Origin of the sequence: Pseudomonas sp. TR47, from assembly GCF_044143025.1 — a bacterium.
Classification (GTDB): domain Bacteria; phylum Pseudomonadota; class Gammaproteobacteria; order Pseudomonadales; family Pseudomonadaceae; genus Aquipseudomonas; species Aquipseudomonas putida_E.
Window position 1 is genome coordinate 113,115 of the sequence record NZ_JBHFCS010000007.1, and the last position, 111,131, is coordinate 224,245.

The 111,131-nt window shown below is 63.1% G+C and carries 108 protein-coding genes and 1 pseudogene (2 of these 109 cut by a window edge); 53 read left to right on the forward strand and 56 right to left on the reverse strand.

What is annotated here, in order from left to right:
* Positions 1-105, reverse strand: the 5' end (the start) of a protein-coding gene (locus ACEWE8_RS10150; protein ID WP_046784829.1) for an amino acid ABC transporter substrate-binding protein. The gene continues 924 nt to the left of window position 1, outside the view; 105 of the gene's 1,029 nt are visible here — the first part of the coding sequence; it begins with the start codon at positions 103-105; its stop codon lies off the left edge, out of view.
* A gap of 330 nt (positions 106-435) precedes the next feature.
* On the opposite strand from ACEWE8_RS10150, the gene ACEWE8_RS10155 reads away from it, so the two are divergent.
* Together ACEWE8_RS10155 and rhlB are read left to right on the forward strand one after the other, a co-directional pair.
* On the forward strand, positions 436-1,092 hold the full coding sequence (locus tag ACEWE8_RS10155; protein ID WP_046784828.1) for an alpha/beta hydrolase: 657 nt from the start codon (positions 436-438) through the stop codon (positions 1,090-1,092).
* A 100-nt stretch (positions 1,093-1,192) separates the two neighbouring features.
* On the forward strand, positions 1,193-2,644 hold the full coding sequence (rhlB, locus tag ACEWE8_RS10160; protein ID WP_046784827.1) for an ATP-dependent RNA helicase RhlB: 1,452 nt from the start codon (positions 1,193-1,195) through the stop codon (positions 2,642-2,644).
* Between the two features lie 136 nt (positions 2,645-2,780).
* On the opposite strand, the gene moaE is transcribed toward rhlB, so the two are convergent.
* The 5 genes and pseudogenes from moaE to ACEWE8_RS10185 all read right to left on the reverse strand — a co-directional run bounded on the left by moaE (position 2,781) and on the right by ACEWE8_RS10185 (position 6,844).
* Entirely contained in the window at positions 2,781-3,227 is a 447-nt protein-coding gene (gene moaE / locus ACEWE8_RS10165) for a molybdopterin synthase catalytic subunit MoaE (RefSeq protein WP_046784826.1), read from the reverse strand.
* A 2-nt stretch (positions 3,228-3,229) separates the two neighbouring features.
* Positions 3,230-3,475 carry a molybdopterin converting factor subunit 1 gene (gene moaD, locus ACEWE8_RS10170; RefSeq protein WP_012312828.1) on the reverse strand — a complete coding sequence of 82 codons (246 nt, stop codon included), beginning with the start codon at positions 3,473-3,475 and terminating at the stop codon, positions 3,230-3,232.
* Positions 3,475-3,945, reverse strand: coding sequence for a cyclic pyranopterin monophosphate synthase MoaC (gene moaC, locus ACEWE8_RS10175; RefSeq protein WP_012312827.1), 471 nt, complete (start codon positions 3,943-3,945; stop codon positions 3,475-3,477). The genes moaD and moaC overlap by 1 nt, the downstream gene beginning before the upstream one ends.
* A 95-nt stretch (positions 3,946-4,040) precedes the next feature.
* Entirely contained in the window at positions 4,041-5,435 is a 1,395-nt protein-coding gene (locus ACEWE8_RS10180) for a PhoH family protein (protein ID WP_046784825.1), read from the reverse strand.
* 281 nt (positions 5,436-5,716) lie between these two features.
* Positions 5,717-6,844: pseudogene (locus tag ACEWE8_RS10185) on the reverse strand (polysaccharide deacetylase family protein).
* A gap of 136 nt (positions 6,845-6,980) precedes the next feature.
* Here ACEWE8_RS10185 and yaaA point away from each other — a divergent pair.
* On the forward strand, positions 6,981-7,760 hold the full coding sequence (gene yaaA / locus ACEWE8_RS10190) for a peroxide stress protein YaaA (protein WP_012312824.1): 780 nt from the start codon (positions 6,981-6,983) through the stop codon (positions 7,758-7,760).
* Positions 7,761-7,828: 68 nt separating this feature from the next.
* Here the strand turns inward: yaaA and ACEWE8_RS10195 are convergent, their stop codons facing one another.
* From ACEWE8_RS10195 to ACEWE8_RS10225, 7 genes are all read right to left on the reverse strand, one after another.
* A complete protein-coding gene (locus tag ACEWE8_RS10195) occupies positions 7,829-9,046 on the reverse strand; it encodes an efflux RND transporter periplasmic adaptor subunit (RefSeq protein ID WP_046784824.1) in 1,218 nt (405 codons plus the stop codon).
* A complete protein-coding gene (locus ACEWE8_RS10200; protein WP_046784823.1) occupies positions 9,039-10,502 on the reverse strand; it encodes a TolC family protein in 1,464 nt (487 codons plus the stop codon). The genes ACEWE8_RS10195 and ACEWE8_RS10200 overlap by 8 nt, the downstream gene beginning before the upstream one ends.
* On the reverse strand, positions 10,495-11,664 hold the full coding sequence (locus ACEWE8_RS10205; RefSeq protein WP_046784822.1) for an ABC transporter permease: 1,170 nt from the start codon (positions 11,662-11,664) through the stop codon (positions 10,495-10,497). Before ACEWE8_RS10205 ends, ACEWE8_RS10200 begins: the two co-directional genes overlap by 8 nt.
* Positions 11,657-12,322, reverse strand: a complete 666-nt coding sequence (locus ACEWE8_RS10210) for an ABC transporter ATP-binding protein (RefSeq protein WP_046784821.1) — start codon at positions 12,320-12,322, stop codon at positions 11,657-11,659. Before ACEWE8_RS10210 ends, ACEWE8_RS10205 begins: the two co-directional genes overlap by 8 nt.
* A complete protein-coding gene (locus tag ACEWE8_RS10215) occupies positions 12,319-13,113 on the reverse strand; it encodes a hypothetical protein (RefSeq protein WP_052750401.1) in 795 nt (264 codons plus the stop codon). The genes ACEWE8_RS10210 and ACEWE8_RS10215 overlap by 4 nt, the downstream gene beginning before the upstream one ends.
* A gap of 114 nt (positions 13,114-13,227) precedes the next feature.
* The gene (locus tag ACEWE8_RS10220) at positions 13,228-13,668 is read right to left on the reverse strand and encodes a hypothetical protein (protein WP_046784820.1); all 441 of its coding nucleotides are present in this window, start codon (positions 13,666-13,668) and stop codon (positions 13,228-13,230) included.
* Between the two features lie 60 nt (positions 13,669-13,728).
* Positions 13,729-14,253: a hypothetical protein gene (locus tag ACEWE8_RS10225; RefSeq protein WP_125923861.1), complete on the reverse strand. Its 525-nt coding sequence runs from the start codon at positions 14,251-14,253 to the stop codon at positions 13,729-13,731.
* 341 nt (positions 14,254-14,594) lie between these two features.
* On the opposite strand from ACEWE8_RS10225, the gene ACEWE8_RS10230 reads away from it, so the two are divergent.
* From ACEWE8_RS10230 to ACEWE8_RS10295, 14 genes are all read left to right on the forward strand, one after another.
* Positions 14,595-15,911 carry a nucleotide sugar dehydrogenase gene (locus tag ACEWE8_RS10230; protein ID WP_012312817.1) on the forward strand — a complete coding sequence of 439 codons (1,317 nt, stop codon included), beginning with the start codon at positions 14,595-14,597 and terminating at the stop codon, positions 15,909-15,911.
* Between the two features lie 67 nt (positions 15,912-15,978).
* Positions 15,979-17,460, forward strand: coding sequence for a mannuronan synthase (alg8, locus tag ACEWE8_RS10235; protein WP_196997517.1), 1,482 nt, complete (start codon positions 15,979-15,981; stop codon positions 17,458-17,460).
* A gap of 37 nt (positions 17,461-17,497) precedes the next feature.
* On the forward strand, positions 17,498-18,664 hold the full coding sequence (locus tag ACEWE8_RS10240) for a PilZ domain-containing protein (RefSeq protein WP_046784818.1): 1,167 nt from the start codon (positions 17,498-17,500) through the stop codon (positions 18,662-18,664).
* Positions 18,665-18,676: 12 nt separating this feature from the next.
* Entirely contained in the window at positions 18,677-20,098 is a 1,422-nt protein-coding gene (gene algK, locus ACEWE8_RS10245) for an alginate biosynthesis TPR repeat lipoprotein AlgK (RefSeq protein WP_046784817.1), read from the forward strand.
* Positions 20,095-21,573 (forward strand): alginate export family protein, encoded by a 1,479-nt coding sequence (locus ACEWE8_RS10250; protein ID WP_046784816.1) that lies wholly within the window; start codon positions 20,095-20,097, stop codon positions 21,571-21,573. The genes algK and ACEWE8_RS10250 overlap by 4 nt, the downstream gene beginning before the upstream one ends.
* 19 nt (positions 21,574-21,592) lie before the next feature.
* Complete coding sequence (gene algG / locus ACEWE8_RS10255; protein WP_046784815.1) at positions 21,593-23,152, forward strand: mannuronan 5-epimerase AlgG; 1,560 nt, start codon at positions 21,593-21,595, stop codon at positions 23,150-23,152.
* A 13-nt stretch (positions 23,153-23,165) separates the two neighbouring features.
* Complete coding sequence (locus ACEWE8_RS10260; RefSeq protein WP_395589302.1) at positions 23,166-24,605, forward strand: alginate O-acetyltransferase; 1,440 nt, start codon at positions 23,166-23,168, stop codon at positions 24,603-24,605.
* A gap of 7 nt (positions 24,606-24,612) precedes the next feature.
* Complete coding sequence (locus ACEWE8_RS10265; protein WP_046784813.1) at positions 24,613-25,716, forward strand: mannuronate-specific alginate lyase; 1,104 nt, start codon at positions 24,613-24,615, stop codon at positions 25,714-25,716.
* Positions 25,717-25,931: 215 nt separating this feature from the next.
* Entirely contained in the window at positions 25,932-27,392 is a 1,461-nt protein-coding gene (locus ACEWE8_RS10270) for an MBOAT family protein (protein ID WP_012312809.1), read from the forward strand.
* Positions 27,393-27,403: 11 nt separating this feature from the next.
* Positions 27,404-28,561 carry an alginate O-acetyltransferase gene (locus ACEWE8_RS10275; RefSeq protein ID WP_046784812.1) on the forward strand — a complete coding sequence of 386 codons (1,158 nt, stop codon included), beginning with the start codon at positions 27,404-27,406 and terminating at the stop codon, positions 28,559-28,561.
* A gap of 21 nt (positions 28,562-28,582) precedes the next feature.
* A complete protein-coding gene (locus ACEWE8_RS10280; protein WP_039603912.1) occupies positions 28,583-29,230 on the forward strand; it encodes an alginate O-acetyltransferase AlgF in 648 nt (215 codons plus the stop codon).
* Between the two features lie 37 nt (positions 29,231-29,267).
* A complete protein-coding gene (locus tag ACEWE8_RS10285) occupies positions 29,268-30,722 on the forward strand; it encodes a mannose-1-phosphate guanylyltransferase/mannose-6-phosphate isomerase (protein ID WP_046784811.1) in 1,455 nt (484 codons plus the stop codon).
* A 159-nt stretch (positions 30,723-30,881) separates the two neighbouring features.
* Entirely contained in the window at positions 30,882-31,346 is a 465-nt protein-coding gene (locus tag ACEWE8_RS10290) for a hypothetical protein (protein ID WP_046784810.1), read from the forward strand.
* Between the two features lie 149 nt (positions 31,347-31,495).
* A complete protein-coding gene (locus tag ACEWE8_RS10295) occupies positions 31,496-32,320 on the forward strand; it encodes an SDR family oxidoreductase (protein ID WP_046784809.1) in 825 nt (274 codons plus the stop codon).
* Here the strand turns inward: ACEWE8_RS10295 and ACEWE8_RS10300 are convergent.
* From ACEWE8_RS10300 to ACEWE8_RS10320, 5 genes are all read right to left on the reverse strand, one after another.
* The gene (locus ACEWE8_RS10300; RefSeq protein ID WP_052750400.1) at positions 32,270-32,680 is read right to left on the reverse strand and encodes an SDR family NAD(P)-dependent oxidoreductase; all 411 of its coding nucleotides are present in this window, start codon (positions 32,678-32,680) and stop codon (positions 32,270-32,272) included. The two genes, ACEWE8_RS10295 and ACEWE8_RS10300, sit on opposite strands and share 51 nt — an antisense overlap.
* Before the next feature lie 16 nt (positions 32,681-32,696).
* Positions 32,697-34,148, reverse strand: coding sequence for an efflux transporter outer membrane subunit (locus ACEWE8_RS10305; protein WP_367903575.1), 1,452 nt, complete (start codon positions 34,146-34,148; stop codon positions 32,697-32,699).
* On the reverse strand, positions 34,145-35,206 hold the full coding sequence (locus tag ACEWE8_RS10310; protein WP_395589304.1) for an HlyD family secretion protein: 1,062 nt from the start codon (positions 35,204-35,206) through the stop codon (positions 34,145-34,147). Before ACEWE8_RS10310 ends, ACEWE8_RS10305 begins: the two co-directional genes overlap by 4 nt.
* 27 nt (positions 35,207-35,233) lie before the next feature.
* Positions 35,234-36,775 carry an MFS transporter gene (locus tag ACEWE8_RS10315; RefSeq protein ID WP_046784806.1) on the reverse strand — a complete coding sequence of 514 codons (1,542 nt, stop codon included), beginning with the start codon at positions 36,773-36,775 and terminating at the stop codon, positions 35,234-35,236.
* Positions 36,776-36,910: 135 nt separating this feature from the next.
* Positions 36,911-37,819, reverse strand: a complete 909-nt coding sequence (locus ACEWE8_RS10320) for a LysR family transcriptional regulator (protein WP_046784805.1) — start codon at positions 37,817-37,819, stop codon at positions 36,911-36,913.
* 267 nt (positions 37,820-38,086) lie between these two features.
* Between ACEWE8_RS10320 and ACEWE8_RS10325 the strand changes: the two genes are divergently transcribed.
* Positions 38,087-38,533: a universal stress protein gene (locus tag ACEWE8_RS10325; RefSeq protein ID WP_046784804.1), complete on the forward strand. Its 447-nt coding sequence runs from the start codon at positions 38,087-38,089 to the stop codon at positions 38,531-38,533.
* A gap of 22 nt (positions 38,534-38,555) precedes the next feature.
* Here the strand turns inward: ACEWE8_RS10325 and ACEWE8_RS10330 are convergent, their stop codons facing one another.
* Genes ACEWE8_RS10330 through ACEWE8_RS10345 form a run of 4 tightly spaced genes read right to left on the reverse strand, consistent with a single transcriptional unit; the run spans position 38,556 to position 43,344 of the window.
* Entirely contained in the window at positions 38,556-39,425 is an 870-nt protein-coding gene (locus ACEWE8_RS10330) for an HlyD family secretion protein (protein WP_046784803.1), read from the reverse strand.
* Positions 39,426-39,435: 10 nt separating this feature from the next.
* On the reverse strand, positions 39,436-39,636 hold the full coding sequence (locus ACEWE8_RS10335; RefSeq protein WP_008097766.1) for a DUF1656 domain-containing protein: 201 nt from the start codon (positions 39,634-39,636) through the stop codon (positions 39,436-39,438).
* Positions 39,637-39,640: 4 nt separating this feature from the next.
* Positions 39,641-41,818 carry an FUSC family protein gene (locus ACEWE8_RS10340; protein ID WP_046784802.1) on the reverse strand — a complete coding sequence of 726 codons (2,178 nt, stop codon included), beginning with the start codon at positions 41,816-41,818 and terminating at the stop codon, positions 39,641-39,643.
* Positions 41,815-43,344, reverse strand: a complete 1,530-nt coding sequence (locus tag ACEWE8_RS10345) for an efflux transporter outer membrane subunit (RefSeq protein ID WP_046784801.1) — start codon at positions 43,342-43,344, stop codon at positions 41,815-41,817. The genes ACEWE8_RS10340 and ACEWE8_RS10345 overlap by 4 nt, the downstream gene beginning before the upstream one ends.
* 178 nt (positions 43,345-43,522) lie before the next feature.
* Here ACEWE8_RS10345 and ACEWE8_RS10350 point away from each other — a divergent pair, with 178 nt between their 5' ends.
* Together ACEWE8_RS10350 and ACEWE8_RS10355 are read left to right on the forward strand one after the other, a co-directional pair.
* Positions 43,523-44,470 (forward strand): LysR family transcriptional regulator, encoded by a 948-nt coding sequence (locus ACEWE8_RS10350; RefSeq protein ID WP_046784800.1) that lies wholly within the window; start codon positions 43,523-43,525, stop codon positions 44,468-44,470.
* 108 nt (positions 44,471-44,578) lie between these two features.
* Positions 44,579-45,553, forward strand: coding sequence for a D-glycerate dehydrogenase (locus ACEWE8_RS10355; RefSeq protein WP_046784799.1), 975 nt, complete (start codon positions 44,579-44,581; stop codon positions 45,551-45,553).
* Between the two features lie 40 nt (positions 45,554-45,593).
* Here ACEWE8_RS10355 and ACEWE8_RS10360 read toward each other — a convergent pair whose 3' ends face one another.
* The 4 genes from ACEWE8_RS10360 to ACEWE8_RS10375 all read right to left on the reverse strand — a co-directional run bounded on the left by ACEWE8_RS10360 (position 45,594) and on the right by ACEWE8_RS10375 (position 49,400).
* Positions 45,594-46,532, reverse strand: coding sequence for a glycosyltransferase family 2 protein (locus ACEWE8_RS10360; RefSeq protein ID WP_046784798.1), 939 nt, complete (start codon positions 46,530-46,532; stop codon positions 45,594-45,596).
* A complete protein-coding gene (locus ACEWE8_RS10365) occupies positions 46,529-46,900 on the reverse strand; it encodes a GtrA family protein (RefSeq protein ID WP_046784797.1) in 372 nt (123 codons plus the stop codon). Before ACEWE8_RS10365 ends, ACEWE8_RS10360 begins: the two co-directional genes overlap by 4 nt.
* Positions 46,894-48,414: a glucosyltransferase domain-containing protein gene (locus tag ACEWE8_RS10370; protein WP_046784796.1), complete on the reverse strand. Its 1,521-nt coding sequence runs from the start codon at positions 48,412-48,414 to the stop codon at positions 46,894-46,896. The genes ACEWE8_RS10365 and ACEWE8_RS10370 overlap by 7 nt, the downstream gene beginning before the upstream one ends.
* 89 nt (positions 48,415-48,503) lie before the next feature.
* Complete coding sequence (locus ACEWE8_RS10375) at positions 48,504-49,400, reverse strand: DMT family transporter (protein WP_046784795.1); 897 nt, start codon at positions 49,398-49,400, stop codon at positions 48,504-48,506.
* Positions 49,401-49,616: 216 nt separating this feature from the next.
* Between ACEWE8_RS10375 and ACEWE8_RS10380 the strand changes: the two genes are divergently transcribed.
* Entirely contained in the window at positions 49,617-50,492 is an 876-nt protein-coding gene (locus tag ACEWE8_RS10380) for an AraC family transcriptional regulator (protein ID WP_046784794.1), read from the forward strand.
* Here ACEWE8_RS10380 and ACEWE8_RS10385 read toward each other — a convergent pair.
* The 6 genes from ACEWE8_RS10385 to ACEWE8_RS10410 form a co-directional block, all read right to left on the reverse strand.
* A complete protein-coding gene (locus ACEWE8_RS10385) occupies positions 50,489-52,879 on the reverse strand; it encodes a TonB-dependent receptor (protein WP_046784793.1) in 2,391 nt (796 codons plus the stop codon). The genes ACEWE8_RS10380 and ACEWE8_RS10385 overlap by 4 nt on opposite strands.
* A gap of 117 nt (positions 52,880-52,996) precedes the next feature.
* Positions 52,997-53,977, reverse strand: a complete 981-nt coding sequence (locus tag ACEWE8_RS10390) for a FecR domain-containing protein (RefSeq protein WP_046784792.1) — start codon at positions 53,975-53,977, stop codon at positions 52,997-52,999.
* Positions 53,974-54,471, reverse strand: a complete 498-nt coding sequence (locus tag ACEWE8_RS10395) for an RNA polymerase sigma factor (protein WP_223255085.1) — start codon at positions 54,469-54,471, stop codon at positions 53,974-53,976. The genes ACEWE8_RS10390 and ACEWE8_RS10395 overlap by 4 nt, the downstream gene beginning before the upstream one ends.
* 55 nt (positions 54,472-54,526) lie before the next feature.
* Entirely contained in the window at positions 54,527-54,853 is a 327-nt protein-coding gene (locus tag ACEWE8_RS10400) for a DUF3325 domain-containing protein (protein ID WP_046784790.1), read from the reverse strand.
* The gene (locus tag ACEWE8_RS10405) at positions 54,847-56,427 is read right to left on the reverse strand and encodes a PepSY domain-containing protein (protein ID WP_046784789.1); all 1,581 of its coding nucleotides are present in this window, start codon (positions 56,425-56,427) and stop codon (positions 54,847-54,849) included. Before ACEWE8_RS10405 ends, ACEWE8_RS10400 begins: the two co-directional genes overlap by 7 nt.
* Positions 56,424-56,729: a DUF3649 domain-containing protein gene (locus ACEWE8_RS10410; RefSeq protein WP_046784788.1), complete on the reverse strand. Its 306-nt coding sequence runs from the start codon at positions 56,727-56,729 to the stop codon at positions 56,424-56,426. The genes ACEWE8_RS10405 and ACEWE8_RS10410 overlap by 4 nt, the downstream gene beginning before the upstream one ends.
* A gap of 275 nt (positions 56,730-57,004) precedes the next feature.
* On the opposite strand from ACEWE8_RS10410, the gene ACEWE8_RS10415 reads away from it, so the two are divergent.
* Positions 57,005-57,352, forward strand: a complete 348-nt coding sequence (locus ACEWE8_RS10415) for an HPF/RaiA family ribosome-associated protein (RefSeq protein WP_012312780.1) — start codon at positions 57,005-57,007, stop codon at positions 57,350-57,352.
* Between the two features lie 69 nt (positions 57,353-57,421).
* Here ACEWE8_RS10415 and ACEWE8_RS10420 read toward each other — a convergent pair whose 3' ends face one another.
* Both ACEWE8_RS10420 and ACEWE8_RS10425 read right to left on the reverse strand, forming a co-directional pair.
* A complete protein-coding gene (locus tag ACEWE8_RS10420) occupies positions 57,422-57,832 on the reverse strand; it encodes a response regulator (RefSeq protein WP_046784787.1) in 411 nt (136 codons plus the stop codon).
* A 48-nt stretch (positions 57,833-57,880) separates the two neighbouring features.
* Entirely contained in the window at positions 57,881-58,060 is a 180-nt protein-coding gene (locus ACEWE8_RS10425) for a Flp family type IVb pilin (RefSeq protein ID WP_046784786.1), read from the reverse strand.
* A 294-nt stretch (positions 58,061-58,354) separates the two neighbouring features.
* Here ACEWE8_RS10425 and cpaB point away from each other — a divergent pair, with 294 nt between their 5' ends.
* From cpaB to ACEWE8_RS10465, 8 genes are read left to right on the forward strand one after another with little or no spacing between them, the layout of a single operon-like run.
* A complete protein-coding gene (gene cpaB / locus ACEWE8_RS10430; protein WP_046784785.1) occupies positions 58,355-59,302 on the forward strand; it encodes a Flp pilus assembly protein CpaB in 948 nt (315 codons plus the stop codon).
* Positions 59,303-59,319: 17 nt separating this feature from the next.
* Complete coding sequence (locus tag ACEWE8_RS10435; RefSeq protein ID WP_046784784.1) at positions 59,320-60,579, forward strand: type II and III secretion system protein family protein; 1,260 nt, start codon at positions 59,320-59,322, stop codon at positions 60,577-60,579.
* Positions 60,576-61,766, forward strand: coding sequence for a pilus assembly protein (locus tag ACEWE8_RS10440; RefSeq protein ID WP_046784783.1), 1,191 nt, complete (start codon positions 60,576-60,578; stop codon positions 61,764-61,766). The genes ACEWE8_RS10435 and ACEWE8_RS10440 overlap by 4 nt, the downstream gene beginning before the upstream one ends.
* Positions 61,763-63,019: a CpaF family protein gene (locus ACEWE8_RS10445; RefSeq protein WP_046784782.1), complete on the forward strand. Its 1,257-nt coding sequence runs from the start codon at positions 61,763-61,765 to the stop codon at positions 63,017-63,019. Before ACEWE8_RS10440 ends, ACEWE8_RS10445 begins: the two co-directional genes overlap by 4 nt.
* Positions 63,016-63,897 carry a type II secretion system F family protein gene (locus tag ACEWE8_RS10450; RefSeq protein ID WP_046784781.1) on the forward strand — a complete coding sequence of 294 codons (882 nt, stop codon included), beginning with the start codon at positions 63,016-63,018 and terminating at the stop codon, positions 63,895-63,897. Before ACEWE8_RS10445 ends, ACEWE8_RS10450 begins: the two co-directional genes overlap by 4 nt.
* A 2-nt stretch (positions 63,898-63,899) precedes the next feature.
* A complete protein-coding gene (locus tag ACEWE8_RS10455) occupies positions 63,900-64,787 on the forward strand; it encodes a type II secretion system F family protein (protein WP_046784780.1) in 888 nt (295 codons plus the stop codon).
* A gap of 10 nt (positions 64,788-64,797) precedes the next feature.
* Entirely contained in the window at positions 64,798-65,499 is a 702-nt protein-coding gene (locus tag ACEWE8_RS10460; RefSeq protein WP_046784779.1) for a tetratricopeptide repeat protein, read from the forward strand.
* Positions 65,500-65,514: 15 nt separating this feature from the next.
* On the forward strand, positions 65,515-65,778 hold the full coding sequence (locus tag ACEWE8_RS10465; RefSeq protein WP_012312770.1) for a DUF3613 domain-containing protein: 264 nt from the start codon (positions 65,515-65,517) through the stop codon (positions 65,776-65,778).
* Positions 65,779-65,793: 15 nt separating this feature from the next.
* On the opposite strand, the gene ACEWE8_RS10470 is transcribed toward ACEWE8_RS10465, so the two are convergent.
* Positions 65,794-66,228 carry a prepilin peptidase gene (locus ACEWE8_RS10470; protein ID WP_046784957.1) on the reverse strand — a complete coding sequence of 145 codons (435 nt, stop codon included), beginning with the start codon at positions 66,226-66,228 and terminating at the stop codon, positions 65,794-65,796.
* 75 nt (positions 66,229-66,303) lie between these two features.
* On the opposite strand from ACEWE8_RS10470, the gene ACEWE8_RS10475 reads away from it, so the two are divergent.
* Positions 66,304-66,744: a TadE/TadG family type IV pilus assembly protein gene (locus tag ACEWE8_RS10475; protein ID WP_046784778.1), complete on the forward strand. Its 441-nt coding sequence runs from the start codon at positions 66,304-66,306 to the stop codon at positions 66,742-66,744.
* A gap of 53 nt (positions 66,745-66,797) precedes the next feature.
* The gene (locus ACEWE8_RS10480) at positions 66,798-69,386 is read left to right on the forward strand and encodes an ATP-binding protein (RefSeq protein WP_395589305.1); all 2,589 of its coding nucleotides are present in this window, start codon (positions 66,798-66,800) and stop codon (positions 69,384-69,386) included.
* Here the strand turns inward: ACEWE8_RS10480 and ACEWE8_RS10485 are convergent.
* Positions 69,371-71,326, reverse strand: a complete 1,956-nt coding sequence (locus ACEWE8_RS10485) for a pilus assembly protein TadG-related protein (RefSeq protein WP_223255084.1) — start codon at positions 71,324-71,326, stop codon at positions 69,371-69,373. The genes ACEWE8_RS10480 and ACEWE8_RS10485 overlap by 16 nt on opposite strands.
* A 173-nt stretch (positions 71,327-71,499) precedes the next feature.
* On the opposite strand from ACEWE8_RS10485, the gene ACEWE8_RS10490 reads away from it, so the two are divergent.
* Positions 71,500-71,790 carry a DUF3509 domain-containing protein gene (locus ACEWE8_RS10490; protein WP_046784955.1) on the forward strand — a complete coding sequence of 97 codons (291 nt, stop codon included), beginning with the start codon at positions 71,500-71,502 and terminating at the stop codon, positions 71,788-71,790.
* 3 nt (positions 71,791-71,793) lie between these two features.
* Here ACEWE8_RS10490 and ACEWE8_RS10495 read toward each other — a convergent pair whose 3' ends face one another.
* Entirely contained in the window at positions 71,794-72,264 is a 471-nt protein-coding gene (locus ACEWE8_RS10495; protein WP_115273586.1) for a phosphate-starvation-inducible protein PsiE, read from the reverse strand.
* Between the two features lie 228 nt (positions 72,265-72,492).
* On the opposite strand from ACEWE8_RS10495, the gene ACEWE8_RS10500 reads away from it, so the two are divergent.
* Positions 72,493-72,756: a YebG family protein gene (locus ACEWE8_RS10500; protein ID WP_046784740.1), complete on the forward strand. Its 264-nt coding sequence runs from the start codon at positions 72,493-72,495 to the stop codon at positions 72,754-72,756.
* A gap of 27 nt (positions 72,757-72,783) precedes the next feature.
* Here ACEWE8_RS10500 and ACEWE8_RS10505 read toward each other — a convergent pair whose 3' ends face one another.
* A complete protein-coding gene (locus tag ACEWE8_RS10505) occupies positions 72,784-73,803 on the reverse strand; it encodes a Glu/Leu/Phe/Val dehydrogenase dimerization domain-containing protein (protein WP_046784739.1) in 1,020 nt (339 codons plus the stop codon).
* Between the two features lie 125 nt (positions 73,804-73,928).
* On the opposite strand from ACEWE8_RS10505, the gene ACEWE8_RS10510 reads away from it, so the two are divergent.
* A complete protein-coding gene (locus ACEWE8_RS10510) occupies positions 73,929-74,735 on the forward strand; it encodes a SirB1 family protein (protein ID WP_046784738.1) in 807 nt (268 codons plus the stop codon).
* Here the strand turns inward: ACEWE8_RS10510 and maiA are convergent.
* Genes maiA through hmgA form a run of 3 tightly spaced genes read right to left on the reverse strand, consistent with a single transcriptional unit; the run spans position 74,729 to position 77,971 of the window.
* Positions 74,729-75,361 carry a maleylacetoacetate isomerase gene (gene maiA / locus ACEWE8_RS10515; protein ID WP_046784737.1) on the reverse strand — a complete coding sequence of 211 codons (633 nt, stop codon included), beginning with the start codon at positions 75,359-75,361 and terminating at the stop codon, positions 74,729-74,731. The genes ACEWE8_RS10510 and maiA overlap by 7 nt on opposite strands.
* Positions 75,362-75,373: 12 nt before the next feature.
* Positions 75,374-76,666: a fumarylacetoacetase gene (gene fahA / locus ACEWE8_RS10520; protein ID WP_046784736.1), complete on the reverse strand. Its 1,293-nt coding sequence runs from the start codon at positions 76,664-76,666 to the stop codon at positions 75,374-75,376.
* 3 nt (positions 76,667-76,669) lie between these two features.
* Positions 76,670-77,971, reverse strand: coding sequence for a homogentisate 1,2-dioxygenase (gene hmgA, locus ACEWE8_RS10525; RefSeq protein WP_046784735.1), 1,302 nt, complete (start codon positions 77,969-77,971; stop codon positions 76,670-76,672).
* Positions 77,972-78,083: 112 nt separating this feature from the next.
* On the opposite strand from hmgA, the gene ACEWE8_RS10530 reads away from it, so the two are divergent.
* A complete protein-coding gene (locus tag ACEWE8_RS10530; protein ID WP_046784734.1) occupies positions 78,084-78,866 on the forward strand; it encodes an IclR family transcriptional regulator in 783 nt (260 codons plus the stop codon).
* Positions 78,867-79,133: 267 nt separating this feature from the next.
* On the opposite strand, the gene ACEWE8_RS10535 is transcribed toward ACEWE8_RS10530, so the two are convergent.
* The 3 genes from ACEWE8_RS10535 to ACEWE8_RS10545 form a co-directional block, all read right to left on the reverse strand.
* Positions 79,134-80,054, reverse strand: a complete 921-nt coding sequence (locus tag ACEWE8_RS10535) for an SDR family oxidoreductase (RefSeq protein WP_046784733.1) — start codon at positions 80,052-80,054, stop codon at positions 79,134-79,136.
* Between the two features lie 113 nt (positions 80,055-80,167).
* On the reverse strand, positions 80,168-81,073 hold the full coding sequence (locus ACEWE8_RS10540) for an alpha/beta fold hydrolase (protein ID WP_039601836.1): 906 nt from the start codon (positions 81,071-81,073) through the stop codon (positions 80,168-80,170).
* A gap of 206 nt (positions 81,074-81,279) precedes the next feature.
* On the reverse strand, positions 81,280-81,735 hold the full coding sequence (locus ACEWE8_RS10545) for a flavodoxin (RefSeq protein ID WP_046784732.1): 456 nt from the start codon (positions 81,733-81,735) through the stop codon (positions 81,280-81,282).
* Between the two features lie 102 nt (positions 81,736-81,837).
* Here ACEWE8_RS10545 and ACEWE8_RS10550 point away from each other — a divergent pair, with 102 nt between their 5' ends.
* Together ACEWE8_RS10550 and ACEWE8_RS10555 are read left to right on the forward strand one after the other, a co-directional pair.
* Entirely contained in the window at positions 81,838-82,278 is a 441-nt protein-coding gene (locus ACEWE8_RS10550; protein ID WP_046784731.1) for a PAS domain-containing protein, read from the forward strand.
* A 46-nt stretch (positions 82,279-82,324) separates the two neighbouring features.
* A complete protein-coding gene (locus ACEWE8_RS10555) occupies positions 82,325-82,942 on the forward strand; it encodes a hypothetical protein (RefSeq protein ID WP_046784730.1) in 618 nt (205 codons plus the stop codon).
* On the opposite strand, the gene ACEWE8_RS10560 is transcribed toward ACEWE8_RS10555, so the two are convergent.
* A complete protein-coding gene (locus ACEWE8_RS10560; protein ID WP_046784729.1) occupies positions 82,927-83,859 on the reverse strand; it encodes a MerR family transcriptional regulator in 933 nt (310 codons plus the stop codon). The two genes, ACEWE8_RS10555 and ACEWE8_RS10560, sit on opposite strands and share 16 nt — an antisense overlap.
* A gap of 220 nt (positions 83,860-84,079) precedes the next feature.
* Here ACEWE8_RS10560 and ACEWE8_RS10565 point away from each other — a divergent pair, with 220 nt between their 5' ends.
* The 4 genes from ACEWE8_RS10565 (at position 84,080) to ACEWE8_RS10580 (ending at position 86,050) form a co-directional block, all read left to right on the forward strand.
* Positions 84,080-84,640, forward strand: a complete 561-nt coding sequence (locus tag ACEWE8_RS10565) for an antibiotic biosynthesis monooxygenase (protein WP_046784728.1) — start codon at positions 84,080-84,082, stop codon at positions 84,638-84,640.
* Positions 84,641-84,717: 77 nt separating this feature from the next.
* Complete coding sequence (folM, locus tag ACEWE8_RS10570) at positions 84,718-85,410, forward strand: dihydromonapterin reductase (protein WP_046784727.1); 693 nt, start codon at positions 84,718-84,720, stop codon at positions 85,408-85,410.
* Between the two features lie 9 nt (positions 85,411-85,419).
* Positions 85,420-85,716, forward strand: a complete 297-nt coding sequence (locus ACEWE8_RS10575; RefSeq protein ID WP_012312735.1) for a DUF1244 domain-containing protein — start codon at positions 85,420-85,422, stop codon at positions 85,714-85,716.
* Positions 85,709-86,050, forward strand: coding sequence for a HopJ type III effector protein (locus tag ACEWE8_RS10580; protein ID WP_046784726.1), 342 nt, complete (start codon positions 85,709-85,711; stop codon positions 86,048-86,050). The genes ACEWE8_RS10575 and ACEWE8_RS10580 overlap by 8 nt, the downstream gene beginning before the upstream one ends.
* Positions 86,051-86,074: 24 nt before the next feature.
* On the opposite strand, the gene ACEWE8_RS10585 is transcribed toward ACEWE8_RS10580, so the two are convergent.
* The gene (locus tag ACEWE8_RS10585; RefSeq protein ID WP_046784725.1) at positions 86,075-86,983 is read right to left on the reverse strand and encodes an alpha/beta fold hydrolase; all 909 of its coding nucleotides are present in this window, start codon (positions 86,981-86,983) and stop codon (positions 86,075-86,077) included.
* Positions 86,984-87,071: 88 nt separating this feature from the next.
* A complete protein-coding gene (gene fabV, locus ACEWE8_RS10590) occupies positions 87,072-88,271 on the reverse strand; it encodes an enoyl-ACP reductase FabV (protein ID WP_046784724.1) in 1,200 nt (399 codons plus the stop codon).
* Positions 88,272-88,592: 321 nt separating this feature from the next.
* Here fabV and ACEWE8_RS10595 point away from each other — a divergent pair, with 321 nt between their 5' ends.
* A complete protein-coding gene (locus ACEWE8_RS10595) occupies positions 88,593-89,771 on the forward strand; it encodes an acetyl-CoA C-acetyltransferase (RefSeq protein ID WP_046784950.1) in 1,179 nt (392 codons plus the stop codon).
* Positions 89,772-89,845: 74 nt separating this feature from the next.
* Here ACEWE8_RS10595 and metE read toward each other — a convergent pair whose 3' ends face one another.
* On the reverse strand, positions 89,846-92,146 hold the full coding sequence (gene metE / locus ACEWE8_RS10600; RefSeq protein ID WP_046784723.1) for a 5-methyltetrahydropteroyltriglutamate--homocysteine S-methyltransferase: 2,301 nt from the start codon (positions 92,144-92,146) through the stop codon (positions 89,846-89,848).
* Between the two features lie 216 nt (positions 92,147-92,362).
* Between metE and ACEWE8_RS10605 the strand changes: the two genes are divergently transcribed.
* Positions 92,363-93,874 (forward strand): methylenetetrahydrofolate reductase C-terminal domain-containing protein, encoded by a 1,512-nt coding sequence (locus ACEWE8_RS10605; RefSeq protein WP_046784722.1) that lies wholly within the window; start codon positions 92,363-92,365, stop codon positions 93,872-93,874.
* Here ACEWE8_RS10605 and yjiA read toward each other — a convergent pair.
* The 3 genes from yjiA to ACEWE8_RS10620 form a co-directional block, all read right to left on the reverse strand.
* Positions 93,810-94,787 carry a GTPase gene (yjiA, locus tag ACEWE8_RS10610; protein WP_046784721.1) on the reverse strand — a complete coding sequence of 326 codons (978 nt, stop codon included), beginning with the start codon at positions 94,785-94,787 and terminating at the stop codon, positions 93,810-93,812. The genes ACEWE8_RS10605 and yjiA overlap by 65 nt on opposite strands.
* Before the next feature lie 72 nt (positions 94,788-94,859).
* Positions 94,860-95,057 (reverse strand): YbdD/YjiX family protein, encoded by a 198-nt coding sequence (locus ACEWE8_RS10615; protein WP_008094130.1) that lies wholly within the window; start codon positions 95,055-95,057, stop codon positions 94,860-94,862.
* Positions 95,058-95,070: 13 nt separating this feature from the next.
* Positions 95,071-97,137, reverse strand: a complete 2,067-nt coding sequence (locus ACEWE8_RS10620) for a carbon starvation CstA family protein (RefSeq protein ID WP_046784720.1) — start codon at positions 97,135-97,137, stop codon at positions 95,071-95,073.
* A 248-nt stretch (positions 97,138-97,385) separates the two neighbouring features.
* On the opposite strand from ACEWE8_RS10620, the gene ACEWE8_RS10625 reads away from it, so the two are divergent.
* The 3 genes from ACEWE8_RS10625 to ACEWE8_RS10635 all read left to right on the forward strand — a co-directional run bounded on the left by ACEWE8_RS10625 (position 97,386) and on the right by ACEWE8_RS10635 (position 100,337).
* Complete coding sequence (locus tag ACEWE8_RS10625; protein WP_223255083.1) at positions 97,386-98,087, forward strand: lytic polysaccharide monooxygenase auxiliary activity family 9 protein; 702 nt, start codon at positions 97,386-97,388, stop codon at positions 98,085-98,087.
* Positions 98,088-98,190: 103 nt separating this feature from the next.
* Positions 98,191-98,556, forward strand: coding sequence for a PilZ domain-containing protein (locus ACEWE8_RS10630; protein WP_046784718.1), 366 nt, complete (start codon positions 98,191-98,193; stop codon positions 98,554-98,556).
* 263 nt (positions 98,557-98,819) lie between these two features.
* A complete protein-coding gene (locus ACEWE8_RS10635; RefSeq protein WP_046784717.1) occupies positions 98,820-100,337 on the forward strand; it encodes a nucleobase:cation symporter-2 family protein in 1,518 nt (505 codons plus the stop codon).
* A 95-nt stretch (positions 100,338-100,432) separates the two neighbouring features.
* Here the strand turns inward: ACEWE8_RS10635 and radA are convergent, their stop codons facing one another.
* Positions 100,433-101,800: a DNA repair protein RadA gene (gene radA, locus ACEWE8_RS10640; protein ID WP_042111159.1), complete on the reverse strand. Its 1,368-nt coding sequence runs from the start codon at positions 101,798-101,800 to the stop codon at positions 100,433-100,435.
* 177 nt (positions 101,801-101,977) lie between these two features.
* Here radA and mscL point away from each other — a divergent pair, with 177 nt between their 5' ends.
* Positions 101,978-102,397, forward strand: a complete 420-nt coding sequence (gene mscL / locus ACEWE8_RS10645; protein ID WP_012312722.1) for a large-conductance mechanosensitive channel protein MscL — start codon at positions 101,978-101,980, stop codon at positions 102,395-102,397.
* A 62-nt stretch (positions 102,398-102,459) separates the two neighbouring features.
* Here the strand turns inward: mscL and ACEWE8_RS10650 are convergent, their stop codons facing one another.
* Positions 102,460-103,236, reverse strand: a complete 777-nt coding sequence (locus ACEWE8_RS10650; RefSeq protein WP_046784716.1) for a ferredoxin--NADP reductase — start codon at positions 103,234-103,236, stop codon at positions 102,460-102,462.
* Between the two features lie 212 nt (positions 103,237-103,448).
* On the opposite strand from ACEWE8_RS10650, the gene ACEWE8_RS10655 reads away from it, so the two are divergent.
* Together ACEWE8_RS10655 and ACEWE8_RS10660 are read left to right on the forward strand one after the other, a co-directional pair.
* A complete protein-coding gene (locus ACEWE8_RS10655) occupies positions 103,449-104,159 on the forward strand; it encodes an autoinducer binding domain-containing protein (RefSeq protein WP_046784715.1) in 711 nt (236 codons plus the stop codon).
* A 92-nt stretch (positions 104,160-104,251) separates the two neighbouring features.
* Positions 104,252-105,376 (forward strand): methyltransferase, encoded by a 1,125-nt coding sequence (locus ACEWE8_RS10660; protein WP_046784714.1) that lies wholly within the window; start codon positions 104,252-104,254, stop codon positions 105,374-105,376.
* A gap of 32 nt (positions 105,377-105,408) precedes the next feature.
* Here ACEWE8_RS10660 and ACEWE8_RS10665 read toward each other — a convergent pair whose 3' ends face one another.
* The 3 genes from ACEWE8_RS10665 to ACEWE8_RS10675 are packed head-to-tail and all read right to left on the reverse strand — an operon-like array spanning position 105,409 to position 108,019.
* Positions 105,409-105,564 carry a DUF2474 domain-containing protein gene (locus ACEWE8_RS10665; RefSeq protein ID WP_080765861.1) on the reverse strand — a complete coding sequence of 52 codons (156 nt, stop codon included), beginning with the start codon at positions 105,562-105,564 and terminating at the stop codon, positions 105,409-105,411.
* A 7-nt stretch (positions 105,565-105,571) separates the two neighbouring features.
* The gene (gene cydB, locus ACEWE8_RS10670) at positions 105,572-106,579 is read right to left on the reverse strand and encodes a cytochrome d ubiquinol oxidase subunit II (protein WP_012312717.1); all 1,008 of its coding nucleotides are present in this window, start codon (positions 106,577-106,579) and stop codon (positions 105,572-105,574) included.
* A gap of 3 nt (positions 106,580-106,582) precedes the next feature.
* Complete coding sequence (locus tag ACEWE8_RS10675) at positions 106,583-108,019, reverse strand: cytochrome ubiquinol oxidase subunit I (protein ID WP_046784713.1); 1,437 nt, start codon at positions 108,017-108,019, stop codon at positions 106,583-106,585.
* A 346-nt stretch (positions 108,020-108,365) separates the two neighbouring features.
* Here ACEWE8_RS10675 and ACEWE8_RS10680 point away from each other — a divergent pair, with 346 nt between their 5' ends.
* The 3 genes from ACEWE8_RS10680 to trmA all read left to right on the forward strand — a co-directional run.
* Complete coding sequence (locus ACEWE8_RS10680; RefSeq protein ID WP_046784712.1) at positions 108,366-109,586, forward strand: MFS transporter; 1,221 nt, start codon at positions 108,366-108,368, stop codon at positions 109,584-109,586.
* 154 nt (positions 109,587-109,740) lie between these two features.
* Complete coding sequence (locus ACEWE8_RS10685) at positions 109,741-111,036, forward strand: NCS2 family permease (RefSeq protein ID WP_046784711.1); 1,296 nt, start codon at positions 109,741-109,743, stop codon at positions 111,034-111,036.
* Positions 111,033-111,131, forward strand: the start of a protein-coding gene (trmA, locus tag ACEWE8_RS10690) for a tRNA (uridine(54)-C5)-methyltransferase TrmA (RefSeq protein WP_046784710.1). Its footprint extends 987 nt past the window's final position; only the first 99 of its 1,086 coding nucleotides appear in the window; its start codon is at positions 111,033-111,035; the stop codon falls past the right edge of the window. Before ACEWE8_RS10685 ends, trmA begins: the two co-directional genes overlap by 4 nt.

Below are 111,131 nucleotides of genomic sequence, written 5' to 3' on the forward strand. Positions count from 1 at the left end.
CTTCTTCTTGACCGCATCGAGGGTGGCGCCGGCCTGGGCATTGCTCACGGCGCCCAGCGCGGCGGCAGCGGTGAGGACTGCCAGGGTGGTTTTCAACATCTTCATTCACAACCTCCAAATCGCTCTTGTTGTACGAGCCGGAATTGCACCGCACCCTTATGAGGCGCATCCGACCCTTGTTGGCTTGTTATTGGGTCAATGGCGCAATGGGCTGTTCTATGACAGCCTTCGCGTGACAAGGGTGTTACCGTACCGGCCCGACCCTTGCATCGAAGGTTTCATAGCAAGGGGCGTACCACAGTTGGCGGCTAAAGCGTTTAAGCGCTCGTCAAGTAGGGAAAGTTGTATCGTTGCGACATTCTTTTTCCGACAATCATTTCCAGCGCCTTCTTTTTGCGCATGCCTTCATACGATTCGCACACTTTCGGAGCAGTCATGACCCACCCGTTGATTCTCGAACCCCAGAAAACCGCAGACGCCTGTGTGATCTGGTTGCACGGCCTGGGCGCCGACCGTTACGACTTCCTACCGGTTGCCGAATTCATGCAGGAGCGTCTGCTCAGCACACGGTTCGTCATGCCCCAGGCGCCGACCCGGCCTGTCACCATCAACGGCGGCTATGCAATGCCCAGTTGGTACGACATCAAGGCCATGACCCCGGCCCGCGCCATCGACGAAGCGCAGCTGGAAGAATCGGCTGACCAGATCATTGCCCTGATCGAGGCCGAGCGGGCCAAAGGCATCGACCTGGCACGGATCATCCTGGCCGGGTTCTCCCAGGGCGGCGCCGTGGTGCTGCACACTGCTTATATAAAGTGGCAAGAAGCACTGGGCGGCGTGATCGCACTGTCTACCTATGCACCAACCTTCAACGACGGCCATCAGCTGAGCGCCTGCCAGCAACGTACCCCGGCCCTGTGCCTGCACGGCGTGCACGACCCGGTGGTGATCCCCTCCATGGGCCGCACCGCCTTCGAGTACCTGAACACCTGGGGCGTGGCCGCGCGGTGGCAGGAATACCCAATGGAACACGAGGTGGTGGTGGCAGAGCTGAGCGATATCCACGACTGGCTGAGCAAGCAACTGCAATAGGCAGGCTCTCTTGTAGTTGTGGGCGCATTCCGCTACGCCGCGCCCAGATCTTGCATTACACTGCCCGGCGTACATTCCTAAATCAGTTGATGAGACGATCGTGCTCAAGGCACTCAAGAAAATATTCGGCAAGGGAGACCCGGCACCTCAGGCCGCCGCTCCTGCTGCCAGCATCACCCCGCCTGCGGCCCCCATGGCTCAGCCCGAGCCGCAGCCCTCCACGCCGCGCCCCAAACCCGCCGCCAAGGCCCAGATGCCTGCCGCCGCGCCCGTTGCCGAGCAACCGGCCATGGACAAGCCGCGCCGCGAACGCAAGCCCAAACCCCAGGCCAGCCTGTGGAAGCCGGAAGACTTCGTGGTCGAACCGCAGGAAGGCAAGACCCGCTTCCACGACTTCAAGCTCTCCAACGAGCTGATGCACGCCATCCATGACCTGGGCTTCCCGTACTGCACGCCGATTCAGGCCCAGGTGCTGGGCCACACCCTGCGTGGCCAGGACGCCATCGGGCGCGCGCAGACCGGCACCGGCAAGACCGCCGCGTTCCTCATCTCGATCATCTCTCAGTTGCAGCAGACGCCGCCGCCCAAAGAGCGCTACATGGGCGAGCCGCGTGCACTGATCATCGCGCCAACCCGCGAGCTGGTGGTACAGATCGCCAAGGACGCCGCCGCCCTGACAAAATACACCGGCCTGAACGTCATGACCTTCGTCGGCGGCATGGACTTCGACAAGCAGCTCAAGGCGCTCGAAGCGCGCCATTGTGACATCCTCGTGGCTACCCCTGGCCGCCTGCTGGACTTCAACCAGCGCGGCGATGTGCACCTGGACATGGTCGAGGTGATGGTGCTGGACGAAGCCGACCGCATGCTGGACATGGGCTTCATCCCGCAGGTACGGCAGATCATTCGCCAGACCCCGCCCAAGAGCGAGCGCCAGACCCTGCTGTTCTCTGCCACCTTCACCGACGACGTGATGAACCTGGCCAAGCAGTGGACCACCGACCCTGCGATCGTCGAGATCGAGCCGGAGAATGTCGCCAGCGAAACCGTCGAACAGCACGTGTTCGCAGTGGCGGGCAGCGACAAGTACAAGCTGCTGTACAACCTGGTGACCCAGAACAAGTGGGAACGGGTGATGGTGTTCGCCAACCGCAAGGACGAAGTGCGGCGTATCGAGGAAAAACTGGTGCGCGACGGTATCAATGCCGCCCAGCTGTCGGGCGATGTGCCGCAGCACAAGCGCATACGTACCCTGGAAAGCTTCCGCGAGGGCCGGATTACCGTGCTGGTGGCCACCGACGTGGCGGGGCGAGGCATTCACATCGACGGCATCAGCCATGTGATCAACTTCACTCTGCCGGAAGACCCGGATGACTACGTGCACCGCATCGGCCGCACGGGCCGTGCCGGCACCAGTGGCGTGTCGATCAGCTTTGCCGGCGAGGATGACTCCTACCAGTTGCCGGCGATCGAAGAGTTGCTGGGGCGCAAGATCAAGTGCGAGATGCCACCGGATGAGCTGCTTACACCGGTGCCGCGCAAACACCATTGATGCGGGGCTGCTTTGCAGCCCAATCGCCGGCAAGCCGGCTCCCACTGGGTTTTGCGCTGAGCTGGAGAGCAGCGGGGTGCCTGCGGAGCCGGCTTGCCGGCGATCCGGGGCAAAGCCCCGGCCAATCGATCAGACCTTACCAGCGCCCCGCCGCATCCTGATCACTCTGCCTGCCTTCGACCCAGCGCGGGCCCTCCTGGGTATTCTCCTTCTTCCAGAACGGCGCACGAGTCTTCAGGTAATCCATGATGAAATTGCAGGCATCGAAAGCCGCCTGCCGATGGGCACTGGCCACACCGACGAACACGATCGGCTCCCCAGGCTCCAGCGCACCAATGCGATGCAGCACTTCAACCTTCAGCAACGGCCAGCGCTGCTCGGCCTCGACCACAATCTTCGCCAAAGCCTTCTCGGTCATGCCAGGGTAATGCTCCAGGAACATCCCGGCCACGTCCCGGCCATCATTGAAATCGCGCACGTAACCAACGAACCCGACCACCGCGCCCACGCCGACATTGGCGGCATGCATGGCATTGACCTCGACCCCGGGGTCGAACGCGCCATCCTGCACTCGCACTGCCATGCTCAGCCTCCGGTCACCGGTGGGAAGAACGCCACCTCATCGCCCGCTTCCAGCGGCTCATCGAGCCTGCACAGCTCTTCGTTGCGCGCGCACATCAGGTTCTGCTCGGCCAGCACCTGGTACTGCCCACCCTTGGCCACCAGGGCCTGGCGTACATCGTCAAGCACCTTGAAGTCGCCCTCCAGGCGCTCGGCATCCACACCAAGCAACTCACGGTAACGGGCGAAATACATCACTTTCACATTCATCACGCATCCACCTTGTAGTGGCCGCTTTTGCCACCGAGCTTTTCCAGCAGGCGCACCTGCTCGATGACCATACCCTTGTCCACGGCCTTGCACATGTCATAGATCGTCAGCGCCGCGACGCTGGCAGCGGTCAATGCTTCCATCTCCACACCGGTCTGTCCGGCCAGCTTGCAGCGCGCGACGATGCGCACCGCATCCGTGCCTTCTGCGCTGAGTTCGACCTTGACGCTGGTGAGCATCAAAGGGTGGCACAACGGGATCAGGTCGCTGGTCTTCTTCGCCGCCTGAATGCCGGCGATACGCGCCACGGCGAACACATCGCCCTTGGGGTGCTCACCCTCGACGATCATCTGCAAGGTCTGCGGCAACATCCGCACGCGCGCCTCAGCGGTGGCCTCGCGCTCGGTCACGGCCTTTTCAGTGACGTCGACCATGTTGGCCCGCCCCTGGGAATCAAGATGTGTCAGCACTGCTCTGCTCCTGTGAAGGGAACACAGAGTGTAAACCTGTGGGTCAGGTTTGAGCAGTGGAAAAAACCGGGCGGCGCACCGCCCGGTTCGAGAGGTTACAGGTGCGACTCGGCGTACTCGGCCAGCACCGAGCGCGGTACACCTTGCAAGGTGATGTGCACGCCGTGAGGGAAGTCCTTGAAGCGTTCGGTCAGGTAGGTCAGGCCCGAACTGGTCGCGGACAGGTAGGGGGTGTCGATCTGCGCCAGGTTGCCCAGGCAGACCACCTTGGAACCGGAGCCGGCACGGGTGATGATGGTTTTCATCTGGTGCGGCGTCAGGTTCTGGCACTCGTCGATCAGGATCAGGCTCTGCTGGAAGCTGCGGCCCCGGATGTAGTTCAGCGATTTGAACTGCAGCGGGACCCGCTCGAGGATGTACTCGACACTGCCGTGGGTGCTCTCGTCATCCATGTGCAACGCTTCGAGGTTGTCGGTGATCGCACCCAGCCAAGGTTCCATTTTCTCGGCTTCGGTCCCCGGCAGGAAACCGATTTCCTGGTCCAGCCCCTGCACGCTGCGGGTAGCGATGATACGGCGGTAACGCTTGCTGACCATGGTCTGCTCGATAGCCGCTGCCAGCGCCAGGATAGTCTTGCCGGAGCCGGCGGCGCCGGTCAGGTTGACCAGGTGAATATCCGGGTCGAGCAACGCGAACAGCGCCAGGCTTTGATGGATATCCCGCGGTTTGAGGCCCCAGGCCTCCTGGTGCAGCAGTGGCTCCTGGTGCAGGTCGAGCAGCAGCAGTTCATCTTCGCGGATGCCCTTGATCCAGCCGACGAACCCTTGCTCATCGATGATGAACTCGTTGACATGCACTGCCGGCAGGTTGTCGATCAGTTGCACCCGGTGCCAGGTTCGGCCCCGCTCCTGACGGGTATCGACCTTGCTGACACGGTCCCAGAACGAACCGGTGACCGAGTGGTAGCCCTTGGAAAGCAGCGAGACGTCATCGACCAGCTGGTCGGTGCTGTAATCTTCGGCCGCGATACCGCAGGCCCGCGCCTTAAGGCGCATGTTGATGTCTTTGGTTACCAGCACCACGTCCAGGTCGGCACGTTTGGCCCGAAGTTCCAGCAACTGGTTGATGATGATGTTGTCGTTGAGGTTCTCCGGCAGCAGCCGATTGGGTTCGTTGCGAGGGCTCATCAGGATCGAAAGGAAGCCCTTGGGCCCACTCTTGCCACGCTGTATGGGTACGCCCTGCTCGACATCGCTGGGCGAGGCGTCACCGAGGGTCTGGTCGATCAGGCGGATGGCCTGGCGACATTCGGCGGCGATGGACTGTTTACCGGTCTTGAGCTTGTCGAGTTCCTCCAGCACCGTCATCGGAAGGGCGACGTGGTGCTCCTCGAAGTTGAGAAGTGCGTTGGGGTCGTGAATCAGGACGTTGGTATCGAGCACATAGAGGATTGGCTTGCTGGAGGAAGGGTTGCGTCCTTGGTCATCCATACTCGGTCACCTTATGTCGAAGCCACACGGCGCGGTCTGCTGCGCCGCAGAGTGACTGCCGTTCTCCCCGTATCCGCGTTGCTACGGGCGGGAAGTGAACCTGGCAAGGTGGGCTCGGATGACGCCACCTGTGCTGCAGGAATCGGCTGTCTGGTTTCTTCATACCGCAAAAAGCATGACTAAAAAAAGCATTTTTACGTGTTGGTGAAGTTTATTTTTCCGATTGACGAACAGGACTTGGCGATGGACCCAGACGGGACTACAGTCAGAAGTCAGACCCGTTATTCCTGATAGCCGTATTCACGGCAATCCTCCCAGCCAATGCCGCTTTGCGCGGTATGTTCCAGCAACCATTGCACCGCCGGCTGCGCCTTGGGCAGGCTGTCATGGAACTGGATCACGCCCTTGCGCCACAGCAGCATCAAGGTCACCACCCGCTGGGCCGAGGCTTGGGCTGTCAACGGGCCGTCATCCTGTGCGTCGATATCCCACAGCGACACCCGCAGCTGCTGGCTGGCCATGAATGCCTCGCCATCGGCCCGGCGCTGGCCATAGGGCGGGCGGAACAACGGCACATACTGCTCAGGCAGGTCGGCCTGGATCCGCGCCTGGCTGCGCCTGAGCGAATCCTGCCAGCCATTCCACTGCGCATGCGAGCGATACTCCCACCCCTGAAGCCCCACGCACTGGCCATCATAGAGCTGCCCCAGCGCACCGGCCGCTCCAGCGTCACGGCGCTGCTGCAAGCGGTTGCCCAGTACAAAGAAGGTGCCCTGCATCTTCTGTTTGCGCAGGTAAGCGGTCAGCGTGTCGGTCGTGCTGCCCTGGGGGCCGGGGCCGCCCACGAAGGTCAGCAAGAACATGCGGTCATTCAGCTCATCGCCGCTGCGCTCACGATTGGACAGGCGTTCGACCTCGCTGGTGATCTGCGGCAACAGCGCCGCCTTGCGCAGTTGCTCATCCAGGTAGCGCACATGGAACTGGTGGCTTGGTTCGACCCAGCCGGTATAGAAGGTGCCGACATCGGTAGCGAACGTCGCAGCCCTTGTGCGCAAATCGGCCATGGACTCCACCACGTAGCAGAACGAGGCATCCTGCTCGCAGCTGCGCTGGGCCTACTGGTAGCCCTGCCACAAACGCTGCCACATGCGCGCCCGCAGCGCCCGGACCTTCTGCAGGTTGATCTGCCGCAAGCCCAGGCGCGCAGCCAGCGCCCCATCGTCGAGCAGCTCACTTTCGTGCAGTACCTGGGCAAACGACAGGATCTCTGCGCGCGAGGCGACATCGAACAACGCAGGACTGTCCAACTGTTCGGGCCACAGGCTGCGGTCCAGGCTGGCGGGGGGGATAGGGGCGGCTTGGGCGGCCAGGCTCAGGAGTGAGGCCAGCAAGACACCGGCAATGCGCACGATCGGTCTCTCCGTCACAGCGAAACGCGCACTATAGCGCCTGCTCATCCGATGGTCTGTGACTATTGTCGCCATAGTTTGGCGTTCCCCCCTTCAGTCCGTAGAATCCCCGGCAACGATTCCAGGAGCCGACCCAATGCTGACGGTGATTTCCCCCGCCAAGACCCTCGATTACGACACCCCACCGGTGACCGAGCGTTTTACCCTGCCCCAGTACCTGGACGACTCCCAGGAGCTGATCGTGCAACTGCGTGAGCTGTCACCGGCGCAGATCAGCGAGCTGATGCACCTGTCGGACAAACTCGCCGGCCTCAACGCCGCCCGCTTTGGCAGCTGGACGCCAGACTTCACGCCGGCAAATGCCAAGCAGGCCCTGCTGGCCTTCAAGGGTGACGTGTATACCGGGCTGGACGCCGAAACCCTGAGCGAAGACGACTTCACCTACGCCCAGCAGCACCTGCGCATGCTTTCGGGCCTGTACGGCCTGCTGCGCCCGCTCGACCTGATGCAGCCCTACCGCCTGGAAATGGGTACCAAGCTGGCCAATGCCCGTGGCAAGGACCTGTATGCCTTCTGGGGCACGCGTATCAGCCAATGGCTGAACCAGGCGCTGACCGAGCAGGGCGATGACCTGCTGTTGAACCTGGCCAGCAACGAGTATTTCAGCGCGGTGAAACGCAGCGCCCTGAAAGGCCGGGTAATCAACGTCGACTTCAAGGACCTGAAGAACGGCCAGTACAAGATCATCAGTTTCTACGCCAAGAAAGCCCGCGGCATGATGAGCCGCTTCGTGATCCAGGAACGGGTCAATGACCCGCAGCAGCTCAAGCAGTTCGATGTACAGGGCTACTACTACAGCGCCGAACAGTCCAAGCCTGATCACCTGGTGTTCTTGCGCGATCATCCGGCCGAGTGAGTGCCTGCACCACCGCCAAGCCCTGGTCCCTGGATCTGTGACAACCGACCGGGCCGCACAGCGGCCCCTTACGGAATTCGTACATAACCCGCCGACAGCCCCACCACCTCGACCCCCTGCGCTACCGCGACACCTGCCGTGACCGGTACCTTGCGCCCCTGTCGATCGCCCGTAGCCCGGTAGACCACGTAAGCCTGCCCCGCCTCATCCACCTGCAGCGCCTCTGCCGGTACCGCAATGCCCTGCTCCGTTCTGTGCGCGATCACTGTCAACTGCGCCGTCATCCCAAGGCGCAACAACGGTGTCGACGGCTCCCTCGGCATCTCCAAGGCCACCCGTACGTCGTACCAGGCCCCCTGCCCTTCATCGTTCCTGGCCTGAAGGGCAACGCGTTGCACCTGGCCGGCAAGTGGCTGACCGGCGATGATGACCTCGACCTCCAGCCCTTCGCGCAGCCTGTCCAGATCATGCTCCTGGACTGCGGCAAGCACCTGCAGCTGGCTCAGGTCGACCAGCGTCAGCAATGGCGCACCCTGGCTCACCTGCTGGCCCGCTTGCAGGTGCCGTGAGGCACCGCCCCCAGCGTTGTCGGCACGCACCACCAAGGCCGCAAAAGGCGCCCTGACCACCCTGCGCTCACGCTGGGCCAGCATCGCCTGCCAGCGGGCGTGGGTATTAGCCAGCGCCATCTGTGCAATGCGCAGCTCATCGCCTCGCCCGCGTTCGCGCACCAGGCTCAGCTCCTGTTCGGCATCTTGCAGTGCCTCGCGCTGAGCGACTACCTGCTGCGCCAGGCTGTCGACCTCGATGCGGGCGACGATCCCCCGCTCGAACAGGCGTCGTGTGTCTGCCAGCGCGGCCTCGCTGGCTGCCAAAGCCCCCCGGGCGCCGAACATCGCGCGGCGCGCACGGGCCACCTGCGGCCCGGTTTGCCAACCCTGCAGCAGGCGCACGCTAGTCCGCGCCTTGAGCCACTCGGCCTCGGCCTGGCGTATCTGTACATCCAGTTGTGCGGTATCGAGCCTGAACAGTGGCTGGCCTGGAGCCACCCGCTGCCCTGGCTCCACCTCCACTTCGGCGACCACACCGTCGAATGGCGCAGCCTGGATCTGCTGGTGGACCGCCTGCACTCTGCCGACCAGGCCCACCCGGCTTTCCAGCCGCTGCGGCTCAACCCACAACCAGCGCGCCGCGACATCCTGCCCCTGGCTAGCAGGCCAGGCTTGCCACAGGAGCCACGCTGCCGGCCACGCCAGCAGCCACAACAGCAACCGCCATCTAATCATTGAGCGCCACAGCCCAGCTTTCCAGCGTGGTACCCAGTGTCCGGTCGAGTTCAGCCTGGCCATTGAGGTAGGCAACTCTGGCATCCAGTTCGACGCTCTGCGCATGGCGCAAATCGCTCTCGAAGCTGAGCACCTGGAAATTGCTCGAGCGTCCGACGGCAAGTTTTTCCTGTTCTATCTCCAGCTTGCGCCGCGATAGCGCCAGCGCCCGTGCGGCAATTTCCAGCTGGCGCCAACGCACCTGGGAATCGCGCACTGCAGTCAACACATCGCGCTGGAGTTGCTGGCGCGCCTCGGCCAGGCTGACCTGCTGCCTTTCGACCGCCACGCGGGCACGTACCTCGGCCTGACGCCGGCTCAGGTCTCCAAGCGGTATTTCCAGCTCCAGCCCTACATAGTGCTCCCAGCCGGCCTGGTTGCCAGGGCGCTGGCGCGTCTGGCTGGCCCCGCCGACCAGCGACACGTCCCACCATTGCTCATTGCGTGCCACCTGCAGCTCAATCAACGCCTGCTCACCCGTGATCACCTGCATCAGATACGCAGGCTGCAGCGCTTCGGCTTGGGTCAGAGCCTGCGCAGTATCGACCTGCAAGCGCTGGACGTGGACCTTTTCCACTGCTCGCAAAGGGGTGGCCAGGTCCACTGCCAACACTTGGGCCAACGCCAGCCGGCTTGCGTGGAGCTGATTACGGCTGCTTTCGAGCGCCAACTCCTGCCCAGCCACCTCGGCTTCGGCCTGAACCTTGTCGAATGCGGCCATGCGCCCGGCAGCGATCAGCGCCTGGTTCACCTCTACCAACTGCTGCGCCCGGGCCAGCGCCTGCTGGGCAATGTGCAACTGCTCCTGGGCGTGAAGCAGTTCGCGATAGTGCAGGATGGTACGCGTGATCACTTCAGCCACGCGGTCTTTGAGCACCAGCCGGTTTAGTTGCTCGGCCAGCAGCGCCTGGCGTAGCGGTGCACTGGCCACCTCGCGCCCGGCACCGCGCAGCAGCGGCTGAATCACCATCAGGTTGGCGCCATCACGGTAATGTACGCCAGCCCTGTCGGCGCGTGTCTGGCCGTACGCCCAGTCCAGGCTCAGCCTTGTGCCGTAGGGCGTGAGCAGGCTCGCCGCCGGAGCGAGCTGGACTTCGCGGTAGTGGTCATCACTGTTGCGATTGCCAAGGTAGCGTGCCTTGAATGACAGCTGCGGGGCATAGTGATCACGCGCCACGCGCAGGTCGAATTTCTGCGCGATGCGCTCAAGATAAGCACTGCGGACGGCGCGGTTGTCGCGCAGGGCCAAGGCAACGGCATCGGCCAGCTCCAGCGATACCTCGGCGCCCCCGCTGGCCGCCCAGGCAGTGGCCGACACCGCAAAGCCGTGGTCCGAACGCGGCAGCTGCAGCGGGTCAGCAGCCAGTACGGCACCGCCCAGCAGCGCCGAGCACAGAAAAACGAGCCATCTAGTCATCGCGCAACGCCAATACAGGTTGCAGGTGCGCCGCAGCCAGTGCCGGTTGCAAGCCGAAGAAAAGGCCGAGCGCCAACGCGCTGCCCATGCCCAGCGCTATCGATGACGCATCCAGCGCATAGCGCCAGCCTGACACCAGGGCAAAGCCCCAGCTCGCCGCTAGCCCCACCAGTGTTCCGAGCAACGCTCCGCCAACCGCCAGCAACAGCGCTTCGAGCAGGAACAACCAGGCAATATCGCGGGTGCGTGCGCCCAGCGCCAAGCGCACGCCGATCTCGCGACGGCGCTGCGCTACGCTCATCAGCATCACAGTCATCACCCCGACCCCACCCAACAGCAATGCGATACCGGCGAACCCGGCGAGCACCCACGTGAACATCCGTGACTGGTTAGCCATCCCTTCCAGCAGCTGCTGTGGCAGTTGCACGTCGACCTCGTAACCTGGCAATCGTGCAGCCAGGTAGTCAGTCAGCGCCTGCGCCGTGCCCGTCAACACCGCGACATCATGCCCGCGTGCAAGCACCGTCCCCACCTCGGGCGCAGCGCCCAGGCGGCGCATACCCGGCAAGGGCATCAGCAGAACATCGTCGACCTGTATTGGCAGCATCGGGTTGTAACCCCGCTGCGCAAGCACGCCAACCACCTCGAACAGGTAGCGGCCCGACTGCAGACGATCGCCCACACGCGCACCCAGTTGCCGGGCCAGCGTGGCCCCCAGCAATACATGCGTGGTGTCATCGTCGTAGGCGGACAACAAGCGGCCCTGGCTGGCTTGCAGGTCCAGCACTTGCGCCAGTTGCAGCGTGCTTGCGCCGACCAGGGTCTCATGGCGCTTGCTTGCCAATTGCACTGTGGCCACAGAAACCAGCAATGGCGCAGCGGCGCGAATGGACGCTGGCAGTACTGACAGGTCCAGTGCCACGGGTGCTGCAACTTCAGCGGGGCGTTGCAGATTGGCGACCAGCAGTTCACTGCCCATGCCTCGATACAGCTGCCGAGCATGCTGCGTGGCGCTGTGGCCGATATTGAGCAAGGCCACCAGCGCAGCACACCCCACTGCGATGCCGATCAGCGCCAGCCAGGCGCGGGGGCCTGCCTGACGCAAGCTGACCAACGCCTCGCTCAAGCGCTGTGGCCACGAAGGGCCATAAGCCTCAGGCATCAAAGGCCCCACCGTTGCGCACCTCGATGCAACGGTCCATGTGCCGCGCCATGGCAGGGTCGTGGGTGACCATCAGCAAGGTCACGCCCCGCTCACGATTGAGTGCCAGTAACAGCGCTGCGATACCCTCGGCCGTGGCGCCATCGAGATTACCGGTCGGCTCATCGGCCAGCAGCAACGCGGGCTCCGTCACCAGCGCCCGGGCGATGGCGACCCGTTGCCGCTGGCCACCGGACAAGTCGGCAGGCAGGTGCTGCGCCCGCTGACCTAGCCCGACCGCCTCCAGTTGCTGCTGTGCCGCCTGGCGTGCCGCTACCCGCCCGATGCCCCGGTAACTCAACGGCAAAGCGACGTTGTCCAGCGCAGTCAGGCGCGGCAGCAGGTTGAAGCCCTGGAAGATGAAACCCAGCAGGCGATTACGCATGATTGCGCGCTGGTCGGCGGTGGCGGCGGTCATGTCCCGGCCAGCCAGCACTATCTGGCCACGGCAAGGCTGGTCGAGCAGGCCGATCAGGTTGAGCAAGGTACTTTTGCCCGAGCCGGAAGGGCCGATGATGGCGCAGGTCTGGCCGCAGGGGATGGACAAAGAGACATCTTGCAGGACTGGCTGGCAGCCCAGAATGCGCGCGATACCGTTCACGCAGACTATCGGGTTCATGCCTTGCCCCCCCCATTCTCACCCTGAAATGCAGCGTCGCTCTGCGAGTCGAGTGCTTTCGCTTGATCGCTTCGTGCCGATTTCCACTCCTTTGCCAGCATGTCGATCAACGAAGTATCAAACTCCGGCTGCGGCACTTCATGCTGCGACAACTGCATCATGATATCGGCCTCATAGTTCCCATACTCGGCAACTTCAATGGGCGGTAGAGCATTATAAAAGTCTAGAATCTCATGCAACCCTTCATCAATTCGGCCCGTTCGCTGATATTCAGCATTCATCTTGCCGCTTATTGATTGTGCCCACTGGTTATGCTGGTCTGTTTTTTCGAACATTGCAGCACGCCGCTCACTCACCGTGAAAGCCCCGCTTTCATCGTAAATGATCAGGCTTAGCTGCTCGCGACTAAAACCCTTGAATGGGTTGCTACCTTTGCCACTTGCAAAATCATTGGCTTGGCGCGCACGCGCCAGCAACTCGGCATTATCCGTATCCGGTAGCTGTGAATCATAAAAGTCTTTCGCCAAGGAATATGAAAGCCCTCCCAACCGGTCAAGAATGCTGGCTGCAAGGTCTGCCAGCTCACTACGAGAGAGCTGGCTATCACGCAACGCCGCACGCTCGGCAGCAGCGCTCAACTGTTTAGCCAGGCTCGAAATTTTTTCTTCACCATTCCCCGTTTTGCTGTCTATTTTCTGCGCGTCTACAAGGTCAGATTCCTCTACACGCCTGACAGTTAGAGCCGTGCCAACCTGGCTTTTATATACCCCACGACCATTGACTCCATCCATATACATAACTCCTGCTGCTGATGCAGCACCCACCTTTCGCACAAATACTTCAATTACACTTCGCCGGCGCATACCGGCAAAGTGCAGACGTTGAGAAGCAGACTGAAACGCCACTCACCTCATCGTGAATTCAACTTTCCATGCGAAGTCAGCGGATGTACTCGTAATAGTCGCCGTGCACGTTGCCCCGCCACTTGGCGTTGCGGTTTTGGTCCACTGGGGCTGCTTGATTCCCCCCGGTAACATACGCATCTGAAATGTGGTGCCAAAAGCACACGTCTTGCTGCCAATGGTGTAGCGCACCATCGCACCATTTACGTCCGGGCTTACCAACCGCTGCACGCGCATGAAGGTGGAAGATGAGGCTGGAATCATATTGGAGGGTTTAGGGTTGGCGATCTGATAGCTACTGGTCTCATTTGAGGTCACCAGTTTCATGACTGCGGGCTGAGCGCCGAGATTTTTGATGGTCACCTCAACGGGCGGCCCCGCCTGCGCCAGGCCGGCGGCAAGCAGCGATACGGTGGCAAGCACAATCTGCGATGTCTTTTTCATTAGCGTGATCTCGTCTCTTCCATGTGATTAAGGATGAGACGCCCCTGATGGCCAGTGGCCTCAGGCTGCCCAAGACGCTCCGTCGTTCATGGACAGCTCCGAATAGGGGCGTCCAAGGGTGTTAACGACCAGCCCCGGAAAAACCTTAGCTTTCGCATGGCTTTGAATATTTCTGAATGTGAACCCGCACCACACTGAAGCAGGGATCACGCAGCCACCATGCCAACAAACCAGCGCCAAAAAATCGGCATACGAGCCGTTATCGCAAACCGTCATAAGCCCATTCGTAGTTTTTTGACGAATTTTGAAAAAAATTTTTCGGTGCTGGCACAAAAATATCTCACCCGGATTTCGCCCTTTATATACAGGGGTGCGCCTAAGGCGTGCTATCAGTTTGAAAGTATTCGCCACTGAAGAATTATTTAGAAATCTTTCATCGAGGCGAAACCCACCCAGGAACTTCTTCTGTGACGCATCGCTCATAGTGCCGTAACGAATTTCATGCCTGTGCGGTGTGAGAGATGACTTACAGATGACAAGCAGCCGCGAACCAATAGCGGCTCCGAAACTTTTAACAGATGCCACGGGTACTCCCGTAGGCCCTGCCCAGCAGGAGAGACGCGCCCCTAAAGAATCGTCCTAGTGGTTGATTTCAAAGGATTTTTCCACTTGAAAGAACAAGCACAGCAACGCGCCAAGTAGCGCTTTGCAATAAAGACGGCTGCATTTCAGGGCACGCCTATTAATTACTGGCCTTTGACTGCCAACTTTGAGTGCACAACGTTGTGCGCTCCGGATTTATTCATGCCTGCGCTCGGTGAAGTGTGCATTCGCCATGGGATCCGTGCGCCCTAAAACTGTTGTTAATCAACCCGGTCCGGCTCTTCCCGGAAGAGCTGGCGTGATAAACACATGAGGTGATAGCGATGCGTATCAGCATCTTTGGTTTGGGTTATGTGGGTGCGGTCTGTGCAGGCTGCCTGACGGCGCGAGGCCATGACGTGATTGGTGTGGACGTGTCCAGCACCAAGATCGACCTGATCAACCAGGGCAAGTCGCCCATCGTCGAACCTGGCCTGGAAGCACTGCTGCAGCAGGGCATCGCCAACGGCCGCCTGCGTGGCACCACCGACTTCGCCGAGGCCATCCGCGCCAGCGACGTGTCGATGATCTGCGTCGGTACCCCAAGCAAGAAAAATGGCGACCTGGGCCTGGAATACATCGAGTCGGTCTGCCGCGAAATCGGCTACGTCCTGCGTGACACCACCCGCCGCCACACCATCGTGGTGCGCAGCACTGTGCTGCCAGGCACGGTCAAGAACGTGGTCATCCCGATTCTCGAAGACTGCTCGGGCAAGAAGGCCGGCGTCGACTTCGGCGTCGCGGTCAACCCCGAGTTCCTGCGTGAAAGCACCGCGATCAAGGACTACGACCACCCACCGATGACTGTCATCGGCGAACTGGACAGCGCCAGCGGCGACGTCCTGCAAAGCCTGTACGAAGAACTCGATGCACCGATCATCCGCAAGCCGATCGAAGTCGCCGAGATGATCAAGTACACCTGCAACGTCTGGCACGCCACCAAGGTCACCTTCGCCAACGAAATCGGCAACATCGCCAAGGCGGTCGGCGTCGATGGCCGCGACGTGATGGACGTGGTCTGCCAGGACAAGGTGCTGAACCTGTCGCAGTACTACATGCGCCCTGGCTTCGCCTTCGGCGGCTCGTGCCTGCCCAAGGACGTGCGCGCCCTCACCTACCGTGCCGCCAGCCTCGACGTACGGGCGCCACTGCTCGACTCGCTGATGCGCAGCAACGAATCGCAGGTGCAGAACGCCTTTGAACTGATCGAAGCCCACGACAAGCGCAAGGTCGCCTTGCTGGGCCTGAGCTTCAAGGCCGGTACCGACGACCTGCGTGAAAGCCCACTGGTGGAGTTGGCCGAGCGCCTGATCGGCAAAGGCTACCAACTGGACATCTACGACGAGAACGTCGAGTACGCCCGTGTTCACGGTGCGAACAAAGAGTACATCGAGTCGAAGATCCCGCACGTCTCGTCGCTGCTCAACGCCAACTTCCAGAAGGTCATCGACAACGCCGACATCATCGTCCTGGGCAACCGTGACGAGCAGTTCCGCGCCCTTGCCGAACAGGCACCGGCTGGCAAGCAAGTGATCGACCTGGTCGGTTTCATGAGCAAGCCAACCTGCACTACCCGCGGTACCGAAGGCATCTGCTGGTAAGCCAGCGGCCCGGCAGCGCAGGCCTCCTGCGCTGCCCTTTTCCCAGAATTCTCGACGGATGCTGAACATGCAAAGGCTACAGAAAGTGCTGTTGCAGTGCGCCGGTTGGCTGCTCTACATGAGCCTGCTCATGTTGATCGCCCTGGCCTTGCCGGCCGAAATCTTCGACTCGCAGTCCAAGCACTTCATCTTCCTGGTCGGCGCAGTCGGCATCTGGCGCTACTCCATGGGCGCCACCCATTTCATTCGCGGCATGATCTTCCTATACGGCGTGTACCCCTACCTGCGCCGCAAGGTGCAGAAGATGGGCAGCGCGGCCGACCCGTCGCACGTGTACCTGATGGTCACCAGCTTTCGCATCGAAGCGTTGACCACTGCCCAGGTGTACAGCTCAGTGATCCGTGAAGCGATCGATTGCGGCTTCCCCACCACCGTGGTCTGTTCGCTGGTGGAAATGTCCGATGAACTGCTGGTAAAGAGCCTGTGGGCCAAATACAACCCGCCCGCCCACGTGAAGCTGGACATCGTGCGCATCGCCGGAACCGGCAAGCGTGATGGCCTGGCGTACGGCTTTCGCGCCATCTCGCGGATGCTGCCGGATGAGAACGCCGTTGTCGCGGTGATCGACGGCGACACCGTGCTGGCCGAAGGCGTGGTTCGCAAGACCGTACCGTGGTTCAAGCTGTACCCGAACGTCGGTGGCCTGACCACCAACGAGTTCTGCGAAGTGCGCGGTGGCTACATCATGAGCGAGTGGCACAAGCTGCGCTTCGCCCAGCGCCACATCAACATGTGCTCGATGGCCCTGAGCAAGCGCGTGCTGACCATGACCGGGCGCATGTCGATGTTCCGTGCCAGCGTCGTGACCAACCCCGAGTTCATCGCCGACGTCGAAAGCGACTCGCTGATGCACTGGCGCCTGGGCCGCTTCAAGTTCCTCACCGGGGACGACAAGTCCAGCTGGTTCAGCCTGATGCGCCTTGGCTATGACACCTTCTACGTGCCGGACGCCGCCATCAACACGGTCGAGCACCCGCCGGAGAAGAGCTTCCTCAAGGCCAGCCGCAAACTGATGTACCGCTGGTACGGCAACAACCTGCGGCAGAACTCCCGCGCGCTGGGCTTGGGCATGCGCCGTCTGGGACTGTTTACCAGCATCGTGCTGTTCGATCAGCGCGTGTCGATGTGGACCAGCCTCTTGGGCCTGACCGTGGCCGTGATCGCCAGCCTCAAGTTCGGCCTCGGCTTCCTGCTGGTGTACCTGCTGTGGATCGGCATCACCCGCCTGATCCTCACCATCATGCTGCTGTGCTCGGGGCACAACGTCGGCCCGGCCTATCCGCTGATCCTCTATTACAACCAGATCGTCGGCGCACTGATGAAGATCTACGTGTTCTTCCGCCTCGACAAGCAGTCCTGGACCCGTCAACCGACTGCCCTGAAACGCGACCTCGCCAGTTTTCAACAATGGTTCAACACCTGGTCCTCGCGGACCATGACCTTCTCGGCTGCCAGCATCTTCGTCGCTGTGCTGTTCATGGTCGTGTGAGCCCAACCCGGATCGGAACTAACAGGAACAAACCACCATGAATACCGCCGTGAACGTCAATGTCGTGCATGAGTCCGAAGCCCAGCGCCAGCACGCCCGGGTGCGCATCCCGGCCAAGCTGCGCTACCTGGATGGCGAACGCCAGACCCATGAGGTGAAGGTCGAAGACCTGTCCGCTGGCGGCTTGAGTTTTTACGCCAAGCAGCCGCTGCAGGTCGGCCAGGTACTGCGCGGGCGCTTGCAGTTCGTGGTCGACAACCTGGGCCTGTCGATGGACATCGAGTTTCAGGTGCGCTCCTGCAACCCGAGCGATGGCCGTACCGGTGCGCAGTTCCAGAACCTCGAACCCCGCGACATCGCCACCCTGCGCCACATCATCACCAGCCACCTTTCGGGTGAACTGATCAGCGTCGGCGACGTGCTCAGCACCCTGCAGCGCGACAACTTCACCAAGGCGCGCAAACAGAAGGACGGCGGCTCTGGCCTGTCCGCTTTCGGCCGCCTCAAGGCAGTGACCGTGACCCTCGGGGTGTTCGTCGTTGGTGTAGCCGCCTTCGGCTTCGTCGCCAAATCGCTGTACGGCATGTACTTCGTCAGCCACGCCGAAGCCGGCGTGGTCGCGGTGCCGACCACCAACATCACCATGCCGCGTGACGGCACCGTCAACAGCCTGGTCGAGCCTGGCGGCATGGTGGTCAAGGGCGCGCCGCTGGCAAGCTTCAGCACCAGCATGCTGGACATGCTCAAAGGCCACCTGGACGACTCGCAGCTGGAACCGGCCAAGGTCGAGGAACTGTTCGGCAAGCAACTCTCCGGCACCCTCACCAGCCCCTGCGATTGCGTAGTCGCCCGCCAGCTGGTGGACGATGGCCAGTACGCCGCCAAGGGCCAGCCGATCTTCCAGCTGATCCCGCGTACCAGCAACCCGATGGTCGAGGCACGCTTCAGCTACCGCCAGTTCGACGAAGTCAAGCCAGGTACCCGCGTCAACTTCCAGGTGGCGGGCGAAACCGAAGTGCGCACCGGCCAGATCGTCAGCAGCGCCAGCCTCGACAGCGAAAACCTGGCCTCCGACATCCGCGTGCAGATCAAACCAGACGGCGGCCTGCCTGCCGAACTGGCCGGGCGCCCTGCATCGGTCAGCAGCGACCGTGGCCCTTCGCTCAACTGGCTGATCGACAAAGCCGTGGCCCGTGGGCTGTAAGAGGATCAAACGATGATTCCCCACAAGAAAAGCGCAAGCCTGGGCCTCTGTGCCCTGGCCGCGGCGATCGCCCTGGCAGGCTGTGCGGGCCTGCCTGACCAGCGCCTGGCCAACGAAGCCCTCAAGCGCGGTGACACCGCGCTGGCCGAGCGCAACTACAAGGCCCTGGCTGACTTGGGCTACAGCGACGCACAAGTAGGCCTGGCCGATATCAAAGTCGCTACCCGCGACCCTTCGCAGCTCAAGGAAGCTGAGGCCACTTATCGCGCTGCGGCGGCAACCTCGCCACGCGCCCAGGCACGCCTCGGCCGCCTGCTGGTGGCCAAGCCCGACAGCACCCAGGCCGAACGCGAAGAAGCCCAGGCCCTGCTCAAGCTCGCCGCCAAGCAGGGCCAAGGCAATACCCTGATCCCGCTGGCGATGCTCTACCTGACCTATCCGCAGAGTTTCCCCAACATCAATGCCCAGCAGCAGATCGACCAGTGGCGCGCTGCCGGCAACCCGGAAGCGGGCCTGGCCCAGGTGCTGCTGTATCGCACCCAGGGCACCTACGACCAGCACCTGGGTGAAGTCGAGAAGATCTGCAAGGCTGCGCTGAACACCAGCGACATCTGCTATGTCGAGCTGGCCACCGTGTATCAGAAACGCGGCCAGGCCGACCAGCAAGCCGCCCTGCTCGGCCAGCTCAAATCCGCTTATGCCCGCGGTGCGGTGCCTGCCACTCGGGTCGACAGCGTTGCCCGTGTACTGGCCGACCGTAGCCTGGGCCAGACTGACGAAAAAACCGCCAAAGCGCTGCTGGAACAGGTCGCCCCGGCCAATCCGGCTTCCTGGGTGAGCCTGGCGCAACTGGTCTACGACTTCCCGGAACTGGGCGACACCGACCAGCTGATGGCCTACATCGACAAGGGCCGCGAAGCCGAACAGCCGCGTGCCGAACTGTTGCTGGGCCGCCTGTACTACGAAGGCAAGACCTTGCCCGCCGATGCCGAAAAGGCCGAACACCACCTGCAGGCAGCTGCCGAGGCCGGCGAAATCAGCGCCCACTACTACCTTGGCCAGCTGTATCGCCGTGGCTACCTGGGCAACGTCGAGCCGCAAAAGGCCGTCGATCACCTGCTCAGCGCAGCCCGCGGCGGCCAGAACAGTGCCGACTATGCCCTTGCCCAGCTGTTCAGCGAAGGCCATGGCATTCGCCCACAACCTGGCAACGCCTGGGTATTCGCCCAGCTTTCGCAGGCCAACCCGACGCCGCAGTCCACCGAGCTGCTGCAGCAACTCGACCAGCAGCTCACGCCTGACCAGCGCAGCCAGGCGCAAAGCCTGCTGACGCAGGAAAAGCAGGCTCGCGGCAGCATGGCCCAAGGCGGCACCCTGGCCCTTGAGGCCCTGCAAGACGACGAAAAAGAAGTAGACGGTGAGGACTCGCTATGACGCTCAATCCCTTCGTGAAAGCCGGCATCGGCCTGAGCTTCGCCCTGCTGTGGTCCTGCCCGACCCTGGCCGACATGACCGCCCAGAAAAACTTCGGCCTGGATGTGAAGATCACCGGCCAGTCGGAAGACGATCGCGACCTGGGCACCCGCTCCGGCGGTGACGTCAACGGCCTGGGCCTTGACCTGCGCCCTTGGGTGTACGGCGAGCGCGGCAACTGGAGTGCCTTCGCCATGGGCCAGGCCGTTGCTGCCACAGACACCATCGAAACCGACACCCTGCGCCAGAACGATGACGGCACCACCACCGACACCGGTGACGACAGCCGCCAGCCTGACAAAAGCTACCTGGCCATGCGCGAGTTCTGGGTCGGCTACAGCGGCCTCACGGCTTACCCGGGCGAGCAACTGCGCCTTGGTCGCCAACGCCTGCGCAGCGACGACGGCATGTGGCGCGACACCAACATCGAAGCGTTGAACTGGACCTTCGACACCACCTTGCTCAAGGCTGACCTGGGTGTGGCCCAACGCTTCAGCGAATACCGCACCGACCTGACCGAGCTGGCCCCGGAAGACGAAGACCGTACGCACGTCTACGGTAACGTCGCCACGCAGTGGACACCCGGCCACTGGGTCGGCCTGCGGGCCCACCACACCCATGACAGCGGCAGCCTGAAAAGCCCGGGCGAAACCATCGACGCACTGGACAAGACCCGCACCGGCGACCTCACCTGGCTGGGCCTGGAAGCCAACAGCGACGCCTACAACTGGCGCAACGACCACACCGTCAACTACTGGGGCAGCCTGACCTGGCTGACCGGTGATCGCGACAAGCTCAACAGCCAGCTGGTCGGTGACGACCAGGTCGTCGTCGGCAAGCAGAGCGGCGACGTCAACGCCTGGGCCACCGACCTGGGCATCCGCCTGCGCCTGGACCCGAACTGGCAGGTCGGCGCGGCCTATGCCCGCGGCAGCGGCGGTGGTGGCGACGACGGTTCGAGCAACTTCGAGCAGACCGGCCTTGAGAGCAACCGCTCCAACTTCACCGGTACCCGTTCGCGCGTGCACCGCTTCGGCGAGGCCTTCCGCGGCGAGCTGGGCAACCTGCAGGCGGCCACCCTGTTCGCCTCCTGGCAACTGCGCGAGGACTACGACGCCAGCTTCATCTACCACAAGTTCTGGCGTGTCGATGGTTCGCAGAACATCGGCTCCAGCGGCATCAACGCCGCGGTCAACGACAACGGCGTGAGCCGCCCGCTGGTCAACGGCGAGAAAGACCTGGGCCAGGAAATGGACGTGGTCGTCACCAAGTACTTCAAGCAGGGCCTGCTGCCTGCTTCGATGAGCCAGGCGATCGACGAGCCGTCCGCGCTGGTGCGCCTGCGCGCCGGTGTGTTCAAGCCCGGCGATGCCTATGGCAAGGAAGCGGACTCCTACATGCACCGCGCCTTCGTCGACGTGATCTGGCGCTTCTAAGGCCGGTAGAGGACCTGCAATGAACCTTCACCCGCACTTACGTCACAGCCTTCTGGCCAGCGCTCTGCTGCTGGCCTCAGGGCTGGCCGTCGCCGCAGAACCTGCGGTGATCGCCAAGGAACTGCAGCATGCCAAGACCTACACCGTGTCCAGCGCACCGACCGAGCCGTTGCACATGGACCCGCCCAAGCTGCCCGATCTGAGCGGTTACACCGCCGCCGCTGTGCAGAAAAAGATCGACCGCAGCCACAAGGGCAAGGTCAGCGTGCGCCGCATGCTGCAGGAAGAATCGCTCAAGGAATTCATCGGCGGCGACAACAAGGCTGCCGAGTGGGTACAACGCCAGCACGGCATCCCCCAGGCGATCTTCGTCGATGACGGCCATGTCGACCTGGTCGAACTGAGCAAGAAGGTGCCCAAGCAGTACCTCAGCGAAGTCGAGCCAGGTGTTTACCTGGCGCGCCTGCCGATCGTGGTCGGGCACAAGGGCATCCTCGAGATCGACGGCAAGGTCAAGCAACTGCGCCTGTCCCAGGAGGGCGGCGCGTTCCTGGTCAATGACGGCAAACTGTTCGTCAGCGACACCCAGGTCACTGGCTGGCGCGAGAAGGACAACGGCCCGGCGACCTTCCGCTCGCCCAATGAATTCCGCCCGTTCCTGCTGTCGTGGGGCGGCACCGAGACGTACATCGTCAACACCAAGATGGCCAGTTTTGGCTATGCCAAGTCCAAGTCTTACGGTGTGAGCATCTCGCAGTACACCCCGAACATGGCCAAGCGCATGGGCCGCCCGGAGCCCACCGGCTGGATCATCGGCTCGGAATTCAGTGACATGTGGTACGGGTTCTACTGCTACGAGACCCAGGACTTCGTGGTCAAGGACAGCACCTACCGCGACAACATCGTCTACGGCATCGACCCGCACGACCGTTCGCACCGCCTGATCATCGCCGGCAATACGGTGTATGGCACCAAGAAAAAGCACGGGATCATCGTCTCGCGTGAGGTCAACGACAGCTGGATCATCAACAACAAGAGCTACGACAACAAGCTCTCGGGCGTGGTGATCGACCGTAACAGCGTCAACAACCTGATCGCCTACAACGAAATTTACCGTAACCACACCGACGGCATCACTTTGTACGAAAGCGGTGACAACCTGATCTGGGGCAACAAGCTGATCAGCAACCGTCGCCACGGCATCCGCGTGCGCAACAGCGTCAACATCCGCCTGTACGAGAACGTCGCCATGGCCAATGGCCTGGTTGGCGTGTACGGGCACATCAAGGACCTGTCCGACACCGACCGTGACATCGCCCTCGACCCGTTCGACACCAAGGTCTCGCTGATCGTGGTCGGCGGTGAGCTGGCGGCCAACGGCTCGGGGCCTCTTTCGATCGATTCGCCGCTGTCGGTGGAGCTGTACAAAGTCTCCATGCTCGCCCCGCGCAAATCCAACGGCATCAGCCTCAACGGCATCCTGGGCGAGCGCCAGGACGAAATCCTCGACCTGCTGGTGCGCCAGCAGAAGGCCGTGCTGATCGACCCGGTCGAACGCCAGACCGAAATGATCGATTAAGGAAGCCCAGACCATGACCCCACACTTGATGAAACTGCTGGGCCTGTCCGCCGCCCTCCTGGCCATCAGCCAGGGCGTGCGCGCCGACGAGGTCAAGGCGCCGACCTTCACTGCCGAGCCTTGCTGCCAGCTGTGTTCCGAAGCACACGACGCCAGCCGCTACACCACACGCTACCAGCAGAACTTCACCACGCTGGTACAGGCCAAGGGCGACTGGCTGTTCCGTACCCGCGAAGACCTGCGTACCGAGTTCAGCACCACACCGGCAGGCTACAAACGCCTGCAGCAAGTGCACGACGCGTTCAAGAAGCGGGGCGTGGAACTGGTGGTGGTGTACCAGCCCACCCGAGGCCTGGTGAACCGCAACATGCTCAACCCGGCCGAGAAAGCCGCCTTCGATTACCAGAAGGCCCTGGGCAACTACCAGGCCATGCTCAAGCGCTTCGCCGGCATGGGCTACAACGTGCCGGACCTGTCGCCGCTGACCAACGAACAGTTGGCGGCCGCCGAGCAGGGCAAGGACTTCTACTTCCGTGGTGACCAGCACTGGACGCCTTACGGCGCCGAACGTGCAGCCAGAATCGTGGCCGATACCGTACACAAGATGCCGGCCTTCGAAGGTATCCCGCGCAAGGAATTCGAGACCCACAAGTCCGGGCGCATGGGCAAGACCGGCACCCTGCACAACGTTGCCGGGCAGCTGTGCGGCACCAGCTACGCCGTGCAGTACATGGACCAGTTCGCCACCGAACCGAAAGGCGCCAGCGGCGGCGACGATCTGTTCGGCGACAGCGGTAACGCCCAGATCACCCTGGTCGGCACCAGCCACAGCGGCAAGAACTACAACTTCTCGGGCTTCCTCGAGCAGTACATCGGTGCCGATGTGCTCAACGTCGCCTTCCCTGGCGGCGGCCTGGAAGGCTCGATGATCGAGTACCTGGGCAGCGAGGAATTCCAGAACAATCCACCGAAGATCCTTATCTGGGAATTCTCGCCGCTGTATCGCCTGGACCAGGAAACCATCTGGCGGCAGATCCTCGCTCTGCTCGACGATGGCTGTGACGCGCGCCCGGCACTGATGAGCGCCAGCAGCACCCTCAAGCCCGGCAAGAACGAGCTGATGGTCAACGGCAAGGGCGGCGTGATCAAGGACCTGGTCAACCGCAACCTGCAGATGGACATCAAGTTCGAAGACCCTTCGGTCAAGGTGCTGCAAGCCACCCTCTGGTACCTCAACGGGCGCCACGAGGACATCAAGATCGAGAAGCCGGAAACCTCCGACACCAATGGCCGCTTCGTCTTCCAGATGCGTGAAGACGAGGACTGGGCCAGCCAGAACCTGCTGGCCCTGGAAGTCCAGGGGCCGGAAAACGGTACCCAGAAGGTCGAGGCCAAGCTCTGCAAACGCAACAACTACGCCGTGCCCGCGCAAACCGCGCAAGCCGGCCAGTGAGGCGATCATGACTGCATTCAAGCGAATCTTCAGCCCGGCCCTGCTCGTTCTGGCCCTGTACGGAGGTGCCGCGCATGCCGCGCTGGTACCGCCCCAGGGTTATTACGAGGGGATTGAAAAGATCAAGACCAGCGACGGCAACTTCCGCTGCGAATCTGCGCCCAAACCTTTCACCGGCGCGCTGCAATTTCGCAGCAAGTACGAAGGCTCGGACAAGGCTCGGGCGACCCTGAACCGGGACTCGGAACAAGCCTTCCGCGACTCCACCAAAGACATCACCACCCTTGAGCGTGGTGTCGCCAAGATGGTCAACCAGTACATGCGTGACGGCCGCCCGGCACAACTGGACTGCACCCTGACCTGGCTGGGCACCTGGGCGCGCGCCGATGCGCTGATGTCCACCAACTACAACCACACCGGCAAGTCCATGCGCAAATGGGCGCTGGGCAGCATGAGCGGCTCGTGGCTGCGCCTGAAGTTCTCCAATTCGCAGCCACTGGCGGCACACCAGGCCGAGGCCGAGCTGATCGAGAAGTGGTTCGCCCGCCTCGCCGAGCAGACCGTGCGCGACTGGAGCAACCTGCCGCTGGAGAAGATCAACAACCACAGCTACTGGGCGGCCTGGTCGGTGATGGCCACCGCCGTGGCCACCGACCGCCGTGACCTGTTCGACTGGGCGGTGAAGGAATACAAGGTCGGCGCCAACCAGATCGACGACCAAGGCTTCCTGCCCAACGAAATCAAGCGCAAGCAGCGTGCCCTGGCCTACCACAACTACGCCCTGCCGCCACTGGCGATGATCGCAAGCTTTGCCAAGGCCAATGGCGTGGACCTGCGCAGCGAAAACAACTTTGCCCTGCAGCGCCTGGGTGAAGGCGTGCTGTACGGCGCCCGCGACCCGCGCCACTTCGCCGAGCGCGCGGGTGAGAAACAGGACATGAAGGACCTCAAGGTCGACGGCAAGTACGCCTGGCTCGAGCCTTGGTGCGCGCTGTACCAGTGCGTGGGCGACACGCTTGAGCGCAAACACCGGATGCAGCCGTTCGACAGCTTCCGCCTGGGCGGCAACCTGACCCAGGTCTATGACCCGAGCGCGCAATCCAAGAAATGAGCGTTGCCTGAATGGGGGCCGCTTTGCGGCCCATCGCGACGCAAGGCCGCTCCTACAAGGACGGCGCTGAATCTGTAGGAGCGGCCTCGCGTCGCGAAACGAGGGCCAAGCCCTCGCCAGCGGTATTGAAGCAACAAAGGTTTCCTCCAGTTTCTCACTGGGGGGTTTGGGGGGCGCTTTGCCCTGGATGCTGTGAACAATTTAGGAGAACCGGGATGGTCTTCTCGTCCAACGTGTTCCTGTTCCTGTTCTTGCCGATATTCCTCGGCCTGTACTACCTGAGCGGGCAACGCTATCGCAACCTGCTGCTGCTGGTCGCCAGCTACATCTTCTACGCCTGGTGGCGGGTGGACTTCCTCGCCCTGTTCGCCGGTGTCACCCTGTGGAACTACTGGATCGGCCTGAAAGTCGGCGCCGCTGGCGTGCGCACCAAGCCTGCACAGCGCTGGCTGCTGCTGGGCGTAGGCGTGGACCTGGCGATCCTCGGCTACTTCAAGTACGCCAATTTCGGCGTCGACAGCCTCAACGCGATCATCAGCTCGTTCGGCCTTGAGCCCTTCATCCTCACCCACGTGCTGTTGCCGATCGGTATCTCGTTCTACATCTTCGAGTCGATCAGCTACATCATCGATGTGTACCGCGGCGACACCCCGGCCACCCGCAACCTGATCGACTTCGCAGCGTTCGTGGCGATCTTCCCGCACCTGATCGCCGGCCCCGTGCTGCGCTTCAAGGACCTGGTCGACCAGTTCAACAACCGCACCCACACCCTGGACAAGTTCTCCGAAGGCTGCACCCGCTTCATGCAGGGCTTCATCAAGAAAGTGTTCATCGCCGACACCCTGGCGGTGGTCGCCGACCATTGCTTCGCCCTGCAGAACCCGACCACCGGTGACGCCTGGCTCGGTGCGCTGGCCTACACCGCGCAGCTGTACTTCGACTTCTCCGGCTACAGCGACATGGCCATCGGCCTGGGGCTGATGATGGGCTTCCGCTTCATGGAGAACTTCAAGCAGCCTTACATCAGCCAGTCGATCACCGAGTTCTGGCGCCGCTGGCACATCAGCCTGTCGACCTGGCTGCGCGACTACCTGTACATCACCCTGGGCGGCAACCGCAAAGGCACCTTCAACACCTACCGCAACCTGTTCCTGACCATGCTGCTGGGCGGGCTGTGGCACGGCGCCAACTTCACCTACATCATCTGGGGCGCCTGGCACGGCATGTGGCTGGCAATCGAGCGCGCACTGGGCCTGGACACCAACCCGCAGCGCTTCAACCCGGTCAAGTGGGCGTTCACCTTCCTGCTGGTGGTGGTCGGCTGGGTGATCTTCCGCGCCGAAAACCTGGAAGTGGCCGGCCGCATGTACGGCGCCATGTTCAGCTTCGGCGAGTGGCAGCTGTCCGAACTCAACCGCGCCCAGCTCACCGGGCTTCAGGTGGCGACGCTGGTCATCGCCTACATCACCCTGGCGTTCTTCGGCCTGCGTGACTTCTACCGCAATGCCACCCCGCCGGCAGCCATGCGCACCCCGGCGCAGGTCAATGCCGACGGCTCGCTTGGCCTGGACTGGACCCGGGTGATGACCCGCGCCCTGATCCTGCTGCTGTTCGTGGCCTCGATCCTCAAGCTTTCGGCGCAGAGCTACTCGCCGTTCCTTTACTTCCAGTTCTGAGGTTGATGACCATGACCCGGACATTACGCATCACCTATTCCCTGTCGTTCATCGGCCTGCTGGTAGGCATGGGCGCCTGGTCCACCGGTGGCCTGCAAAGCTTCCAGCGCACCGAACAGATGACCGTGCTCAACGGCAAGCTGGCCAAGGCCGCCGAGACGCACTACGACGATGAGTTCCCGATCAAGCGCCTGGGCACCAACCTCTGGGCCGCGCTGGATTACAAGCTGTTCAACGAAGGCCGCCCGGGCGTGGTGCTGGGCCGTGACCAGTGGCTGTTCAGCGACGAAGAGTTCAAACCGACTGCCGGTGCCGACCAGCTCATGCAGGAAAACCTGGCGCTGATCCGCGGTGTGCGCGACACCCTGCAACAGCACGGCAGCCAGCTGGTGCTGGCGATCGTGCCGGCCAAGGCGCGGGTCTACTCGGAGTATGTGGGCAAGGAGGCACCAGCCAGCCTGCATGACGACCTGTACAACCAGTTCCATGCCCAGGTCCGTCAGGCCAACGTGTTCGCCCCTGACCTGATGGCCCCGATGGAACAGGCCAAGGCCCGCGGCCAGGTCTTCCTGCGCACCGATACCCACTGGACGCCGATGGGCGCTGAAGTCGCCGCACAGGCTGTGGCCGAGGCGGTCGGGCGCCAGAGCCTGCTCAATGGCGACCCCCAGACGTTCATCACCGAGGCCGGCAACACCGCCCCGTACAAGGGCGACCTGACCAACTTCCTGCCACTGGACCCGCTGTTCAGCAACCTCTTGCCCAGCCCGGACACCCTGCAGCAACGCAGCACGCGCCCGGTCGAGGCCGAAGGTGATGCGGGCGATGCCCTGTTCGCCGACAGCCAGATCCCGGTCGCCCTGGTCGGTACCAGCTACAGCGCCAACCCGCACTGGAACTTCCTCGGCGCGCTGCAGCAGGCCCTGCGCAGCGACGTCGCCAACTATGCCGAAGACGGCCACGGCCCCCTGCTGCCAATGCTCAAGTACCTGCAAAGCGATGCTTTCAAGAACGCCGCGCCACAGGTTGTGGTGTGGGAATTCCCCGAACGTTATCTGCCAATGAAAAACGACCTCAGCAGCTTCGATCCACAGTGGATCGCGCAACTGAAGAACACCCGCAAATCCGAAGAAAACCTGGCCCTGTCGTCCAACCGGACGGACCACTGATAGATAGAGAGGAACACGCACATGACTACCAAGACTTCCATTGCCAAAGCCCTCACCCTCGCAGCAGGCCTGTCGTTGGCTTCGATGCAGGCATTCGCCGGCGCCGACGCTGCCCTGTATGGCCCGACCGCACCGAAAGGCTCGACTTTCGTGCGCCTGTACAACGCCTCCCCTGCACCGGCTGCCGCCAGCGTCGGCAACACCCAGATCAAACAGGTCGGCGCCCAGGCCAGCAGCGACTTCAGCTTCCTCCCGGGCGGTGACTACACCGCGCAGGTCGCCGGCAAGAGTGTCCCGGTCAAGCTCGCCGCAGACAAGTACTACACCCTGGTCAACAACGGCAGCGGCAACCCGCAGCTGATCGAAGAACCGCCTTTCAAGAACAAGCAGAAAGCCCTGGTGCGTGTACAGAACCTGAGCGATCAGTCGCTGGCCCTGAAGACCGCTGACGGCAAGACCGAGGTGGTTACTCCGGTGGCTGCCAAAGGCCGTGGCGAGCGTGAGATCAACCCGGTCAAGGTGAACCTGGCCCTGTTTGCAGGAGACAAGAAAGTCAGCGACGTCAAACCCGTCGCCCTGGAGCGCGGCGAAGCCGCCGTGCTGTACGTCACCGGCTCGGGCAGCAGCCTGTCGCCGGTATGGGTCACCCGCCCAGTGTCCACCAACTGATCCTCTGCCTCTTTAACGACCTTATTGGAGAAACAACATGATCCCGGTAATTCTTTCTGGTGGTAGCGGTTCGCGTCTGTGGCCTTTGTCGCGCAAGCAGTTCCCCAAGCAGTTCCTCGCCCTGACCGGTGAGCACACGCTGTTCCAGCAAACCCTCGAGCGCCTGGTGTTCGAAGGCATGGACGCCCCGATCGTGGTCTGCAACAAGGACCACAAGTTCATCGTCCAGGAACAGCTCGCGGCGCTGAAACTGCAAACCCAGGGCATCCTGATGGAACCCTTCGGCCGCAACACGGCCCCTGCGGTGGCCATGGCCGCCATGAAGCTGGTCAACGAGGGGCGCGATGACTTGATGCTGGTGCTGCCGGCCGACCACGTGATCGACGACCAGAAGGCCCTGCAACGTGCCCTGGCCCTGGCCACCGTGGCCGCCGAGCGTGGCGAGATGGTGCTGTTCGGCGTCCCTGCGACCAAGCCCGAGACCGGCTATGGCTACATCCGCTCCAGCCAGGACGCCCTGCTGCCCGAAGGTGTGGCCCGGGTGGCGCAGTTCGTCGAAAAACCCGACGAAAAACGCGCCGCCGAGTTCGTTCAGTCCGGTGGCTACTTCTGGAACAGCGGCATGTTCCTGTTCCGCGCCAGCCGCTTCCTTGAAGAGCTGAAAAAGCACGAGCCCGACATCTATGACACCTGCGTGCTGGCCCTGGAGCGCAGCGACGAAACAGATGATGTGCTGAGCATCGACGAAGCGACCTTCGCCTGCTGCCCGGACAACTCCATCGACTACGCGGTGATGGAAAAGACCCAGCGCGCCTGCGTAGTGCCGATGTCGGCTGGCTGGAGCGACGTCGGTTGCTGGTCGTCGCTGTGGGAAGTGCATGACAAGGACGCCAATGGCAACGTCACCAAGGGTGATGTGGTGGTGCAGGACAGCCGCAACTGCATGATCCATGGCAATGGCAAGCTGGTGTCGGTGATCGGCCTGGAAAACATCGTCGTGGTCGAGACCAAGGACGCGATGATGATTGCCCACAAGGACAAGGTCCAGGGCGTCAAGCAGATGGTCAAGACCCTCGACGAGCAAGGCCGCAGCGAAACCCAGAACCACCTTGAGGTGTACCGCCCGTGGGGCTCTTACGATTCGGTGGACATGGGCGGCCGTTTCCAGGTCAAGCACATCACCGTCAAGCCGGGCGCCAGCCTGTCGCTGCAGATGCACCACCACCGTGCCGAGCACTGGATCGTGGTATCGGGCACCGCCGAGGTGACGTGCGATGAAAACGTGTTCCTGCTCACCGAAAACCAGTCGACCTATATCCCGATCGCCTCGGTCCACCGCCTGCGCAACCCGGGCAAGATCCCGCTGGAGATCATCGAAGTGCAGTCCGGCAGCTACCTGGGCGAGGATGATATCGAGCGCTTCGAGGATGTGTATGGGCGCACTGCCACTCCCGTCGAACGTGGCGTATCGGTGAAGACCATCGCGCAGTAAGCTACGAGCTGCAAGCTACAAGCACAGCGGGTCGGCGGTGTACCTACAGATGTGGGGCCACCGCCGACCCGCTTTTCTCTTGCAGCTTGCCGCTTGCAGCTTGCAGCTTGCAGCTGGCCGCTCCAAGATGTCCGAAGACTCGAACGGGAATCGGACCACATGATCATCGGCGCCTTCCTCATCCTCACCTGGCTGGTACTGCTGCTGCGTTACCCGGCCAAGGCCCTGCCGATCTCGCTGGCCGCTGTCTGCGGCCTCGGGCTGGTCGCGCTGTTCGTCGTCTGGCAGGACACACGCGAAGCTTCGCAACTGGCTCGGCTTGACCTGCGCCTGACCTATGCCCCGGATCAATGCCCCGCCGACCGTGCCTTGAAGGTACACATGAAAAACGGCAACAAGGCTCCGCTGACAGAACTGCGCTGGCGGGTCGGTGCCTATGCCCCGGGCGATACCATCAACCTGGCCGAAAACACCTACAGCGCACCGCGCTATCGTGGGCCGGGCGAACTGCAGCCTGGGGCAGAATGGACCGATTGCCTGCCACTGCCGCCACTGCGCGCCGGCTACCGGCCGCAGACACTGGAGTTTCGTGCCGAGCATCTACAGGGTACATTCGCCAACTGATACGGTGCCTGCTCTGGCCCTATCGCCGGCAAGTCGGCTCCCACAGGTTCACCGCTGCCCGCAGATTCGGGGTACTTCTGGGAGCTGCCTTGCCGGCGATAGGGCCAGCCCAGCCTATACATAACTTACTTTGAGCACAGGCCTGCCCAATGCCCACCGTCCTGATCACCGGTTGTTCCAGCGGCATCGGCCGCGCCCTGGCCGAAGCCTTTCGCGATGCCGGCCACGACGTTTGGGCCACCGCCCGTAAAGCCGAAGACGTCGAACACCTGGCCGGCGCCGGCTTCACCGCCCGGCAGCTTGACGTCAACGACGCCGAGGGCCTGAAGCACCTGGCCGAGGAGCTGGAAGCACGCCACGGCCGGCTCGACATCCTGGTCAACAACGCAGGTTACGGTGCCATGGGCCCCCTGCTCGATGGCGGCGTGGACGCCCTGCGCCAACAGTTCGAAACCAATGTGTTCGCCGTGATCGGTGTAACCGGTGCACTGTTCCCGCTGCTGCGCCGTGCGCGTGGGCTGGTGGTCAACATCGGCAGTGTATCGGGCGTACTGGTCACGCCGTTCGCCGGCGCCTACTGCGCCTCCAAGGCTGCCGTGCACGCACTGAGCGACGCCCTGCGCCTGGAGCTGGCGCCTTTCGGCATTCAGGTGATGGAAGTGCAACCGGGGGCGATCGCCTCGCAATTCGCCAGCAATGCCCAGCGCCAGGCCGATCAGGTGGTAGCGGCGCAGTCGCCGTGGTGGCCGCTGCGCGAGCATATCCAGGCGCGGGCCCGCGCCTCGCAAGACCGGCCCACATCCGCGGCGCAATTTGCCCAAGGGCTGCTGGCGGCCACGCGCAAATCGCCTGTGCCAGCGGTGGTGCGGCTGGGCAATGGCAGTACGGCGTTGCCGCTACTGGCACGCTGGCTGCCACGCCGGTTACTGGACTGGGTACTGCGCAAACGCTTCGGGCTGCTGCGACCGCTCTGATTCACCGCCCAGGTGGATCACCTGCCCCCATTTGCGCTCGGCCATGCCGCGGGCGTAATGACGCTGCAGGCGCCGGGCAACGTCCCGAGGGCCGTTGTTGACCAGGATATCGGTATGCGGCACCTGCTCCAGCAACGCCTGTACGCCCTGTTCGGTGCCCAGGTCAGCGGCAACGCCAATGATCCGTGCCTTGGGCAAGCGCTCACGTATCGCTTTCAGCGCAGCGTCGACCAACGCCTGGGTGCGGTCGTTGAGCACGACCTCGGCGCCGGCGGCGGCAAGGTCGATGGCGGTAGACAGGCCCTGCCCTGCCATGGAGCCACTGATGAGTGCGCGCTTTCCATTGAGGGAGAGGTGCATGGCTGCCTCCGCTTGATCACACCTTTGTCGTCGGCTGCCCGTCGAACGCCTGCCAGCCACCACCCAAAGCCTTGTAAAGCCCGACCAATGCCTGCGATACCGCCGCCGAACTGTCGATCCACTGCTCTTCGCTGGCCAGCAACGCACTCTGTACGGTCAGCACGTTGAGAAAGTCCACTGCCCCTTCCACGTACTGACGCTGGGCGGTTTCCAGGGCGATGCGGTTCTGCCGCACCGCTTCGGCCAAATGATCACGGCGCAGCTGGCTGGCGTTGTACAGGCGCAACACATCGTCGATCTCGTGCCAGGCACCGAGCACCACCTTGCGGTAGTTGAGCGCCGCCTCCTGCTGCTGCGCCTCACGCAGCGCCAGGGTGCCCTTGAGCCGGCCACCCTCGAAGATCGGCAACGACAGCTGTGGGCCGAAGGCAAAGCGGCGCGAGTCCCAGGCGCCGAAATCCGACAGTTGCATGGCCTGGAAGCCGACGCTGCCGGACAGCCGGATGCTGGGGTAGAAATCCGCCTTGGCCACGCCAATGCTGGCAGTGGCCGCATGCAGCCGCGCCTCTGCCTGGCGGATGTCCGGACGGCGCTCGGCCAGCTCGGACGGCAAGCCGATCGCAAATTGCTGCTGCGGCGCGGGCAACTCCCCGCCCTCAAGCAACTGTGCCTGCAAACTGCGTGGGGGCTCGGCCGCCAGCAGGCTGAGCGCGTTGATCAGGTCGTCGCGCCGGGCCTCCAGGCTCGGTAGACGGGCCTGGATCGAGGCAACCTGGGCACTGGCCTGGGCCACGTCGAGCCGGGTGGCGACACCCTCGGCCTGGCGGTCCTGGGACAGCTTCAGGCTGTGCCGGGCGACCTTCAGGTTGTCGCGCGTGACATCGAGCGTGTGCTGCACGGCACGCAACTGGATGTAGTTGCCTGCGGTTTCCGACAACAGCGCCAAGAGCACACCGCGCCGGTCATTCTCGGCCACTTCCACCGTGGCGTCGGCAGCCTCCACCTGCCGGCGCACCCGGCCCCAGAGGTCCAGCTCCCAACCGGCGACCAGGTCGCCCTGCCACAGGTTGAACGCCGACTTGCCTGCTTTGCCAGACGGGTCGCTGAGGCCTTCGGCACTGTTACGGGCGCGGCTGTAGCCGCCATCCACATCGACCGACGGCGCCTGGTCGGCAGCCACCGTGCCGCGCAAGGCGCGGCTTTGCAGCAGCCGCGCACTGGCGATCTGCAGGTCGAGGTTACGCTCGGCCACCTGCTGGATCAGCGCACTCAGGCGCGCATCGTGGAAGGTCTCCCACCAACGCAGTTCAAGCGGTTCTGCTTGCGGCTGGCTGGGTGCCGCCTGGCCCTGCAGCGGTGCCCATTGCTGCGGGGCCTGGCTGTCCGGGCGTTTGAAGTCGGGGCCCAGGGTGCAGCCGGCCATCAGTACGGCCAGCAGCAAGGGGCTCAAGCGTACTGCCGGTTTCATCGTGCACTCACCTCTTTGCCACTGAACGTGTCACCACGGGTGTCGATGGTCGCTTCCACCGACATGCCCACACGCAGGCGCGCAAGCAACGGCTGGCCGTCATCGAAAACGATTTTCACCGGGATGCGCTGCACGACCTTGGTGAAGTTGCCGGTGGCGTTGTCGGGTTTTACTGCCGCGAAGGTCACGCCAGTTGCAGGCGCAATGCTTTGGACATGGCCCTTGAGGGTTTCACCGGAAAAGGTATCGACGCTGATACTGACAGGCTGCCCCGGCTGCACATGGGTCAGCTGGGTTTCCTGGAAATTGCCGACCACATAGGCATGCTGCAAGGGCACCACCGACAGCAGGCGTGCGCCCGGGTTGATGAAGGCGCCAACGCGCAGGGCGCGCTCACCGACCATGCCATCCACCGGGGCGGTAATGCGCGTGTAGGACAGGTCCAGCTGAGCTTTTTCAAGGCCCGCTTCGGCACGCTTGAACTGCCCATCGGCGCTGGCGACCTGAGCGCTGAGGATGTCCACCTGCTTGCGCGCGGCAACCAATGCAGCCTGGGTATTGGCCAGCCGTGCGCGGGCCTGGTCGACTCGGCTGCGCGCCTGCTGGGCATTCTGCACGGTGCCGGCGCCCTGCTGGGCGAGGCGGCTGTAGCGGTTGACCTCGTGGTCGGCGAACGATGCTTCAGCCTGCGCTGCCTTCACCGCCGCCTCGGCCTGGGCAATCAATGCCGCCTGGCGTTCCAGGGTGGCACGGGCATCGGCGCTTTGCGCCTTGGCCACCAGCAACTGGGCCTGCGCGGCATCCAGGGCGGCCTGGTAGTCCCGCGCATCGATGGTCGCCAGCAACTGGCCGGCCTGCACCTGCTGGTTGTCTTCGACCAGCACTTGCTTGACGAAGCCGGCCACCTTGGGCGCCACTACGGTGTAATCGGCGATCACGTAGGCGTCGTTGGTGCTTTGCCGGTGGTCACTGCCGAGCAGCCAGGGGCCGACGATACCCGCCAGCACGGCTACGGCCAGTACCGAGCCGATCACGATTGTCTTGCGCTTGTTGGTCATTTTCAGCGGTCTCGAATTCATCCGGGCTCAGGCCACCGCGCGCGGTGGGTAGACCCGGGTAGGCACGAAAGGAATCAGGCAGATCAGCGCCACGGCGATACCGGCCATGACCAGGTAAAGGTCGGCCGAAGTCAGCACCAGCGCCTGGTCATGGATACGCTTGGCAAGGCCCGCAGCGTTGTCATCGATCAGCGGGGCGTTGCCCAGGCTGTCCACCAGGTGGTTGGAATGAAAGTGTCGGCGCAGCGTGCCGAGGGCATCCAGCAGGCCTCCGGCGATCACTGCGGCGAGCCCCTTGACGGTGTTGAACCAGCTGGAGGCGAATGGGCCTTCCTGCGGGCTCATGCCATTGGTGGAGAGCATCAGCAGCGGCAGTACCGCCATCGGTTGGCCGAACACCTGAAGCAGGTAGAAAGGGTAGAAATCACCACGGATCCACTCGGAGGTCAGCAGGCTGCTGCCGATGCACGACAGCGCCAGCATCGCCAGCCCCGTGGCCAGCACCCAGCGGCAGTCCACCGCACGCAGGTTGCACAGTGCCGCCGTCAACGGCAGGGCAATCAGTTGCGGCATGGCCACCAGCATCATCAGCGGGCTGGTTTGCGCCGGGCGATACCCTTGGATTTGCGCAAGGTAGGCAGAGGGAATGCTGCCCACACCGGAAAGCACCACCAACACGCCGGCCAGGGTGACCAGCGCGAAGCTCAGGTTGCGGCGCGACAGCATGCGCAACTGGAAGAACGGCAGCGGCTCGGACCATTCGTTGTACAGGAACAGCACCAGCAACAGCACGCCCCCGCCCAGCAGCCAGCAGATCAGCGGCGAATCGAACCAGCCCCAGCGGTCCCCTAGCGACAGGCCCAGGACAATGCAGCTGATGGCCGGCAGGCCCAGCAACACGCCGCGCCAGTCGAACTGCTTGAAGCGCTCCAGGCGCAGCGGGTCCTGCGGCAAGCCCCAGCCGACACAGCACATGGCCAGGGCCGAGGGCAGGATGATCTGCCAGAACGCCCACTGCCACCCAACGTACTCGGTCCACAACCCGGCCAGCGGCGTGCCGAGGTTGGGCCCGAAGGTGGCCGTCAGGGCATAGCAGGCCAGGCCGTAGACCTTGATGCCCGGCGGCAGAAAACGCAGCGCCACGCTCATGAGCATCGGTGGCAAGGCGCCCGCTGCAAAACCCTGAAGGATGCGCAGCAGCATGAGGCTGTGCAGGTTGGGGGCCAACGGCTGCAGCAACCCCAGCAGCGCAAACAGCCCGACCGCGCTCATGGTGAAGCGGCGCAAGGAGAAGGTAGTGGCCAGCCACGGCGCGAAGGCCATGGCCGAAACCGACGCGGCGCTGTACACCGCCAGCAGCCAGGCGCCCTCGTCGGCGCCGATGCCCATGCCCCCGCGGATATCGGCCAGGGAAATCTTGGTCACCGACTCGTTGAGGCCGGCACACAGCACGGCCAGCAACACGCCGAACAGCCCGACCACCACGCGCAGGCCGAACGCCGACTGCACGGGCGCAGCCGGCGCGGGGGCGGCGGCGATCGCGGTGGCAGGGGCGGACAGGGAACTCATGGGTAGACAACTCCAGCAACAATTTTATGGCTGGGGCAAGTCTAAGAAAGTCGAATGCTTACGAAAACTGACTTATCGGCAGCTTTATATTGCGTATGACGCAATCCGCCCCAGCCGCCGTAGGGCGAAGCGGGTTTATGGATCGACACTGCAGCAGGTTTTCAGGATCTGCCGCAACCAGCGGTGGGCCGGATCGTTGTGATAACGCGGGTGCCAGGCCTGCAGCACGGTTACCCGCTCCAGCGGCACCGGGATCTCGAACGAGCGCAACGGCAAGCCGAGCTTGTGCACACTGTTGAGGATATTGGCGGGCATCGGCAGGATCAGGTCCGAATCCGGCAGCGAGAACAACGCCGAGTGGAAGCTCGGCGTGATCAGCGCCACGCGCCGCTGCACCTTGAAGTTGGCCAGTTCGACGTCAATCGGCCCATTGGCGCGGCCACGCCTGGATACGCTGATCTGTGGATAACTGGCAAAACTCTGCGGTGTGATCGGCTGGTCGAATATGGGATGGTCGCGCCGCGCCAAACCCACGTAGTAGGTCTGGAACAGGCTCTGCACCTCGATCTCCGGGCCCAGGTCGACGGTCGAGCTGATGATCAGGTCGGTGCGCCCGTCGCGCAGCACGCTATCGTCATCACCGCCGGGGCTCTCGGGCACGAAGCGCAGGACCGTGCGCGGGGCCTGCTCATGCATGCGGCGCAACAGCATGGCGCCATACAGGGCAATGAACAGGTCATTGGTGCGGATGTTGAAGGCTCGGTCGAGCTTGGGCAAATCCACCTCTGCAGCACTGCGGAACACCTCACCGGCCTGCTCCACCAGCGCCGCCACCTGCTCGCGCAGGGCCAGCGCCCGAGGTGTCGGTACCAGGCCACGACCCGCGCGTACCAGGATCGGGTCGCCCAAGGCATCGCGGATACGCCCAAGGGTCCGGCTCATCGCCGCCGGGCTGAGGTTCATGCGCTGCGCGGCACCGACCACACTGCCTTCATCGAGCAGGGCGTCAAGGGCGACGAGCAGGTTCATGTCCGGGAGTGGCATGGCCGATTTCCGTGGCAGTTGTGGGAACGCGATGTTAACAGGTCGCATGATTGCACCAGACGCAATGCGTTCGTGCGTGGAGGGGCATTTATCTCGAGGGCGAGATGGGCCATTAATGATGCTGTGGCTGTACCGGCCCTATCGCCGGCAAGCCGGCTCCTACAGGTGCCCCACTGCCCTGCGATCGGTGCATTACTTGTGGGCCGGCTTGCCGGCGATGGGGCGGTACAGGCAACCGACCAGCCAGTTTTTCAGCAAGGAACCTCCATGCCCAGCCCCGTCCTGATCGCCATCGACGCGTCCCCTGCCTCGAGCGCCCTGCTCACCCTCGCCCGCCGCTACTGCCGGCCCGACGAACACGAACTGCATGTACTGCTGGCCATCGACTCGACTTTCGCGGTGCACGACAAGCCTGCGCCCTACACCGCCGAGGAACTGGAGCAATACCCTGCCGCCTGTGAGGAGCAACGCCTGGGCGACCGCGCCGTGGCCGAGGCCGTTGCATGGCTAAAGCAGGCCGGCTTCACCAGCCACGGCTGCATGGTCGCCGGGCAACCGGTCGAGGCCATTGTCGCCAGGGCACGGGAACTGCAATGCGAGCTGATCATCATGGGCCACCGGCACCTGTCGCGGCTGGGGCGGATGCTGGATCCGTCGATCAGCGCGAAGGTGATTGACCGTGTCGAAATACCGGTAATGGTAGGCCCGGCCTAGGGTTTGATTGAACGTGGTTTAGCTAGCCCGCTCCACCCTCGCTCGGTTTCACCACCACCGTGCACGTCGTCCCCGCCGCCAGCAGAAACCCGTCCGGCACTTCATCAATGTGAATCCGCACCGGTACGCGCTGGGCCAGGCGCACCCAGTTGAAGGTCGGGTTCACATCGGCAATCAGCTCGCGGCTCTGCGGGTTGTCGCGGTCGTAGATACCGCGGGCGATGCTCTGCACGTGGCCCTTGAGCCGTTCGCCGCTCATCATCTGCAGCTCAGCCTGGTCACCCACCTTCACGTGCGGCAGCTTGGTTTCCTCAAAGAAGCCGTAAACCCAGAACGAGTTTTCATCGACCACTGCCATCACCGCCTCACCGGTCCGCGCATAGTCGCCTTTGTGGATATTCAGGTTGGTCACGTAACCATCGACCGTGGCAACGATCCGGGTGCGCTTGAGGTTCAGCTCGGCCGCTGCCAATGCTGCCTGGGCCTGTTGATAGTCGGCCAGGGCGGCGTTGGCGATGTTGCTGGCGTCGTCGCGGTTTTCCTTGGAGATCACCAGGTTGTCCATGTCGGCACGGCGCCGGGCGTTGACCTTGCGCATCTCCCAGGTGGCCTTGCGCGAGGCGACCAGCGCCTTGGCCTGGTCGACAGCCAGCTGGTAGTGCTCGGGGTCGATGCGGATCAGCAGGTCGCCCTTCTTCACCCGCTGGTTATCCTTGACCGGTACGTCCACTACATAACCGGGCACGTCGGCGGCGACATTGATGATGTCGGCCCGCACGCGGCCGTCACGGGTCCAGGGCGTGGTCATGTAGTGCAGCCACAACTGGCGACCGATCACCACGGCAGCGGTCAGCACCAGCAAGGTAGCGATCAGGCTGAAGAACTTTTTCATCGAAGGATTCTCACCAGTAGAGCGACAGCGCCAGGGCGCCGAACAGGCAGACGAACAGGCTCAGGCGCAACAGCGCCGGGTGCCAGAAGAAGCGGTAGCCATCATGGCTGGCAATGAAGCGGTCCAGGCCCCAGGCCAGGCCCAGGGCGAACAGGAACATCAAGGTCATGGTGGGCATGTACACGCCATGAAAGGCGATCTCACGGGGCATGATTTCACGGAACATCGTGCAATCCTTTCGTCGTAGCCAACGGCGACTGTGGGTCGAGCAGGGAGGAACGGATGAAGTGCAGGTAGCTCTGCGCGCGGCGTAACACCGAGGTGTCGAAGTGCCGGGCGAAGGGTTCGTCGGTGGCCTGCACGCGGCTGATGGCGTGGTCCACCGCCACCAACGCGCGCTCGTGGTTGCTGGCGCTGGGCTGCAGGAACAGGCGTGCCAAGGCGCGGCCCATGACACGGATGGCCTGGCGCCACGGCTGCGACTCGGCATACGCCGGGTGGATTGGTGCGCGGGCCTGCTCCTTGCGCAGCTCGATGACCGCGTGGCCGATTTCCAGCACGGTGAACATCCAGCCCATCAGCTGGCTTTGGACCTGCGGCTTGCCGGCAGCCAGGCCATAGGCCTGGTGCAACAAGTCACGGGTGCGGCTTTCGAAAGCCGAGCCCAGACCGCGCAGGCGACCGCTGATGGCGAACAGCACCTGCTCGCGCAGCTCCTGCTCCAGGCGGCTCCACAACCAGCGGCTGTTGGGCGGCAGGATGATCGCCCCGGCCGCAGCGCAGACGAACATGCCGATGACCATGCCGATGTAGTCGTTGATGAAGGTGTAAGGGTCGTACACGGTCAGGTTGTTGGGCACCGAACCGATGGCGAAGAACACCAGCAGGCCTATGCCGTAACCTGCGTAAGCCGGCCGCGAAGACAGGAACGCGCCGAGCACGAACACCGGCGCCAGGACCATGCACAGCAGCGGGAAACCATCGATCCAGGGGAACACGAAGAAGGTTTCGAAGAAGCCGACGAACGCGCCGATCGCCGTGCCGCAGGCCATTTGGAACGACATGCGCTTGGGGTTCGGCGAAGCCGCCGACAGGCCCACGGTGACGGTGGCGATCAAGGTCATCATGGCCCCGCTGGGCCAGTCGCTGAGCAGCCAGTAGCTACCCAGCAGCAACAGCACCGCCGAGGCGCGCACGCCAGCGGCCAGCGATACCAGCCAGCTGGTCCGGGCCACGTAAGGCTCGTCCCACTGCTCGCGCGCGTGCGTGTGCGCGGCCAGGGAGGCATGGGTTTCGGCGTAGCTGTACATCTCGTCGACGAAGCGATAGAGCAGTTCGAAAGCGGTATGGAAATCCAGCAGGTCGGACTCGCTGGGTTCGGTCAGCAGGTACTCGGCGCGCAGGCCGCGTACCTGAGCCTGCAGGCCCTCTTTGTAGGCCGCCAGTTCCAGCGTCAGGCGCAGTGCATCGGCATCGGTCAGCGCACGCCCTACATAGGGCTCAAGCAGCTCGACCAAGGTGTTCAGGCCCGGCTCGATAGCCCCGACGATCTGCAGCGGGCCGCGGGCGCGCAGGCGCTCAAGCAACCGGTGCAGGGCGTTGAAGCGCGTGGTGATGGCCATGAACTCGCTGTTCATGCGCACCAGCCGGCCAGAGCGCCTGCGCATGTGCGGGTCTTCGAAGGCGGTGACGTTGCGCAGGCTTTCCAGGCCGACCGCCTCGGCGACGAACCGCACGTTGCTGGTTTCGAAACGGTCACGCTGGCTGTCACCGCGCAAGGCCTCGACCACCACCCCGGCGAACACACCAAAACGCTGGTACAACGCATTGCGCATGGCGGCGCTGGCCGATTGCGGCAGGATCGCGGCGCTGACGAAGGTCGAGACGAGAATGCCCAGGGCAATCTCCAGCACGCGCCACACCGCTGCCATGAACGCCTGGTCAGGGTGCTCCAGCACCGGCAGGCCGATCATGGCTGCGGTGTAACCGGCCAGCACGAAGCCATAGGCGCGCAAGGTGCGGTAGCGCATGGCGCCCGCCGAACACAGGCCCACCCACAGTGCCAGGCTGGGCAGGAACAGCTCAGTGTTCTGCGGGAACAGGGCGATCAGCGCCACCATCATCGCCGAGCCGGCCAGGGTGCCGAGCACCCGGTAGAAGCTCTTGGCGAAGACATGGCCGCTCTGCGGCTGCATGACGATGAACACGGTGATCATCGCCGTGCGCGGCTGCGGCAGCTCCAGGCGCATGGCCAGCCACAAGGTGATGAACGCAGCGGCGAGCACCTTGAAGATGTAGACCCAGGTCACCCCGTCGGTACGCGCCCAGGCAAAGAAGCCACGGCGCCACTCCAGGCTGTGCAGCCAGCGCAGGGGCAAGCTCGATGTACTCATTCGGCGTGGTCCGGTTTGCGTTCGAAAACAGCCAGGGTGGCCGGGGTTTTCGGCGCCGCCTGGCGCTCCTGCTCAGGCACGTTCTTGCCGGCCTGCAGGCCACCGCCCAGCGCGGTCACCAGCTCGGCATGGGCGATCAGGCGCGCGGCCTGCACCTGCTGCTGCACCTGCTGCTGACGCAGCAGCAAGGTCTGGGCATTGAGCACGTTGAGGTAGTCGGTCAGGCCGCGTTGGAAGGCGACCATGGCAATATCGTAGGTTTTCTGTGCAACGGCCACGGATTCGGCGGCGAAGTGGGCCTGCTCCTTCATCGACTCACGGCGGATCAACTGGTCGGAAATGTTCTTCAGCGCGCCGATGACCGTCTGGTTGTAGTGCGCCACGGCCACGTCATAGCCCGCCGAGGCCACACCCAGCTGCGAGCGCAAGCGGCCACCGTCGAAGACCGGCAGGCTGATGGCCGGCCCGACGTTGTAGTTGAACGTGCGCCCGGTAAGGAATTCCAGCGGCCCGCCACCGGTGGCCATGAAGCCCAGGCTCCCGACCAGGTCAACGTTGGGGAAGAAACCGGCGTGGGCGACGTCGATACCACGCGCCTGCGCGGCCACCTGCCAGCGGCTGGCGACCACGTCGGGGCGCTGGCCGACCAGCTCGGCCGGCAGGGCCGACGGCAGTTTCAAAGGGGCGGCGAGGGCCAGGCTGGGGCGCTGGATCTGCGCGCCCTCACCCGGCCCCTTGCCCGCCAGCGCGGCCAGCTGGTTGCGGGTAAGGGCGATTTCTTCGTCCAGGCTATCCAGTTGGCGGTGGGTTTCGGGCAACGGTGCTTCGGCCTGGCTGACCTCCAAATGGGTACCGATACCACCGTCCAGGCGGCGTTTGGCCAAAGCCAGGATCTGCTCCTGCTGCTCCAGCTGGGCCTTGACGATGTCGCGCTGGGCGAAGTACAGGCTGAGCTGAATGTAGGCACGCACCACATTGTTCTGCAGTTCCAGTTGCGCCTGGCGGGCCTCGGCCACGCTCATGTGTGCCTGGTCCACGGCCTGTTCGCTGGCATTGCGCTCGCGCCCCCAGAGGTCCAGGGCGTAGCTGAAGCCGATGGCGGCGTTGTTGTCCCAGGTGTTGGCACCCGACAGTGCGCCAGGGCCATAGAACTGGTCTTCAGGCCAGTTGTGGCGTTTGAGCGACGCCTGGCCGTTGGCCTGCAGCTTTTCTGCCGACTCGACCACACCGGCCATGGCCTTGGCTGCGCGCACCCGCGCTGCGGCCATGGCCAGGGTCGGGCTACCGGCCATAGCCAGGTCGAGCCAACGATCGAGCTGTGGATCACGGTAGGCGTGCCACCACTGCTGGTCGGGCCAGTGGGCATCGCTGGCGGCTTCGCGGATGGCTGCGTCGGTGGTCAGGGTATTGGCTTGGAGGGTCTTGCTTTGTGGGGCAATGCCCCAGGTTCCGATACAGCCGCTCAAGGTGAGGCTAAGGGCACAGGCACTGAACGCCTGAAGCGTTCTGATGATGCGACGCGGCACAGCTGCGATTTCCCGAGGAAGAGGTGGAGGGCTGGGCAATTCTAGGGGGCGGCCGCACTGGCGATAAGCGCAGATTCCTGCGAATCTTTGTTACCAAAACAGCGATAATCCGGCTTTGGTCGAAGGCACATGCAACTAACTTCGTGACACAATTTGCCCTCTACCTTGAGAGTGACCCATGGACACCCTGCAAAACATGCGTGCTTTCAGTTGCGTAGCCCAGCTTGGCAGTTTCACTGCCGCTGCGGCGCAACTGGATACGACTACCGCGAACGTGTCGCGGGCGGTCTCCAATCTGGAAGCCCATCTGCAAACCCGGCTGCTCAACCGCACCACCCGGCGCATCGCCCTGACCGAGGCGGGCAAGCGTTACCTGATGCGCTGTGAACAGATCCTCACCTATGTCGAAGAAGCCGAAGCCGAGGCAAGCGACGCGCATGCCCGGCCTGCCGGGCAATTGAAGGTGCATTCGATGACCGGGGTCGGCCAGCACTTCGTGGTCGATGCCATCGCCCGCTACCGCGAGTCGCACCCGGACGTGACCTTCGACCTGACCATGGCCAACCGCGTCCCCGACCTGCTCGACGAAGGCTATGACGTGTCCATCGTGCTGGCCACCGAGCTGCCGGACTCAGGTTTCGTGTCGCAGCGCCTGGGCATCACCTACAGCATCGTCTGCGCCTCGCCCGAGTACGTGGCCAGGCACGGCTTCGCGCACAAGCCGGTCGACCTGCTGCAGCATGCCTGCCTGCGCATGGTCAGCCCGGTGATCCCGCTGGAAAAGTGGTTGTTCGACGGCCCGGAAGGCCAGGAACTGGTCAACATCACCAGCTCGCCGTTCCAAGTCAACTCGGCCGACGCGATGAAAACCGCGATTCGCAGCGGCATGGGCATGGGCGTGCTGCCGATCTACTCGGCCATCGATGGTTTGCGTGATGGCAGCCTGGTGCGGGTGATGCCGGACTACCGGCTGCAGGAACTGAACCTGTATGCGATCTACCCGTCGCGCCAGTACCTGGATGCGAAGATCAAGACCTGGGTTGAGTACCTGCGCAACTCGTTGCCAGAGATTCTCGCAGCCCATGAAGCGGACCTGAAAACCCACGAGTTGCTGATCGCGAACTGAAAGCAGTTGCAAGCGGCAAGAAAAAGCAGATTGGTGCACGCGCTGCTTTTTCTTGCGGCTTGAAGCTTGTAGCTTGTAGCTTGTAGCTTTTGCGTTGGAAGTAGCCCGATGAAAAAGACCGTCCTGGCCTTCAGCCGTATCACCCCGGCCATGGCCGAGCGCCTGCAGCAAGATTTCAACGTGATCGTGCCGAACCCCAAGCTCGGCGACATCAGTGCCCAGTTCAATGAAGCTTTGCCCCAAGCCCACGGCCTGATCGGCGCCGGTCGCAAGCTCGGCCGCGCGCAGCTCGAGGGGGCAGCCAAACTGGAAGTGGTGTCCAGCGTATCGGTGGGCTACGACAACTACGACGTCGACTACTTCAACGAGCGCGGCATCGCCCTGACCAATACCCCCGATGTGCTCACCGAAAGCACCGCCGACCTGGGCTTTTCGCTGATCATGGGCTGCGCACGGCGCACGGCCGAACTGGACGCCTGGACCAAGGCCGGCCAATGGCAGGCCACCGTCGGCCCGGCGCACTTCGGCAGCGATGTGTACGGCAAGACACTGGGTATCGTCGGCCTGGGCAACATCGGCGCGGCCGTCGCCCGCCGTGGCCGCTTCGGCTTCAACATGTCGGTGCTGTATGCCGGCAACAGCCGCAAGCCGGCGCTGGAGCAGGAACTGGGGGCGCAATACCGCAGCCTTGAACAACTGCTGGCAGAGTCCGATTTCGTCTGCATCGTGGTGCCGCTGTCCGACGCCACCCGCAAGCTGATCGGTGCCCGCGAGCTGAAGCTGATGAAGCCGAGCGCCTTCCTGATCAACATTGCCCGTGGCCCTGTGGTAGACGAGGCAGCACTGGTCGAGGCCCTGCACAACGGCACCATTCGCGGCGCTGGTCTGGATGTCTACGAGAAAGAGCCGCTTAGCGAATCGCCGCTGTTCAAATTGCCCAATGCCCTGACGCTGCCGCACATCGGCTCGGCCACCGCCGAAACCCGTGAGGCCATGGCCAACCGGGCAATGGACAACCTGCGTGCGGCGTTGCTGGGCGAGCGGCCGCAGGACCTGGTGAATCCGCAGGTGTGGAAGGGCTGATAACGCGTTTGTCCCACCAAGGGGCCTGCGCAGACAACCTTCACGTGGGTTGTCTGCGCCGCCTCAGCACCTTGCGCACCACGTACCGGGGCCGCTGTTTGGTCTCCTGGTAGATCCGCCCTATGTACTCCCCAAGTATTCCGATACCGATCAACTGCACACCGCCAAGGAACAGCACTGCCGTCATCAACGACGGATAGCCCGGCACATCGTTTCCGAACAGCAGTTTGTCGATCACCATGTACACCGCAAAGGCAAAAGCCGACAGCGATACACCTCCGCCCACGTAACTCCAGAGCCGCAAAGGCACAGTGCTGAACGAGGTGATGCCATCCAAGGCCAGGTTCCACAGCCGCCAGAAGCTGAACTTGCTGTTGCCCGCCGTACGTTCGGGCCGGTCGTATTCGACGATGGCAGTACGAAAGCCTACCCAGGACAACACACCTTTCATGAACAACTGCTGCTCCGGCAACTGGCGGATGGCGGCTACCACTTTGCGGTCCAGCAGGCGAAAATCACCGACGTTCTCCTCGATCCGGGTCGAGGCAATGCGGTTGTGCAGGCGGTAGTACAAGCGTGCGCTCCACCGTTTGAACCGTGTGTCAGCGGCACGGCTACGGCGCTTTGCCAGAACGACCTCCGCCCCTTGCTGCCACACATCGATCATCTGCGCGATAAGCTCGACCGGGTCCTGCAAGTCGACATCGATCGGCACCACGGCGTCGCCCTCGGCGTACTCAAGGCCGGCGAACAACGCCGACTCCTTGCCAAAATTACGCGAGAAATTGACGACGGTTACCCATTCATCCCGTGCCGCCAACTCGGCGCAGATGGCCTCGCTGGCATCATTGCTGCCGTCATTGACCAGCAGGATCTCGACCGCCACGCCCTGTAAAGACGGCTCGTTACGCACCGTGTGATAGAACCGTTCGAGGGTGTCCTGCTCGTTGTACAGGGGCACGACCAAGGTAATGTTCATGGCTGCCTCCGCTTGAACACCACTGTCCGCGAGTAGCCGTAGCCGATGATCAGGCTGACGGCTGAAAAAGCTACCAAGGTCAGCCAGGGTGACAAACCAGCCCGGTCCGATAGCGCCCCCATGCTCAGGCTCAGGCAACCCATGCCCGATACGAACGCCAGGTAACGCAGCTTGCTCGGCGCGGTGGCGAACGTGAAGCGAGCATTGAGGTAATAGGACGCACTGACAGCCACTGTGAATGCCAGCAAGTTGCTCGATGCCTGGCTCAGCCCGGCAGCCTGGTGCAGCAGGAAGAAAACCGCCCAGTGCAACAGCGTATTTCCAGCACCGATGAGGCCATAACGGTAGAAACGCAGGGTCATTACCATCGGTAGGCCTCGCTCTGGGCAGGTGCTTTCATCAGCACATAGCCGTTACCGTCGACCAGGTGGATGTCGAAAAACGTGCTCTTCACCACCGCTGCATGGCTGCGCGCAAGTACCTGCTCACGGTCGAGCGGGGGATTTGTAGTGAAGTTGACCAGGCCGAGGCGCGGCATCATCTCAGGCAACAGCAGAAAATCGATGTTCAGGACATAACGCAACGCTGGCATCTGTTCATAACTGGCGCTGGCTGCAGGCAACCAACGTGCGCTGCTACCGATGTCCAAAACATAGAATCGCTTGGTCTCGTACAACTGCGGCCGGCTTTGAATGGCATTGGCGAGCGAAGACGTCACCATGCGTTGCAGTTCCTTCTGCACGATCAGCGTTCGGCCGTAAGCAAACGAAAATGACAACATGAACAACACAGGAATAGCCAGCAGCCACCTCAGCCGACCGCCAAGCCCTGACAGTAGGCGATGGGCCAGCAGTGCCAGCATCATCAAGACCACGCCGAACCCCATCAACAGGCGTGCGCCACCGTCAAAATGCGCGAACACCATCATCAGGCCGTATACCAGCAACGCCACAGCCGGGATGGGCAGCAGCAGCGCAACCGTCAACACCCCCCGTTCCCATACAGGGCGTGGATCAACCAACACCTCACGCAAGGCGATCAGCAGCGCCACAAGCGCCAGCCCCGAAAGGCCGATGAACACCCACGCCGTTCCCGGCGTGATCAACAACGCCACGTGCCCCAAGATAACTTCCAGGCGCCGCAACAGCTCAGGCCACCACTGGGCATCCAGAGGCAGCAACGCGGTGCGGGGGACATCTATGAACTGATGGGCCGTGAGCGAGTACAGCAGGCACCCGCCGAGCAGTTGTGTCAGCCGGCCGAAAAGATGACGGCAGACCTGACGCAACCCGGCATGGCCGAGCACCTGACGCATGATTTCGAGGCAACACAAGCCAGCGAAGACGTTGATGCTGACCTGGTAGAAACTCGCGGCACATGCCACCAGCACGCCGCCCAGCAGGCACTGCTGCCAGCGCTCGGCACTCAGCGTGATGGCCCAGACGCATGCAGCCAGCGCCAACGCCATACCGGGTGCGTCGTATTGGTACGACAGGTTTTGCAGAAAGAAGGGGTTGTACCATAAGGGCAATACCACCAGCACAGAGGTCGCCGTGGGGGCCGGGAAGTAATGTGACACCAGCCGGGCGAGCGCCAGTGCAGTCACGCTGGCAGCCAGCAGAATAGGCAAAGGGAACAGATTCACAGCCCCGACAGAGAAGCCCAGCATGCGATGCATCAGAAAGAGCAGGAAGCGCCCCTGCCCTGTCCAGGATTCATTGCCGGTAGGCGTGAGCCCGGCGTTCTGGGCGCGCCACACATCATCGATATAGGCGTAATCGGCAAGCACCAGCGGCAATAGATGCACCGCCAAGGCCAGCAGGCAGAGCATCTGCACCTGACGATGCGACAGTCGCTTGTTCCAGAAGAGCAATGGTGACATTGACGTTTCCGGGCTAATGGCTCCCGGGCAAGTCTAAACAGCCCACCCCGTGCCAACACCTGGCATTTATGTCAGTTGCTGCGCAGCGCTCAACGTGCCAGAGCACCTGCCAGCGTGGGTTTGGGCTTGCGGAACACCAACACATTACCCGCCATGACAGCGACCAGCCCGAGCAAAGCGGGGGCTGTCCATTGATAGCCCTCGGCAAACGCCGACACGTTCAGCGCCACCAGCGGGAACAGCACCGTGCAATACGCAGCCCGCTCCGGGCCCATGCGCCCGACCAACGTCAGGTACGCGGTGAAACCGATCACTGAACCCGGTATCACCAGGTACAGCAGCGAGCCGACATAGCGCGTGTTCCACTCCATCGCAAATGGAATACCGCTGATCAGGCAATACACGGCCAGCATCGCGGCGCCATAGACCATGCCCCAGGCATTGGTGGTCATGGGCTTGAGGCCAGCTTTCTGCTGCATGCTCGACAGCATGTTGCCTGCCGAAAAGCACAACGTACCGAGCAAGGCCAGGCCGAGACCATAGAGCGTTTCGCGGTTTGCCGCATGGTGCGACAGCTCCGGCCAGAACAGCAGCCCCAACCCCAAAAGGCCAAGCGCGCCGCCACCGAGTACGTTGCTGGCAACCCTCTGGCCGAAAAAGAGGCGCGCGTTCAGCGCATTCCACAGTGTTGCAGTGGAAAACACCACGGCGATCAAGCCACTGGCGATCCACTGGCTGGCGGTGAGGAAACACATGAAATTGACGCAGAACAGGCACAGGCCCTGCGCCAGGCACAGCAGATGACCGCGCCGATTCATCGGCTGCAGGCGGCGGGTGAGCAGCAGGATGGCGAACAGAATCAGGCCGGCCAAGGCAAAGCGGTAGACGATCGAAACCGGGATGGCCACTTCACCCAATTGCAGTTTCAGGGCGATCCAGGTGGTTCCCCAGATCAGGACAGTGAGCAGGTACAGGGAAAGGTTCATGGGGGTTCCTTAGGCATACGACCATGCATTGCGGTGGGCACCATGCGGCCAACCTGTGGGAGCTGGCTTGCCGGCGATCGAGGGCGCAGCCCTCGCCAGGGCCATCAGTGTTCTCTGCGGCCAGTGAAGTGCGCTTGCACAAACTTGCGCTTTTCAGCATTCAGGGAGCTGCCACCTCGGCGCATCGGCAGTACGATGGCGACAGAGGAAACGCTCATGACCCCACTGACCCAGTTGCACGTGTTCAACGCCATGCATGCCTCGCCCCACGCGAGGCTGGAACTGAGCGCGCACCTGGGCGACGGGCTGGCGGCGGCGCTATGGAGCAACCGTGACGATGCCCGCGACTATCAGGCGCCCAGCCACCACACGCTGTCGTGCTACATCGCCCACGGCACCGGCACCTTTCGCCGCCAGCGCCCAGCCGACAAAGGGGCGCCGGACAAATTGTGCATCATGCCGGCCGGCCACGAGTCCAACTGGGTGGTCAATGGGCAGATCCGCCTGGCGCACCTGTACATCAGCGAGGTGCAATTCGCCCTGGGCTGCGTGCGCCTGCTCGACCGGGAACCGCGGGAGATGCAACTGCAGGAAGCGACATTTCTCGACGACCCACGGCAGTCGGTGCGTTTTCGCCAGTTGATCAGCCTGGCCTGGGAAGAGCCAGGCGAGCGCTTGCTGGCCAGCAGCCTGGCACACGAGATCGTCGATCACGCCGTGCTCAGCCAGGTAGGGCTGCGCCAGGGGTTACGCCTCAAAGGCGGGTTGGCACCGAACCTGCGCCGGCAACTGGTGGAATACATCGAGACACACCTGGATCAGCCCATCACCCTCGGTGAGTTGGCCGTGCGTTGCAACCTCTCCGAGTATCACTTCGCACGCATGTTCCGCACCAGCTTCGGCTTGCCGCCACACCAGTACCTGCTGGCCCGCCGGCTGCATCGGGCCTGCCAGCTGCTGCGCCTGGGCCAGCTGCCATTGGGAGACATTGCATTGCTGTGCGGGTTCGCCAGTGCCAGCCATTTCAGCAACCGCTTTCGCCAGGCAGTCGGCGCGACACCTGGCGACTATCGCGCCGCCTTCAGCCACTAGAACTCGAAGGTACTCGACAGGCTCACCTGGCGCGCATCACCTATGGCAACGAAGTACTGGTTCACCGCCGAGCTGTAGTAAACCTTGTCGAACAGGTTCTTCACGTTCAGTTGCAGGCGCACATTGTGCTCGTCGAGCCGGGTCTCGTACGTGGCGAAAGCATCGGCAACGGTGTAGCTGGGCAAGTCGAAGGTGTTGGTCGAATTGCCCGGGCGCTCGCCGACATGACGGGCTCCGGCACCGAAACGCAAACGGTCGCCACCGAACAGGCTGCCGAAGTCGTACACCGCCGACAATGAGCCACTGTGCCTGGCCACGTTCTGCAGGCGGTTACCCTCGAGGTCCGGGTCCTTGGTCACCTTGGCGTCGGTAAAGGCATAGCTGCCGATCAGGCTCCAACGCTCACTGAGCTGTCCGGTCAGGTCAAGCTCCACCCCCCTTGAACTGACCTCGCCCGCATTGCTGTAGACCGTCTCGCCGGTACCGCTGTCGAAGTTGGAGACCAGCACGTTGCGCTTGGTGATGTCGAACAGCGCCAGGGTGCCGGTCAGGCTGCCAGGCATGTCGAGCTTGGCCCCCAGCTCCCACGACTTGCCCTCTTCCGGCGCAATCGACGAATCCAGCACCACACCGCCGGTCAGCGGGGCAATGCTGGAGTTGGGTTTGAACGACTCGCTGTAACTGCCATAGAACGACAACTGCTCATCGACCTTGTAGACGATGCCGGCATGCGGTACCCAGGCCTGGCCGCTGGTGTCGGTATTGGCCTTGAACGGCCGGCCGCGGCCGGCGTACTGGTCGTACTGCTGAAAGCGGGCGCCGGCCACCAGTATCCAGTGCTCGTCCAGGTGCAGTGCGTCCTGCAGGAACAGCGCCTCGGTGCGCAGCTTGTCGGTCTGATCGCTGTCGCTGGCGCGCACCGTACTGCCCTCCACTTCCTGGCCATAGACCGGGTTCACATAACTGAAGGTGGACTGAGCGGTCTGGCGAATCAGGTCGCCGCGAAAGACCTTGCGGTCTTCGTGATCAATGCCAATGAGCAGGTCATGCTGCATTCCGGCCAGCTCGACGTTGCCATTGAGGCTGAGGGTCGCGAACTGGTCGCGGCTCATGGCGTTGTGGGTGCCATCGATGCTGCGCGTGAGCGTGCCCTTGGCTTCGTTGACGCCGGTCACGCGCACTTGGCTTGCGTCGTAAGTCTCGCGGTTGAAGCTGTAGCCAGCGTGCAGTTTCCAATCGTCGGCCAACTGGTGGTCGACCTCAAGGCGATACAGGTCGGAGCGGCCTTCCATATCGTTGAAGGGTTCATCCAGGCGGCGCGTGGCCGGAATGTCCAGCGGGTGGCCGTTGCTGCCGAACGCAGTGCCCCGGTCGAACGGGTAGAGAAACTCGCGGTGCTCATAAGCCAGCACCACTTGGGTGTCCTCGCCCAGCCAGGCCAGCGACGGCGCCACCAGCGATTCGCGGTGCACGCCATAGTTGCGCCAGTAATCCTCGTCCTCATGATCGACGATCAAACGGTAGGCGAAGTTGCTGTCGCCCAGTGCCCCGGTGCTGTCGAACCCACCGCCGCTGCCGTTCTTGCCGCTGCCGTAGGTCGAGCCGCGCACGGTCAGGGCGTTGTACTGCTGCAATTGCGGGCGCTTGCTGACCACGTTGATCACCCCGCCCGGGTCCTGGATGCCATACAGCAGCGAAGCCGGGCCCTTGAGCACCTCGACCCGCTCGGTGTTCGCATTGAGGCTGCGCCCCTGCACGACGGGCATGCCATCGCGCATGATCGAACCGTCGCGGTTGTCACCGAAGCCGCGCTTCATCACCGTGTCGGAGGTGCCACCGAAATTGTTGCCCTGGGTGATGCCGCTGACATTGGCCAGGGCGTCATCCAGGTTGCGCGGGGCCTGGTCGCGGATGACCTGGGCAGGGACCACGTTGATGGCTTGGGGGATGTCCTGGGACGGGCCTTGGCCACGCATGATCGAGGCGCTGGCCGGCGGCTGGTAGCTGTAGGTGTCCATCTGCGAGGTCACCGTGGTGGCCTGCAGGTTGAGCGCACCGGAGGTGTCCACCGGTTCAAGCGTCAGGGTGCGGGCATCGACCCGGCGCCACGTCAGGCCAGCGTTGCCCAGCAATCGCTGCAGCGCCTGTTCGGCACTGAACGTACCCTGCAGGGCCGGTGCCTGCACGGCAGGCAGTTCCAAGGTGTAGACCACGCTCTGGCCGGTGGCGCGGCTGAAGGCATTGAGCGCCTGGGGCAAGGGCTGGCTCGGCTGGGCGAACCGGTGCAGTTCAAGCTGCTCGGCGGCAAGGACACAAGGGGCAGCAGCCAAGGCCGAAAGCGCAGAGAAACCTAGCCAGAGAGGGACGCAACGGTGGGTGAACTTCATGGACGCTGACCTGTGAGAGGGTGATGACTGCGAATGAATCGCACTTCCACTCATTACACGGATGTCACGTCCTGTTACCTCATCCGCTTTTGAAAATTATTTTTCCAGTGCCGCCGCTTAACGGATAACGGTCAACCGGCCGAAAACCGTCTGCCGCGAGAACCCCATCACCTTGCCCAGCGAATCCAGTGCCGCCAGTGGCTCGCGCACCGGGAAACTGCCGCTGACCTTGCGCTGCCCCAACTCGCCGTCGAGCAGCACGATCCGCCCCGGGTAATAGCGCCCCAGGTCCTCGACCACCTGCGCCAATGGCACCTGGTAGTAATTGACCCAGCCCTGGCGCCAGGCCAGACTTCTGTCGCTGTCCACACTCGCCGTCTCACCGGCCCGGCCTCTGGCATAGGCCAGTTGCTGGTTGGCCGTCAGCTCACGGGCGGCCTGCCCCTGAGCCGGCGTGACCGCCACCCGACCGTTGCGCACCGTGACCTGTGCCCCCTCGGCCTGCTCACGCACTTCGAACTCGGTGCCCAGCACCCGCACCTGCCCCCCCGCCGCCTGTACTACAAACGGGTCACCGGTGTGCGTGACCTTGAAGAATGCAGCGCCATGCAACAGCCGCACATGGCGCTGCCCCTGCTGGAAATCGACAGCAATGGCACTGCCCGCATCCAGCGTCACCTGCGACTGGTCAGCCAGCGTCACCTGGCGAATGGCGTCTGTGCTGCTGAAGTCGGCCTGCAGGTCCTGCAGCCAGTACCCCGGATGCCAGCCCCCGGCAACGCCCACGGCCAGCACCAGGCAGGCCGCTACGGCCAGTGCGCGGGCGCGCCGCCAGCGAGGCGGGGCAGGCGCCTTGGCCATAGCATCCAGGTATCGTTGCAGGTCTGCGTGTTCTTCCTCGGCCAGGCGTGCCGCGGGTGCCGCACTCTTGTGCCACAGCGCCTGGGCCTGGGCATAGGCCTCACGGTGCCTGGGGTCGGCCAGCAACCAGCGCTTGAACGCCGCACTGTGCGCTACCTCAGGCTGCTCGTTGATCCTGGCCAGCCAATGCAGTGCAGCGTGCGACGGGTCGGCGGTGGTCAAGTCTGAATGGCTCATCGACGGGCGCTCCCTGGCCTGCGCATCGGGGTCGCGGGTTCGGCAACACTGGCCTTGCACGCTTGGAGGGCGCGCATCATATGCTTTTCCACGGCGCTCTGGGACAGCTGCATGGCCTTGGCGATTTCGCCGTACTTGCAGCCGTGTATTCGGTTGAGCAAAAAGATCTGCCGGGTGCGCTCGGGCAGGGCGCGCAGCGCCGCTTCGATGCGCTGCAGGTCATGGTCTACCTCAAGGGCCTGCTCCGGTGCCTGGGCCGAGCACTCATCCAGTTGCAGCGAAGCTTCGGCGATGCGTTCGCGGCTGCCTTCGCTGCGCAGATGGTCGATGGCCAGGTTGCCGGCGCAGCGCAGCAGGTAGGTATCCAGCGCCTCGACCTTGACCTCGGGGCGGCGCCAGAAGCGCAAGAACAGCTCCTGCACCAGGTCCGATGCAGTGGCGCGGCAGCCTACCCGACGGCTGACCAGGGCTTCCATGCGTGCGCGCTGGGCCATGAAGACCTGGACGAAACGTGCGCGCGTACTGTCGCTGTCAGGTTCGATCAAGGCATCACCCGCCAGATATGACCAGCAGTGGGCCCAGTACCAGGCTGGTCGCCGCCAGCCCCAGCAACAGGCGCGGCTGGTAAGGCAAGGCGAAGACCCACAGGGTCACCCCGGCCATCAACACAGCGACCCACTCAACCAAGCCATGGGCCCACCCGCGCAAGTGCAGCGATAGCAACAGCGATGCCAGCAGCAACGACCAGCCCGCAATGCGCAGACCACGCAACTGGCCGATAGCAGGCTTGCGCCCGAGCAGGTCGCTGAAGTGCTTTTCCATCGCCAGGCACAAGGCGGCGAACCCGGCAAAACCGATCAGGGCGACGCTCAGCATCCGTTCACCTCGAGCGTTTCAGCCGCTGCCTTTGACACCCGGGGCTCACGCTTGGCCACAGCCTTCGGAGCACGCAGCATCTTGCCTGCGGCCCAGGCCAGGAAAAGACCGGTGCCCAATGCCGTGAGGTCCAGGCCCGCCATCGCCCAGTCGCCGGCGGCTACGCTGTGGTTCAGCCCCTGGCCGGTGGTCAGCGCATTGAGCAAAGGCAGCAGCGCGAAGGCCAGCGCGCCCAACCCAAGCTGCTCGCCCCAGGCTCGGCGCCCGGGGCGCAGCACGGCATGTACCAGCGACAACAGCCAGGCCACGAAGAACGTGTTCACCTCCCAGCCCGCCCGCCCTTGCAGCGCCACAGGCAGCAAGCGGTTGGCCCAGAAAAAGCCGGCCACCGCGAGCAGCAGGCCACTCATGCTGGCGATGTTGAGCACCTCGACCAGGCGCAACTCAGCGGGCATGCGTTCGCGCTTGGCATGCTTGAGCTGGCGCTTGCCAAGCCACATCACCAGGCCCGTACCGATGACCGCAGTACCCGCCACCCCGAACACGAAGTACAGCCAGCGCAACCAGGGCCCGGCGAAGTTGCCCATGTGCAGGCCGACGAAGCTGAACGAAGTCATCATCGCAGCGCTTTCCGGTGCCCCCTGGCTCAGCAGCTCGCCCGTGCTGCCGTCGAACATCCAGTTGGCGCTGCGCTTGTAGGCGATGTTGTCGGCCGAAGCCCGGGCGAAGCTCACGCGAGCGTTGCGGTCGCCCGGGTTGTGCACCTGGATGTAACCCATGCGGGCACCGGGGACCTGCGCCTGAACCTTGGCGTACAAGCCGGCCAACGGCACCAGTGGCGCAGCGACGTTGGCCACCTTGGGCACCTCCTCTGGGCCGAACAGGTCGTTGAAGTAGCCGTTGGTAGTGCCGCCATAGCTGGCCATGATGCTGGCCGGCATCACCATGTACATGAAGATCACCAGGCTGCTGTAACTGATCATCAGATGGAACGGCAACACCAGCACACCGATTGCGTTGTGCCCATCCAGCCACGAGCGCTGGCCCTTGCCGGGGCGGAAGGTGAAGAACTCCTTGAAGATCTTCTTGTGGGTGATGATCCCGGTGACCAGGCCAAGCAACATGATGAACGCGCAGAAGGTCGCCAGCCAGCGCCCCCAGGGGTGGGGCATCTGCAGCTGGAAGTGGAAGCGGTAGAAGAACTCGCCGCCGCGGCTGTCACGGGCCTCTACTGGCTGCCCGGTCTGGGCGTCGAGTTGCTTGCTGACAAAGCCACGGCGCCCGCCGGCAGGGTCACGCCAGCCGACGCTCAACGCGGCTTCGCGCTCGCTGGGCAAGCGGATCATCCAGTTGCCCGAGTGCGCCGCGTTGGCCTCCAGGTAGCGCTGGGCCAGGCCCAGGCTGGCCACCGGGTCGAGCGCGTGGCGGCGGACTTCGGGCTGTGCCCAGTGGCTGATCTCTTCCTTGAAATACGACAGTGTGCCGGTCAGGAAAATTGCGAAAAGCAGCCAGCCGAAAATCAGCCCGGTCCAGGTGTGCAGCCAGGCCATCGCCTGGCGGAAACCGTCCTTCATGGGTTCTTCATCCAATAGGCCAGCCCGTTGATCAGCCCCAGCAGCAGGCTCGGCAGCAACACGCCGAGCCAGGCATGCCAGGCGCTGCGGCAGGCAAAGCACCAGATGAAGGCCAACAGGTAGAAAACGAACGACAGCATCATGCCGGTCATGGCCGCGTCGACTTGCGCCAACGGCACCAGCAAGGTGATGCAGACACTGGCCATGGACGCCAGCAGGTACCCACCCAGCACCGCTGCCAGGCAGCGTGAGGTCACGGCCAGGCGGTAGCTGAGGGGCAGTCCGGCGGCATTGCGCTTCATGGCGGAGGTCCGGGAAACTCTGGGGGCTGCAATAGTAATGATTTCAATTCGCATAAGCAAAGTCTGAAAGACTTTGGGTTTTTAACCGGTCTTATGTCGTCAAAGGGCTGCCCGGTAGCCTCTGCGGGGTTAATTGCAACAGAAAATTTATTTTCACGAAGGGCTTGAATTCAGGCTTCGGTTGCCTGACCTTAGAGTCAAGAGGCGAAGAATTTCCAAGGGCCTCAAGGGCCTAGGCACGCCTCCATGCGAGCAAGCTGAATAAGGATTGAATCATGCAAATCCAGGTCAACAGCAGCAACCATATCGAAGGCAACATCCGTCTCAACGAGTGGGTCCGCAGTACGCTGCAAACCACACTCGAACGTTACGAGGAGGACCTCACCCGCATCGAGGTGCACCTGCGCGACGAGAACGGCGCCAAGCCCGGGCCGCATGACAAACGCTGCCAGATGGAGGCTCGCCCCAAAGGCCATCAACCGATTTCCGTGACCCATACCGCCGCTTCGCTGGACCAGGCGGTGGATGGTGCCGCCAGCAAGCTGAACAATGCGCTGGATCATTTCTACGGCAAGCTGCGCAGCAAGCGCGGCGTACTGGAACTGAGCGATCCCGACGCCTGACCCTTGCCAGTAAGCAAAAACGCCCGGCCATGTGCCGGGCGTTTTCGTTTTCACCTTCGTCCAGTTGAGTCAGTACTTGGCAACCTGCAACAGTGGTTGCGGGAACAGGTTGTCCAGTGTCTCCAGCAACCGTGCGTAATAAATGGGCTTGCGGAAGAAATCCAGCAGCTGCAGACGCAGCAGGTCGCTGAGGTCTTGCGCACCGGCGTGCCCCGACATGACGATCACCGGCAAATGCTGCCGGGCCGTATGGTCGCGCAGGCGCTGGATCAAACCAATGCCGCTTTCTTCCGGCATGCGTAGATCAGTGATGACCAAGGCAACGTCCGGATAACGGGTGAGCAGTTGCAGGGCAGCTTTCACCGAGCCTGCCGTGTGGCAGTAGTACCCCTCGTTGTCGAGGAGTTCGGCCAACTCAAGCAGGTGCTCTTCCTCGTCATCGACCAGAAGAATCTGCTGACGCGAGGGAGAGTTCTGCATGTGCGGCTCCTGTTGATCCGGTCCGACGAAACATCGCCTGTTATTGGTCTAGTTCAGGGCCGTCTGGATTGCGGTGAACATGGTACTGATGTTGCCGGAGATCCCGGGAACGAACCCGGCCAATACCACCGCCACCATCGCCGCGATGACCGCGTACTCGATACCCGAGGCACCGTCCTTGCGATGCAGGAATTGCTTGCAGTGAAGGATGACCTGTTTCAGCAACATGACCAGCTCCTTGCGGCGAACTCGCCGGCGACAATGGTGTCAAAGTGACGCCTGTTTGCCATCAAAGGATTGCCAAGCTGGAGCCGTCTGCAAATATAAAAAAGCATTAGTCATCAGGTGATAATCCAAAAGCATTAGATCCTTTTATCTCAACAACTGACTGTTTTAATTGGGTTTACGTTCTGGCTACAAAAAAAGCCGAGCGCCTAATGGCGAATGGCGATGGGTGGGCTACCGTGCAATAGCGAAATAGTGACTTTTTGCCACCACCCGACGCGTGCACGGAGGCCAGCCATGAGCAGTCGCTTGACCATGATTCTGGCTGCCCTTTTCCTGCTCGGCGCACTGCTCGCGGGATACTGGGGGGTCGTGCTCAGCCGCCCCCCTGCACCACCCCAGCCGGTAGCCCCCATCGCCGAGCAGCCGCCTGCGGTGGTTGCAGCGCCCACCCCGCAACCGCCCGAGCCGCAGCGCTTCCCCATCGTCGTGCTGCGCAAGGCGCTGCCGGCCAATACGCCCTTGACCGCAGACGACGTGCTGCTCGAGCGCTTGCAGGTAGTCCCTGCCGGTGCCTTCCAGCAAGTGGACCAAGTGATCGGACGCAGCAGCGCCAGGCCACTGGCCGCAGGTAGCTGGCTGGACGAGTCGAGCTTCCAGCCCGGCGGACCGCTGGCACGGATGATCCGTGCCCACGAGCGGGCCGTTGCGGTAGGCGTGGACGACGTGGTCGGCGCCGCCGGGCAACTGTACCCGGGTGATTTTGTCGACGTGCTGCTGTACCTGCGCGAAGAGGCCAACAACCCGCAGTCTTCTGCCCAGGTCGTGCTGCCGGCCCTGCGCGTGCTGAGCGTCGGGGAACAGATGGGCGTTACCAATGACGGCCGCCCGGCACTGACCGCCGAGGAGCTCAAGGCCCGACGCGAGCAGGCGACCCCAGGCAACCTCGCAAGCACCCGCACCGTGGTGCTGGCTGTCCCTGAAGCCTTGGCCAGCCGCCTGATGCTGGCAGCCCAGGTCGGCACCCTGCGCCTGGCCGTGCGCAGTGCCGCCGAGCAGCGGCTGGCCCGCTATTGGGCCCAAGCGGATAGCCAACCGCAGGTAGAAAGCATCAACCGGGAACTCTATCGGTTCAGCCAGCTTTCCCAGGCGCCATTGGCCAAAACCGCCTCAACCGCTGCAGCCGTTGCAAGCATGCAGATCATCCGTGGCGCACAGGCCGCGGACGCCAACAAGACCCCCTGACAAGGCAAGGATGCAGTATGCGTAGTTCCGAGCGTTGCAGTTCAAAACGGTTCTTCAGTCTCGCGTGCCTTGCCCTGCTCATGGTTGCGCTGCTGCCGAAGGCCCATGCCGCCAGCAACGGCTGCGAAGCATTTGCCCAGCTGCCTTCAGTGATCGAAATCGACCAAGGCCTGCAGCAAGAATTGCGCTTGCCGCTGGCGATCACCCGCGCCGCCGTCGGCGACCCCAAGGTTGCCGACGTGCAACCCAGCGGTGACCGCGCCGTGCTGGTGACGGCCGTGGGCCAGGGCAATACCACGCTCATGCTGTGGACAGCCTGCGCACCGGCGCCACACCGGGCCATGCTGTTCGTCAAAGGCCAGGCCAGCGCCGCCATGGCCGAAACGGGCCTGCCACCGTCGCTGGATCCGGAGTTGCCAAGCCAGGTGCAGGCCGATATCCGCTTCGTCGAGGTGCGCCGCACCAAGTACAAGGAAGCCGGCGCCCGGCTGTTTTTCAGCGGCTCGAACAACAGCCTGATCGGATCGCCGGGTACCGTGCCAGGCACTTCGGTGACACCGGGCGCCGTGCCTGTCACCTCGCCACAGATCCCGCTCAACGACGGGGTGTTCAACATCGTCTGGGGCGGCGGCAGCAGCCGCTTCCTGGCGGCCATCAATGCCCTGGAAAACAGCGGTTTCGCCTACACCCTGGCGCGCCCCAGCCTCACCGTGCTCAGCGGCCTGACTGCAAGCTTCCTGGCCGGTGGCGAGATACCGATCCCGGTGCCCAGCGCCGGCAGTGACAACTTCTCGATCGAGTACAAGGAGTTCGGCGTGCGTCTGGCACTGACGCCGACCGTGATCAGCCGCGACCGCATTACCCTGAAGGTAGCGCCTGAAGTCAGCGAGCTGGATTACACCAACGCGGTGACCATTGGCGGCACAAGCGTACCGGGGCTGAGCATACGGCGCACCGATACCAGCATTTCCCTGGCCGATGGCGAGAGCTTCATCATCAGCGGCCTGGTCGGCAACAACACCCGCTCCGCCGTGGACAAGCTCCCCGGGCTGGGCAACCTGCCGATCCTTGGCGCGTTCTTCCGGCAATCGGCCCTGATACGTGAGGAGACCGAGTTGCTGATGATCGTCACCCCGCACCTGGTTCAACCGCTGGCGGCCAATGCCCGCCTGCCGGAACTGCCCGGCGAAGGGTTGCGTACCTACGACCCCAGCTGGGGCCGGCTGTTCTTCATGGAAAACGGCAACTTCGATGGCCAAAGCGGGTTATCACGATGAACGAGAGCCTCAACCAGACCTTTCTGGGCATCACCCGCAATGAAGAAGACCTGCAGTGGCTGCAGAGCGCGCTGGCACCCCAAGGCCAGGTGATCGGCGCCAGTGGCGGCAGCCTCGACGAACTGCTGGCGCTGATCAATGCGACCTTCAGCACCCTGGTGTTCATCGGCCTGGACCGTGAGCAACTGGTCAATCAGTGCGCACTGATCGAGGGCGTGCTTGAAGCCAAGCCGCTATTGGCGATCGTCGCTCTGGGCGATGGCATGGACAATCAACTGGTGCTGCACGCCATGCGTGCCGGCGCCCGCGATTTCGTCGCCTACGGCTCACGGGCCAGTGAAGTGGCCGGGCTGGTCCGGCGGCTGGGCAAGCGCATGCCCACCGTCACCAACAACCCAAGCCTGGGCGGCCTGACCGTGCTGTACGGCGTGCAAACCGGTGCCGACGGCGCTTTGCTGACCACGCACCTGGCGCGGGTGGTACAGGAAAGCGGCCAGCAGACCCTGCTGCTGGACCTGGGCATGCCACGTGGCGACAGCCTGGCGCTGCTGGGGCTGGAGGCGTCGTTCTATTTCGGCGATGCCCTGCGCCACCTGCGCCGGCTCGACACTACCCTGATCGACAGTGCTTTCACCCGCGACAAGAAAGGCCTGCGCCTGCTGACCTTTGCCGAAAACGATGACCCGCTGCGCCAGACCAGTGCCGCCGAGCTGTACATGCTGCTCAGCGCACTGCGCCAGCACTTCCAGCACATCGTCGTGAACCTGACCGGGCATGCCGACAGCGAAGCCCTGCGCACCATCATCAGCCACTGCGACAAGCTCATCATCTATACCGACCAGAACATCCTCGACTGCCGGCGCAACCTCGAAGTGCTGGAGCTGTGGCGCGATCATGGCATCAAGCTGGAGCATGCCAGCCTCTTGGTCGACCGCTACCTGGGCAATGTCGCCCCGGATGCCGAGAGCCTGGCCAAGCGCTATGCGCTGCCGCTGCTCAAGGTCATGCCCGACAGCCCCGAGGTGCGGCTGAACGTGAAAAACCAGGGCCTGAGCCTGTTCGAACTGGCCCCGCGCGAAAACCTTACCCAAGCCCTGCGCGGCCTGGGTGAGCGCTTGGCGCAGCGTTCGGAAAACCTTGCGCCACCGGCCTTTACCTGGCTGCGTCGGCTATGGGGCAGCAAATGAACGGCGACCAACCTTTCGGCGGCCCCAACCATGCCTCTGGCGACCCATATGCGTTAAAGCGCGCACTGCACCGCTTTGCCATCGATGCCATCGAAGACAGCGGCCGCAACCTGCTCGAAGGCGCGCGCCCGGCACTGACGCAGTTTGTACTGGAGCAGGTGGGCGATTACGTGGCGCGCCTGCGCCTGGCTATGTCACGCTACGAAATGGAGCGCCTGGCCGAAGAACTGGTCGACGAGCTGACCGGGTTCGGGCCGCTGGAGGTGCTGCTGCGGGACGCCAGTGTCACCGAGATTCTGGTCAACGGGCCGCACAGGGTGTTCGTCGAGCGGGCCGGGCAGTTGCAACAGACCGACCTGCGTTTCATCGATGCCCAACACGTCGAGCGCGTCATGCAGCGCATCCTTGCACCGCTCGGGCGCAGGCTGGACGAATCGTCGCCGATGGTCGACGCGCGCCTGCCCGACGGCAGCCGGGTCAATGCGATCATTCCACCCGTGGCCCTGGACGGGCCGTGCCTGTCGATCCGCAAATTCCGCCAGGACATGCTCAAAAGTGCCGACCTGCTCGCCACCCGTGCCATCGACCAGCACATTTTCGACTTCCTCGAGCGCGCCGTGGGTCGGCGTTGCAACATCCTGGTCAGCGGCGGCACCGGCACCGGCAAGACCACCCTGCTGAACATCCTCAGCCAGATGATCGCCCCGCGCGAGCGCCTGGTGACCATCGAAGACGTCGCCGAACTGCAACTGCACCATCCCCACGTGGTACGCCTGGAAACCCGCCCGCCAAATGCCGAGGGGCACGGCGAGATCAAGGCCAGCGAGCTGATCCGCAATGCCCTGCGCATGCGCCCGGACCGTATCATCCTCGGCGAGATCCGCGGCACCGAGGTGCTGGACGTGCTCACCGCGATGAACACTGGCCACGACGGCTCGATGAGTACGGTGCACGCCAACACCGCGCAGGACGCCTTGCTGCGCCTGGAAACCCTGGTTGGCCTGAGCGGGCGGCAGATCGCCGAGAAGACCTTGCGGCAGATGATCTGCGCGGCACTGGACGTGGTGATCCAGCTGACCCGCCTGCCCGACGGTCGCCGCTGCGTCAGTGAAATCCTGGAAGTGGTCGGCGTGCGTGACGACGTGTATGTGACCAATACCCTGTTCCGCCTCGACCGCCGCGGCGGCGACGTGTTTCTGCGTGAGGCGCCGAACCCCGCGGGCAGCAAACTGCGCCATGAAGGTGTGCAATGACCGGCCCCCTGCTGCTGGCGCTGGCGCCCCTGTTGCTGGGCGTCTCCCTGATGCTGTTTCGCCTGGGCCTGTACAAGCGCAGCGAACAGCGCATTCTCCAGCGCCTGGGGCGCGCCTTTGAATTGGTCCGCAGCGGCAATGCACGGCGCGCCTGGCTCGAGCCGCTGTTGCAACGTGCCGGGCTTGGCGCAACCGACTGGCAACCGCAGCGCTGGCTGCTGGCCTGGCTCGGCCTGGCACTGGTGGCGCTGCTGGGGGCCGGTTGGGTGGCCGGGCTGATGGTGCTGGTCGGCCTGCCGCTGCTCGGCTATTTCACCCTCAGTTGGCTATGCCGACGGCGCGTGCACCAGCTTGTCGAACAACTGCCCGCTTTGCTGGACTACAGCGTGCGCAGTCTCAAGGCCGGGCGCACCCTCAATGATGCGGTCCTTGGTGGTATCGACGGCTCTCGCGAGCCCTTGCGCTCGACCATGACCCGGGTACGGCGCAACGTACAGCTGGGCGTGCCGCTGGACGATGCGGTCAACGAACTGGCCGAGCTTTACAACCAGGACGAGCTGCGTCTGTTCGCCATGGGGCTGCGCATCAACCAGCGCTACGGCGGCAATACCAGCGAGCTGATGGAGAACCTGATCAAGCTGATCCGCGAGCGCGAACAAGGCAGCCGTCAGCTCAAGGCCATGACCGGCGAAACCCGCATCACAGCGATGATCCTGGGTGCCTTGCCGCTGTGCATGGTCGGCTACTTCCTGATGGCCAATCCGCACTACCTGCTGACCATGTGGCAAGACAGCAGCGGCCAGATGATGCTGCTGTTCGCCTTCGCCCTGCAGGTGGTCGGCTGCCTGGTGCTGTGGCGCATGATGAGGAGCCTTTGACCATGGCCTTGTTGCTCTGCGCCGTGTGCCTGTTCATCGCCGCCGGCTTGCTTGGCTTGCAGGCCGCCCGGCAGTTGCGTGCCCGCTACCTGGTCGCTCGCAGGCTGCAGGGGCGGTTGGCGCGCGAGGAGCGCCTGGGGGACTGGCTGCACTGGCTGGGCAGTAGCCCGCTGGGGCGGCGCCTGCAGAAACTCGACGGGGAAACCCAAGCCTTGCTTGACCGTGTCGGCTGGCGCCGCAGCCGCCAGCGGGCGCTGTTCGCTGCCATGCAACTGGGGCTGCCGCTGCTGGCGGTCGTGCTGACACTGATCCTGCAGCAAGGCGTGCTAGGCGGTGAAGGCACGCACTGGTTGGTCTGGCCGTTATGCGCCTTGGGTGCCAGCTACCTGTTGCCCAAGCGCTTGCTGGCGGTTGCCGCCAGACGGCGCCAGCAGCGTATCGCCCAGGAAGTCAGCCTGATGATTCCGCTGCTGCGCATTCTCTTCGAGACCGGCCTGGCCGTAGAGCAGGCACTGCGCGTGCTGAGCCAGGAAGGCCAGGCGCTGGTCCCCGAAATCAGCGAAGAGTTGCGCCAGGTGCTGCAACGGGTGGACTCGGGCCTGGCGCTCGGCCCGGAGCTGGAAAAGAGCGCCCGGGTACTGGCCGTGGATGAGTTCATCGACACCTGCGTGATCCTTCAACAGTTGCTGGTACAGGGCAGTGGTGCGATGAAATCGCTGCTCGCGCTCAAGGACCTGCTCGATGACCGGCGCCTGACACGCATGCAGGAACGGGTATCGAAAATGTCGGCAAAAATGTCGGCGGTGATGATGGTATTCCTCTTCCCGGCACTGCTCATCGTCCTGGCCGGGCCGGGATTTTCCGCCTTGACGCGGGCCTTGGGCCCCTAGGGAGTAATGGATGAAAGCGACCCTGTTGTTCACCGGCCTGCTCTTGCTGACAGGATGCGCCGGCCAGCAGCCTGAAGGGTTCGGACACTTGTTCGGCACCTCGAGCTGCGGCAAGCCGAACGCCGATCAGCAACTGGCGCTGAACCTGGCGGACGAGATGCTCAACGATGGCCGCCCGCATGCCAGCCTGGCGCACCTGGAGCAGTTGCCCAACACCCTCGACCAGGTACGCCTGCGCAAGGCCAGGGTCTCGCGCCTGTTGGGGCGCAGCGAAGCAGAACCGCTGTACCGCAGCCTGCTCGGCGGCTGCCTCGCGGCCGAGGGTGAGCATGGCCTGGGCCAGCTCGCCTCGGCCCGGGGCGATGACGTACAGGCCTTGCAGAACCTGCAGCGTGCGGCGCGTCTGGCCCCCACCGACGAGCGGGTTCGCAACGACCTGGGTGTGGTGCTGATGAGCATGGGCCGGTATGAACAGGCACGGTTCGAATTCCTGACCGCCATCGAGCTCAAGGATGACAACCCGCTGCCCGCCGTCAACCTGGTGACCTTGGCGCTGCTGCAGGACAACTGGCAGCAAGCCACCGACCTGGTCGGCCGCCTGCGGCTCAAACCGGCGCAGTTTGCCCAGGCCCAGGCTCGCGCCAGCCAGATCAAAGCCACAGGACGCGGGCCGATAGCTTCGGCCAGTGGCGCAGGTGTGATGGTCAACTGAGCAAAGGAGAAGGTCATGATCAGGTATGTGATGCTGCTGGCCTGCTGCACCGGTATTACCACGGCCTGGGCAGAGGATTACCCACGCCAGCAACCGCCTGCGCTGACGGCAACCGAAGCGCTGCTGCGGGTGCAGTCCAGTGGCGAACAGGCGTCCACGCGCCTGCAGGTGCAGACGGCGCGCGAGCGTGATCTGTCCAAGCAGCGCTGGCTGGAAACCTACAAGTACGCCATTCCGGATTTCTATCGCTGGACCAAGATGACTGAGTCGAACAACTGATCGGGCCTGGCGCTCTCACTGCAGGCACACGCTGGTCAGCAAAAAGCCCACCAGCACAAAGGGCGCGAATGGCTGCTTTTCAGCCCCCTGCCCTGCCCTGCGCCGCGCCCACCGTCGCAACAGCGCCCAGACCAGCAAGGTGCCGCCGGCGCCGATGAACGTACCGAGCACGTAGTCCTGGCTGGTGGCCAGCCCCAGCGCGGCGAGCAACTTGACGTCACCGGCACCGAAACGCCCCATCGCGTAGCCGGGCAACGTGAGCAGCAACACAATCGCCAGTGCCCAGCCGGCATCACTGGCCCGGGCGCCGATCCAGCTGTGCCCGGTAACCGCCAGCCACACCAGCGCACAGGCTGCGACGCCCAGGGTCAGAAGGTTGGAAATCTGCCGTTCGCGGACATCTTGCCGGCTGCACAAGGCAAGCCACAGCAGCAGGGCAATACTGGATATTGGCAATTGGCCATCCCTGTTCGTCGAAGGCTTCTATGCTGTAACTCAGGACTCCTCGTCAGGGTAGACGCAATCATGCAAGCAGGCCCGGTAGCACGGCAAAAAGGCGCGGCAGCCATCGAGTTCGTCGCCGTCTTCATGATCTTTTTCACAGTGTTCTACGGCCTGGTCAGCTACACCCTGCCAATGCTGATGCTGCAATCGTTCAACCAGGCCAGCAGCGAGGCCGTGCGCCGCTGCGTGGCTCTGGACCCGAGCAGCGAGACCTATGACGACGATGTACAGGCGCTTGCCCATGCAGTGATCCGCGAGCAGTTGGCCTGGATGCCTGAGGCACTCGACTTCCAGCCGGCCGATGCGCAGGTGAGCGTGGATGATAACAAGCTGCTGAAGGTGACGATCAATTATCCGAAAAGCAAACTGCACAAGGTGCTGCCGCTGCTGGTGATACCGCTGATTGGCGAAGTGCCCCGCTTGCCTGAGAGCTTGCAGGCCGAAGCGAGCCTGCAACTGTGAGTGGCCTGTTCGATCGCTGGCTGGGCAGCCATGGCGCAGAGCCCGCCGCGCAGATGCCGCATGCCGTGGGCCTGCAGGTGTGGCTGGACGATCAGGGGCATGTGCTGCGCCTGGCCGGGCCCTTGCGCACGCTGCTGGCCGTACCCAGCCACGCGCAGGCGCGGGTGCACGACTACCTGTATCGGCACAGCTGGCTGGCTCTCGAAGGTGTGCCCGCCGATTGGCAAGGGCAAGCACTGGACCTGGATTTTCACACCGTGCACGGCCAGGCCCTGCAGACCCGTGGCTGGCTGCAACACCAGGCTGTCGGCTGGATGCTGCAGCTGTTCGATATCAGCGACCTGCTGCGCCAAGGCGCTCAGCAGGAGCAGTGCCTGACCTTGCGCCAGCTGGCCGCAGACGTCGGCCAGGCCGTGCGTGACTGCAGCGAAGACTGGCTGACGCAGACGACCGCCGAGCAACTGCTGCGCCTGGCCGAGCACTGGCATGCCGGCTCGGTACGCCTGATGTTGGCGGACCCATCGGGCTGGCGGGCGCATACCTGCAGCGAAAGCGACTGGCCTTGGCCCGATGACCAACGCCTGCAGCCGTGGCTGCAGGCGCTTCCCGCCCATTTTCAGCAGGTCGCGCCTGACTTGCCGCACTGGCGGGCGACGTGCGCTGGGTTGCCGCTGTTCCTTGTGCCATACAGCCACGGCCATGAGGTACAGGCCTGGTTGCTGTGTGCGGGCGCGCCATCGGTGCCTTCACCAGAGGCGGCCAAGGCGCTCTTGCAAGCCTTGCTCGAGCCGCTGCTCGCGCGCCTGCGGCAACACCAGTTGCAGCAGCGCTCGCGCCATCTGGACGAGCTGCAACAGCAACTGGGCGCAGGCTGGTGGCAATGGCCGGGGCAAGGGCCGCTGCATTTCGATCCGGCCTTGGCCGCCAGCCTTGGCCTGCCCAGTGCGGTGAGTATCGAGCAATGGCTGGCGCGCCTGCACCCGGCTGATCGGGAGGCTGCGCAAATGGCCCTGGAGCAGCTGCGCAACGGTGTGGCATTGAGCTTGAACGTGCGGCTGCTCGAAGCCGACAGTGGCGCGGCGCCTCGCTGGCTGCACTGGGTCGGGCAGTTGCACGGCGGGCAGGGGCACGGCTTTGTGCTCGACATCAGCGCACTGAAAGCCCAGGAGCTTCAGGCCAGCGCCGCGCGCGCCCGGCTGGAGAACCTGATCGCCAGTTCGCCTGCGGTGATCTATATCCAGCGCTGTTGCGAGGGCGCGTTGCACAGTGAGTTTTTCAGCGCCAGCCTGACGCCGATGCTGGGCTGGCCCAAAGATAGCGAGCTGGCGCGCCATCCAGGCCAGGCGGTACACCCGCACGACCGGGCGCTATGGCTTGAGCGAACACGTACGCTGTTGCGCGATGGCCAGGTCCGCAGCCGCTATCGCCTGCGCGACCACTTGGGTGGCTATCACTGGGTGCTGGACGAAGCCCGGCTGTTGCGTGACGACCTTGGCCAGCCGGTCGAGGTGGTCGGCCTGTGGCTGGATGTCAGCGAAGCGACCGAGGCAGCCGAGCGTGTGCGCCAGAGTGAGGAACGCTACCGGGTGCTGGTGGAGGATTCACCCGCGATGATCTGCCGCTACACCCCGGACCTGCAGCTGCTGTTCGGCAACCGGCCGCTCGCCGAACAACTGGAGTGCGCACCTGAGCAACTGAGCGAGATGAACCTGGGCCAATGGATGTCCGACAGCCAGCGCCTGTCGTTTCTGCAACGCCTGGCCGACCTTACCCCGGAGCAGCCGCTGGGCAGCGCGGAGATCTGTCTGCAACTGCCAGGGCACAGGCATGCCTGGTGGGTGTGGGCCGAGCGTGGGCTGTTCGATGAGCAAGGCCGGCTGCTGGAAGTGCAGGCAGTGGGGCGCGACAACACGCAGGTAAGGCAAAGCCAGCAACAATTGATGCAGGGCGCCAAGATGGCCACGCTCGGCGAGTTGGCGACAGGGCTGGTGCATGAAATCAACCAGCCGCTGAACGTGATGCGCCTGGCCATTGCCAACACACTCAAGCGCGTGGAAAGCGGGGTAGTCGAAGTCGAGTACCTGACAGGCAAGCTGCAGCGCATCGATGCACAGGTAGGGCGCGTGGCCAGGCTGGTGGAGCATATGCGCACCTATGGGCGGCGCTCCGCGCTTGAGCACCAGGTGTTTGCAGCCTGGACTGCGGTGGATGGCGCAGTGGCGTTGCTGGCTGAAGGGTTGCGCGGCAAAGGTGTGGCCTTGCAAGTCGAAGAGCCGGATTTCTGCCCGGAGGTGCATGGGCATGAGGACCAGCTCGAGCAGGTGCTGATCAACCTGATGGTCAACGCCCGGGACGCTTTGCTCGAGCGCCAGGTGGCCAGCCCACGGATCGGCATCTGCCAGCGTATCGAGCAAGGGCAACTGTGCCTGCAGGTGGAAGACAACGCCGGCGGTATCGACCCACGCCTGATCGAGCGCATCTTCGAGCCGTTCTTCACCACCAAGCCTGCGGGCGTGGGTACCGGGCTGGGGTTGTCGGTGAGCTTCGGCATCGTCGAAGCCATGGGCGGCAGGCTCGAAGCGCTCAATGGTGTTGACGGCGCCTGCTTCCAGGTGTTGCTGCCCATCTACAACACCAACTGAGCACGGCCGGTGGAACAACTGAGGTTGGCGCCGACGTCGGTATTGACCAGGTCGATTCCCAGAACCTTCAGCAGCACATTGACCAACGGGTCGATCAGGGGGCTGAGCAACCCTCTTATCAAGGGTTCGATGATGCCTTTGACCGTACCGAGTACATTGCCGGCGATCACCAGCACATCGCCGAGGCCACTGTTGGCGGTGGGTTTGAAGGCCTGGAGCTGGACGCCCAGCAAGGTGTCGCTGAGGCTGCCGACCACGTAGTCATTGGCGGGGCGCATGTTCAGGTACTCGGCGGGCTGCCCGATATTGGGCGGTTCGTTAACCGGGCCCTGGAACACCAGCGAGTGCTCTACCGGGCCACTGCCCAGCAGCTTGCTGTCGACCCGCAGGCCAAGGCCGCCACCGGCGTAGGGTATTCGGCTTTCGCAAGTTCCGAGTATCAGCAGCTTGGTGCAGCGTTTGGTGCCGATATCGATCAATGGCAGCGCCTTGACTGCGGTAGTGCCGGTGGTGAAGAACGCGTCAGTGGATTCGAAGCGCCCCACCGCCAGCTGGGCAGCAGCGCTCTGGGCCTGAACGGTCAAACGCTTGGGCGAGCATCTGAACGTGTCAGGAGACTGCGGGTCGAGGCGTGCCGTGGCTTCGGCGACCTGAAGGCCAATGTCCAGCTGAAGCTTGTCAGGCACGAGCACGATATCGGTGACGGTGCACGGCACACCCAACAGGCATAGCACCGATTCCAGTGTCGAAGCCAGGTTCAGGCTGAGCAGGTTGTTGAGCACGTTGGTCAGTGGCGAGGCCAGGTCGAGCACCGCATTGACCAAGCCGAAGACCGTGCTGAGCAGCGGCAGGTCGAGCGAAATCATCGCCCGTACCTGAGCCGTGTGAACCCTCAGTTCATCCGTACGCGGATCGCCGACCGCCGAGACCTGTTGCGGCTCGATCACCTTCAGCCGCACCCGGCCGTTGATCAGGCCGAGCACGCTAATCGGCAAGTCGGCAGTGGCTGCGCTTTCGCTGGCAGCCAGCTGGATCACCCCCTGCACCAGTTGCAGCAGCTGGATGCTGGCGTCCAGCCCCGCTTGGGCAGTACCGTTCTGAATATCGAGAATGTCGCCCAGTTGCAGCAACGTGCTGTTGCCGGCCCCCAGGGCGACCTTGCCCAGGTTGGTGACAACATCGGCGGCGGCACCGCTTTGCTCAAGTACCTTGACCGCCGCTTCCAGCAATTGTGTGGCGGTGGCGTCGGCATTGAGCAGTTGCTCGTAGTCGCCAACGGTCAATTGCAGGTCGACAGCCAACTGCTCGAGGTAGTTGAGCAGGTTGAGGTCGGTTGCGGCTATGCCTTTCCAGCCTGCGAGGCCAAGCTGCACGTTGCCTCCCAAGGCGCCGAGCAGGCCATCGAGCAACACCGACTGTTGCGAATCCACCGTAGCCAACGTAGTGCGAATGCTCAGCATGGCCTGTGGCGGCAATGCCTTGGACGCCACCGCATGGGCCTGCAGGGTGGTGGTCAGGGGAGCCCCGCCACCTTGGGTCAGGATGTAGATGCCGGCGGCAAAACTGGTGGTGACTGTGTTGCTGACATCGACCCGTATCGCTTCGTTACGGGCATTGTCGCTGGTAAACGTGCGCAGGCTATTGGCACCGGTCTGCAGGTAACCGCAACTGGCCACCAAGGGGCTGCCAGGCGTGTGGCCGTTGCGGGCGGCGGCTACGCTGGCGATGGCCGTGGCCTGTGGGCCATTGCCCGTGCACACGGCAGACTGGCCTGCAGCTTCAAGCGCGGCCATGTCGGCGATGCGTTGCAACTTGCGCTGCTCAAGGTAAAGACGGCCGCTGTCGACCACTACCAGCATGAAAAGCAAGGCCAGGGCCAGTGTGGTAACCGCCATCAGGCCGATCGCGCCACGCTGCCGGGCAGCGGAAGAGGGAACCACGGGCACTCCTTTGCAGGCCAGAGGCCAGCCATCGCGGCTTTGGTCACAGGAGTGTAGTCACACTAGTGGCTAATTGCCTTGCTCTGGGGCGCGAGGGCTACCGATCAAATGCCCTGAACCAACCCGGCATCTACCCGGTCAATTCCTGCAATCACCTATTGCAGGCCCAGACCATGAACAATCCATTCGAACAGATCAGCGCCGCCTTCGCCCCCGAGTACCGCGTAAACCTGAGCATCGAGCGCCTGGACGGCAGCATCATGCTGACACTGTCCGATGATGCCGGGGTGGTCGCCAAGCGCCTGATAACCCAGGCACAGCGCAACGACCCGGTGCGCCTGCAGCGGGTCATCGACAGCATTCGCCTGGGCTTGGCCATCGAACTGGGGCAGAACCCTTTGCAGGTACTGGCCGCCCTCACCCGCGACCCACGCCAGCAGCCAGGTCACTCCATCGCCAACTGACGGCTACTTGCCCTCTTCCACTGCCTTGCCATTGGCGTCCAGCACCTTGGTCGAGGGGTAACGGTACGAGGCGTAGCGCACCACCAGGATCGAAAACGCCAGCAGCAGGATGCCCCCGCACAGGTACAGCAGGCCCTCATCCGGCGCCTTGTGGTGCGACACATCACCGATCAGCAGGCGGGTGAGCGCGGTGATCGCCACATACAGCAGGAAGCGGATAGGCATGTGGTTGGTCTTGAAATAGATCCCGACCATCGCCCCAAGCTCCAGGTAGATGAACAGCAGCAGGATGTCATCGACGCTGATGCCGCCCTTGCCGAGCATGTCCAGGAACGTCATCACCGCCGCGTAGGCGGTAATGGCGCCGATGCCGAACAGGGCAAGGTAGTGAAACCCCTCTACACACAGATTGCCCAGCGAGTCGGCCGAGCCATGCAGGCCCTTGCGCAGCTTTTCTGCCCATTTGATGTTCACGATGTGCGATTCCCCGATACGACATGAAGGATGATGCGTCACGCGTGTGACGCTTGTGCCATGCAGTTAAAGGGCCAGGCCCCTGCTTTTGGAAGGCGGCAGATTGCCGCAAGGCACCTGTGGGCTACGCTTTTTTGCGGCAAGGGTTGCACCTAAGGTGCGATTGCCATTACTGTATGCGCATACAGTGATCGATAAACCAACCGCAAAAAGGCACAGAGGTGATGAATGGCCGTCGAAGTGGTGTACCGCAGCAGCCGCGACCCGGAGCGCTTGTTCATGGATAAGGCCGAAGCAGATCGTCACGACAAGATGCTCGAACTGGCCGAGCGCCTGGCCGAGGTGCTGCACAAGGCGGTGCCGTCGCTGACCGAGCAGCAGGTCGAGGAAGCCGGCATTTACATGGCGAAGAACCGCGACGTGTTCGCGCGGGCATTCAAGAGCCAGCCGGACGCGTTGGGTGAGTTGTTGCAAGGTGACGCTGCAGAATGATGTCGACGGCCGGGCCGCCGTGCGGCTTCAGCCATATAGCAACCGCTCCGCCAGCATTTGAGCCACACGGGCGGGCGAACGCTTCTCGGCCTGAGCGTGGGCGAACACCTCGGTCAGGCGCGTCGGGATCCGTGCCAGGTGCGCGGTGATGGTGCCCAGCTCCTCGCCGCGGTGCTTCATTGCCACGTAGATCAAACCACCGGCGTTGATCACGTAGTCCGGAGCATAAAGAATCCCGCGAGCCTCCAGTTGGTCAGCCACCTGCAAAGTGGTCAGCTGGTTGTTCGCCGCCCCTGCCACCGCAGCACAGCGCAATTGCATCACCGTCTGGCCATTGAGCACCGGGCCCACGCCACACGGCGCAAAAATATCGCAGGGCGTACTGATCAAGGCATCGTTGGTCACCGGATGGGCGTTGAACTGCTCCACCGCCAGCCGCACCCGACCGGGGTCCAGGTCACTCACCAGCAACTCCGCACCTGCTGCGTACAATTGCTCGGCCAATGCGTAACCCACATTGCCCAGGCCTTGCACCGCAATGCGCAAGCCTTTGAGGTCGCTGCTGCCCAGGCGGGCCAGGCAGGTTGCACGGATACCGGCGAATACCCCCATGGCCGCATGCGGCGAGGGATCACCCGAGGCCGTTGTGCTGGTCACATGGGGCGTACTCTGGGCGATGCAATCCATGTCCAGCGTGGAGGTGCCGCTGTCCACAGCGATGATGAAACGCCCCTGCAGGGTATCGACGAAGTGCCCCAGCGCCTCGAACAGCGCCGCGCGGTTTTCCACGTGCGGGTTGCGCATGACCACCGCCTTGCCACCCCCCAACGCCAGCCCGGCCAGCGCCGCCTTGTAGCTCATGCCTTGCGCCAGGCGGATGGCATCGGCCATGGCGCTCTCGTCGTCTGCGTAGGGCAGGTAGCGGCAACCTCCCAGCGCCGGGCCTCTAATTTCGTTATGAATGGCCACCACAGCCTTGAGGCCGGTTTTCGGGTCGGTGAACAGGTGCAGTGACTGAGTGCGGGTGCTTTGCATCAGCGCGAACATCGGCGGGCTCCCCTGGGAGGTGCTCCTAGCAGTATAGGCATCCACATGCACGCCAAGCTGCGACCGGACCACTGGACGAATCACGACGCCAGCGCTATTACTCAAGGGTATGCGGAGATGCCCCCATGAACCCACGCCAAGCCTGCCTGGCCTGCCTGGAACGCGAACCGGTCGCCTTGCTGGAAGCTGCCTTGTGGATTGCCGCCGAGCACGATCGCAAGGTCGAGCCCGCAGCCAGCCTTGCCAGCCTGCACCACCTGCAAGCCGAAATCAGCGCCAGCCTGCCGATGCTGCCGGTGTGCGAGCTGGCTCAGCCACTGCTGCGCCAACTCAATGCGCTGGGCTTCCAGCAGGATGAATTCCACCCACTGCGCCCGCAGGCAGCACTGATGGACAAGGTTTTGCTGCGCCGCCGGGGCCAACCGCTGGCGCTGGCCATCATTACCCTGGAGCTGGCCCGGCGCCTGTCCATAGCGCTGGAGGGTGTGGCATTCCCAGGGCACTTTCTGCTGCGCGTACCCGGTGCCGATCACCTGCTCGACCCTTGCGGTGGCCGGCGCCTGTACCCCAATGATTGCCGCGAGTTGCTGGCCCGCCAGTTTGGCCCGCATGTGCCGCTGACAGCCGAGCACCTGCGCACGGCCAGCCCGGCCCAGATGCTGCAGCGCCTTTCGCGTAATTTGCGCCAGCTGCATATCAGCAATGACAACCACCTGGCCGCGCTGGTCGACGCCGAACGGGTCATGCAACTGGGCCCGGTGCAAGTCAGCGACTACATGACCCGCGCCTCGCTCTACCAACACCTCGACTGCCCGCAGGCCGAACGCTTCGACCTGGAGCATGCCTTGCTGCTCACCGAGGATCCGGTCCAGCGCCTGAAGCTGTCCGAACGCATCGGCCAGCTACCGCTGGCGAACCGTTCGATTCACTGAGGCGGTGTATCCGGCTGGCAGGACGGGTGCGCCTTGGCGAATGCAGCATGCCTGGCGGCCAATGCCGCAACCCGGCGGATACGCGGATAGCTGCCAAGGTCGATGTTGAATCGCTCGGCGGCATACAGTTGCGGGACCAGATAGACGTCTGCCAGCCCCGGCGCCTCACCAAAGCAGTAGCCATCATCGCCGATCAGCTGCTCTACAGCCGCCAGGCCTTGGCCAATCCAGTGGGCAATCCACTGGTTGACCTGGGCCTCGTCATGGCCCAACTGGCGCAACTGGTTGAGCACACTGACGTTGTGCAACGGATGGATATCGCAACCGATGATCGCCGCCACACCGCGCACCCTGGCCCGTGCTGCAGCGCCACGGGGCAACAGCGCAGGCTGTGGATAAACCTCTTCCAGGTACTCGATGATCGCCGGCGACTGTACCAGCAGCTGGGCATCGTCGGTGCGCAGAGCCGGTACCCGGCCCTGCGGATTCACCGCTACATACTCGGTACCGCGCTGCTCGCCCTTGAGCAGATTGACCGGCAGGGCCTGATGATCCAGGCCCTTGAGCGCCAGGGCAATGCGCACCCGGTAGGAAGAGGTGGAACGGTAGTAGGTGTACAGCTCCATTGCCCTGCTCCCTCAGTTGGCGGCGATGATCTTGCCGCGGCACTCACCAAAGCCGATGCTGGCCACGCCATCACGCTTGCAACGGGCACGCAGGATGATCTCATCGCCATCCTCGAGGAACTTGCGCTGCTCGCCACTGGCCAGCTCCACCGGCTGCTTGCCACCCAAGGTGGTCTCCAGCAGGCTGCCGTAGGCGTCGGGCGAAGCGCCGGACAGCGTGCCCGAACCGAACAGGTCGCCTGGCTGCAACTGGCAGCCGTTGACACTGTGATGGGCAATCAGCTGCGCCACGGTCCAGTACATGTTCAGGGTGTTGCTCAGCGCCAGGCGGTGGGCCGGCAAGCCCTGCTCACGCATGCGCTCGGTGATCAGCAGCACTTCCAGCTCGATGTCGAAGGCGCCGTTGGCCTGGTCACGTGGGTCAAGCAGGTAGGGCAACGGTTGTGGATCACCTTGCGCACGCGCCGGTTGGGCGCAGCGGAAAGGCTCCAGGGCCTCGGCGGTGACCACCCAGGGCGACAGCGTGGTGATGAAGCTCTTGGACAGGAACGGCCCCAGCGGCTGGTATTCCCAGGCCTGGATATCACGCGCCGACCAATCGTTGAGCAGGCACAGGCCTGCCAGGTGCTGATCGGCTTCAGCGATCGGAATCGCCTGCCCCATCTCGTTACCCCGGGCAATCCAGATACCCAGCTCAAGTTCGTAATCCAGGCGCGCACACGGGCCGAAGCTCGGTTCGGTGTGCCCGGCGGGCAGCGTCTGGCCCTTGGGGCGGCGTACATCGGTGCCTGACGGGCGCAGCGTCGAGGCGCGGCCGTGGTAGCCGATCGGCACGTACTTGTAGTTGGGCAGCAGTGGGTTATCGGGGCGGAACAGCTTGCCGACGTTGGTAGCGTGCTGGATGCCTACGTAGAAATCGGTGTAGTCGCCGACTTTGGCTGGCAGGTGCAACTGGCAATCGCCGGCAGGATGCAGCGCGCCCTTGAGCACAGCCTGATGCTCGCTGTGTTCGCCCAACAGCGCCAGCAACCGCTCGCGCAACGCCACGCGGGCCTCTCGGCCGAGGGCGAAGAAGGCGTTCAGCGCACCACCGCGGGTAGCCTCCACGGCGGCCTTGGCCTGGCCTTCGAACAGCCCGGCAGCCAGCACGGCCTCCAGGTCAAGAATCGCATCACCGATGGCAACGCCGCAGCGCAGCGTTTCACCTGGGCGGCTGAAGATGCCCAGCGGCAGGTTCTGCAGCGGGAAGTCGCTGTGCCCGTTGGCGTGCTCGACCCAACTACGGGCAATGGCGGACTGGTTCATGGGTTATCTCCGGTTCGGGTTGAAGGTGCTCGGCAAGGTGGCCCAGCAACTATCGTAGTCGGCCTGCAACTGCGGGCACTCGAGCGCCTGCAGGCTCGGGCGCAGCACTTGGCTGGTCTCGAACATGAAGGCCATGGTGTTGTCGATCTTGTGCGGCGCAAGGTCGGCGGCAATGGCTTTTTCGCAGGTTTCGGCATCGGGCCCGTGGGCGCTCATCACCCCGTGCAGCGAAGCGCCACCGGGCAGGAAACCTTCGGCCTTGGCATCGTAGGCACCGCTGATCAGGCCCATGAACTCGTTCATCAGGTTGCGGTGGAACCACGGGGGACGGAAGGTGTTCTCGGCCACCATCCAGCGCGGCGGGAAGATCACGAAGTCCATGTTGGCCAGACCATGCACGCTGGTCGGTGACGTCAACACGGTGAAGATCGACGGATCGGGGTGATCGAAGCTGACCGTGCCGAGGGTGTTGAAACGACGCAGGTCATACTTGTAGGGCACGTTGCTGCCGTGCCAGGCGACCACATCCAGTGGTGAGTGCTGCAGCTCACAGGCCCAGTGTTCGCCCAGGAACTTCTGCACCAGCTGCACCGGGCCTTCAGCCTCCTCGTAGCGCGCTACCGGGGCCAGGAAGTCTCGGGGGTTGGCCAGGCCATTGCTGCCGATCGGGCCCAGGTCCGGCAGGCGCAACGGCGCGCCGTGGTTCTCGGCAATGTAGCCCCGGGCCTGGCCATCAGGCAGTTCGACACGAAACTTCATGCCGCGCGGGACCACTGCGATTTCCTGCGGCTCGACCTCCAGCAGCCCCAACTCAGTGGCGATGCGCAGGCGGCCCTGCTGCGGCACTATCAGCAGTTCACCGTCAGCGTTGAAAAACACCCGTTCCATCGAGCGGTTGGCGCAGTAGATATAGACACTCACCCCCGCCGGTTTGTCCGCAGCCGAATTGGCCACCATTGGCAGCCAGCCTTCGATGAAGTCAGTTGGTTCAGCGGGGAGCGGTTGAGGGTTCCAACGCAGGCGATTGGGGGTGACGGCGCCCAGCGGCCCGTTCAGTGGCTGACGCGCCAGCCGTTCAAAGCGTGGGTGCAGGGCGGATGGGCGGATGCGATACAGCCAGGTCCGGCGCAGTTCGCTGCGCGCCATGGTGAACGCCGTACCCGACAGTAGCTCGGCATACAGGCCGTAGGGGGCCTTCTGCGGAGAATTTTGCCCGACGGGCAGGGCCCCGGGCAGGGCTTCACTGGCGAACTCATTGCCGAAGCCGCTCAGGTACTGAAGGTCGGGTGACGTGTCGCGGTTCATCGATGCCTCCGGATTTTGTTTTTATCGTAATCAGATTACGAATAACGTAATTTGCTCCGTGCAACCCGTCAAGCTATAAAGGCGCGACTCGACGAATCCGGAAACCCAACCCATGGCCAAAGCCAGCTCCCCCACCGACAACGGCAAGCAGAAGGTCCGCTCGGCGGAAGTCGGCACCGACATCCTCAAGGCCCTCGCCGAGCTCTCACCGTCCACCTCCCTGTCGCGGTTGGCCGAGCACGTGCAGATGCCCGCGAGCAAAGTGCACCGTTACCTGCAAGCACTCATTGCCAGTGGTTTTGCCGAGCAGGATGCGGCCACCAACCACTACGGGCTGGGCCGAGAAGCATTGCGCGTGGGGCTGGCAGCGCTGGGCAGCATCGATGTGCTGAAGCTGGCGGCGCTGCCCTTGTCGCAGCTTCGCGACGAGCTCAACGAAAGCTGCTTCATCGCCGTGTGGGGCAATCAGGGAGCAACGGTGGTCAGCATCGAGCCTGCTGTACGGGCAGTCACGGTGGTGACCCAGATCGGCTCGGTGTTGCCGCTGCTCAGTTCCTCTACCGGGCTGGTGTTTGCCGCGTACTTGCCTGAGCGCGAAACCCTGGAGCTGCGCGACAAGGAACTGGCCGTGCTGCAGCAGAGTGCGAGCGATTACGACCGGCTGCTGGCAGGCATTCGTGAACGGGGGCTGCACCATGTGCACGGCTTGCTGATGCCAGGCGTGGATGCGCTCTCGGCCCCCGTGTTCAATGCCATGGGGCAGATCGCTGCGGTGATGACGGTGGTGGGGCCGACCTCGATCTTCCACGCCGATGAACATGGGCCGGCGGCGCAGCGCCTGCTGGCAGCAGCGCGCGATACCAGCTGGCGCATGGGTCACTCGCCGAAGGCCTGAGAACGGCCGTGGCACTGTTGCCTGAAACGTAAAGGTGAATGTCGCAAGCGGCTATTTTTCCTGCCGGATCAAGCGCTTATTCTTGAATCACTGGCCGGCATGAAGGGCACTCCCCCCCGCCTTTCAGGCCTGCGAGGTTCACCGACGTTGATTTTGAAGCTCCTTGATCTGACGTCTCGATTGGCCGCTGCGCTTGCAGCGGCCTTTTTTTATGGGGTGTGCTCTGGCGGCCAGAAGACCGAGCGGCGACCGCGATGGTGCTCGTTTTCAAGGACGCTGCAGCGGATACTGATGCAGGTTCGTCATCATCTGCTGCAACGCCTGCAAGCTGTCCTGCGGGTGCACCGCATCAGCGAAATCACCAATCTGCGCCCAGCTGTCAGCCACCTGCTCAGGGCTAAAACCTTCCCTCGGGTCGAAGCCGACACCCAGGCTACGCTCCCAGCGCACCTTGCCAATCCAGCCCCCGCCCACCTCGAACAGCTCACCGCTGCTCTGGCACTGCTCGCTGCCCAGGTAAACCACCAGGGGGCTGACCAGTTCAGGCTTGAGGCGTTCGAACACCTGTGCCGGGATCAGCCCTTCGGTCATCCGCGTGCCACCGGTGGGCGCGATGGCATTGACCAGTACGCCGTGTTTGCGCCCTTCGATGGCCAGGGTACGGGTCAAGCCATACAACCCAAGCTTGGCCATGCCGTAATTGGCCTGGCCGAAGTTGCCATAAATACCGGAGGTCGAAGCGGTGAAGATCACCCGCCCCCAGTTCTGCTCACGTAAATGGGGCCAGGCAGCGCGGGTAACCTTGTAGGCGCCCTCGACATGGACCCGGTAAACCTGATCCCAATCACTGTCGTCCATCTTGTGGAAGGTCTTGTCGCGCAGGATGCCAGCATTGTTGACCAGTACATCGACCCGACCAAAGCTGTCCAGCGCCTGTTCGACGATGCGTGCGCCGTCACTGACGGAGTCGTGGTTGGCCACAGCCGTACCACCTGCGGCGCGGATCTGCTCGACAACCCGATCGGCCGCCGAAGCGCTGGCGCCTTCCCCATGGGTGGACCCCCCAAGATCGTTGACCACCACCTTGGCGCCACGCGCGGCGAACAACAGTGCATGGGCGCGGCCCAGGCCACCACCGGCCCCCGTGACGATCACCACACGGTCTTGCAGACGTACCGGCTCGCTCATGCTCTTGGCTCCAGACAGGTTCAAGGCCTCGAGTGTCCACCAGCCTCTGCCAGCGGACAATCAAGCTCACTCAGCCTGAATGCCAGGCGATAACGCGCAACGATGTCAGTGGCTCAGGACCAGGCCACTTTTTGCGGGAAGTAGCTCAGCGGCTGTTCGCGAAAGGCCAGATAATGGCGCAAAACCTGCGCAGGGGCTTCGGTGTGCGGGTAATGGCCAATGCCCTGCAATTGCACGATGTCCGGGTTGGGCACCAGTTGCCGGTAACGCTCGACCATCTGCGCTCCGCTAAGCGGATCGACCACACCATTGATAAAACGCAGCGGCACGCCCTCACGCTGCAGCGCACCCACCCAGCGCTCGCGATGCAGCCTGCGCTCGGTCACGAAACCGACCAGCTTGTGCAGGATGCGAGTGCCGCCGTTGGAAGCGATCAGGCTCCAGAAGTCATCCAGCGCGCTTTCACTGGGGTGAGTGCACGGCCCATAGACCTGGCTGACGTTGCGCACCAGGTCGTCGCGCCCGAACGAACGCGCCACCAGCCAACCCAGGCGGCTGAGCAGCAGCTTCTGTATCAACAGCACCCTGCAGCTTTCAGGGAACAGACCGCTGTTGAGGAACACGCAACTGGCGATGTCGGCACGCTGTTCATGGTGTCGCGCCAGCAACTCCTGGGCCACACTGCCGCCGTAATCGTGTGCCAGCAGGTGCACAGGTTGGTCGACCTTGAGGTGGGCGAGCAAGGCCTGCTGCAGGTCGGCTTGCTCGATCAGGCTGTAGCCATGGTTGAGCGGCTTGGCCGAATCGCCAAAGCCGAGCATGTCGCAGGCGATGAGGCGAAAGCGCTGGGCCAGCGGCGTCCAGAGGTAATGCCAATCCCAACTTGCCGTCGGGAATCCATGCAACAGCAGCAGGGGCTCTCCTTGCCCTGCGGTCCAGTAGCGGATGCTCTGGCCCCGGAATGAAAAACTCTGACTCCGGGTACGCCAGACGCACAATGGTATCTCGGCCAAAGGCATCAGATTCGTCCCGGTATGCAAAGGTTGTGGTTATAGGGCAAGGCTGCGGTCATTGCATTTCACCTCGGCACATACATGTGCTCTCTATGTCGAGGCTGAGTCTAGTCAGCCGCCCACTCGGTGAAACTTGCGTTGACAGCCAGCTTGATGACCGAGCGAGTCAGTGGCACGAACGGTCACTGCGCACACGGGTCGCCACCACAACCTCAGGCCGTCAGGGCCTGGGCAAATGCTGCCAACCACGGTTCGGCGTCAGTCTCCGGGGTTACTGTCTCGCTGGCATCGAGCTTGAGCATCGGCTGCAGTTCACGCACACCCAATTCGGCAAACAGTTCACGCAACTGCTCGCCACCGCCGCAGTAAGTATCGCCATAGCTGGAGTCGCCCAACGCAATGACCGCCCCCGGCAAGCCACGCCAGGCGGCGGGCAGGGTGTCACGGATGCTGCTGTACAGCGCCATGAGGTTGTCCGGCAGTTCACCCATGCCGGTGGTGGAGGTCACTGCCAGCAACGCTTCTGGCGCAAAACCTTCGAGATCCTGTTGGGTGGCGCGGGCAGCGTGCCAGGCATCATGGCCTGCAGCCTTGAGCAGCGACTCGGCATGACGGGCAACTTCTTCGGCAGTACCGTACACGGAGCCGGAAATAATGGCGATTTTCATCGAGAGATGGATTCCGAAACTGAGTGAAAACGTAGGATACTAGCATCCGGCGGTGGCAAAAGGCCGCCCATCCCTATGCCCCCTTTGTCTACTGGCCAGGACATGATCAACGCACAACTGCTGCAATCGATGGTCGATGCGTCCAACGACGGCATCGTGGTCGCCGAACAGGAAGGCGATGACACCATTCTGATCTACGTCAACCCGGCGTTCGAGCGCCTGACCGGCTACAGCCGCGACGAGATCCTTTACCAGGATTGCCGTTTCCTGCAGGGCGATGACCGGGACCAGCTTGCCCGAGCGCGCATTCGCAAGGCGCTGGCCGAAGGCCGTCCCTGCCGCGAAGCACTGCGCAACTACCGCAAGGACGGCAGCGCCTTCTGGAACGAGTTGTCGATCACGCCGGTGAAATGCGATACCGATCATCGCACGTATTTCATCGGCATCCAGAAGGATGTCAGCCGCCAGGTCGAGCTGGAACGTGAACTGGCCGAGATGAACGTTCGTCGGAATTTCGTCAAGCGCCAGGAACCAAGCGCTTAAGGCAGAGTCAATCCCGTTGAAGAAGCCGTCAACTCCGAGTTCGATCATGCACGCCAATGCGCTTTTGACCCAGGACGAGCTGGATTTCATCCAGGACATGCAGCATTCCCCGCAATTGAACCAGACCGACCCGATGTCGAGCCTGCTGGTCAATGGCGACCGTCGTATTCAGTCGTTGCTGGCTCGGCTGGTGGCCAACGAGCAAGTCACCCTGCAGGCACAGTTCAACAACCAGCAGATCAACTTCCCCCTGCACCTGGTGGAAGACGAGTTCCACGCCGTGCACCTGCAGATCGGCTCGCCGGAAATCTACGAAGACGGCCCGATGCTGCGCCCTTGGCGCCTGTCGATGGACCAACCCACCGCGCTGCTGGATGCGCACGGGAAGGTTAGCGGGCTCTTCGTGCGCGAGATTTCGTTCAAAGGGGCGCTGCTGGAAATTCGCGGCCTGCCCGAAGCGCCTTCGCGCTTCGACCTGCGCTTTGCGCCAGGGGGCATCCCGGCCATCACACTGCACGGCAGGCTACGCCGGCGTATTGGCTCGGATCTCGCTGCCTACGACCTCAGCCGCAGCCCGGCGCAAGAAACCGAGCGCTTGCGTGAATACATTCTGCAGGCTCACCTTCAGGCCCACCCGGAGCTGCACGCTCAGCTGTCGAGCTGACCGGCCAGGTATTGCCGCAGGCGCCGCCGCATCAGGCTTACCTCTGCACCCAGGCACGCCACCGGGCTGCCGGCCAGGCTTTCCTGGGCCATTTCGGCAGCCTCCCCCGCCAGTAGCAATGGGCACTCAAGCCCGGCAGCCAGACGGCTCAAGCGCTTGCTCAGCTCAGCGGTCGGCGCGTGGTTGGAGAACAGCACCAAAGCATCGGGCCGGAGCTTTCCAGAGACGACCGCCAATTCATCCAGCGGCTGCCCAGGCGTCAACACCGTCACCCCGACATCATCGCTGCACAACAACAGGCCGGTGACCAGCAGCTCCAGTTCCAGGCACTGCCCTGGCAACGGTGCCAGTAGCACGCAGCGGCTGCGCTGCCGACGCGTGAGCTGCAGGCGCGAGAACACCCGGGCACGCAAGAACTGATCGAGGAACAGCCACTCGCTGGCCTGCCCGAACGCACCCTGCCCCGCCGCCAGGTCGTGCCAGACAGGCATGAACACATCAGCGAAAACCTGGTCCTGACTGATGCAGGCAAACACCTGGTCGAACAAGCGGTCAAGGCTCGCGGCATCAAAGCGTTGCACGGCCTCGCGCAATTGCGCCTGCCAGCGGATGGCGGAATCGGCTGCAAACGCGTCATGCACGTTCGCCTGATCACGCGCCAGGATACTGCCGACCTTGCTGACCGCCACACCGCGTTCGAGCCACCCGAGGATGCGCCGGATTTCGTCGATGTCTGCCAGCGAATAGAGCCTATGGCCACTGTCGGTGCGTGTTGGTTGGATCAGCCCATAGCGCCGCTCCCAGGCACGCAAGGTCACGGCATTGACCCCGGTGATCCGGGAAACTTCACGAATCGGGTACAGCTCCGAATGCTGCAGGCCTGCTTCGACTTGCGCGATAAGTCCCTGTTTGTCCATCTGCACTTAGTGACCTGTGCGCAAAAAATTGGAGGTACAGTCTACTACGACCGGGAACGTCTCAGGTTAGCCTCCCTTTTGCAGCGGAGCAGTTGCCAACGAAGTCCAATAAGCGATAATCCGCGCCCGATTCTTGCATGCAAGCCTGCGTCGCCCACCACCCCGGGCCACGCAGCCAAGGGGCCGGCTACCCGCCAGCCCCGTCGCCAGGAGATACACGATGTCTACCCCCCCCGTCACCCTGATGGTGTCGCGCCGCGCCGCCCATGGCCGCTACCAGGACCTGCTGGCCTGGCTGCACGAAGGCGAGCAGCTGGCCACCGACTTCCCCGGCTACCTCGGTTCAGGCATCCTCGCACCGCCCCGCGACAGCGATGAATTCCAGATCATTTTCCGCTTCAGCGATGAACCCACCCTGCACGCCTGGGAGCATTCCGCGTCGCGCCGGGCCTGGCTGCAACGCGGCAACGGCCTGTTCGAGCGCCCCAAAGAAAGGCGCGTCAGTGGCATTGATGACTGGTTCGGCACCAACACAGTGCAAAAACCACCGCGCTGGAAACAGGCAATCGCGATCTGGCTGGCATTTTTCCCCGTCTCGCTGCTGTTCAACGTGCTGTTCGGCCACTGGCTGACCGAATTTGAACTGGTGCCGCGCGTGATGCTCAGCACCCTGGCCCTGACGCCGCTGATGGTCTACCTGTTCATTCCCCTCTCCACCCGCCTGCTGGCCGGCTGGCTTCATGCCTCGCCGCCCTCAGGCGCCGCACTGCGCAGCCGCTGAGGCCAGGCCATACACGAGGGAAACAGTTCGGGTATGCTGGGCGGCAACGACAGGAAAGACAAGTTGACCGCCCGCACATGAACAGCCCAATTCTCGTTACCGGAGCCAGCCAGCGCGTCGGGCTGGCCTTGGCCCTTGAGCTGGCAGAGGCCGGCCATACCGTGGTCAGTGCCAGCCGCAGCGTCCAGCCCCAGCCTGCGCACCCCAACATCGTGCAGTTCCAGGCCGACCTTTGCCTGCCGGCCGACCGCCAGGCGCTGATCGACCACCTGCAGCAGCACTATGATGGGCTGCGCGCGATCATCCACAATGCCTCTTTGTGGCTCGACGATGGCCTGGACAACCTGCAGACCATGTTCCGCCTCCACGTCGAGGCGCCCTACCACCTGAACCTGGCGCTGGGTGATTTGCTGAACAAGGTCGACAAGGCCGATATCATCCATATCTGCGACGAAACCTCCTCGCGTGGCAGCAAGAGCCATATCGGCTATGCCGCCACCAAGGCAGCGCTGCAGAACATGGTGCTGTCGTTCGCCGAAAAATATGCGCCCAAGGTACACGTCAACGGTATCCTGCCCGGGCTGCTGATCCTCAAGGAAGGGGGCGACGAAGCCTATCGCCAGCAGACCCTGAAAAAGGCCCTGCTGGAATTCGAACCCGGCGCCGGCCCGCTGATCGAGACGGTCAAATACCTGCTCGACAGCCAATACAGCACCGGCAGCCAGGTGGTCATCAACGGTGGCCGCCACCTGAAGAATCGCATGACCTGAGAGAAGCCCATGACTGCGCAAGAACAACTCGAACTCGAGGCCGCCGCCTTCCGGCGCCTGGTCGCACACCTGCAGAACCGCACCGATGTGCAGAACATCGACCTGATGAACCTCTCCGGCTTCTGCCGTAACTGCCTGTCCAAGTGGTACAAGGCCGCGGCCGACGAACGCCAGGTCGACATCAGCCTGGATGACGCCCGCGAAGCGGTGTATGGCATGCCCTACGCCGAATGGAAAACCCAGTACCAGAAAGAAGCCAGCGCCGACCAGCAAGCGGCGTTTGAAAAAGGAAAACCTCGTGACTGATCTGAACACCCTGCGCGCCAGCCTGGCCAGTGGCGAACACGCCTTTGCCGACACCCTGGCGTTCATCGCCGCCCACTACAGCTACCAACCACAGGCTTTCACCAACGGTGGCGTGGAAAACGCCGCCGGGCAGAACGAAGGCTCGTGCAAGACGCTGGGCCTGGCCCTGCTGGAAGGCCTGAGCGACCAGGAGGCGCTGCTGGCCTTCGGTGAACACTACCGCGACGTGATGGCCACGCCCGAGGGCACTGACCATGGCAACATCCGTGCGCTGATCGCGCATGGCCTGGCAGGCGTGAAGTTCACCGCCCAGCCGCTTTCGCGCAACGCCTGATACTGCCGGGCCGGGCAGGCCCCATCAGCTGATGATCTGCCCCGGCCCGTCGGCCGGCAACCCGCCGCGCTGCAACCACGCCAGCGCAATCGGCCACAGGCTCTCGCGGAATCGGTCATGGAAAAACGCGAAGTGGCCAATGTCCTCGACCGCGATATCCACAGGTGCGATCCGCAGATGCCGACGCTCGGCGCCTTCCAGATAACCTAGCAATCGCTCTGTAGCGGCAACCGTGCCAAACGGGTCATCGGCCAGGCTGATCGCCAACGTTGCCGCCCGCACCTGAGCAAACGGCAAGTACTGCAACTGGCGCCCGCTGGGCCTTTGCTCGTAGCGCGCAGTACGGGTAGTCCAGTCCTGCACCACACCGGCAGGCGTGTCTTCCATCCAGCCCAGGCGCTTGCCAGGGAAGTAACCGAACACACGGGTCAGCAACGGCATCGCCACATGCCATTTACCGAACAGTCGCCAACGCTGATCGGCCGCGTAGTCACGCCAGTAGGCGAACTGCGCACCCACCATTACCACCCGCCTGATCCGCTCGGCAGACGGCGCCAGCCCTACGGCGCAACCGCCGAAGCTGTGCCCAACGACATCCACCGGCTGGCAGGGAAATGCCTGGGCGGCGTACGCCAGCATGGCTTCGAAATCCAACCTGCCCCAGTCGCTCCAGGAGGCCTGGAAACCGCGCAAGGAAGGCGGCCGGGATTCGCCGATGCCGCGGTAGTCGTAGGTCAACACGTCGCAGCCTTGGGCGAACAGGTAATCGGCAAAGCGGGTGTAGTAACGGCAGCGCACGGACGTGGCGGCATTGATGATCACCAGCGGGCGCTGGGGATTGGCCTGGGCGTGGCGCCAGTAGAAACCACCAAGGCTGTAGCCGTCGGCTGTGGTCTGGCGAAAAGGCGTGGCCGGTCGGGTGAGGCTGCTCATGGCGCGCTTCCTGTTGTTGTGCGCCAACGCTAGCAAAAAACGCGAGGGCTGTACCGGCTCGTTCGCGGGGCCGGTACAGCCAGAGGGCTTACAGCTCGACGCAGTCGAACTTCACATCGGTCGCCACATCTTCGTCGTAGTTGACGTCAGCGCGCTCGAAGCCGAACAGGTTGAGGAACTGCTTCTTGTAACCGGCGTAGTCGGTCAGTTCGAACAGGTTCTCGGTGGTCACTTGCGGCCACAGGGCCTTGCAGGCGCCCTGCACATCGTCGCGCAGCTCCCAGTCGTCCAGGCGCAGGCGGCCCTTTTCGTCCAGCTCCGCCGGGGCGCCGTCAGCACGGTACATACGGTCACGGAACATGCGGTCCAGCTGATCCTGGGTACCTTCGTGAACGCCCTTCTCCTGCATGATCTTGAAGACCATCGACAGGTACAGCGGCATCACCGGAATGGCCGAACTGGCCTGGGTGACCACCGACTTGAGCACGGCCACGTTGGCGCTGCCACCGACCTTGCCGGCCAGGCGCTGGGCGGTTTCGTCCAGGTCCTGCTTGGCCTTGCCCAGGGCGCCGTGCCAGTAGATCGGCCAGGTGATGTCGCTACCGATATAGCTGAAGGCCACGGTGCGAGCCTGTGGCGCGAGCACGCCAGCGGCGCTCAGGGCGTCGATCCACAGTTCCCAGTCCTGGCCGCCCATGACGGTGACGGTGTCAGCGATTTCCTGCTCGGTGGCCGGCTCGATGCTGGCCTCGATGATGGTGTCCTTGTTGGTGTCGATGGCGGTCGACTTGTACGGCTGGCCGATCGGCTTGAGCGCGGAACGGATCACTTCACCGGTCTGCGGCAGCTTGCGCACCGGCGAGGCCAGGGAGTAGATGACCAGGTCGACCTGACCGCCCATTTCGTTCTTGATCAGCTCGATGACCTTGGCACGGGCTTCATCGGAGAAAGCGTCACCGTTGATCGACTTGCTGTACAGGCCCTCGGCCTTGGCGAACTTGTCGAAGGCAGCAGCGTTGTACCAGCCGGCAGTGCCAGCCTTGGTCTCGGTGCCTGGCTTTTCGAAGAACACGCCCAGGGTATCGGCCTTGAAGCCGAAGGCTGCGGTAATGCGTGCCGCCAGGCCGTAGCCGCTGGATGCACCAATGACCAGGACCTTCTTCGGGCCATCCTCGCGCACGCCCAGCTTGCGGGTGGCTTCGATCTGGTCACGGACGTTCAGCTCGCAGCCCTTGGGGTGAGTCGTGGTGCAGATGAAACCGCGAACCTTAGGATGAATGATGGCCAATGTCTGTACCTCGTCAGGTTTATGCAGGGAAGCGCCGCCTTGGGCGATTCCGATTGATCAGAGGGTGAGACTACCCCCACAGGTTATCCGACACATATTACGGGGTGATCAAAGGGATGCAAAACGATGCGCCCCCGATGAACACTCTGGCGCTGGCAAGATCCGGTGGTTACGACCAAAGACCGGACACCAGCCCAGGAGCCATTGATTGGTTTTTCACATCAATGGCAAAGAAAAACAAACTTAACAAATGAGCCAAACCCGCCGAAGCTGGTGGCACTGCGCCCGCTGGGCGCCCACCTGCACACGGAGAACAACAAGATGAACGATGTGGTCATCGTCGCCGCAACCCGCACCGCCATCGGCAGCTTCCAGGGTGCCCTGGCCAACGTGCCTGCGGTAGACCTGGGCGCTGCCGTGATCAAGCGCCTGCTGGAGCAGACCGGCCTGGACCCGGCACAGGTCGATGAGGTGATCCTCGGCCAGGTACTCACCGCCGGCGCCGGGCAGAACCCTGCCCGCCAGGCCGCGATCAAGGCCGGCCTGCCCTACAGTGTGCCGGCGCTGACCCTGAACAAAGTCTGCGGTTCTGGCCTCAAGGCCCTGCACCTGGCGGCCCAGGCCATCCGTTGCGGTGATGCCGAGGTGGTGATCGCCGGAGGCCAGGAGAACATGAGCCTGGCCCCCTATGTGATGCCTTCGGCGCGAACCGGGCAGCGCATGGGCCACGGGCAGTTGGTCGACAGCATGATCACCGACGGTCTGTGGGATGCCTTCAACGACTACCACATGGGCATTACGGCCGAAAACCTGGTGGAGAAGTACAGCATCAGCCGTGAACAGCAGGATGCGTTCGCTGCCCAATCGCAACGCAAGGCGGTGGCCGCCATCGATACCGGCCGCTTCAAGGACGAGATCACGCCCATTGTGATGCCGCAGAAAAAAGGTGACCCCAAGGTCTTTGACCGTGACGAGCAGCCACGCCCGGACACCACCGCTGATTCCTTGGCCAAGCTGCGCCCGGCCTTCAAGAAAGACGGCAGCGTCACCGCTGGCAACGCCTCCAGCCTCAACGACGGCGCCGCTGCGGTGCTGCTGATGAGTGCGGGCAAGGCCAAGGCCCTTGGCCTGCCGGTACTGGCCAAAATTGCCGGCTACGCCAGTGCGGGGGTGGACCCGGCAATCATGGGCATTGGCCCGGTGTCGGCCACCCAGCGTTGCCTGGACAAGGCCGGCTGGCAATTGGGCGAGCTTGACCTGATCGAAGCCAACGAGGCCTTTGCCGCACAGGCGCTGGCGGTGGGCAAGGCGCTGGAGTGGGATGCCGCGCGGGTCAACGTCAACGGCGGGGCAATTGCCCTTGGGCACCCGATCGGTGCTTCGGGGTGCCGGGTGCTGGTGACCTTGCTGCACGAAATGATCAAGCGCGACGCCAAGAAGGGGTTGGCCACGCTGTGCATCGGCGGGGGCCAGGGTGTCGCTTTGGCGATCGAGCGTTGATCCTGGTTTAAGGCAGACAGCACCGCCCTCATCGCCGGCAAGCCGGCGATGAGGGCGGTACAAGCAGCAAATGCTCAGGCTGTGGCGCGCAACTCACGAGCCGCCGCCACCATGTTCACCAACGCCGCCTCGGTCTCAGGCCAGGCACGGGTTTTCAATCCGCAATCCGGGTTGACCCACAGACGCTCGGCCGGAATACGCAAAGCCGCCTTGCGCAGCAACTTGACCATCTCCTCTCTGGTCGGTACCCGTGGCGAGTGAATGTCATACACACCTGGGCCGATCTCGTTGGGGTAGTCGAACTTCTCGAACGCCTCCAGCAATTCCATGTCCGAACGCGATGTCTCGATGGTGATGACGTCGGCGTCCATCGCAGCGATCGACTCGATCACATCATTGAATTCGCTGTAGCACATGTGGGTGTGGATCTGTGTTTCGTCACGAACGCCCGAAGCGCACAGGCGGAAGGCTTCGGTGGCCCACTCGAGGTAAGCCGGCCAGGCACTGCGGCGCAGCGGCAGGCCTTCGCGGAAGGCGGCCTCGTCGATCTGCACGATCTTGATATCAGCTGCCTCCAGGTCGAGCACTTCATCGCGAATCGCCAGCGCCAGTTGACGGGCCTGGGCTTCGCGGCTGACATCCTCACGCGGGAACGACCACATCAGCATGGTCACCGGGCCGGTCAGCATGCCCTTCATCACTTTGCCGGTCAGCCCTTGTGCATAGCGGGTCCAGGCCACGGTCATCGCCTCAGGCCGGCTCAGGTCACCGTAGATCACCGCCGGCTTCACGCGCCGCGAACCATAGCTCTGTACCCAGCCAAAACGGGTGAACAAGTAACCGTCGAGTTGCTCGGCAAAGTATTCCACCATGTCGTTGCGCTCGGCCTCGCCGTGCACCAGTACGTCCAGGCCCAGGTTTTCCTGGATCTGTACGGCATGGCGGATTTCACTGTGCATGGCTTCGACGTAATCGGCTTCGGTCAACTTGCCCTGTTTAAACGCCTGGCGTGCCAGGCGTATGGCAGGGGTCTGTGGGAAAGAGCCGATGGTGGTGGTCGGATAGGCAGGCAGGTTCAGCCCGGCTCGCTGCTTGGCAATGCGCTGGCCGAACGCCGACAGGCGCTGGCTGTCGCCAGGCTTTATCGCGTCGACACGCGCCTGTACGGCAGGCTTGTGGATACGCGGCGAGCTGGCGCGGCCAGCCTGGATGGCACGGCTACGCGCCAGTGCGGCGGCAACTTCGGCAGCGTCCGGCTGATTGACGGCCTTGGCCAGCACGGCGACTTCCTGGCATTTCTGCACGGCGAAGGCCAGCCAGCTTTTCAGCTCGGTGTCGAGCTGGTCTTCACGGCTCAGGTCCACCGGGCTGTGCAACAGCGAACAGGATGGTGCGACCCACAGGCGGTCACCCAGACGCTCGGCAGCGTGACGCAGTACATCAACGGCTTTTTCCAGGTCGCAGGCCCAGACATTGCGGCCGTTGACCAGGCCCAGCGACAGTATCTTGTAGGCCGGCAGGCGGTCGAGGATGGTCGGGTACTGCTCCGGCGCCCGCACCAGGTCGATATGCAGGCCGTCGACGGGCAGGTTGGCGGCAAGGCCGAGGTTTTCTTCCAGGCCGCCGAAATAGGTGGCCACCAGTTTTTTCAAAGGGGCGCGCTGGAGGATGTTGTAGACACGCTCATAGGCGTTTTTCCATTCCTGCGGCAGATCGAGTACCAGGATCGGCTCGTCGATCTGCACCCACTCCACACCCTGACCAGCCAGGCGATTGAGGATTTCGTCGTATACCGGCAGCAAGCGGTCGAGCAACTCCAGCTTGTCGAAGTCGCCACCTTTGGCCTTGCCCAGCCACAGGTAGGTCAGCGGGCCGATCACCACCGGTTTGGCGGCATGGCCCAAGGCCTTGGCTTCGTCAACTTCCTCGAACAACTGCTCCCAGCTCAGGGCGAATTGCTGATCGACGGTAAACTCAGGTACCAGGTAGTGGTAGTTGGTGTCGAACCACTTGGTCATTTCCTGCGCGTGGGCACCGCCGCAGCAGTTGGCACTGCGCTCGGTCGCCACGCCACGGGCCATGGCGAACAGGGTTTGCAGGGTGGGCTTGGCACCGTCATGGCCTCGGAAACGCTCGGGGATGACGCCGAAGGTCAGCGAGTGCGTCAGTACCTGGTCGTACCAGGCGAAATCGCCGACGGGCAACAGCTCGATGCCAGCATCCTTCTGGGCTTGCCAGTGCGCCGCGCGCAAGTCGCGGCCAACCTTGCGCAGGCCGGCTTCGTCCAACTCACCTTTCCAGAAGGCTTCCTGGGCTTTTTTCAGTTCGCGGTCGCGGCCGATACGCGGAAAACCCAGGTTATGTGCCAGTGCCATCTCTTGTCCCTCAGAATGCAAAAAAATAATGAGGGGGATTTTCCGGCCCGCCACACAATGAGACAAACTCATTTAATTTGAGATGAAGTAAAGATTCTTTCATGATGAATAGGCCGGGCACGTCTTGTTCAGAGCAGCCTGGTACGCTCGCAGACAAGCCTGCGCCCAAGACGCGTCGCACAATGCCTCACTGAACAATCCAGGTGCCCCATTGCCATGAGCCTGCTGAAATCGGCGCTGCGCGAAAAAACCTTCGTCTGCGTCATGGAGTTCGTGCCCAAGCCGTCGGCCGAACGCTTCGCTGCGATGGAGGCGATCATGGCCCGTGGGCACTTGTGCGGCTGGCCAATGACCGTAGCCATCGGCGACCGTGTCGGCAGCCCGCTGGACCTCTCGCCATTGGACGCCCTGTCCAGCTTCAGTAAACCCGTCCCTGCCCTGCCCCACTTTTCCGGCAAGGACCGTGAACGCCATGATCTGCTCGCGCAACTGAAAAGAATGGACGCCGCCGGCCTCGACCAATTGCTGCTACTGACCGGCGATCGCCTGCCAGGCCACCAGCCAGGCGAGCGCCCGGTGCGCTATCTGGAATCGGTCGCCGCACTGCAACTTGCTCGCAAGGCCCGCCCCCACTGGCTGCTGGGGGCTGCACTCAACCCATTCAAATACCGCGAGGAGGAAGGCGGTGCGCAGTATTTCAAGGCAGAGAAGAAGCTCGCTGCGGGGGCCGATTTCCTCACCCTGCAATTGGGCTTCGATGCCAGCAAGCATCTGGAGGCCATGCAGTGGATGGGGCGTCAGGCCGAACCCAAGCCGCTACTGGCCTGCCTGATGAGCCTGAGCCATGGCCGTGCAGCGATGCTCGAGCATGTCGCCGGCGTTACCGTATCGCCGTCGATGCGCGACATGCTTGAGGCCGAAGCGGGCGTATCCAAAGCCTATGCCCAGGCACGCAGCCTTGATCGCCTGGCCCTGCAGATCATTGGCGTAAAGTTGATGGGGTATGCCGGGGTGCACCTTTCAGGTGTTCACGAACTCAAGCAACTGCTCGCCCTGGAGGCGCGCATCGAGGACTGGCAAGCACGTGTCCATTCACAGGAACAGTGGGCAACGGCCTGGGCCGGCAGCTGGCAGATGCCAGGCCTGCCGGCGGTGACCTTTCACCCACCACAAGCAGACTGGCGCCAAGGCCAGTCGAGGGTCAGCGCAACCGCCAGGGAGAAACTGCGTTATCACCTGCTGCATGGGTTTCACGCCCTGTTGTTCAGCCGTAACAACTGGCTGAGCAAGGCCTTTGGCTGGGCCGTGCGCCAGCCGCTGTGGGCCAGCGACAGCGGCGCCCGCTGGCTGCACGGGCTGGAGCGCAGCGTGAAGCGCCCGCTGCTGGGCTGCGACACCTGTGGCCGGTGCCGCCTGGAAGACACCTTGTACATCTGCCCCGAAACCTGCCCCAAGGGCCTGGCCAACGGCCCCTGCGGCGGTACTGCGCTGAACCGCTGTGAGTTCGGCGACCGCGAGTGCATCCACAGCGTCAAATACCGCACCGCCAAAGCCGTGCAACAGACCGCCGTGCTCACCGAACGGCTGATCCCCTGCATCGAGGTACAAACGCGTCACCGCAGCTCATGGCCGCTGTGGTTCGCCGCCCAGACGCCTGCCCGGTTCAGCCCGCAGCCAACGCTTCGAAACCCGCCCGAATCTTCGCCTCAGGCAGTTCATCGGCAATGAACACCATCACGCTTTCGCGCGTTTCGCCTTCGGCCCACTCGGCGTCCCAATCGAAACCATAGAGCTTGAGCACGCCCTGGAACACCAGGCGACGGTCTTCTCCGGCAATGTTGAGCACACCTTTATAGCGCAGCAGTTGCTTGCCGTGAGTCTCGAGCAAGTCGTTCATGAAGTCGCTGAGGCGGTCGATGTCCAGGGGGACCTCGGTACGCAGCACCAGGGTCGAGATACGATCAGGTGTGGCGGGTTTGAACGCCGGGCGCAGGGTTGGCTTGAGGTTGGCGCCCAGATCCGGGTTGAGGTTGAACCCGCGCACGTCGAGCAGTTCGGCCAGGTCGATACGGCCGTGCTCGACCACGCGCAACGCCGCACGGCCATTGATACGCGCCAGGCGCTCGCGCAAGGCGTCCACCGCCGCCGGCTCGACCAGGTCGGTCTTGCTCAGCAACAGGCGGTCGGCAAAGCCCACCTGGGCCTGCGCGATGGTCTGGGCCAGATGCAGCTCGGCATGGGCCGCATCGACCAGGGTAATGATGCCATCGAGGATATAGCGGTCGCGCAGTTCCTCTTCGACGAAGAAGGTCTGCGCCACCGGCGCGGGGTCGGCCAGGCCAGTGCATTCGATCACCAGGCGATCGAAAGCGATCTCCCCGGCGTCCAGGCGCTCGAGCAGCAGGAACAGGGCACGGGTCAGGTCGCCATGAATGCTGCAGCATACACAGCCGTTGGCCAGAGTCATGACCTGCACCGGCTCGTCGCCCAACAACTGGCTGTCGATGCCTGCCTCACTGAACTCGTTCTCGATCACGGCGATTTTCAGGCCGTGTTCGGCTTTTAGCATGTGCTTGAGCAACGTGGTTTTGCCGGCACCGAGAAAACCGGTGAGCACGGTTACGGGAATTGGCGTCTGCACGCAGAAATCTCCTGAAGCTGAAAATGACTGTGGGAGCCCACAGGCTCCCACAGGTTCACGCAGTGTGCCGAATCAGCAGCACTTGGGGCCGGACTTGCCACCGTAGCGGGCTTCCTGGCGTTCCCGGAAGAACGCCTCGTAGCTCATCACCGGCTTGTCCGGGTGCTTGGTCTGCATGTGCTCGACATAGTTGTCGTAGTCGGGCATGCCGACCATCAGGCGGGCTGCCTGCCCCAGGTATTTACCCAGCCGACCCAGGTCGTTGAACATCGCAGCATTCCTCTCAAGCGTCAGGCAGTGCCTGGAACGGGGTTTCCTTGTCGGTGCGTTCCTTGCGGCCGAGGGCGGCGTAGCCGACCTTGACGGCAAAGAACAACACGCTGAACACCACAATCAGGAACAACACGGTGAGCCCGGCGTTGGTGTAGGCGTTGTAGATCACGTGCTGCATCTGCCCGATATCCTTGGCCGGGGCCAGCACCTGGCCGGCGTCCAGCGCAGTGCTGTACTTCTCGGCCAGGGCCAGGAAGCCAACCGCAGGGTTCGGGTCGAACAGTTTGATCAGCCCGGCAGTGGTGGTGCAAATCAGCAGCCACACCGCTGGCAGCAAGGTGACCCACATGTAGCGCTGGCGCTTCATCTTGATCAATACCACCGTGCCCAGCATCAAGGCGATACCGGCCAGCATCTGGTTGGAGATGCCGAACAGCGGCCACAGGGTGTTGATGCCACCCAGCGGGTCGATCACGCCCTGATACAGCAGGTAACCCCAAAGGGCCACGCAGCCAGCCGTGCCGATCAGGTTGGCCGTCCACGACTCGGTACGCTTGAGCGCCGGCACGAAGCTGCCCAGCAGGTCCTGCAGCATGAAGCGGCCGGCACGGGTACCGGCGTCCACTGCGGTCAGGATGAACAGCGCTTCGAACAGGATCGCGAAGTGGTACCAGAAGGCCATGGTGTTTTCACCCGGCAGCACCTGGTGCAGGATCTGCGCAATACCCACCGCCAGCGTCGGCGCACCACCGGCACGGGCCAGGATGGTGTGCTCGCCGATGTCGCGGGCCACGGCCTCAAGCTGTTCGGGGGTGATCAGGAAGCCCCAGCTGCTGACCGTCTGCGCCACCGACACGACGTCGGCACCGACCACTGCGGGCGGGCTGTTCATGGCGAAATAAACGCCTGGCTCGATGACCGAGGCGGCGACCATGGCCATGATGGCGACGAACGATTCCATCAGCATGCCGCCGTAGCCGATGTAGCGGGCGTTGGTTTCGTTGTCCAGCAGCTTCGGCGTGGTCCCCGAGGAAATCAGCGCGTGGAAGCCGGACACCGCACCACAGGCGATGGTGATGAACAGGAACGGGAACAGTGTGCCCTTCCACACCGGGCCTGTACCGTCGGTGAACTGGGTCAGCGCAGGCATTTTCAGCTCTGGCGCGATGATCAGGATACCGATGGCAAGGCCGACGATGGTGCCGATCTTGAGGAAGGTCGACAGGTAGTCACGCGGCGCCAGCACCAGCCACACTGGCAGCACGGCAGCGACGAAGCCATAACCCACCAGCATCCAGGTGATCTGCACGCCGGTGAAGGTGAACGCCGGGCCCCAGACCGGATCCGCGGCAATCTGGCCCCCCAGCCAGATCGACGCCAGCAGCAGTACCACGCCGACGACCGAGATCTCGCCGATACGGCCCGGGCGGATGTAGCGCATGTAGATGCCCATGAACATCGCGATCGGGATGGTCGCCATCACCGTGAACATGCCCCATGGGCTTTCAGCCAGGGCCTTGACCACGATCAGCGCCAGCACCGCCAGGATGATGATCATGATCAGGAAGCAGCCGAACAGGGCGATGGTGCCAGGGATGCGCCCCATCTCCTCGCGCACCATGTCGCCCAGCGAGCGGCCGTTGCGGCGGGTAGACAGGAACAGGACCATGAAGTCCTGGACCGCGCCGGCCAGCACCACGCCGGCGATCAGCCAGAGCGTGCCAGGCAGGTAGCCCATTTGCGCCGCAAGCACGGGACCGACCAGGGGGCCGGCGCCAGCGATGGCGGCGAAGTGGTGACCGAAAAGAATGTGTTTGTTGGTCGGGACGTAGTCCAGGCCATCGTTGTTGAGCACCGCAGGGGTGGCTCGGCGAGGGTCGAGTTGCATCACCTTGGTGGCGATGAACAGGCTGTAGTAACGGTAGGCGACCAGGTAGATGGCCACTGCCGCGACCACGATCCACAAGGCATTGATCGCCTCGCCTCGACGCAGGGCGACCACACCCAGCGCACAAGCCCCTATGACCGCCAGCGCCAGCCACGGGATGTGGCGTAGCAGGCTGTTATTGTTGTTCATGGCATGCTTCCAGCTAAGTGGTTGGAATAGACAGCCCCTTGAGTCTAGGGCTTGCTTGAAGGGTTTACCATCCCGAATTGGCATACAGCCGGTGGCGAGCACAGGCTCTAGAACGCCGCTACCCGTACAACCTCATGCCTGGGAAGCAACACGCGCCCTGGCGGGCCTGGCATTTTTGCCAGTTGTGCATGAAAGGGGCACGCGCTTTCAATGATCAGGCAATCCGATTGCCCTTGGACGACACGCGATTGACGAATCTGCACACGCTGAAATCGTGCGTCGATCATCTGAAAGCCAGCAGAAAGGAAACGATCATGACCACGGAAAAAGCCGGCACCCCTCAACGCTCAGCCCCCATCGCCCCCACCCATGGTTCGATTGCGAGCCCAAAGTCCCGCGCCACGTTCGCTGAAGAAAAAGGCCTTATCGAAGGCAATCTTCACAACGGGATCGAAAGCGGCAAGTTCTTCCCCGAGACGACCGGTGGCCTGACCGACCCCTACGCCAAGGACGACGTTAAAAATATTGCACCACCGGCCGATGGCAAGATTGCCAGCGGCGAACGGCCTGGCGCGGCCTACCTGGACAAAACGGATGTCGACTGGGACAAGTATGACGTTGCCAGCGGCGCATCCCTTGATTTTGTCTGGAGCTTCAGTGCACGACACAAATATCGCCGTTTCAACTACTTCATCACCAAAGCCGACTGGAAAGCCGGGGAGCCGCTGACCCGTGCCCAGTTCGAAGCGCAGCCGTTCGCCACATTCCTCAATGAACTTCAGCCTTACTGGGGCTTCACCGACGAGCAGATGTGGCCGGCACAACCCACCACGCATACCTTGAAGCTACCTGAACGCCAGGGCTATCACGTATTGCTGGGCGTATGGGAAATAGCCGAGACCGACAAGGCCTTCTATCAGGTGGTCGACCTCGATTTCGTCACCAGCTAACGGTGGCGCCGGGTGACTCGGCCATATGTCATCCGTGTTACCCGTCATCCGGCAGGAGTGCCCGTGGCTGGTCTATAGTCAGTGCTACTGACGAGGGCCCGCCATGACCACTCCTTCCGACGATCGCCGGCGCTTCCAGCGCATTGACTTCGACGCCCCCACCGAACTGCGCCAGGGCGATCGCCGCTGGCCGGTCAAACTCCTGGATCTGTCGCTCAAGGGCCTGCTGATCGAGCGCCCTGAGCCGTGGAACGCCGACCTCACTCAAGATTTCGATGCGATCATCCAACTGGACCCGCACACCCATGTGCAGATGCAGGTGGAACTACGCCATGAAGAGGCGAAGCGGCTGGGGTTCATCTGCCTCTACATCGACATCGATTCGATGAGCCATTTGCACCGTCTTGTGGAATTGAACGTGGCCGACAGCACCGAAATGATGCGCGAGCTGCGACAACTCATCGAATAATGGGATCTCTTAGCTAGCTAATAGCTTTCCCAACTTGTGTTTCTTGTCTACCCAGACAGCTTTCAACCTGGGTATCGCAACGTTGTACACACCCCTCTAACACCGTATTCAATGAGTTGGTACGCGATCTGCATTGCGTTCTTGCACACCCTGCAAGCCTGCTTGTTCGCGCTCCAATCAAAATATTGTATACAATTCTTGTAGCAATCATTTGTAGGAAGTGTCTACAGTAGCGGCACAACAATAAACAGTGAGCCTGCTCAATGACTACGTCCCCTAGCACGTCTCCCGCCAAGCGCCCCGAGGACGAAAACCTCGGCCTTGGAGCCAACTTGGCCTATGGCCTTCAGCATGTGCTGACCATGTATGGAGGGATCGTCGCAGTACCCCTGATCCTGGGGCAGGCTGCGGGCCTCAATGGTGCCGAGATCGGCATGCTGATCGCGGCCTCGCTGTTTGCCGGTGGCCTGGCCACGCTGCTGCAAACGCTCGGCCTGCCCTTCTTCGGATGCCAGTTGCCGTTGGTGCAGGGCGTGTCGTTCGCAGGCGTGGCAACCATGGGGGCGATTCTCAGCAGCCAGGACGGTGGCGGCTTGCCAGGCGTGCTGGGCGCAGTCATGGCGGCATCGCTGATCGGCTTTCTGATCACCCCGGTGTTCTCGCGCATCACCAAGTTCTTCCCGCCACTGGTCACCGGTATCGTCATCACCACCATCGGCCTGACCTTGATGCCGGTGGCCGCACGCTGGGTGATGGGCGGCAACAGTGCTTCGCCGGAATTCGGCAGCATGGCCAACATCGGCCTGGCAGCGCTGACGTTCGCCATCGTGCTGCTGCTGAGCAAACTGGGCAGCGCGACCATTTCGCGCCTGTCGATCCTGCTGGCCATGGTCTTCGGCACCCTGATCGCCTGGGCGCTGGGCATGACCGACTTCAGCAAGGTGGCTGAAGGCCCGATGTTCGCCTTCCCTACCCCGTTCCACTTCGGTATGCCGACCTTCCACATCGCGGCGATCCTGTCGATGTGCATCGTGATCATGGTGACCCTGGTGGAAACCTCAGCCGACATCCTGGCCGTGGGTGAGATCATCGATACCAAGGTCGATTCCAAGCGCCTGGGCAATGGCCTGCGCGCCGACATGGCTTCGAGCATCCTGGCACCGGTATTCGGCTCTTTCACCCAGAGCGCCTTTGCGCAGAACGTAGGCCTGGTGGCCGTGACCGGGGTCAAGAGCCGCTACGTGGTGGCCACCGGTGGTGTGATCCTGGTAGTGCTGGGCCTGCTGCCGGTGATGGGCCGGGTGATTGCAGCAGTGCCAACCCCGGTACTGGGCGGCGCAGGCATCGTGCTGTTCGGCACTGTGGCTGCCAGCGGTATCCGCACCCTGTCCAAGGTCAACTACAAGAACAACGTCAACCTGATCATCGTCGCCGCCTCGCTGGGCTTTGGCATGATCCCGATTGCCGCGCCGAACTTCTACCACCACTTCCCGAACTGGTTCGAGACCATCTTCCACTCCGGCATCAGCTCGGCAGCGATCATGGCCATCGTGCTCAACCTGATCTTCAACCATTTCACGGCAGGCAATTCGGACCAGCAGTCAGTGTTCGCGGCAGGCTACGAGCGCACCATCCAGTACTCGGACATCTCTGCACTGCGTGATGGCGATTACTTCAAGGAAGGCAAGCTGTTCGACGCCGAGGGCAATGAGGTGCCGGTGCTGGAGCTGGACGAGCATGGCAATGCGGCGCCCAGGCGAACGCCGGTAGCCGAGCACTGACCGCTGACTGAGCGGTGACCCAGGGGGAGCCGATGCGCATCGTCGGCTCCCTTTTTTGTTGCCTGCACCGGCCGATTGCCTGCACAACCAGCGGCTTATTCGAACAAGGCGTCCAGAGCCTGTTCCAGCCGGGTTACGGCGATCACCTGCAACCCCGCCGGTGATTCCTTCGGTGCGTTGCCCTTGGGCACGATGGCCCGCTTGAAGCCATGTTTTGCCGCTTCTTTGAGGCGTTCCTGGCCACTGGGAACCGGCCGCACCTCGCCCGACAAACCAATCTCGCCAAATACCAGCAGCCCGTGGGCCAATGGCCGGTTGCGCAGGCTGGACATCACCGCAGCCAACAAGGCCAGGTCCGACGCGGTTTCAAGGACCTTCACCCCGCCGACGACATTGAGAAACACGTCCTGGTCATGGGTGGGAATACCACCATGGCGGTGCAGCACCGCCAGCAACATGGCCAGCCGGTTCTGGTCCAGGCCCAGGGTGACACGCCGCGGGTTGGCCAGGTGGCTGTCATCGACCAGTGCCTGTACCTCTACCAGCATCGGCCGGGTACCTTCCCACGTGGCCATGACCACGCTGCCCGGTACTTCTTCCTGAGCCCGGTTGAGGAAGATCGCCGATGGGTTGGAAACCTCTTTGAGCCCACGGTCGGTCATACCGAAGACCCCCAGTTCATTGACCGCACCGAAGCGGTTCTTCACCGCGCGCAGCAAGCGCAAGCGGCCATCGGACTCTCCCTCGAAATACAACACGGTGTCGACCATGTGCTCCAGCACCCGCGGGCCTGCCAGCGAGCCTTCCTTGGTGACATGGCCGACCAGGAAGATCGCCGTGCCACTCTGCTTGGCGTAGCGCACCAGCAATGCCGCACTTTCGCGCACCTGGGCGACACCGCCGGGCGCTGATTGCAATTGCTCGGTGAAGATGGTCTGGATCGAATCGATGACCATGACCCGGGGCTTTTCCTGGCGCGCGGTGGCAATGATCGTTTCGATACAGGTCTCGGTCATCACTTTGAGCTGGTCCTGGGGCAGCCCCAGGCGGCGTGAGCGCATGGCCACCTGCTGCTGCGACTCTTCGCCGGTGACATACAGCGCCGGCATGCCCACGGCGATATTGCACAAGGTCTGCAGCAGAATGGTCGATTTGCCGATGCCCGGGTCACCGCCGATCAACACCACCGAACCGTCGACCAGGCCGCCGCCCAGCACACGATCGAGTTCGGTGCTGCTGGTGGTGAACCGCGGAATCTCCTCGACGCTGACTTCGGCCAGGGTCTTGATCTGCGCCTGTTGCCCGGTCCAGCCGGCGCGACCGCTGGGTGCCGCCGCACCGCCGCTCTCGATCATGGTTTCGACCAGGGTGTTCCACGCCCCGCATTCGCCACACTGGCCGGCCCATTTGGGAAAGGTAGCGCCGCACTCGGTGCAGCCATACAAGCGCTTGGCCTTGGCCATGGGCAGGGTCTCCTGGAAAAAATCGCCATGATAGCCGACGCAGACGTGTCTCGAGCGCGTCGGCATGCGACAAAACTATTCGTTCCAAGCGCAGTCACTACCCGTGAACGGCACGCATGAAGCGATGCAGTGGCTTACACTGCGTAAACATCACCATTTGTCACAAGGGAATCGAACATGGGAATGATCAGTGAGTTCAAGGCCTTCGCGGTCAAGGGCAATGTCGTCGACATGGCAGTCGGTATCATTATCGGCGCTGCATTCGGCAAGATAGTCTCCTCATTCGTCGGCGATATCATCATGCCGCCACTGGGGATATTGATCGGAGGCGTGGACTTCAGTGACCTGGCCATTACCTTGAAGGCGGCTGAGGGCGATATACCGGCCGTGGTGCTGGCCTACGGCAAGTTCATCCAGACCGTGATCGACTTCGTGATCGTGGCCTTCGCCATCTTCATGGGTGTCAAGGCGATCAACCGCCTGAAACGCGAAGAGGCCGTTGCGCCAAGCGCCCCGCCGACCCCGACCCCTCAGGAAACGCTGCTGACCGAGATTCGTGACCTGCTCAAGTCGCAGAACCAGAATCGCCTGCCTTGAAAAGTGGCAAGCTGCAAGTGTAAGGCCGCTCAAGGGCAGCACTTGTAGCTTGCAGCTTGCAGCTACCAGTAGTTCTCCACCGCCACCTGCCCAGGCCGCTTGCTCAAGCTCAACTGCAGGTCACGCGCCTTGAGCACCTTGCGGGTCTCATCGATCATTTGCGGGTTGCCGCAAAGCATGATCCGTGAGTGCTCAGGCGACAGTTCCAGCCCCGCCGCCTTTTCCAGCTCGCCATTCTCGATCAGTGTAGTGATGCGTGCATTCAGCGCACCCGGATACTGCTCACGGGTAACCACGGGAATGAATTGCAGCTTGCCTGCAAACTCTGCCAGGTAATCACGCTGTTCAAGCCCGGCAATGTCATCCACATAGGCCAGCTCCTTGGCCTCGCGTACCGAATACACCAGTTTGATGTTGTCGAAACGCTCCCAGGCCTCGAAGTCCTGCAGGATCGACATGAACGGCGCAATGCCGGTACCGGTCGCCAACAGCCACAGGTCACGGCCACCGACGAAGCGATCAAGGGTCAGGTAGCCAAATGCCTGGCGGTCTATCAGCAGTGAATCACCCTCGCCAAGGCGGCTGAGCTCGCTGGTGAACTCCCCGCCCGGGACCACGATGGAGAAGAAGTCTAAATACTCGTCATGCGGCGCACTGACCATCGAGTAAGCACGCCAGACCACGCTGCCATCGGCCTTGGTCACGCCAAGCCGGGCGAATTGCCCGGCCCGAAATCGAAACCCCGGATCGCGAGTCACCCGCAGGCTGAACAGGCCAGGCGTCAGTGGCTGGACGTCCAGCAAGGTCTGGCGGGTAAACTTTTCGGCACTGGCGGTCATGACGGGCTCCGTGAATAACGTGCGCACAGTGTCGCGCAAAGCGGCCAGGATAAAAACCGTTCGATTGTAGGGTCACAGGCCACGGCCTGGCTGCTTTCATGGAATGATGAGACATTCTTAACAAAAAAATCCCAACAAAACGCTCGGTCTTTTCCTACAATCCCACCGGTATGCAAACGGATTGGGTCCTCTGGACGCAAGGGAGAGGGTTGATGCCTCACTGGAATCACGAGCATTTAGACCGCTTGGTCAACGAAAGTACCCCGCAAAAGGTGTTCGACCTCGCGGTTCACCTGGCACAGGACCTGGGCATGGAGTTCATGGGGCTCAAGCTTCGCATTCAGCTTGCAGCCCAGGCACCCAGGCTCTACCTGTACAGTAACTACCCGCTTGCCTGGATCGAGCGTTATCAACGCGACGAGTTCTACAAGCAGGACTCGGCAGCAGCATTGAGTCACACGTCGACCGGGCCGGTACTGTGGACCGATGAGTTGTATCGCGAAGCGCCGGATTTTCGTGAGCAGGCCTGCAAACATGGCCTGCGCCACGGCTGGACACAATCGCTGCATGACCTCAGGCACAACGAGACCCAAGTCAGCGTGGCACGGCCCTGTGGCAAGATCGACACCCACGAGCTGTACGACAAGGCCGGCCAAGTACAATGGCTGTGCCATACGCTGCACGACACCATTTGTGAGCATCACCTGGCCAAGTTGAGTTCGCCGCTGAAGATGAGCGATCGGGAACTCGAGGTGCTGAAATGGTCGGCCGCCGGCAAGACCGCCGCCGACGTCGCCTGCATTCTGTCACTGTCGCAAAGCACAGTGAACTTCCATATCCGCAGCGTGATTACCAAGACCAATGCTTCCAACAAGGCAGGCGCCGTCGCCATTGCCGTGATGCGAGGCCTGATCGATCAATAACCCGGCCTGCGACCAGAGGCAAAGCCCTGTAGAATCGCGTACCGAAGCCCGTGACGGTCTGTGACGGGCGACCCGTGCCCGAGCCTGATGCCATGCCCCTGTTGATCACACCCTACGCCGAACTCGACCTGATCCGCCAGCCGGACCAGGCCAACGACCCGTTGCAGGCCTTTGACGCCGCCGATGAATACCTGCTCGAGCAGTTGCACGCTCAGCAACTGGCGGCCGGGAGCAGGGTGCTGGTACTCAATGACAGCTTCGGCGCGCTGGCCGCCAGCCTGGTCGACCACGTGCCGGTGGTCAGCAGCGGTGACTCGCACCTGGCCCACATGGCCCTGGAAAAAAACCTCGCGCGTAACGGCAAGGCATTCGACAGCGTACCTTTCGTGCCCGCCAGCGAGCATTGGCAGGGGCACTTCGATCGCGTACTGGTGCGCGTGCCGAAAACACTTGCACTGCTCGAAGAGCAACTGATCAGGTTGCAAGGCCACCTGGCGCCCGGCGCACAGGTCATCGCTGCGGCCATGATCAAACACTTGCCACGGGCTGCGGGTGATCTGCTGGAGAAGTACATCGGCCCGGTACAGGCTTCGCTGGCGCAAAAAAAAGCGCGCCTGCTGACGGCCACCTTCGCCCAGCGCCCTGCCGCCAGCTCCCCGTACCCGACCCGCTACCGCCTCGACTCACCTGCGCTCGAACTGCTCAACCATGCCAACGTATTCTGCCGCGACGGCCTGGACATCGGCACGCGGGCCTTCCTCCCACACCTGCCACACGACTTGGGCAATGCACGTGTCGCCGACCTGGGTTGCGGCAACGGCGTGCTGGCCATCGCCAGCGCGCTGGCCAACCCCCAGGCGCACTACACACTGGTGGATGAATCGTACATGGCGGTGCAGTCGGCGCAGGAAAACTGGCAGGCTGCGCTGGGCGATCGCGCGGTGACGGTAGTGGCAGGCGATGGCCTGGCGGGGGTGGAAAAGCAGTCGCTGGATGTGGTGCTGTGCAACCCGCCGTTCCATCAACAGCAGGTGGTGGGCGACTTCCTTGCCTGGCGCATGTTCCAGCAGGCGCGTGAGGCATTGGTGGTCGGCGGTGCGTTGTATATCGTCGGTAATCGCCACTTGGGCTATCACAGCAAGCTGGCGCGCCTGTTCCGGGGAGTTGAACAGGTGGCCGCGACGCCGAAGTTCGTGATCCTCAAAGCCCGCAAGTGAAGCGGGGGCTGCTCAGTGCAGCCCCACGGCCCTCAATGCGTGGTCAGCCCCGCCGCGCTCATGAACAGCCGCATCACATAGGCCGCCACGCCCAGGGCGGCCACGCTCAAAGCCCAGATCAGCAACAACCAGCCCAGGCGTTGCCACAGGGGTTTCTTCTCTTCAAGGCCATGTTTGCCAGCCATGATGGGCCTCCTAGTGATAGCCGTCTTCGTGGGTGACCTTGCCGCGGAACACGTAATAGCTCCAGAAGGTATACCCCAGGATGAATGGCAGGATGAACAATGTGCCGACCAGCATGAAGCCCTGGCTCTGTGGCGGCGCAGCTGCATCCCAGATCGAGATCGACGGCGGGATGATATACGGCCAGAGGCTGATGCCCAGGCCGCTGTAGCCAAGGAAGATCAGCACCAACGTCAGTAGGAACGGGGTGTAGTTGGCACTGCGCGCCACTGCCTTGAACAAACCGTAGAACGTTACCAGCACGAGAAGCGGTACCGGCATGAACCAGATCAGGTTGGGCATGCTGAACCAGCGATCGGCAATCTGTGGGTAAGCGATCGGCGTCCACAAGCTGACGATGCCGATCACCACCAGCAACACCAGGGCCAGCGGCCGGCCGAGCTTGTGCATCTGCGCTTGCAGAGGCCCCTCGGTCTTCATGATCAGCCAGGTGCACCCGAGCAAAGTGTACGCGACGATCAGGCCCAGGCCACTGAACAGGCTGAACGGGGTCAGCCAGTCGAGCGTGCCGCCGGCGTAATGCCGGTCCACTACCTTGAAGCCCTCGATGAATGCCCCCAACGCGACCCCCTGGAAGAAAGTCGCCACCAGTGAACCGCCGATGAACGCCTTGTCCCAGATGTGGCGCTTGTCGTCCTTGGCCTTGAAACGGAACTCGAAGGCCACTCCGCGGAAGATCAGGCCGATCAGCATGAGGATCAGCGGCAGATAAAGCGCTTCGAGCACCACCGAATAGGCCATCGGGAAGGCCCCGAACAAACCGGCGCCGCCCAGGACCAGCCAGGTTTCGTTACCATCCCATACGGGGGCGACGGTGTTCATCATCACATCCCGGTCCTGCTCAGCCTTGACGAAGGGGAAGAGCATGCCGATGCCCAGATCGAACCCGTCCATCACCACGTACATCATGACACCGAAGATGATGATCACGGCCCAGATCAGCGGAAGGTCGATACCCATGGCTCAGTTCTCCTTGCTCAGGCTGGGGGCAGTGGCCTTGCGGCCTTCATCGGCGGCGGAAAGCGGCCGTGCCGGCGTGCGTTTCTGGCCGGGACCGCCAGGGGTGTGCTCGTCGCCCTCGCCCGTTTTCGGCCCTTTGCGCACAAGGCGCATCATGTAGCCCAGGCCAGTGCCGAACAGCGCGAAGTACACCACCACGAATGCAATCAGGGTAAAGCCCAGCTGGGCGTAGCTATGGTTGGAGACACCCTCCGAGGTACGCATCAGGCCGTACACCACCCACGGCTGGCGGCCGATCTCGGTGGTGAACCAGCCGGCAAGAATGGCGATCAGGCCCGATGGGCCCATCCACAGTGTCAGGTACAGGAACGGGCGTGAAGTGTAGAGGGTGCCGCGTTTGCGCAGCCAGAGGCTCCACAGGCCAACGAAGATCATCAGGAAGCCAAGCCCGACCATGACCCGGAACGACCAGAAGACAATGGTCGAATTGGGACGGTCCTCGGGCGGAAACTCCTTCATCGCAGGCACTTGTTTATCCAGGCTGTGGGTAAGGATCAGGCTACCGAGCGCCGGGATTTCAACCTTGAAGCGGGTGGTTTCGGCTTCCATGTCCGGGATGCCGAACAGGATCAGCGGGGTCGGCTCGCCAGGAACGTTCTCCCAGTGGCCTTCGATTGCGGCAATCTTCACCGGCTGATGCTTGAGGGTGTTAAGCCCGTGGAAATCACCGATCACAGCCTGGATGGGGGCGACGATCAGCGCCATCCACATGGCCATCGACAGCATCTTGCGCACCGCCGGGTTATCGCGCCCGCGCAGCAGGTGCCAGGCCGCCGAGGCGCCAACGAAGAAGGCGGTGGCAACGAACGCGGCGGTGGCCATGTGCATCAGGCGGTAGGGGAACGACGGGTTGAAGATGATCGCCAGCCAGTCCACCGGGACGACCCGACCGTCGATGATCTCGTGGCCTTGCGGGGTCTGCATCCAGCTGTTGGACGCCAGGATCCAGAAGGTCGACACCAGCGTACCCAATGCCACCATCACGGTGGAGAAGAAATGCAGGCCGCGGCCCACGCGGTTCCAGCCAAACAGCATGACGCCGAGGAAGCCCGCCTCGAGGAAGAACGCGGTAAGCACCTCATAAGTGAGCAGGGGGCCCGTGACAGCGCCGGCGAAGTCGGAAAAACGACTCCAGTTGGTACCGAACTGGTAGGCCATGACCAGGCCGGAAACCACCCCCATACCGAAGTTGACGGCGAAGATCTTCGACCAGAAGTGGTAAAGGTCACGGTAGACCTGCTCATGGGTCCTCAGCCAAAGGCCTTCGAGAACCGCCAGGTAACTCGCAAGGCCAATGGTGATGGCCGGGAACAGGATGTGGAACGACACGGTAAAGGCAAACTGAATTCGGGCGAGCTCGAGGGCTTCTATTCCGAACATGGTGCTTCCTCTTCAGGTAATCCGGCTTCCGGGCTCGTGGCCCGTCGCCCACTGCCCCCGCGTTAGTGTCGAGTGCGGCACGTTGGAATTGTTCTGTTCGATCGCAGGGATTTCGGCCCACTGGCCAAATCGTTGTTTCTGGAACGATTGATCCAGATCAACGATTGATAGCAAGCATAGTCCCGAATGACCCGGCAGGCGGTGCGGTTGTTTGCCGCGTGACCGGTTGCCCCACCCCCTTCCAGAGCCGAAGAAACCGTGTCGACAACGGCAAACAGTAACCGTTTGTTACAAACAGATGATAATCTGCCGCCCCCCTCTACTGCGCCGAGGCCACAGGTTTCCGATGTCCGATTCCGCACCGCAGTTGTTGCGCCATCACCGACCTTTCATTGCCTTTTGGCTAGCCCGGGTGTTCACCGCCAGCGGTTTTCAGATGCTCACCGTTGCCATTGGCTGGCACCTCTACCAATTGACCGGCAATGTGCTCGACCTGGGCCTGGTAGGCCTCGTCGAATTCGCGCCGCGGGTGCTGTTCATGCTGCACACCGGGCACGTCGCCGACCGCTATGACCGGCGCAAGGTCGCGGCCCTGTGCCAGACGCTGCAGGGGTTGATCGCCCTGGTGCTGGCCTTGGGCAGCGCCACCGACAACGTCAGCCGCGAACTGATCTTCGCCCTCGCCTTCCTGCTCGGAGCCACCCGCTCGTTCGAAATGCCCGCCACCCAGGCGCTGCTGCCCAATGTGGTGCCGCACGGGCTGTTTCCTCGGGCCGTAGCGGCCTCAGCCTCGGCCACCCAGGCGGCGACCATCGTCGCCCCGGCCGTGGGCGGGCTCCTGTATGCCTTCGGCAGTACCTGGGTGTATGGCCCGACCGTGGCCCTGTATGCCATTGCCTGCCTGCTTATGCTGACCCTGGATTCGCGCCAGCAAGTGCCGCAACGCGGTCGCGCCAGCCTGGAGTCGCTACTGGCAGGCGTGCGTTTCATCCGTAGCCGGCCAGACATTCTCGGGGCGATTTCCCTCGACCTGTTCGCCGTGCTGCTGGGTGGCGCCACCGCGCTGCTACCAGTGTTCGCCAAGGACATCCTGCTCACCGGCCCGTGGGGCCTGGGCCTGTTGCGGTCGGCGCCAGCGGTGGGCGCGCTGTTGATGTCGTTCTGGCTGGCGCGCTTCCCAGTGGAGCGCAAGGTCGGCCGCACCATGTTCACCGCAGTCGGGGTGTTCGGCGTGGCAACCATCGCCTTTGGCCTGTCGACCTCATTCTGGTTCTCGCTGGCGGTACTGGTGGTGCTGGGTGCAGCAGACATGATCAGCATGGTGATACGCGGTGCGTTCGTGCAACTGGAGACGCCGGATGAGATGCGGGGCCGGGTAAGCGCGGTCAACGGCCTGTTCATCGGTGCCTCCAATCAGCTCGGTGAATTCGAATCGGGGGTCACGGCGCACTGGTTCGGCACGGTGCCGGCGGTGGTGCTGGGGGGCGTCGGCACCTTGGTGGTGACCGGAGTGTGGATAAAGTTGTTCCCGACACTGGCCACGCGGGATCGGTTGCACAATGGTTGACGGGGGCCTGAACGGCCATAGGCCCCTGCCAGTCATGCTGGTATGATGCGCGGCTTTTTTCCTCCCCACGCAAAACCACGGCAGCCGTTACGGTCTGTGCTTTGCTGATGGGGTCGATACATTCACGGCGCCGGGGGCGCCTCGGGGAGCGGGCATGCTGGAAAGGCTGTTTCAACTAAGAGCACACAACACCAACGTGCGCACCGAGATTCTTGCGGGCGTCACCACCTTCCTGGCCATGGCCTACATCCTGTTCGTCAACCCGAGCATTCTTGGCGAAACCGGCATGGACAAGGGCGCGATCTTCGTCGCCACCTGCCTGGCTGCCGCCATCGGCTCGGCGACCATGGGCCTGATCGCCAACTACCCCATCGCCTTGGCGCCGGGCATGGGCTTGAACGCGTTCTTCACCTACACCGTGGTCCTGCACATGGGGCACACCTGGCAGGTCGCGTTGGGCGCGGTGTTCCTCTCGGCGGTGATGTTCTTCCTGCTGTCGATCTTCCGCATCCGCGAGTGGATCGTAAACAGCATCCCGCTGCCGCTGCGCTCGGCCATTGCCGCGGGCATTGGCCTGTTTCTGGCGCTCATCGCCCTGCATAACGCCGGCATCGTCGTCGATAACCCGGCCACCCTGGTGGGCATGGGCGACCTCAAGCAGCCGTCGGTGATCCTTGCCACGCTGGGCTTCTTCCTGATCGTGGGCCTTGAAGCGCTCAAGGTGCGCGGCGCGGTGCTGATCGGTATTCTCGCCGTGACGGTCGCGGCGATCGCCATGGGCGTCACGCCGTTCGGCGGTATCGTGTCGATGCCCCCTTCGCTGGCACCGACCTTCCTGCAGCTGGACATCGCCGGGGCACTCGACGTAGGCCTGGTCAGCGTGATCTTCGCTTTCCTGTTCGTCGACCTGTTCGACAACTCCGGCACCCTGATCGCCGTGGCCAAGCGCGCCGGCCTGATGGGCAAGGACGGCCACATGCCGAAGATGGGCCGTGCCCTGATCGCCGACAGCACTGCGGCCATGGCCGGTTCGCTGCTGGGCACCTCGACCACCACCAGCTACATCGAGTCGGCGGCAGGCGTGAGCGCCGGTGGCCGCACCGGCCTGACCGCCATCGTGGTGGCCGTGCTGTTCCTGCTGGCGCTGTTCTTCGCCCCGCTGGCCGGTAGCGTACCGGCCTTTGCCACCGCACCGGCGCTGCTGTTCGTCGCCGTGCTGATGGCTTCGGGCCTGGCGGAAATAAACTGGGACGACGTGACCGAGGCCGCACCGGTGGTGGTCACCGCCCTGGCCATGCCGCTGACCTACTCGATCGCCAACGGCATCGCCTTCGGCTTCATCTGCTGGACCGCCGTCAAGCTGATTTCCGGCCGCCGCCGCGACCTGAACCCGGCACTGGTGATCCTTTCCATCCTGTTCGTCATCAAGCTGGGCTGGTTCAACGCATGAGTGCTGCCTTCGACCCTAGCGCCTACGACGCGCAACTGCAGGCCAAGGTTACCCGCCTGCGCGAGCTGCTGGCCCCCTTCGGTGCGCCGCAGCCC

Excerpts from the sequence above, each read along its gene's own strand:
- cpaB (WP_046784785.1), top strand. The coding sequence starts at position 58,355 with ATGAGCAGTCGCTTGACCATGATTCTGGCTGCCCTTTTCCTGCTCGGC.
- ACEWE8_RS10320 (WP_046784805.1), bottom strand. The coding sequence starts at position 37,819 with ATGCCACTCCCGGACATGAACCTGCTCGTCGCCCTTGACGCCCTGCTC.
- ACEWE8_RS10545 (WP_046784732.1), bottom strand. The coding sequence starts at position 81,735 with ATGAAAATCGCCATTATTTCCGGCTCCGTGTACGGTACTGCCGAAGAA.
- ACEWE8_RS10500 (WP_046784740.1), top strand. The coding sequence starts at position 72,493 with ATGGCCGTCGAAGTGGTGTACCGCAGCAGCCGCGACCCGGAGCGCTTG.
- ACEWE8_RS10180 (WP_046784825.1), bottom strand. The coding sequence starts at position 5,435 with ATGGATGACCAAGGACGCAACCCTTCCTCCAGCAAGCCAATCCTCTAT.
- ACEWE8_RS10540 (WP_039601836.1), bottom strand. The coding sequence starts at position 81,073 with ATGCCTTTGGCCGAGATACCATTGTGCGTCTGGCGTACCCGGAGTCAG.
- ACEWE8_RS10675 (WP_046784713.1), bottom strand. The coding sequence starts at position 108,019 with ATGTTCGGAATAGAAGCCCTCGAGCTCGCCCGAATTCAGTTTGCCTTT.
- ACEWE8_RS10550 (WP_046784731.1), top strand. The coding sequence starts at position 81,838 with ATGATCAACGCACAACTGCTGCAATCGATGGTCGATGCGTCCAACGAC.
- yaaA (WP_012312824.1), top strand. The coding sequence starts at position 6,981 with ATGCTGACGGTGATTTCCCCCGCCAAGACCCTCGATTACGACACCCCA.
- ACEWE8_RS10155 (WP_046784828.1), top strand. The coding sequence starts at position 436 with ATGACCCACCCGTTGATTCTCGAACCCCAGAAAACCGCAGACGCCTGT.
- ACEWE8_RS10265 (WP_046784813.1), top strand. The coding sequence starts at position 24,613 with ATGACTGCATTCAAGCGAATCTTCAGCCCGGCCCTGCTCGTTCTGGCC.
- ACEWE8_RS10605 (WP_046784722.1), top strand. The coding sequence starts at position 92,363 with ATGAGCCTGCTGAAATCGGCGCTGCGCGAAAAAACCTTCGTCTGCGTC.
- ACEWE8_RS10615 (WP_008094130.1), bottom strand. The coding sequence starts at position 95,057 with ATGTTCAACGACCTGGGTCGGCTGGGTAAATACCTGGGGCAGGCAGCC.
- ACEWE8_RS10650 (WP_046784716.1), bottom strand. The coding sequence starts at position 103,236 with ATGACCGCCAGTGCCGAAAAGTTTACCCGCCAGACCTTGCTGGACGTC.
- ACEWE8_RS10335 (WP_008097766.1), bottom strand. The coding sequence starts at position 39,636 with ATGCCCCGTGAGATCGCCTTTCATGGCGTGTACATGCCCACCATGACC.
- ACEWE8_RS10385 (WP_046784793.1), bottom strand. The coding sequence starts at position 52,879 with ATGAAGTTCACCCACCGTTGCGTCCCTCTCTGGCTAGGTTTCTCTGCG.
- ACEWE8_RS10630 (WP_046784718.1), top strand. The coding sequence starts at position 98,191 with ATGACCACTCCTTCCGACGATCGCCGGCGCTTCCAGCGCATTGACTTC.
- ACEWE8_RS10200 (WP_046784823.1), bottom strand. The coding sequence starts at position 10,502 with ATGACTAGATGGCTCGTTTTTCTGTGCTCGGCGCTGCTGGGCGGTGCC.
- ACEWE8_RS10420 (WP_046784787.1), bottom strand. The coding sequence starts at position 57,832 with ATGCAGAACTCTCCCTCGCGTCAGCAGATTCTTCTGGTCGATGACGAG.
- ACEWE8_RS10555 (WP_046784730.1), top strand. The coding sequence starts at position 82,325 with ATGCACGCCAATGCGCTTTTGACCCAGGACGAGCTGGATTTCATCCAG.
- algG (WP_046784815.1), top strand. The coding sequence starts at position 21,593 with ATGAACCTTCACCCGCACTTACGTCACAGCCTTCTGGCCAGCGCTCTG.
- ACEWE8_RS10230 (WP_012312817.1), top strand. The coding sequence starts at position 14,595 with ATGCGTATCAGCATCTTTGGTTTGGGTTATGTGGGTGCGGTCTGTGCA.
- ACEWE8_RS10275 (WP_046784812.1), top strand. The coding sequence starts at position 27,404 with ATGACCCGGACATTACGCATCACCTATTCCCTGTCGTTCATCGGCCTG.
- ACEWE8_RS10340 (WP_046784802.1), bottom strand. The coding sequence starts at position 41,818 with ATGAGTACATCGAGCTTGCCCCTGCGCTGGCTGCACAGCCTGGAGTGG.
- ACEWE8_RS10505 (WP_046784739.1), bottom strand. The coding sequence starts at position 73,803 with ATGTTCGCGCTGATGCAAAGCACCCGCACTCAGTCACTGCACCTGTTC.
- ACEWE8_RS10465 (WP_012312770.1), top strand. The coding sequence starts at position 65,515 with ATGATCAGGTATGTGATGCTGCTGGCCTGCTGCACCGGTATTACCACG.
- ACEWE8_RS10480 (WP_395589305.1), top strand. The coding sequence starts at position 66,798 with ATGCCGCATGCCGTGGGCCTGCAGGTGTGGCTGGACGATCAGGGGCAT.
- radA (WP_042111159.1), bottom strand. The coding sequence starts at position 101,800 with ATGGCCAAGGCCAAGCGCTTGTATGGCTGCACCGAGTGCGGCGCTACC.
- ACEWE8_RS10440 (WP_046784783.1), top strand. The coding sequence starts at position 60,576 with ATGAACGAGAGCCTCAACCAGACCTTTCTGGGCATCACCCGCAATGAA.
- ACEWE8_RS10510 (WP_046784738.1), top strand. The coding sequence starts at position 73,929 with ATGAACCCACGCCAAGCCTGCCTGGCCTGCCTGGAACGCGAACCGGTC.
- ACEWE8_RS10240 (WP_046784818.1), top strand. The coding sequence starts at position 17,498 with ATGAATACCGCCGTGAACGTCAATGTCGTGCATGAGTCCGAAGCCCAG.
- ACEWE8_RS10350 (WP_046784800.1), top strand. The coding sequence starts at position 43,523 with ATGGACACCCTGCAAAACATGCGTGCTTTCAGTTGCGTAGCCCAGCTT.
- ACEWE8_RS10220 (WP_046784820.1), bottom strand. The coding sequence starts at position 13,668 with ATGAAAAAGACATCGCAGATTGTGCTTGCCACCGTATCGCTGCTTGCC.
- ACEWE8_RS10380 (WP_046784794.1), top strand. The coding sequence starts at position 49,617 with ATGACCCCACTGACCCAGTTGCACGTGTTCAACGCCATGCATGCCTCG.
- ACEWE8_RS10490 (WP_046784955.1), top strand. The coding sequence starts at position 71,500 with ATGAACAATCCATTCGAACAGATCAGCGCCGCCTTCGCCCCCGAGTAC.
- ACEWE8_RS10415 (WP_012312780.1), top strand. The coding sequence starts at position 57,005 with ATGCAAATCCAGGTCAACAGCAGCAACCATATCGAAGGCAACATCCGT.
- ACEWE8_RS10375 (WP_046784795.1), bottom strand. The coding sequence starts at position 49,400 with ATGAACCTTTCCCTGTACCTGCTCACTGTCCTGATCTGGGGAACCACC.
- ACEWE8_RS10325 (WP_046784804.1), top strand. The coding sequence starts at position 38,087 with ATGCCCAGCCCCGTCCTGATCGCCATCGACGCGTCCCCTGCCTCGAGC.
- algK (WP_046784817.1), top strand. The coding sequence starts at position 18,677 with ATGATTCCCCACAAGAAAAGCGCAAGCCTGGGCCTCTGTGCCCTGGCC.
- ACEWE8_RS10370 (WP_046784796.1), bottom strand. The coding sequence starts at position 48,414 with ATGTCACCATTGCTCTTCTGGAACAAGCGACTGTCGCATCGTCAGGTG.
- ACEWE8_RS10215 (WP_052750401.1), bottom strand. The coding sequence starts at position 13,113 with ATGGATGGAGTCAATGGTCGTGGGGTATATAAAAGCCAGGTTGGCACG.
- ACEWE8_RS10435 (WP_046784784.1), top strand. The coding sequence starts at position 59,320 with ATGCGTAGTTCCGAGCGTTGCAGTTCAAAACGGTTCTTCAGTCTCGCG.
- ACEWE8_RS10310 (WP_395589304.1), bottom strand. The coding sequence starts at position 35,206 with ATGACCAACAAGCGCAAGACAATCGTGATCGGCTCGGTACTGGCCGTA.
- ACEWE8_RS10595 (WP_046784950.1), top strand. The coding sequence starts at position 88,593 with ATGAACGATGTGGTCATCGTCGCCGCAACCCGCACCGCCATCGGCAGC.
- ACEWE8_RS10400 (WP_046784790.1), bottom strand. The coding sequence starts at position 54,853 with ATGCTGAGCGTCGCCCTGATCGGTTTTGCCGGGTTCGCCGCCTTGTGC.
- ACEWE8_RS10680 (WP_046784712.1), top strand. The coding sequence starts at position 108,366 with ATGTCCGATTCCGCACCGCAGTTGTTGCGCCATCACCGACCTTTCATT.
- ACEWE8_RS10270 (WP_012312809.1), top strand. The coding sequence starts at position 25,932 with ATGGTCTTCTCGTCCAACGTGTTCCTGTTCCTGTTCTTGCCGATATTC.
- maiA (WP_046784737.1), bottom strand. The coding sequence starts at position 75,361 with ATGGAGCTGTACACCTACTACCGTTCCACCTCTTCCTACCGGGTGCGC.
- moaE (WP_046784826.1), bottom strand. The coding sequence starts at position 3,227 with ATGGCAGTGCGAGTGCAGGATGGCGCGTTCGACCCCGGGGTCGAGGTC.
- ACEWE8_RS10410 (WP_046784788.1), bottom strand. The coding sequence starts at position 56,729 with ATGAAGCGCAATGCCGCCGGACTGCCCCTCAGCTACCGCCTGGCCGTG.
- ACEWE8_RS10390 (WP_046784792.1), bottom strand. The coding sequence starts at position 53,977 with ATGAGCCATTCAGACTTGACCACCGCCGACCCGTCGCACGCTGCACTG.
- ACEWE8_RS10195 (WP_046784824.1), bottom strand. The coding sequence starts at position 9,046 with ATGATTAGATGGCGGTTGCTGTTGTGGCTGCTGGCGTGGCCGGCAGCG.
- ACEWE8_RS10250 (WP_046784816.1), top strand. The coding sequence starts at position 20,095 with ATGACGCTCAATCCCTTCGTGAAAGCCGGCATCGGCCTGAGCTTCGCC.
- ACEWE8_RS10210 (WP_046784821.1), bottom strand. The coding sequence starts at position 12,322 with ATGAACCCGATAGTCTGCGTGAACGGTATCGCGCGCATTCTGGGCTGC.
- ACEWE8_RS10330 (WP_046784803.1), bottom strand. The coding sequence starts at position 39,425 with ATGAAAAAGTTCTTCAGCCTGATCGCTACCTTGCTGGTGCTGACCGCT.
- ACEWE8_RS10445 (WP_046784782.1), top strand. The coding sequence starts at position 61,763 with ATGAACGGCGACCAACCTTTCGGCGGCCCCAACCATGCCTCTGGCGAC.
- ACEWE8_RS10655 (WP_046784715.1), top strand. The coding sequence starts at position 103,449 with ATGCCTCACTGGAATCACGAGCATTTAGACCGCTTGGTCAACGAAAGT.
- ACEWE8_RS10305 (WP_367903575.1), bottom strand. The coding sequence starts at position 34,148 with ATGAAACCGGCAGTACGCTTGAGCCCCTTGCTGCTGGCCGTACTGATG.
- ACEWE8_RS10620 (WP_046784720.1), bottom strand. The coding sequence starts at position 97,137 with ATGAACAACAATAACAGCCTGCTACGCCACATCCCGTGGCTGGCGCTG.
- ACEWE8_RS10405 (WP_046784789.1), bottom strand. The coding sequence starts at position 56,427 with ATGAAGGACGGTTTCCGCCAGGCGATGGCCTGGCTGCACACCTGGACC.
- ACEWE8_RS10455 (WP_046784780.1), top strand. The coding sequence starts at position 63,900 with ATGGCCTTGTTGCTCTGCGCCGTGTGCCTGTTCATCGCCGCCGGCTTG.
- ACEWE8_RS10565 (WP_046784728.1), top strand. The coding sequence starts at position 84,080 with ATGTCTACCCCCCCCGTCACCCTGATGGTGTCGCGCCGCGCCGCCCAT.
- ACEWE8_RS10295 (WP_046784809.1), top strand. The coding sequence starts at position 31,496 with ATGCCCACCGTCCTGATCACCGGTTGTTCCAGCGGCATCGGCCGCGCC.
- cydB (WP_012312717.1), bottom strand. The coding sequence starts at position 106,579 with ATGGGTATCGACCTTCCGCTGATCTGGGCCGTGATCATCATCTTCGGT.
- ACEWE8_RS10300 (WP_052750400.1), bottom strand. The coding sequence starts at position 32,680 with ATGCACCTCTCCCTCAATGGAAAGCGCGCACTCATCAGTGGCTCCATG.
- ACEWE8_RS10395 (WP_223255085.1), bottom strand. The coding sequence starts at position 54,471 with ATGGCCCAGCGCGCACGCATGGAAGCCCTGGTCAGCCGTCGGGTAGGC.
- ACEWE8_RS10535 (WP_046784733.1), bottom strand. The coding sequence starts at position 80,054 with ATGAGCGAGCCGGTACGTCTGCAAGACCGTGTGGTGATCGTCACGGGG.
- alg8 (WP_196997517.1), top strand. The coding sequence starts at position 15,979 with ATGCAAAGGCTACAGAAAGTGCTGTTGCAGTGCGCCGGTTGGCTGCTC.
- ACEWE8_RS10260 (WP_395589302.1), top strand. The coding sequence starts at position 23,166 with ATGACCCCACACTTGATGAAACTGCTGGGCCTGTCCGCCGCCCTCCTG.
- fahA (WP_046784736.1), bottom strand. The coding sequence starts at position 76,666 with ATGAACCAGTCCGCCATTGCCCGTAGTTGGGTCGAGCACGCCAACGGG.
- ACEWE8_RS10425 (WP_046784786.1), bottom strand. The coding sequence starts at position 58,060 with ATGTTGCTGAAACAGGTCATCCTTCACTGCAAGCAATTCCTGCATCGC.
- ACEWE8_RS10660 (WP_046784714.1), top strand. The coding sequence starts at position 104,252 with ATGCCCCTGTTGATCACACCCTACGCCGAACTCGACCTGATCCGCCAG.
- ACEWE8_RS10450 (WP_046784781.1), top strand. The coding sequence starts at position 63,016 with ATGACCGGCCCCCTGCTGCTGGCGCTGGCGCCCCTGTTGCTGGGCGTC.
- ACEWE8_RS10315 (WP_046784806.1), bottom strand. The coding sequence starts at position 36,775 with ATGAGTTCCCTGTCCGCCCCTGCCACCGCGATCGCCGCCGCCCCCGCG.
- ACEWE8_RS10585 (WP_046784725.1), bottom strand. The coding sequence starts at position 86,983 with ATGAGCAGCCTCACCCGACCGGCCACGCCTTTTCGCCAGACCACAGCC.
- ACEWE8_RS10460 (WP_046784779.1), top strand. The coding sequence starts at position 64,798 with ATGAAAGCGACCCTGTTGTTCACCGGCCTGCTCTTGCTGACAGGATGC.
- ACEWE8_RS10290 (WP_046784810.1), top strand. The coding sequence starts at position 30,882 with ATGATCATCGGCGCCTTCCTCATCCTCACCTGGCTGGTACTGCTGCTG.
- hmgA (WP_046784735.1), bottom strand. The coding sequence starts at position 77,971 with ATGAACCGCGACACGTCACCCGACCTTCAGTACCTGAGCGGCTTCGGC.
- ACEWE8_RS10635 (WP_046784717.1), top strand. The coding sequence starts at position 98,820 with ATGACTACGTCCCCTAGCACGTCTCCCGCCAAGCGCCCCGAGGACGAA.
- ACEWE8_RS10560 (WP_046784729.1), bottom strand. The coding sequence starts at position 83,859 with ATGGACAAACAGGGACTTATCGCGCAAGTCGAAGCAGGCCTGCAGCAT.
- ACEWE8_RS10280 (WP_039603912.1), top strand. The coding sequence starts at position 28,583 with ATGACTACCAAGACTTCCATTGCCAAAGCCCTCACCCTCGCAGCAGGC.
- ACEWE8_RS10285 (WP_046784811.1), top strand. The coding sequence starts at position 29,268 with ATGATCCCGGTAATTCTTTCTGGTGGTAGCGGTTCGCGTCTGTGGCCT.
- ACEWE8_RS10530 (WP_046784734.1), top strand. The coding sequence starts at position 78,084 with ATGGCCAAAGCCAGCTCCCCCACCGACAACGGCAAGCAGAAGGTCCGC.
- mscL (WP_012312722.1), top strand. The coding sequence starts at position 101,978 with ATGGGAATGATCAGTGAGTTCAAGGCCTTCGCGGTCAAGGGCAATGTC.
- metE (WP_046784723.1), bottom strand. The coding sequence starts at position 92,146 with ATGGCACTGGCACATAACCTGGGTTTTCCGCGTATCGGCCGCGACCGC.
- ACEWE8_RS10355 (WP_046784799.1), top strand. The coding sequence starts at position 44,579 with ATGAAAAAGACCGTCCTGGCCTTCAGCCGTATCACCCCGGCCATGGCC.
- ACEWE8_RS10475 (WP_046784778.1), top strand. The coding sequence starts at position 66,304 with ATGCAAGCAGGCCCGGTAGCACGGCAAAAAGGCGCGGCAGCCATCGAG.
- ACEWE8_RS10685 (WP_046784711.1), top strand. The coding sequence starts at position 109,741 with ATGCTGGAAAGGCTGTTTCAACTAAGAGCACACAACACCAACGTGCGC.
- ACEWE8_RS10575 (WP_012312735.1), top strand. The coding sequence starts at position 85,420 with ATGACTGCGCAAGAACAACTCGAACTCGAGGCCGCCGCCTTCCGGCGC.
- moaD (WP_012312828.1), bottom strand. The coding sequence starts at position 3,475 with ATGAATGTGAAAGTGATGTATTTCGCCCGTTACCGTGAGTTGCTTGGT.
- folM (WP_046784727.1), top strand. The coding sequence starts at position 84,718 with ATGAACAGCCCAATTCTCGTTACCGGAGCCAGCCAGCGCGTCGGGCTG.
- ACEWE8_RS10365 (WP_046784797.1), bottom strand. The coding sequence starts at position 46,900 with ATGGTAATGACCCTGCGTTTCTACCGTTATGGCCTCATCGGTGCTGGA.
- ACEWE8_RS10360 (WP_046784798.1), bottom strand. The coding sequence starts at position 46,532 with ATGAACATTACCTTGGTCGTGCCCCTGTACAACGAGCAGGACACCCTC.
- ACEWE8_RS10205 (WP_046784822.1), bottom strand. The coding sequence starts at position 11,664 with ATGCCTGAGGCTTATGGCCCTTCGTGGCCACAGCGCTTGAGCGAGGCG.